The sequence below is a fragment of the Rhizobium sp. CB3171 genome, assembly GCF_029714265.1.
Taxonomy (GTDB): domain Bacteria; phylum Pseudomonadota; class Alphaproteobacteria; order Rhizobiales; family Rhizobiaceae; genus Rhizobium.
Genome location: NZ_CP121652.1, coordinates 2,106,014 through 2,220,810, shown reverse-complemented (window position 1 = coordinate 2,220,810; position 114,797 = coordinate 2,106,014). Strand labels below are relative to the sequence as shown.

At 60.1% G+C, this 114,797-nt stretch carries 103 protein-coding genes, 1 tRNA gene and 3 pseudogenes (2 of these 107 running past the window's edge); 57 read left to right on the top strand and 50 right to left on the bottom strand.

The genetic code is table 11. The annotated features are described in order from the left end of the window. Positions 1-126, bottom strand: partial view of a flagellin gene (locus tag QA648_RS10870; protein ID WP_283046837.1) — the beginning only. The gene continues 1,563 nt to the left of window position 1, outside the view; the window shows 126 of its 1,689 coding nt (coding positions 1-126); the start codon lies at positions 124-126; its stop codon lies off the left edge, out of view. Between the two features lie 673 nt (positions 127-799). Between QA648_RS10870 and QA648_RS10865 the strand changes: the two genes are divergently transcribed. From QA648_RS10865 to QA648_RS10850, 4 genes are all read left to right on the top strand, one after another. Next, a complete protein-coding gene (locus QA648_RS10865; protein ID WP_283046835.1) occupies positions 800-1,597 on the top strand; it encodes a GNAT family N-acetyltransferase in 798 nt (265 codons plus the stop codon). Between the two features lie 135 nt (positions 1,598-1,732). Then, entirely contained in the window at positions 1,733-2,800 is a 1,068-nt protein-coding gene (locus tag QA648_RS10860) for a DUF4062 domain-containing protein (RefSeq protein WP_283046833.1), read from the top strand. Further along, the gene (locus QA648_RS10855) at positions 2,790-3,311 is read left to right on the top strand and encodes a hypothetical protein (protein ID WP_283046831.1); all 522 of its coding nucleotides are present in this window, start codon (positions 2,790-2,792) and stop codon (positions 3,309-3,311) included. Before QA648_RS10860 ends, QA648_RS10855 begins: the two co-directional genes overlap by 11 nt. Before the next feature lie 259 nt (positions 3,312-3,570). Continuing rightward, complete coding sequence (locus QA648_RS10850; protein WP_283046829.1) at positions 3,571-4,371, top strand: hypothetical protein; 801 nt, start codon at positions 3,571-3,573, stop codon at positions 4,369-4,371. A gap of 340 nt (positions 4,372-4,711) precedes the next feature. Here the strand turns inward: QA648_RS10850 and QA648_RS10845 are convergent. The 4 genes from QA648_RS10845 to xylF all read right to left on the bottom strand — a co-directional run bounded on the left by QA648_RS10845 (position 4,712) and on the right by xylF (position 8,414). Beyond that, positions 4,712-4,788 (bottom strand) — tRNA-Arg (locus tag QA648_RS10845). 166 nt (positions 4,789-4,954) lie between these two features. After that, positions 4,955-5,737: an ATP-binding cassette domain-containing protein gene (locus tag QA648_RS10840; protein ID WP_104823870.1), complete on the bottom strand. Its 783-nt coding sequence runs from the start codon at positions 5,735-5,737 to the stop codon at positions 4,955-4,957. A gap of 15 nt (positions 5,738-5,752) precedes the next feature. Next, complete coding sequence (locus tag QA648_RS10835; RefSeq protein WP_104823869.1) at positions 5,753-7,081, bottom strand: sugar ABC transporter permease; 1,329 nt, start codon at positions 7,079-7,081, stop codon at positions 5,753-5,755. Between the two features lie 292 nt (positions 7,082-7,373). Further along, positions 7,374-8,414, bottom strand: coding sequence for a D-xylose ABC transporter substrate-binding protein (xylF, locus tag QA648_RS10830; RefSeq protein ID WP_104823868.1), 1,041 nt, complete (start codon positions 8,412-8,414; stop codon positions 7,374-7,376). Between the two features lie 221 nt (positions 8,415-8,635). Between xylF and QA648_RS10825 the strand changes: the two genes are divergently transcribed. The 3 genes from QA648_RS10825 to QA648_RS10815 are packed head-to-tail and all read left to right on the top strand — an operon-like array spanning position 8,636 to position 13,060. Then, a complete protein-coding gene (locus tag QA648_RS10825; RefSeq protein WP_104823867.1) occupies positions 8,636-9,877 on the top strand; it encodes an ROK family transcriptional regulator in 1,242 nt (413 codons plus the stop codon). A gap of 10 nt (positions 9,878-9,887) precedes the next feature. Next, positions 9,888-11,312, top strand: a complete 1,425-nt coding sequence (locus QA648_RS10820) for a di-heme oxidoredictase family protein (protein ID WP_283046825.1) — start codon at positions 9,888-9,890, stop codon at positions 11,310-11,312. Further along, positions 11,309-13,060: a CRTAC1 family protein gene (locus QA648_RS10815; RefSeq protein WP_283046824.1), complete on the top strand. Its 1,752-nt coding sequence runs from the start codon at positions 11,309-11,311 to the stop codon at positions 13,058-13,060. Before QA648_RS10820 ends, QA648_RS10815 begins: the two co-directional genes overlap by 4 nt. Positions 13,061-13,143: 83 nt before the next feature. On the opposite strand, the gene QA648_RS10810 is transcribed toward QA648_RS10815, so the two are convergent. The 4 genes from QA648_RS10810 to iolG form a co-directional block, all read right to left on the bottom strand. Next, positions 13,144-13,767: an ATP-dependent Clp protease proteolytic subunit gene (locus tag QA648_RS10810; protein WP_283046822.1), complete on the bottom strand. Its 624-nt coding sequence runs from the start codon at positions 13,765-13,767 to the stop codon at positions 13,144-13,146. Between the two features lie 44 nt (positions 13,768-13,811). Further along, entirely contained in the window at positions 13,812-14,171 is a 360-nt protein-coding gene (locus tag QA648_RS10805) for a hypothetical protein (protein WP_283046820.1), read from the bottom strand. Continuing rightward, complete coding sequence (locus QA648_RS10800) at positions 14,168-14,482, bottom strand: metalloregulator ArsR/SmtB family transcription factor (protein ID WP_283046818.1); 315 nt, start codon at positions 14,480-14,482, stop codon at positions 14,168-14,170. The genes QA648_RS10805 and QA648_RS10800 overlap by 4 nt, the downstream gene beginning before the upstream one ends. Before the next feature lie 221 nt (positions 14,483-14,703). After that, complete coding sequence (iolG, locus tag QA648_RS10795) at positions 14,704-15,696, bottom strand: inositol 2-dehydrogenase (RefSeq protein WP_104823861.1); 993 nt, start codon at positions 15,694-15,696, stop codon at positions 14,704-14,706. Between the two features lie 245 nt (positions 15,697-15,941). Here iolG and QA648_RS10790 point away from each other — a divergent pair, with 245 nt between their 5' ends. Then, positions 15,942-16,202 carry a hypothetical protein gene (locus QA648_RS10790; protein ID WP_283046817.1) on the top strand — a complete coding sequence of 87 codons (261 nt, stop codon included), beginning with the start codon at positions 15,942-15,944 and terminating at the stop codon, positions 16,200-16,202. Here the strand turns inward: QA648_RS10790 and QA648_RS10785 are convergent, their stop codons facing one another. After that, positions 16,203-16,673 carry a hypothetical protein gene (locus tag QA648_RS10785; RefSeq protein WP_283046815.1) on the bottom strand — a complete coding sequence of 157 codons (471 nt, stop codon included), beginning with the start codon at positions 16,671-16,673 and terminating at the stop codon, positions 16,203-16,205. Between the two features lie 108 nt (positions 16,674-16,781). Next, on the bottom strand, positions 16,782-17,789 hold the full coding sequence (locus QA648_RS10780) for a LysR family transcriptional regulator (RefSeq protein WP_104825171.1): 1,008 nt from the start codon (positions 17,787-17,789) through the stop codon (positions 16,782-16,784). Positions 17,790-18,061: 272 nt separating this feature from the next. Here QA648_RS10780 and chvE point away from each other — a divergent pair, with 272 nt between their 5' ends. The 7 genes from chvE to QA648_RS10745 all read left to right on the top strand — a co-directional run bounded on the left by chvE (position 18,062) and on the right by QA648_RS10745 (position 27,035). After that, positions 18,062-19,126 (top strand): multiple monosaccharide ABC transporter substrate-binding protein, encoded by a 1,065-nt coding sequence (gene chvE, locus QA648_RS10775; RefSeq protein WP_028751801.1) that lies wholly within the window; start codon positions 18,062-18,064, stop codon positions 19,124-19,126. Positions 19,127-19,231: 105 nt separating this feature from the next. Continuing rightward, entirely contained in the window at positions 19,232-20,767 is a 1,536-nt protein-coding gene (gene mmsA / locus QA648_RS10770) for a multiple monosaccharide ABC transporter ATP-binding protein (RefSeq protein ID WP_104823858.1), read from the top strand. After that, positions 20,767-21,978, top strand: coding sequence for a multiple monosaccharide ABC transporter permease (gene mmsB, locus QA648_RS10765; protein ID WP_104823857.1), 1,212 nt, complete (start codon positions 20,767-20,769; stop codon positions 21,976-21,978). The genes mmsA and mmsB overlap by 1 nt, the downstream gene beginning before the upstream one ends. Positions 21,979-22,098: 120 nt before the next feature. Then, entirely contained in the window at positions 22,099-23,097 is a 999-nt protein-coding gene (araD1, locus tag QA648_RS10760) for an AraD1 family protein (RefSeq protein ID WP_104825170.1), read from the top strand. Between the two features lie 66 nt (positions 23,098-23,163). Further along, positions 23,164-24,597, top strand: coding sequence for an aldehyde dehydrogenase family protein (locus tag QA648_RS10755; RefSeq protein WP_283046811.1), 1,434 nt, complete (start codon positions 23,164-23,166; stop codon positions 24,595-24,597). A 63-nt stretch (positions 24,598-24,660) separates the two neighbouring features. Then, complete coding sequence (gene araD, locus QA648_RS10750; RefSeq protein ID WP_104823855.1) at positions 24,661-26,406, top strand: L-arabinonate dehydratase; 1,746 nt, start codon at positions 24,661-24,663, stop codon at positions 26,404-26,406. A gap of 155 nt (positions 26,407-26,561) precedes the next feature. After that, entirely contained in the window at positions 26,562-27,035 is a 474-nt protein-coding gene (locus QA648_RS10745; RefSeq protein ID WP_283046809.1) for a cupin domain-containing protein, read from the top strand. A 98-nt stretch (positions 27,036-27,133) separates the two neighbouring features. Here the strand turns inward: QA648_RS10745 and QA648_RS10740 are convergent, their stop codons facing one another. The 3 genes from QA648_RS10740 to QA648_RS10730 are packed head-to-tail and all read right to left on the bottom strand — an operon-like array spanning position 27,134 to position 30,329. After that, complete coding sequence (locus QA648_RS10740; protein WP_283046807.1) at positions 27,134-27,958, bottom strand: transglutaminase family protein; 825 nt, start codon at positions 27,956-27,958, stop codon at positions 27,134-27,136. A gap of 12 nt (positions 27,959-27,970) precedes the next feature. Beyond that, the gene (locus QA648_RS10735) at positions 27,971-28,912 is read right to left on the bottom strand and encodes an alpha-E domain-containing protein (protein WP_283046806.1); all 942 of its coding nucleotides are present in this window, start codon (positions 28,910-28,912) and stop codon (positions 27,971-27,973) included. Positions 28,913-28,919: 7 nt separating this feature from the next. Next, positions 28,920-30,329: a circularly permuted type 2 ATP-grasp protein gene (locus tag QA648_RS10730; RefSeq protein WP_104823851.1), complete on the bottom strand. Its 1,410-nt coding sequence runs from the start codon at positions 30,327-30,329 to the stop codon at positions 28,920-28,922. 393 nt (positions 30,330-30,722) lie between these two features. Between QA648_RS10730 and QA648_RS10725 the strand changes: the two genes are divergently transcribed. Beyond that, a complete protein-coding gene (locus QA648_RS10725) occupies positions 30,723-31,616 on the top strand; it encodes a DMT family transporter (protein WP_104823850.1) in 894 nt (297 codons plus the stop codon). 47 nt (positions 31,617-31,663) lie between these two features. Here QA648_RS10725 and QA648_RS10720 read toward each other — a convergent pair whose 3' ends face one another. Continuing rightward, a complete protein-coding gene (locus QA648_RS10720; protein WP_283046803.1) occupies positions 31,664-32,041 on the bottom strand; it encodes a nuclear transport factor 2 family protein in 378 nt (125 codons plus the stop codon). A 126-nt stretch (positions 32,042-32,167) separates the two neighbouring features. Between QA648_RS10720 and QA648_RS10715 the strand changes: the two genes are divergently transcribed. Then, positions 32,168-32,629, top strand: a complete 462-nt coding sequence (locus tag QA648_RS10715; protein WP_283046801.1) for a MarR family transcriptional regulator — start codon at positions 32,168-32,170, stop codon at positions 32,627-32,629. Positions 32,630-32,834: 205 nt separating this feature from the next. Here QA648_RS10715 and QA648_RS10710 read toward each other — a convergent pair. The 3 genes and pseudogenes from QA648_RS10710 to QA648_RS10700 form a co-directional block, all read right to left on the bottom strand. Then, positions 32,835-34,537 (bottom strand): annotated as a pseudogene (locus QA648_RS10710) (DEAD/DEAH box helicase). A gap of 301 nt (positions 34,538-34,838) precedes the next feature. Then, positions 34,839-35,147, bottom strand: a complete 309-nt coding sequence (locus QA648_RS10705) for a hypothetical protein (RefSeq protein WP_283046798.1) — start codon at positions 35,145-35,147, stop codon at positions 34,839-34,841. Positions 35,148-35,293: 146 nt separating this feature from the next. After that, on the bottom strand, positions 35,294-36,874 hold the full coding sequence (locus tag QA648_RS10700; protein WP_283046796.1) for a trimethylamine methyltransferase family protein: 1,581 nt from the start codon (positions 36,872-36,874) through the stop codon (positions 35,294-35,296). Between the two features lie 214 nt (positions 36,875-37,088). Here QA648_RS10700 and QA648_RS10695 point away from each other — a divergent pair, with 214 nt between their 5' ends. Continuing rightward, on the top strand, positions 37,089-40,343 hold the full coding sequence (locus QA648_RS10695) for a response regulator (RefSeq protein ID WP_283046794.1): 3,255 nt from the start codon (positions 37,089-37,091) through the stop codon (positions 40,341-40,343). Here the strand turns inward: QA648_RS10695 and mnmD are convergent. Next, on the bottom strand, positions 40,340-41,074 hold the full coding sequence (gene mnmD / locus QA648_RS10690; RefSeq protein ID WP_283046793.1) for a tRNA (5-methylaminomethyl-2-thiouridine)(34)-methyltransferase MnmD: 735 nt from the start codon (positions 41,072-41,074) through the stop codon (positions 40,340-40,342). The two genes, QA648_RS10695 and mnmD, sit on opposite strands and share 4 nt — an antisense overlap. On the opposite strand from mnmD, the gene QA648_RS10685 reads away from it, so the two are divergent. The 8 genes from QA648_RS10685 (at position 41,073) to QA648_RS10650 (ending at position 46,596) form a co-directional block, all read left to right on the top strand. Then, positions 41,073-42,257 carry an FAD-binding oxidoreductase gene (locus tag QA648_RS10685; protein ID WP_283046791.1) on the top strand — a complete coding sequence of 395 codons (1,185 nt, stop codon included), beginning with the start codon at positions 41,073-41,075 and terminating at the stop codon, positions 42,255-42,257. The genes mnmD and QA648_RS10685 overlap by 2 nt on opposite strands. Positions 42,258-42,363: 106 nt before the next feature. Continuing rightward, complete coding sequence (locus QA648_RS10680) at positions 42,364-43,071, top strand: DUF1045 domain-containing protein (RefSeq protein ID WP_104823842.1); 708 nt, start codon at positions 42,364-42,366, stop codon at positions 43,069-43,071. 93 nt (positions 43,072-43,164) lie between these two features. Continuing rightward, positions 43,165-44,091, top strand: a complete 927-nt coding sequence (gene puuE, locus QA648_RS10675) for an allantoinase PuuE (protein WP_104823841.1) — start codon at positions 43,165-43,167, stop codon at positions 44,089-44,091. Between the two features lies 1 nt (position 44,092). Further along, positions 44,093-44,590, top strand: coding sequence for a 2-oxo-4-hydroxy-4-carboxy-5-ureidoimidazoline decarboxylase (gene uraD / locus QA648_RS10670; protein ID WP_283046789.1), 498 nt, complete (start codon positions 44,093-44,095; stop codon positions 44,588-44,590). 38 nt (positions 44,591-44,628) lie between these two features. After that, a complete protein-coding gene (locus QA648_RS10665; RefSeq protein WP_104823839.1) occupies positions 44,629-44,991 on the top strand; it encodes a HepT-like ribonuclease domain-containing protein in 363 nt (120 codons plus the stop codon). Between the two features lie 7 nt (positions 44,992-44,998). Next, a complete protein-coding gene (locus QA648_RS10660; protein WP_283046786.1) occupies positions 44,999-45,499 on the top strand; it encodes an ureidoglycolate lyase in 501 nt (166 codons plus the stop codon). After that, the gene (gene uraH / locus QA648_RS10655) at positions 45,496-45,852 is read left to right on the top strand and encodes a hydroxyisourate hydrolase (protein ID WP_283046785.1); all 357 of its coding nucleotides are present in this window, start codon (positions 45,496-45,498) and stop codon (positions 45,850-45,852) included. The genes QA648_RS10660 and uraH overlap by 4 nt, the downstream gene beginning before the upstream one ends. 3 nt (positions 45,853-45,855) lie before the next feature. After that, on the top strand, positions 45,856-46,596 hold the full coding sequence (locus tag QA648_RS10650) for a metallophosphoesterase family protein (protein ID WP_283046783.1): 741 nt from the start codon (positions 45,856-45,858) through the stop codon (positions 46,594-46,596). On the opposite strand, the gene QA648_RS10645 is transcribed toward QA648_RS10650, so the two are convergent. Genes QA648_RS10645 through QA648_RS10635 form a run of 3 tightly spaced genes read right to left on the bottom strand, consistent with a single transcriptional unit; the run spans position 46,593 to position 50,322 of the window. Continuing rightward, on the bottom strand, positions 46,593-47,732 hold the full coding sequence (locus QA648_RS10645) for an alpha-hydroxy acid oxidase (RefSeq protein ID WP_104823835.1): 1,140 nt from the start codon (positions 47,730-47,732) through the stop codon (positions 46,593-46,595). The two genes, QA648_RS10650 and QA648_RS10645, sit on opposite strands and share 4 nt — an antisense overlap. Positions 47,733-47,779: 47 nt before the next feature. After that, positions 47,780-49,087 carry a guanine deaminase gene (gene guaD / locus QA648_RS10640; RefSeq protein ID WP_283046781.1) on the bottom strand — a complete coding sequence of 436 codons (1,308 nt, stop codon included), beginning with the start codon at positions 49,085-49,087 and terminating at the stop codon, positions 47,780-47,782. Then, complete coding sequence (locus QA648_RS10635) at positions 49,084-50,322, bottom strand: urate hydroxylase PuuD (protein ID WP_283046779.1); 1,239 nt, start codon at positions 50,320-50,322, stop codon at positions 49,084-49,086. Before QA648_RS10635 ends, guaD begins: the two co-directional genes overlap by 4 nt. A gap of 239 nt (positions 50,323-50,561) precedes the next feature. Here QA648_RS10635 and QA648_RS10630 point away from each other — a divergent pair, with 239 nt between their 5' ends. After that, the gene (locus tag QA648_RS10630; RefSeq protein ID WP_104825168.1) at positions 50,562-50,894 is read left to right on the top strand and encodes a hypothetical protein; all 333 of its coding nucleotides are present in this window, start codon (positions 50,562-50,564) and stop codon (positions 50,892-50,894) included. A 7-nt stretch (positions 50,895-50,901) separates the two neighbouring features. Here QA648_RS10630 and QA648_RS10625 read toward each other — a convergent pair whose 3' ends face one another. Further along, positions 50,902-51,819, bottom strand: a complete 918-nt coding sequence (locus QA648_RS10625) for a LysR substrate-binding domain-containing protein (protein ID WP_283046778.1) — start codon at positions 51,817-51,819, stop codon at positions 50,902-50,904. A gap of 81 nt (positions 51,820-51,900) precedes the next feature. Between QA648_RS10625 and QA648_RS10620 the strand changes: the two genes are divergently transcribed. Next, a complete protein-coding gene (locus QA648_RS10620) occupies positions 51,901-52,101 on the top strand; it encodes a hypothetical protein (protein WP_104823831.1) in 201 nt (66 codons plus the stop codon). On the opposite strand, the gene xdhC is transcribed toward QA648_RS10620, so the two are convergent. The 4 genes from xdhC to QA648_RS10600 all read right to left on the bottom strand — a co-directional run bounded on the left by xdhC (position 52,077) and on the right by QA648_RS10600 (position 57,580). After that, positions 52,077-52,922 (bottom strand): xanthine dehydrogenase accessory protein XdhC, encoded by an 846-nt coding sequence (gene xdhC / locus QA648_RS10615; protein WP_283046776.1) that lies wholly within the window; start codon positions 52,920-52,922, stop codon positions 52,077-52,079. The genes QA648_RS10620 and xdhC overlap by 25 nt on opposite strands. Before the next feature lie 2 nt (positions 52,923-52,924). Then, positions 52,925-55,261: a xanthine dehydrogenase molybdopterin binding subunit gene (gene xdhB / locus QA648_RS10610; protein ID WP_283046774.1), complete on the bottom strand. Its 2,337-nt coding sequence runs from the start codon at positions 55,259-55,261 to the stop codon at positions 52,925-52,927. 2 nt (positions 55,262-55,263) lie between these two features. Then, positions 55,264-56,733 (bottom strand): xanthine dehydrogenase small subunit, encoded by a 1,470-nt coding sequence (gene xdhA / locus QA648_RS10605; protein ID WP_283046772.1) that lies wholly within the window; start codon positions 56,731-56,733, stop codon positions 55,264-55,266. A 70-nt stretch (positions 56,734-56,803) separates the two neighbouring features. After that, complete coding sequence (locus QA648_RS10600; RefSeq protein WP_283046771.1) at positions 56,804-57,580, bottom strand: 3-hydroxybutyrate dehydrogenase; 777 nt, start codon at positions 57,578-57,580, stop codon at positions 56,804-56,806. 236 nt (positions 57,581-57,816) lie between these two features. On the opposite strand from QA648_RS10600, the gene glpK reads away from it, so the two are divergent. From glpK to map, 10 genes are all read left to right on the top strand, one after another. Further along, on the top strand, positions 57,817-59,313 hold the full coding sequence (gene glpK / locus QA648_RS10595; RefSeq protein ID WP_283046770.1) for a glycerol kinase GlpK: 1,497 nt from the start codon (positions 57,817-57,819) through the stop codon (positions 59,311-59,313). Between the two features lie 179 nt (positions 59,314-59,492). Continuing rightward, positions 59,493-60,302: a membrane-anchored protein gene (locus QA648_RS10590; protein WP_283046768.1), complete on the top strand. Its 810-nt coding sequence runs from the start codon at positions 59,493-59,495 to the stop codon at positions 60,300-60,302. Positions 60,303-60,344: 42 nt separating this feature from the next. Beyond that, the gene (locus QA648_RS10585; RefSeq protein WP_104823824.1) at positions 60,345-60,752 is read left to right on the top strand and encodes an OsmC family protein; all 408 of its coding nucleotides are present in this window, start codon (positions 60,345-60,347) and stop codon (positions 60,750-60,752) included. 51 nt (positions 60,753-60,803) lie between these two features. Next, the gene (locus tag QA648_RS10580) at positions 60,804-61,751 is read left to right on the top strand and encodes an LD-carboxypeptidase (protein WP_283046766.1); all 948 of its coding nucleotides are present in this window, start codon (positions 60,804-60,806) and stop codon (positions 61,749-61,751) included. Between the two features lie 78 nt (positions 61,752-61,829). Further along, positions 61,830-62,204, top strand: a complete 375-nt coding sequence (locus QA648_RS10575) for a YciI family protein (RefSeq protein ID WP_283046764.1) — start codon at positions 61,830-61,832, stop codon at positions 62,202-62,204. Further along, positions 62,201-63,457 carry an RNA polymerase sigma factor gene (locus tag QA648_RS10570; protein WP_104823821.1) on the top strand — a complete coding sequence of 419 codons (1,257 nt, stop codon included), beginning with the start codon at positions 62,201-62,203 and terminating at the stop codon, positions 63,455-63,457. The genes QA648_RS10575 and QA648_RS10570 overlap by 4 nt, the downstream gene beginning before the upstream one ends. Before the next feature lie 157 nt (positions 63,458-63,614). Then, positions 63,615-64,028: a DoxX family protein gene (locus QA648_RS10565; RefSeq protein ID WP_283046761.1), complete on the top strand. Its 414-nt coding sequence runs from the start codon at positions 63,615-63,617 to the stop codon at positions 64,026-64,028. A gap of 62 nt (positions 64,029-64,090) precedes the next feature. Next, positions 64,091-64,603 (top strand): GNAT family protein, encoded by a 513-nt coding sequence (locus QA648_RS10560; protein WP_283046759.1) that lies wholly within the window; start codon positions 64,091-64,093, stop codon positions 64,601-64,603. A 175-nt stretch (positions 64,604-64,778) separates the two neighbouring features. Then, a complete protein-coding gene (locus tag QA648_RS10555; protein WP_283046757.1) occupies positions 64,779-65,840 on the top strand; it encodes an LLM class flavin-dependent oxidoreductase in 1,062 nt (353 codons plus the stop codon). Positions 65,841-65,880: 40 nt separating this feature from the next. Next, positions 65,881-66,633 carry a type I methionyl aminopeptidase gene (gene map, locus QA648_RS10550; protein ID WP_283046755.1) on the top strand — a complete coding sequence of 251 codons (753 nt, stop codon included), beginning with the start codon at positions 65,881-65,883 and terminating at the stop codon, positions 66,631-66,633. An 11-nt stretch (positions 66,634-66,644) separates the two neighbouring features. Here the strand turns inward: map and QA648_RS10545 are convergent, their stop codons facing one another. Further along, positions 66,645-67,217 carry a PadR family transcriptional regulator gene (locus QA648_RS10545; RefSeq protein ID WP_104823816.1) on the bottom strand — a complete coding sequence of 191 codons (573 nt, stop codon included), beginning with the start codon at positions 67,215-67,217 and terminating at the stop codon, positions 66,645-66,647. Positions 67,218-67,637: 420 nt separating this feature from the next. Between QA648_RS10545 and sbmA the strand changes: the two genes are divergently transcribed. After that, positions 67,638-68,903: a peptide antibiotic transporter SbmA gene (gene sbmA, locus QA648_RS10540; protein ID WP_283046751.1), complete on the top strand. Its 1,266-nt coding sequence runs from the start codon at positions 67,638-67,640 to the stop codon at positions 68,901-68,903. A gap of 189 nt (positions 68,904-69,092) precedes the next feature. Here the strand turns inward: sbmA and QA648_RS10535 are convergent, their stop codons facing one another. Beyond that, positions 69,093-70,073, bottom strand: a complete 981-nt coding sequence (locus QA648_RS10535; protein ID WP_283046749.1) for a polysaccharide deacetylase — start codon at positions 70,071-70,073, stop codon at positions 69,093-69,095. 204 nt (positions 70,074-70,277) lie between these two features. On the opposite strand from QA648_RS10535, the gene QA648_RS10530 reads away from it, so the two are divergent. From QA648_RS10530 to der, 3 genes are all read left to right on the top strand, one after another. Further along, positions 70,278-70,859 carry an NnrU family protein gene (locus tag QA648_RS10530; RefSeq protein WP_104823814.1) on the top strand — a complete coding sequence of 194 codons (582 nt, stop codon included), beginning with the start codon at positions 70,278-70,280 and terminating at the stop codon, positions 70,857-70,859. 100 nt (positions 70,860-70,959) lie between these two features. After that, on the top strand, positions 70,960-71,643 hold the full coding sequence (locus QA648_RS10525; RefSeq protein WP_283046747.1) for a tetratricopeptide repeat protein: 684 nt from the start codon (positions 70,960-70,962) through the stop codon (positions 71,641-71,643). Between the two features lie 15 nt (positions 71,644-71,658). After that, on the top strand, positions 71,659-73,086 hold the full coding sequence (gene der, locus QA648_RS10520; protein WP_104823812.1) for a ribosome biogenesis GTPase Der: 1,428 nt from the start codon (positions 71,659-71,661) through the stop codon (positions 73,084-73,086). Positions 73,087-73,098: 12 nt separating this feature from the next. Here der and QA648_RS10515 read toward each other — a convergent pair whose 3' ends face one another. The 8 genes from QA648_RS10515 to QA648_RS10480 all read right to left on the bottom strand — a co-directional run bounded on the left by QA648_RS10515 (position 73,099) and on the right by QA648_RS10480 (position 81,699). Beyond that, positions 73,099-73,539 (bottom strand): MarR family transcriptional regulator, encoded by a 441-nt coding sequence (locus tag QA648_RS10515; protein WP_104823811.1) that lies wholly within the window; start codon positions 73,537-73,539, stop codon positions 73,099-73,101. 474 nt (positions 73,540-74,013) lie between these two features. Continuing rightward, positions 74,014-75,120 carry a glycosyltransferase family 1 protein gene (locus tag QA648_RS10510; RefSeq protein ID WP_104823810.1) on the bottom strand — a complete coding sequence of 369 codons (1,107 nt, stop codon included), beginning with the start codon at positions 75,118-75,120 and terminating at the stop codon, positions 74,014-74,016. Positions 75,121-75,243: 123 nt separating this feature from the next. Further along, the gene (locus QA648_RS10505; protein WP_104823809.1) at positions 75,244-76,161 is read right to left on the bottom strand and encodes a sugar kinase; all 918 of its coding nucleotides are present in this window, start codon (positions 76,159-76,161) and stop codon (positions 75,244-75,246) included. A gap of 93 nt (positions 76,162-76,254) precedes the next feature. Beyond that, positions 76,255-77,241, bottom strand: a complete 987-nt coding sequence (locus QA648_RS10500) for an oligopeptide/dipeptide ABC transporter ATP-binding protein (protein ID WP_283046743.1) — start codon at positions 77,239-77,241, stop codon at positions 76,255-76,257. Next, positions 77,234-78,229 carry an ABC transporter ATP-binding protein gene (locus QA648_RS10495; RefSeq protein WP_283046741.1) on the bottom strand — a complete coding sequence of 332 codons (996 nt, stop codon included), beginning with the start codon at positions 78,227-78,229 and terminating at the stop codon, positions 77,234-77,236. Before QA648_RS10495 ends, QA648_RS10500 begins: the two co-directional genes overlap by 8 nt. A gap of 1 nt (position 78,230) precedes the next feature. Next, positions 78,231-79,148 (bottom strand): ABC transporter permease subunit, encoded by a 918-nt coding sequence (locus tag QA648_RS10490; protein WP_104823806.1) that lies wholly within the window; start codon positions 79,146-79,148, stop codon positions 78,231-78,233. Next, positions 79,145-80,068 carry an ABC transporter permease subunit gene (locus QA648_RS10485; RefSeq protein ID WP_104823805.1) on the bottom strand — a complete coding sequence of 308 codons (924 nt, stop codon included), beginning with the start codon at positions 80,066-80,068 and terminating at the stop codon, positions 79,145-79,147. Before QA648_RS10485 ends, QA648_RS10490 begins: the two co-directional genes overlap by 4 nt. A 50-nt stretch (positions 80,069-80,118) precedes the next feature. Then, positions 80,119-81,699 carry a peptide ABC transporter substrate-binding protein gene (locus QA648_RS10480; RefSeq protein ID WP_283046738.1) on the bottom strand — a complete coding sequence of 527 codons (1,581 nt, stop codon included), beginning with the start codon at positions 81,697-81,699 and terminating at the stop codon, positions 80,119-80,121. Between the two features lie 293 nt (positions 81,700-81,992). On the opposite strand from QA648_RS10480, the gene QA648_RS10475 reads away from it, so the two are divergent. Further along, complete coding sequence (locus QA648_RS10475; protein WP_283046736.1) at positions 81,993-83,639, top strand: alpha-glucosidase family protein; 1,647 nt, start codon at positions 81,993-81,995, stop codon at positions 83,637-83,639. Here the strand turns inward: QA648_RS10475 and ade are convergent, their stop codons facing one another. The 7 genes from ade to QA648_RS10440 all read right to left on the bottom strand — a co-directional run bounded on the left by ade (position 83,640) and on the right by QA648_RS10440 (position 91,353). Then, the gene (gene ade / locus QA648_RS10470) at positions 83,640-85,337 is read right to left on the bottom strand and encodes an adenine deaminase (RefSeq protein ID WP_283046734.1); all 1,698 of its coding nucleotides are present in this window, start codon (positions 85,335-85,337) and stop codon (positions 83,640-83,642) included. 93 nt (positions 85,338-85,430) lie between these two features. Next, positions 85,431-86,759: an aspartate aminotransferase family protein gene (locus QA648_RS10465; RefSeq protein WP_283046732.1), complete on the bottom strand. Its 1,329-nt coding sequence runs from the start codon at positions 86,757-86,759 to the stop codon at positions 85,431-85,433. A 338-nt stretch (positions 86,760-87,097) separates the two neighbouring features. Continuing rightward, complete coding sequence (locus tag QA648_RS10460; protein ID WP_028751732.1) at positions 87,098-87,415, bottom strand: metalloregulator ArsR/SmtB family transcription factor; 318 nt, start codon at positions 87,413-87,415, stop codon at positions 87,098-87,100. A gap of 118 nt (positions 87,416-87,533) precedes the next feature. Further along, positions 87,534-88,283, bottom strand: a complete 750-nt coding sequence (locus tag QA648_RS10455) for a pyridoxamine 5'-phosphate oxidase family protein (protein ID WP_283046730.1) — start codon at positions 88,281-88,283, stop codon at positions 87,534-87,536. 40 nt (positions 88,284-88,323) lie between these two features. Continuing rightward, a complete protein-coding gene (gene choV / locus QA648_RS10450; protein WP_104823800.1) occupies positions 88,324-89,373 on the bottom strand; it encodes a choline ABC transporter ATP-binding protein in 1,050 nt (349 codons plus the stop codon). Beyond that, complete coding sequence (gene choW / locus QA648_RS10445) at positions 89,370-90,230, bottom strand: choline ABC transporter permease subunit (protein WP_245463873.1); 861 nt, start codon at positions 90,228-90,230, stop codon at positions 89,370-89,372. The genes choV and choW overlap by 4 nt, the downstream gene beginning before the upstream one ends. Before the next feature lie 166 nt (positions 90,231-90,396). After that, complete coding sequence (locus QA648_RS10440; protein WP_104823799.1) at positions 90,397-91,353, bottom strand: choline ABC transporter substrate-binding protein; 957 nt, start codon at positions 91,351-91,353, stop codon at positions 90,397-90,399. Positions 91,354-91,587: 234 nt separating this feature from the next. Here QA648_RS10440 and QA648_RS10435 point away from each other — a divergent pair, with 234 nt between their 5' ends. The 5 genes and pseudogenes from QA648_RS10435 (at position 91,588) to QA648_RS10415 (ending at position 96,606) form a co-directional block, all read left to right on the top strand. Continuing rightward, positions 91,588-92,169, top strand: coding sequence for a thymidine kinase (locus tag QA648_RS10435; protein ID WP_104823798.1), 582 nt, complete (start codon positions 91,588-91,590; stop codon positions 92,167-92,169). Positions 92,170-92,266: 97 nt separating this feature from the next. Beyond that, positions 92,267-92,653, top strand: coding sequence for a cytochrome c family protein (locus QA648_RS10430; RefSeq protein ID WP_283046726.1), 387 nt, complete (start codon positions 92,267-92,269; stop codon positions 92,651-92,653). A gap of 82 nt (positions 92,654-92,735) precedes the next feature. Next, positions 92,736-93,758: a hypothetical protein gene (locus tag QA648_RS10425; protein WP_283046724.1), complete on the top strand. Its 1,023-nt coding sequence runs from the start codon at positions 92,736-92,738 to the stop codon at positions 93,756-93,758. A 188-nt stretch (positions 93,759-93,946) separates the two neighbouring features. Beyond that, entirely contained in the window at positions 93,947-95,086 is a 1,140-nt protein-coding gene (locus tag QA648_RS10420) for a DUF2333 family protein (protein WP_283046722.1), read from the top strand. 183 nt (positions 95,087-95,269) lie between these two features. After that, a pseudogene (locus QA648_RS10415) lies at positions 95,270-96,606 on the top strand (ISNCY family transposase). 189 nt (positions 96,607-96,795) lie between these two features. On the opposite strand, the gene QA648_RS10410 reads toward QA648_RS10415, so the two are convergent. Beyond that, positions 96,796-97,527: a LuxR C-terminal-related transcriptional regulator gene (locus QA648_RS10410; protein ID WP_104825163.1), complete on the bottom strand. Its 732-nt coding sequence runs from the start codon at positions 97,525-97,527 to the stop codon at positions 96,796-96,798. A 359-nt stretch (positions 97,528-97,886) separates the two neighbouring features. Between QA648_RS10410 and QA648_RS10405 the strand changes: the two genes are divergently transcribed. Then, positions 97,887-98,834, top strand: a complete 948-nt coding sequence (locus QA648_RS10405) for a hypothetical protein (RefSeq protein ID WP_283046720.1) — start codon at positions 97,887-97,889, stop codon at positions 98,832-98,834. 15 nt (positions 98,835-98,849) lie between these two features. Here QA648_RS10405 and QA648_RS10400 read toward each other — a convergent pair whose 3' ends face one another. Then, a complete protein-coding gene (locus tag QA648_RS10400) occupies positions 98,850-99,359 on the bottom strand; it encodes a TIGR00645 family protein (RefSeq protein WP_104823794.1) in 510 nt (169 codons plus the stop codon). 176 nt (positions 99,360-99,535) lie between these two features. On the opposite strand from QA648_RS10400, the gene QA648_RS10395 reads away from it, so the two are divergent. Beyond that, positions 99,536-101,215, top strand: coding sequence for a formate--tetrahydrofolate ligase (locus tag QA648_RS10395; RefSeq protein WP_283046717.1), 1,680 nt, complete (start codon positions 99,536-99,538; stop codon positions 101,213-101,215). Positions 101,216-101,271: 56 nt separating this feature from the next. On the opposite strand, the gene QA648_RS10390 is transcribed toward QA648_RS10395, so the two are convergent. Further along, positions 101,272-102,054 carry an extensin family protein gene (locus QA648_RS10390; protein WP_283046715.1) on the bottom strand — a complete coding sequence of 261 codons (783 nt, stop codon included), beginning with the start codon at positions 102,052-102,054 and terminating at the stop codon, positions 101,272-101,274. 279 nt (positions 102,055-102,333) lie between these two features. On the opposite strand from QA648_RS10390, the gene QA648_RS10385 reads away from it, so the two are divergent. Then, positions 102,334-104,556: a TonB-dependent hemoglobin/transferrin/lactoferrin family receptor gene (locus tag QA648_RS10385; protein ID WP_283046713.1), complete on the top strand. Its 2,223-nt coding sequence runs from the start codon at positions 102,334-102,336 to the stop codon at positions 104,554-104,556. A gap of 94 nt (positions 104,557-104,650) precedes the next feature. On the opposite strand, the gene QA648_RS10380 is transcribed toward QA648_RS10385, so the two are convergent. Further along, on the bottom strand, positions 104,651-105,478 hold the full coding sequence (locus QA648_RS10380; protein ID WP_283046711.1) for a helix-turn-helix transcriptional regulator: 828 nt from the start codon (positions 105,476-105,478) through the stop codon (positions 104,651-104,653). Positions 105,479-105,576: 98 nt separating this feature from the next. On the opposite strand from QA648_RS10380, the gene QA648_RS10375 reads away from it, so the two are divergent. The 4 genes and pseudogenes from QA648_RS10375 (at position 105,577) to QA648_RS10360 (ending at position 111,646) form a co-directional block, all read left to right on the top strand. Beyond that, entirely contained in the window at positions 105,577-106,473 is an 897-nt protein-coding gene (locus QA648_RS10375; RefSeq protein ID WP_283046709.1) for an SDR family oxidoreductase, read from the top strand. Between the two features lie 374 nt (positions 106,474-106,847). After that, positions 106,848-108,371: pseudogene (locus tag QA648_RS10370) on the top strand (ABC-F family ATP-binding cassette domain-containing protein). 252 nt (positions 108,372-108,623) lie between these two features. Beyond that, the gene (locus tag QA648_RS10365) at positions 108,624-110,813 is read left to right on the top strand and encodes an anthranilate synthase (RefSeq protein WP_283046707.1); all 2,190 of its coding nucleotides are present in this window, start codon (positions 108,624-108,626) and stop codon (positions 110,811-110,813) included. A gap of 128 nt (positions 110,814-110,941) precedes the next feature. Beyond that, on the top strand, positions 110,942-111,646 hold the full coding sequence (locus tag QA648_RS10360; protein WP_311319432.1) for a TIGR02117 family protein: 705 nt from the start codon (positions 110,942-110,944) through the stop codon (positions 111,644-111,646). A gap of 6 nt (positions 111,647-111,652) precedes the next feature. Here QA648_RS10360 and bluB read toward each other — a convergent pair whose 3' ends face one another. Beyond that, complete coding sequence (bluB, locus tag QA648_RS10355) at positions 111,653-112,411, bottom strand: 5,6-dimethylbenzimidazole synthase (protein WP_283046705.1); 759 nt, start codon at positions 112,409-112,411, stop codon at positions 111,653-111,655. Positions 112,412-112,774: 363 nt separating this feature from the next. Here bluB and QA648_RS10350 point away from each other — a divergent pair, with 363 nt between their 5' ends. Both QA648_RS10350 and queF read left to right on the top strand, forming a co-directional pair. Further along, complete coding sequence (locus QA648_RS10350) at positions 112,775-113,689, top strand: cation diffusion facilitator family transporter (RefSeq protein WP_283046703.1); 915 nt, start codon at positions 112,775-112,777, stop codon at positions 113,687-113,689. Position 113,690: 1 nt separating this feature from the next. Further along, positions 113,691-114,155 carry a preQ(1) synthase gene (gene queF, locus QA648_RS10345; protein WP_104823784.1) on the top strand — a complete coding sequence of 155 codons (465 nt, stop codon included), beginning with the start codon at positions 113,691-113,693 and terminating at the stop codon, positions 114,153-114,155. 58 nt (positions 114,156-114,213) lie between these two features. On the opposite strand, the gene QA648_RS10340 is transcribed toward queF, so the two are convergent. Further along, positions 114,214-114,797, bottom strand: partial view of a DUF2076 domain-containing protein gene (locus QA648_RS10340; protein ID WP_283046701.1) — the 3' portion only. It continues 199 nt past the right edge of the window; only the last 584 of its 783 coding nucleotides appear in the window; its start codon lies beyond the right edge, outside the window — the gene reads right to left on this strand; its stop codon occupies positions 114,214-114,216.

Below are 114,797 nucleotides of genomic sequence, written 5' to 3'. Positions count from 1 at the left end.
ATCGTTAGCGGCGGCGACGGCGCGCCGGTCGGACCTCATGGTCGTGGCGATGGACCAGTAGGCGGCGTTGTCCGAGGCTTTCGAGATCCTGAGACCGGAACTGATCTGAATTTGCGTCTCCTGCAATTTGCCGGAGGCCGTCCGCAAGGCGCGGAGCGCTGACATGGCGGAAAGGTTCGTCAATATGCTCGTCATGACCCGTCGCTGAAAATCGATTGCAGAAAAATGGCGTCGTCATGAACGCGATTGCGGAACTCCGCCGCCTGAACATGGTTAAAACTGGTTAGCGAAAATGGTAAAGTCGCAGAGGGAAACTACCCTGTTTGCAACCTGAGGACTTCAGCGCAACTTCGAAGCCGAAATTCTACGGAACGCTATCTCCATTGGCCGTCTCAAGTCGGGCGGACAAGCGGTGCTCGGGAACGCCCCTAGGATTGCCATTAAACGCATTGGGTTTGCTTACCCCGGCGCTTTGATCGATATGGTTTTGGCAGGTGGATTGTTTTGAAGCCGACTCGTAGCGGTGGAAACCTGCGCTGCAGGTCGCGGATATGGGATTCGAGAAACCGACAACGCCCCAAGAGGAGCACGGTGGCCGCGGGGTCGACACCACCCGGCTTCGCAGATTGAGCGAGCAAGGGGCTGGACGCCCTTCGATGGCGAGCGAGTCGTCTTCCCATGTGTATTATGTTGGTGGTTGAAATGACGAGCGCGAAATCGCAATCTTGTGTAAACAATCGAAATGAGCGTTCTCTGCGTCGACACTGATGACGATACGCCACTCCAACGGGCAATTCCCATGACCCATGAAATTCTCCCCGCAGACGAACGGCTTCTAGCCGAGGTTGAAGCCTGGCTCGATGCCGAGGAGGTGGCGTACGAAGCGGCCTTCGAAGCCTGGGAAGCTAATGATTACGAGGGCGATGCCCCGGTTCGAGGCTTTCGATGCAACTGGGACTCCGCAAAGCGCGCGTGGAGAGAAGGATACTCCGAGATCCACGTTCTCGTCGTGGGCGACCAGGCCGTCGGCTTTCTTGACGGCACGGACATTCTGGAAATCAGGCCCGGTTTTCGCGGAAATGGTTATGGCCGGCTATTGGCTGACTTCATGGTGAAGTCGGCAAGCGACGAGGGCCGCTCGGTGGTCAAAATCGAGATCGCGCCGGCTAGCGCCGAGCCTTTCTGGGGGCGTATGGGCTTTACGCCAATGGACGATCGTCCAAGCTCGGGAGGTGGGACATTCGCCTTCAAGATTCTTCCCAGGACTTTTAATCTGGGTGACGGCGAACGAGTACCGTACACGATCTCCTTCTTCACCCAGAAGGAGAGATACAAGGACGATCCGAAGGCCTTTGCCCAGTTCGACGGTCTTGGGGAGCAGCTTCCCGACGAAAGAATTCAATTGCCGGAACGCGCCTTCTGCTTCAATCCGGAGGACGACCAGCACGTCGACTACTTCGTGAAGATCGAACTGGACGGCCGTCTTGTTCACTTCGACAAGGCGAAGTACGAGGAGAGCACTAGCTTCGGAGTCGAGCGCGATCCGGGATACGACTTCTACATCGAGCGGATAAATCCCAAGCCCGCGTCGGTCTAGCCGTCGTCGCGCTGACCCGATCTTGATGGTCACAAAGCGGTTGAAAAGTCCGACGCGACGCGTGACGAATCCTTGAGCCTCTGGCCCTAAGATTGAGCATCTGCCATGGATTCGGTGACCACGTAGGGATCCGACATGGCATTCGCTTCCACGACATTGAAAGTGCTTATCGCTTCTCCATCAGACCTCAGAGAAGAACGCGACGCGGCGGAATCAGCCATCACCGAATGGAATTCCGTCCACGCCGAAGCAGAAGGACTCGTGCTTCTACCAATACGGTGGGAGACCAGCGTTTTCCCCGTCGCCAATCAGCGTCCGCAGTCGGCAATCAATCAGCAGATCGTCGATCACGCGGACATTCTCATAGGACTTTTCTGGACGCGGCTCGGCACGAACACGGGCGTCGCCATCTCCGGAACCGTTGAAGAGATCGACCGCTTCGTCGCGGCCAAGAAGCCGGCGATGATCTACTTCTCGGAGCGCGCGATCAGTCCTTCAGCGATCGACGTAGGGCAGCTTGGCAACCTGAAGGATTTTCAGGCAGCGACCTACAAAGAGGCGCTAACAGGATCGTTCGCGACGCCTGCCGAGCTGACTCACCAGTTGTTCAAGCACCTCACGAGCCTGGTGCGAACGATGGATCGAGCCAATCGGACGTCGCGCAGGCCATCGAGAGCGCGCGAGGTGACCGACATGATCATCGCCCTCAAGACGGCAGGGATCGGCCCCGCCGAAGCCGACGAGTTTCGGCAGAGCATCGTCGGAATGTCGAGAACGAAGGCGCAAACGCACGATCCGGTTCGAGCAGGTGAAAAAGGGCCTAACGGTCATCCGATCGGATACACAGCCGAGGGCGACAAGGTCGAGTGGATTCCTTCCGACGAGGTCGAAGGCGAAGTCTGGCCTATCGTGCTGCGACGCAATGACGCCTCCATTCTCAAGGCATACAAGGAGTTCTGGGACAAGGTCTGGTGGAACCGACACATGGTGTGGGTCGAGCGGATCGAAAGCGGCGAGGAGCCGCTGAAACCAGAGCAGGAGAAGATATTCGAAACTGCGAAAAAGGCGGCTCGTCGCATCGAACGAAAGTACGGAAGAAAGAACCTCGGATGGGACGATTTCGACTGGGGCCTCCTGAGCGGTCGCATGTCGGCGCTCTCATGGGTCATGGGTGCGGAATGGGAGGAATCACTTGATACTTGAGACGACAAAATTCGAGCTGCCTCCTGTGATCGCAGAACTCGTGCTCGCCCGCGACAGAGTCCGAGATCACTACGGGGTACCGGATCTGACCTTCACCCTCGACGGCAAGCTGGTCGGGGACATCGGCGAGGCCGTCGCCGCGGAGATGTTCGGGCTGACGCTGAAGACCGGTGGCGGAACCGGGATAGACGCGTTCGCTCCCGACGGGCGAACCGTCCAGATCAAGGCCACAGGGACTGGTCGGGGAGCGGTGTTCCGGCATGTCGACACGAGAGCTGACCACCTCATTTTCATAGAATTCGACTTCAAGAACCTGAGAGGGGAGATCGTGTTCAACGGGCCGGAGCACATCGCCCTTCAGGACATGCCAGAGAGCTGGCCGGACCAGCGGCCGGTGTCGAACCGAAACATGCGACGATTGAACGCCTTAGTGCTTCCGGAGGCCCGGCTCCCGCTCGTCGACGCCTCGCCGGAGGGCAACATTCCAGATCGGACGGCTGCGAGCGGCTGAGCAAGACGCTCGAACGGCCCTTTCGATTGCAGCGGTGACGATCACTTGGCGTCGAAGGATGCCACTTTCCGTCTTCATGCCTCTTATCGCAAGCTTGTGAGGACGAGGGCTGAACGGCATCCCTTCCGCTCGCCTCCTTTGTGCTTTGCTGACAGCCGCTTCACCGTTGCGTCGTGAACGCGCGGAGCATGAGATGGGTGGCGAACATCAGTCAGGCAGACAGCCTGGACATGGGCTAAGACAGCCCCCGGCGAAGCTCATGGCAGAGAGGCGCGAAGCCGCCCGCGAAGTTGTTCGAGCTCTTGAGGATGGTGTCGATCCGAACCGGCTCGGCCGGTTGAGAATGGCCGCCGCGACGATGGCGGAGTTCTTCTACATGGTCGGTGAGGAGGCGAAGAATGATTGGTTCCTGATGTCTGCCATGCTGGCCCACCCGACGTCGCGCGACGCCTATACCGCAGGAAGACGTTTCCGGGAAATGGGGGCCGCACTTGAGAAGTGCGACATCGATCTGGCGAACACGCTTCTCCGGGCAAGTCGGAAGAAGGATGTGGCGGCCCGGCTCGAGCACTTCCTTGCCTCTTCGCGGCCTGAGAACCCCATCGAACTGCCCAACGACGCAAAATGGCTCTACCTATTTCGCTGCGAGCAGGAATGGGGCGTCGTCAATCTCTGCACGATCGAGGGACCGCTTGAGGACGCACTTTCCGAAATGGACGAGATCAATCCGGAACTTGCACCATACGGCATCTCCGCCGCATGGCAGGTGCACGACACCGCTGCCGCATATGCGCTCGCGGCGAACACACTACAGCGGGCGTTCATACAGACCGACTTCTACGACTTCAGAGATCTGTACGCCCTCAGAGACATGAAGAAGGCCATTTCCGCTGTCCTGCAGGACTACGATCTCCTGGTGACGGGCCTCCCGTTCGCGTCGGTATCGTGGCCGTCGATACGGCGCCCGGTGCGGACGAGCCATGAGATCAGGCCGGAGGCAGTGGTTTCGGATGAAACTGAGGAGGATGTCGTCAATGAGCCGGGCGGTATCGCGCCCTGACCCTTCAAGGCCGAATGGCCACCTGGCTGTGTGATTTCGGCTTAAGAGGGAATGCTGCTGGCGGCAGTCTAAAAATCAGGTGCGCTCGGTCTAAGATTTAGTGCGGAGCGAGAACCTCCCTTTCGAGTCGGTCTCGTGGCGCAATACCGCGTCCGGTGAAAACGGTCCTTGAGATGGAGCTGCCGGCGAAGGACAATGAGGAGGTCGAAATCGGCGGAGGTCTCGCTCCAAGACCTAAATGGGCCTAAACGGCCAAAACCGACGAGATTTCACTCTTATGCGGAGCCGGCAACGCGCTGGTGGAGAGCTGCTTCGCACTCATGATGAGCGCTAAAAGAATTGGCGCACCCGACAGGATTCGAACCTGTGACCTTTGGAATCGGAATCCAACACTCTATCCAGCTGAGCTACGGGTGCATGCCTTAGGCGGTTTGACTCGCCTGTCCGATGAGGTGGTTCTTAGCCCAGGAAGCGTTTGGCTTCAATGCGGAAAATGCGGGAAACCACATATCGGTTTGTGTGAATGAAACAAGGCCGCGATTGTTAGGGCTCGCGGCCTTGTTGTTTGCTTAGGATATCGGGCTCAGCTCTTCATCGCGCCGGGGCCGGGGATGGCTTTGGGGGGGACCTTGCCGAGGATGATCATGCCGAGGACTTCGTCCTTGGTGACATCCTCTGTGCGGGCGTGGCCGACGACCTGGCCGTTCTTCATCACCGAGACGCGATCGGCGAGGTCGAAGACATCGTGGATGTCGTGGCTGATGAGGAAGATGCCGATGCCGTCCTTCTTCAGTTGCTTGATCAGGTCGCCCACCTGCGCGGTTTCCTGAGGGCCGAGCGCAGCCGTCGGCTCGTCCATGATCAGGATGCGGGCGTTGAAGAGGATGGCGCGGGCGATCGCCACCGACTGGCGCTGGCCGCCGGAGAGCGCCTTCACCGGCTCCTTGAAGCGCTTGAAGTTGGGATTCAGGCGGCCCATCACCTTGCGGGCCGAAGCCTCCATGGCGACGTCGTCGAGCGTGCCCCAGCGCGTCTGCAGCTCGCGGCCAAGATAAAGATTGGCGGCGGCGTCGACATTGTCGGCGACGGCGAGCGTCTGGTAGATCGTCTCGATGCCATATTTCTTGGCGTCGCGGGGCGTGCGGATATCGGCCGGTTCGCCGTTGATCAGGATATCGCCGCTGTCGCGCTTGTAGGCGCCGGACAGAATCTTGATCAGCGTCGACTTGCCGGCGCCGTTATGGCCGAGCAGCGCCACGACTTCGCCGGGGTAGAGATCCACCGAGGCATTGTCGACGGCGTGAATACCGCCGAAGGAGATGGAAATGTTCCTCATTTCCACAAGCGGAGTGGTTTGATCCGTCATGGTTCAGAATTCCTTTTACTTGGCGCGCGAGCGGTAGACGATGTCAAGCCAAACGGCGACCACCAGGACAATGCCCACGACGACGTTCTGAATTGGCGTATCGACATTGGCGAGACCCATGCCCGATTGCAGCGATTGCATGACCAGGGCGCCGATCATGGCGCCGGCGACGGTGCCGCTGCCGCCGGCAAGCGAGGTGCCGCCGATAACGGCCGCGGCGATGGTGAAGAGCTCGTAGGTCGTGCCCTGCGAGTTGACGGCCGAGTTGAGGCGCGCCGTGGAAATCGCGGCCGAGACGGCGGCGAGGAAGCCCATCAGCGCGAAGATCTTCACGATGACCCAGCGGGTCTTGATGCCGGCGAGTTCGGCAGCTTCCGGATTGCCGCCGATCGCGAAGACATAGCGGCCGAAGCGCAGGCGCGTGGCGATGAAAGTCATCACGATGCCGATGGAGACGGCGATGAGGACGGGGACGGCGATGCCGTAGGGAATGTTCAATCCCGTTTCCGGCCAGGCAATATTATGGTCCGTAGCGTAGCGCTTGGCGATGCCGATCGGCCAATAATAGCTGTTGAAGAGATAGACCGTGCCGAGGACGAGCAGGGAGCCGAGGGCGGCAAGGAAATATTCAGCCCAAAGCGGACGGCGCGGAAAGTGAAAGCGCTTTCTTTGCTGGCGCGAGCTGATGATGCCGACGATGATCAGCAGGCAGGAGATCACACCCACCACCCAGCTCCAGGTCGCGCCGATCGAACCGGTGGCGCCGCCGCCGCCCATGACGACGAAGGTGGAGTCCATTGGCGCCACGGTCTGGCCGCTGGTGACATACCAGGCAAGGCCGCGCCAGACGAGAAGTCCGCCGAGCGTGACGATGAAGGAGGGGACATTCATGAAGGCGGTGATCGCGCCCTGGAAGGCGCCGATGGCGGTGCCGATCGCCAGGCCGCAGATCAGCGTGATGATCCAGGTCCAGGAACTGTCGAAGCCGAGATATTGCGGCAGCCACTTGGCCTGGATGACGCCCATGATCATGGCGACGAAGCCAAGCAGCGAGCCGACCGAAAGATCGATGTTGCGCGTGACGATGACCAGCACCATGCCGGTTGCGAGGACCGCGATTTCGCAGGTCTGCACCGAAAGGTTCCAAAGGTTTCTGGCGGTGAGGAATTCCCGGCCGTCGAATATCCGAAGATAAAGATCGAAGCCGATCCAGATGATCAGCAGCGCTCCGATCATGCCGAGCAGGCGGGTATCGATTTCGGTGGCACGCAGGAACCGGGTGATTGCTCCGGCTTCTGCATTGCGGGGACCGCTCGATGTTGTGGACTGTGTCATGTCGGCCATCGCTTTGCCGTTCTCCCACTGTTGGGCGCGGCCAGCGATGCATTCTAGGCTATCGCCGGCAGGACTGCGCCAATCTCAAAAATGCGTCATCGCCTCTGTGGCCGGTCTTCACCCGGTCCCGATGACCGCCATCCGGCAGGTCAATGGGATATGCGATGGCGCAGCACGATGCGGGAAGCCTGGTCTCCGACTGCAAGGGAGAGTTGTCCGCTCCTGATCCGCATTCGACGCCGCAACGGAGTGTGCCGCTGCGGCGTCGCTATTATGATCGGGTCAACCGTTCACGGGCAGCTTATTTGCAGGCTGCAACGGTGCCGGCCTTGACGCCCTGGCAAGCTTCAGCCTTGCTGATCCAGCCGGCGTCGATGACGACGTTCAGATTGTCCTTGGTGATTGGCTGCGGGGTCAGGAATACCGACTTCATGGCAACGTGCTTCGAGCCGCCGCTGAAGGTCTGGACGCCGTTGATCTGGTCCATGGACTTGCCGTTGGCGAGATCGATGGCGATTTCGGCAGCGCGCTTGCCGAGCTCACGGGAGTCCTTCCAGATGGAGACGGTCTGCGTGCCGAGCGCGATGCGGTTCAGAGCTGCCTTGTCGGCGTCCTGGCCGGAAACCGGAACGGAACCTGCGAGGCCCTGTGCGTCGAGAGCAGCAACGGCGCCGCCGGCGGTGCCGTCGTTGGAGGCGACGACTGCATCGACCTTGTTGTTGTTAGCGGTCAGGAACTGCTCCATGTTGCGCTGCGCGTTCTGGGGCAGCCAGCCGTCCGTGTAGGCTTCACCGACGTTCTTGATCTTGCCGGCGTCGATGGCGGGCTTCAGCACTTCCATCTGGCCGGAGAACAGGAAGTCGGCGTTCGGGTCGGACGACGAGCCCTTGATGAAGACGTAGTTGCCTTCCGGCTTGGCCTTGAGGATTTCGCGAGCCTGCATGCGGCCCACTTCCTTGTTGTCGAAGGTGATGTAGAAGGCGGCCGGATTTTCGATCAGGCGGTCGTAGCCGACAACCGGAATGCCTTCGTCGGCGGCCTTTTCAACGGCCGGGCCGATGGCGTCGGAATCTTGAGCGAGAATGATGAGTGCGTTGGCGCCCTGGGAAATCAGGGATTCAACGTCGGTCAACTGCTTGGAAGCGGACGACTGTGCGTCAGCGGAAATGTACTTGGCGCCAACCGCAGCAAGGGCCTTCTTGATGGCCGCTTCGTCGGTCTTCCAACGCTCTTCCTGAAAGTTCGACCAAGAAACGCCGACGACGAGATCCTTCGCGAAGGCCGCTGTCTGCATGGTCAAAACGATGGCCGCACCGGCAGCCAGCTTAATAAAAGCTCTCATATTATCCTCCCGAGTGAATGCGACCGCACGTGCCCTGAGCTCCCGCCGGCCGCCGCGATAACGCTGACGAGAAAGGTTCGGATTTTTTTCTCGACAGTCGAGAAATTTAGTGTCAGAGATTTTTTCACCTGTCAACACCCGCATCCCCAGGTTTAATCGACCGTTGAAAGGGGCCGGGTGGAGATGGGGAGAGGAGGGTGGAATGAGCGGGAGGCTTGATAATGCTGGCCAAATCGAGCACCGAATTGGTCCGCCAGAAAAACAGTGTTCTGGTGCTGACGGCGCTGCGCCGTCACGGTCCGCTCGCCCATACGGAACTTTCTGATTTCACCAAGCTTTCCTCGGCGACGATATCGGTCATCACCACCGATCTAGAGCGGGCGCAGATCATCGAGAAGGCGGAGCAACAGGCCGCCGGAGGCCGCGGCCGGCCGCGCGTGCTTTTTTCGCAGCGGCGCGATTGCGGCTATCTCATCGTCGTCATCATTTCATCGGATGCGGTGCAATATTCGCTTGTGGATTATGCCGGCCGGCTGATCGACCGCTTCACGGAGGCGAGACAGCAGAACGTCTCGGGTGCCGGCTCTTTCGTCATCGGTCTGCGTGATGCCTTGAACCGGATCGTCGCCCGCTCGCGATTGCCGCGCGACAAGGTCCTGATGATTTCGATCAGCAGCAAGGGTCTCGTCGAGAGCTCGGAGCCGGTGCTGCGCTGGTCGCCGATCTTCGGGCGCGAGCAGATCGATTTTGCCGCAGTGCTGCGCGACGAATGGTCAGCGAAAATCATCCTCGGCAACGAGACTCAGCTCGTCGCCGCTGCCGTCGGCCGCCAGGAGGAGAATAAAAAAGGGCGCGACTTCCGGGCGCTTGCCGCGCTCTCGCTCGGCCACAGCATCGGTCTCGGCATCGTGCGCCGCGGCGAGGAAGGAAAGCACGAAATATCGGCGCCGAATTTCGGCCATATGCTGCATATGTCGGGCGGCGGCCTCTGTCGCTGCGGCTCGCGCGGCTGCATCGAGGCCTATGCCGGCTTCTATGCCATTCTGCGCGCCGCCTTCGACGTGCCGCTGGATACCATTCCCGCGAAATTCGTGCCGATCGCCGAACTCGACAAAATCGCAGCCAGCGCCCGGCAAGGCAGCCGCCGCAACATCCACGCCTTCCGGCAGGCGGGATTGGCGCTCGGCAACGGCTTGTCGCGCGTGCTCAGCCTGCATGAAAGCATGCCGATCGCGATCACCGGGCCGGGGACGCGCTATTATGACCTATTGTTGGAGGGCATTTCCGAGGGGCTGGCGGAATCGCATGTCGTGCGAATGGAGGGCATGCCGGAGCTGCGGGTGGTGGCGGACGAGCCGACGCTGGTGTTCGAAGGGCATCTCAACCGCGCGCTGGCGATGATGGACGACGACATCGTCAGATCTGGGGTTGCCGTTACGGAATTGCATGGCCAGACTGGTTGAGGAGGGGACTATGAAACGAATGGCACTCGTGTGCCTCTGTCTTGCCGCGACGGGATTGCCGGCGATCGCGTCGCAGCCTTGGGAGGAAAAAACGGAGGCGCTGGGCCAGGCCGGCGCCGAGGTTTCCGGCCACCAGACGGTCGAGCAACTCAAAAATCTCATCAAGATCGGCGAAGCGCTGTTTACGGCACGCTTCACAGTGGAGGACGGGGCAGGGCGTCCCGGCGCTACGCAGGCGATCGTGCCGACCAAGCGCAAGCATCCGGTGATGAACGAATTCAGCCGCACGGCCGGTGTCGATGCCAATGCCTGTTCTTCCTGCCACAACATGCCGTTTCCGGGCGGTGCCGGCGATTTCACCACCAATGTTTTCGTGTCCGAAGGTTTCGAGAGCGCGGATTTTGACACGACCGATCCGCAATTCTCCAATGAGCGCGGCACCAACAGCCTGTTCGGCGATGGTCTGATCGAGCTTCTGGCGCGGGAGATGACTGTCGATCTGCAGCGCCAGCGTGCCGACGCGATTACGCTTGCGGCGAAAACCGGCCAACCCCAGCGCGTTGCGCTCGAGACCAAGGGTGTCGAATTCGGCTGGCTGACCGCGCAATCCAATGGCTTGGTCGATATGCAGGAGCTGGAGGGTATCGACATGGATCTTGTCATCCGCCCCTTCAGCCAGAAAGGCGTGATGACCTCGCTGCGGCAGTTCACCGTCAACGCGTTGAACCAGCATCACGGCATGGAGCCGGTGGAGCGCTTCGGCGGCCGATGGACGGGGACCCGGGATTTCGATGGCGACGGACATGCCGATGAGATCAGCGACGGCGATGTTTCGGCGATGGTTGCCTGGCAGGCGACCTTGCCGGCGCCGGTGCGGAAGGTGCCGGATAATGCCCAATGGCGCGATATGGCGGCGGCGGGCGAAAAGCTGTTCGACGGCATGGGCTGCACGGCCTGCCACAGAACAAGCCTGCCGCTCGACAGTCTCTCCTTCTCCGATCCCGGGCCGAACGATGTTGCTGGCACGCTGAACATGTTGCAGGTGAAAGACCCGGCTATTTACGATCTGTCGCAGCTCGACTGGACGAAGAAGCTGAAGCGCAATGACAAGGGGCAGGTGCTGGTGCCGCTGTTTGGCGATCTCAAGCGCCACACCATGACCGACAGCAGCGTCGACCAGCTCGGCAACGAGCTTTTGGCGCAGCGCTTTGTCGATCGCAATATCTTCATGACGGCGGAGCTTTGGGGCGTGGCCTCGACGCCGCCCTATGGCCATCGCAACGACATCACCACGCTCGACGGCGTGATCCGCGCCCATGGCGGCGACGGTCGCACCGCCCGCGACACCTATGTCGGCGCGTCCGACGAGGATCGCGCCCGCATCATCGCTTTCCTCAAGACGCTGGTCATCGAGCAGGCAGGGGTGGACAAATGAAGAAGATCGCAACCTTGCTGGCCATAGCCAGCTTGATTTCCTTCTCGTTCGCGCCCGGCAGCTTTGCCGAGGACACGGCCGCGCCGGCACCCTTCCTGATGGATGTCCCGCATTTCCAGGAGGAAGCGGTCGCCGCCGGCATTGACCATCAATATACCGGCGGCTGGGAGTATTTCGTCGGCGGCGGCGTCGCCAGCTTCGATTGCAACGGCGATCGCAAGCCCGACCTGATGATGGCCGGCGGCACCAGTCCGCTGGCGCTTTATGTCAATGAAAGCGAGACGGGCGGCGCACTGAAATTCAAAGCGAAGCCGATCAATCTTTCCGACAAGGATATCCGGTCCGTTCTCGGCGTCTATCCGATCGATATCGACAATGACGGCTATACGGACATCGTGCTGTTGCGGCTCGGTGAAAATATCATCCTCAAGGGCGGTCCGGACTGTACCTTCGAAAAGGCCAATCGCACCTTCGCCTTCGACGGCGGCAAGGACTGGACGGTCGCGTTTGCGGCCACCTGGGAAGCCGGCAATAAATATCCGACGCTTGCCTTCGGCAATTATGTCGATCGCTACGCGCCAGGGACGCCCTTCGGCACCTGCAGCGACAATGTTTTCGATCGTCCTGTCAGCAATGACAAGGTCGACTATTCCAATCCGTTGCCGCTGAAGCCGAGCTATTGCACGTTGTCGATGCTGTTTACCGATTGGAATCATTCGGGCCAGGATTCGCTGCGCGTTGCCAATGACCGGCAATATTATCGCGGTGGACAGGAGCAGCTCTGGGACATCGCGCCCGGACGGCCGCCGCGGCAATATACGACCGCAGAAGGCTGGGCCTCATTGAAGATCTGGGGCATGGGCCTTGCGGAAGCCGATCCGAAGGCAGACGGCAGGCCGGAATATTTCATCACCTCGATGGGCGATAACAAGCTGCAGGAGCTTGATGACGAGGCGGATAATGACAGCCCGACCTATCGCGACACCGCCTATGAAAAGGGAGTAGCCGCCTATCGGCCCTATACCGGCAAGGACCATAGGCCTTCGACGGCCTGGCACGCGCAGTTTGCCGATATCAACAACGATACCAACATGGATCTGTTCCTGACCAAGGGCAATGTCGAGGCCATGCCGGATTTTGCCAGCAGCGATCCGGACAATCTGCTGCTCGGCGGCTTCGACGGCAAGTTCACTGAAAAGGGAGACGAGGCCGGCATTGCGCTTCCCGGCAAGGGGCGCGGGGCGGTGGTCGAGGATTTCAATAATGACGGCATGCTCGACATCCTGGTCGTTAACCGCATGCAGCGCGCCTTCCTGTTCCGCAATCTCGGTGCAAAGACAGAATGGGGCTATCGCCCGCTCGGCAATTGGACCGAAATCGAATTGGACAACGGCCCGATCAACCATGTGGGCATCGGCGCCACCATCAATGTCCGGGCGGGCACACAAACGCAGGTGCAGCGCGTGCAGATTGGCGGCGGTCATGCGTCGGGCCATGTCGGCTTCACGCATTTCGGTCTTGGCACCAATGAACGCGCCGTGGTGCGTGTGCAGTGGCCGGACGGGGAGTGGAGCCAGCCTTATCGCATCTTCGCCAACCAGCATGTCGTTATCAAGCGGGGCGCCACATCGGCCAAATACTGGTTTGCGCCGCCGGGAAACGGGAATGAGGCTGCCGCGGCTGAGCCAGCTATTGCAGCGCCGATACCTGCTGGGCAACAGGTAGGCGATCAACCGGTGACGAAGTAGACAATCAGAAGAGAAGGCCGGGCAATCGGCCTTCAATCAAATGTGCAACCTCATTCATTAGGGGTCGTAGCGCCGTTTTTAAATCAATCCGCCAAACCCATATGCTGATCCTCTTTGCGAACATGGAGAATGCGGTCGATCAATCCCCATTCCAAAGCTTCTTCCGCCGTCATGAAGTGGTCGCGGTCCATGCCGCGTTCAAATTCGTCATAGGAACGGCCGCAATGCTCGGCGTAGAGCCGCGTCATGCGATGCTTGGTACGTTTGATTTCCTCGGCGTGGATGAGCATGTCGGAGGCCTGACCCTGGAAGCCGCCCAAAGGTTGGTGGATATGGATGCTAGCATTGGGCAGGGCGACGCGCTGGCCGGGCTCTCCCGCCATCAGCAGGAACGATCCCATCGAACGAGCCGTCCCCATGCAAAGGGTCTGCACTGGCGCGCGGATGTAGCGCATCGTGTCGTACATGGCGAGGCCGCTGGTCACGACGCCACCCGGCGAATTGATGTAGAGGCTGATCGGCTTCTTCGGATTTTCCGCCTCGAGAAACAGTAGTTGCGCGCAGACCAGGGCCGAAACGGCATCGTTCACCTCACCATTCAGGAAGATGATCCTCTCGCGCAGCAGACGGGAATAGATGTCGAAAGACCGCTCTCCCATGCTGGATTGTTCAACGACCATAGGGACGAGTTGCATCGCTTCGCGCATCGGCGATCTCCAATATCACTGAAATTGTTGGTGGATTTGGCGTGTCAGGCGGCGCGCATAACGGAGAAGCCGTTGTTGTTTGCCGCAGCTTTTGCAGTCCTTCGAAGCCTCACATCATCAAGTTCGTGGATGATCCGCAGACTCGTACCGCCGCTTGCGTTCGGGGTTATCCTGAACGTCACGGTGCTTTCGAGGAATGGTGGCGCGTCATCGCGCAGCCTGTAGCGGACTTCTTCGCCCGGTGTGACGGAAATCGCGTCGGGATTGGCCAAAGCTTCCTTCGGCAGCCAGTTTTCCCGAAGTTCAGGGGTGCTGACGGCGCGCCAGACCTTTTGCGGTGGCTCGTTGAGGTCGTATTCGAGTTCGATACCGTTTTCCCGCACGGGGGGCTTCAGGTCGTTCATTGGTCCATATCCTTCAGCAAGACCTTGAGAGCTTCGATCCGGGCAGGCCAGTGGGCGTGGTATTTCGCCAGCCATTGGGCGATGAGGGCCAGCCCTTCCGGATCGACTTCGTAGTTCACGAAACGCCCCTGGCGCTCTTCTCTGACCAACCCGGCGCTCCGCAGGACCGCAAGGTGCTGGGACATCGCCGGCTGGCTGATTTCCATTCCTTCGCGCAGACCGCTGGCGTTCATGCTGCCGACAGCAAGCTTTTCAAAAATGGCGCGACGGGTCGGATCGGCCAAAGCCCGGAATATCTCGTTCTCTATCATGGCAACAGATAAGCATGGACTTATGTGATTCGCAAGGGCTTTCGGTGGTGGCTCATGGCTGATGAGTTTCCGTTGCCGATTGCCGGCGACAGACTGCCGAGCGCTTGCGACAAATCATGATCATGCGCTGCGGCGGGGCGGGCCAAAGAAAAATCCGCCGCGAAGTGCTTCGCGGCGGACTTATTGGAAGAGCCTTAGCTCTTGGGGAATCGGGCGGCTGCTCAGTCGACCTTAACCAACTTCCCGTCCTTCACGGATTGAACCGCGGCGTCAGCAAGCTTCAGCGCCGCAAGGCCGTCAGCGCCGGATGGCGTGATCGCGGCGCCCTTTTCTACGGCGGCGATGAAGCTCGCGATCTCGTTGGCATAGGCTTCGGTATAGCGGGTCATGAAGAAGTCGTGCAGGGGCGGGCGGGTATAGCCGTCGCCGTTGGCGACTTCGATGGAGAAGGGACGCTGGTTTTCAGCGGCGACCATGCCCTTCGAGCCGTGGATCTCGATGCGCTGGTCATAGCCGTAGGTGGCGCGGCGGGAATTGGAGATGATCGCCTGCTTGCCCGACGCGGTCTGGAGGATGACGGAGACGCTGTCGTAATCGCCGGCTTCGCCGATCGCCTTGTCGACGAGGACGGCTGCAGTCGCGGTGACGGCGACCGGCTCTTCGCCGAGCAGGAAGCGGGCCATGTCGAAATCATGAATTGTCATGTCGCGGAAAATGCCGCCGGAGCGCTTGATATAGTCAACCGGCGGGGCGCCGGGATCGCGCGAGGTGATCGTCACCATCTCGACCGCGCCGATGCGGCCGTCGTCGATGGCCTTCTTGACCGCCATGAAATGCGGGTCGAAGCGGCGGTTGAAGCCGACCATCAGCTTGCCCTTCGCTTCTTCAACCACCTTGATGCAGGCCTTGACGCGGGCAACATCGAGGTCGATCGGCTTTTCGCAGAAAATTGCCTTGCCGGCGCGGGCAAAGCGCTCGATAAGATCGGCATGCGTGTCGGTCGGCGTGCAGATCACGACAGCGTCGATGTCCTTGGCGGCTTCGATCGCCTCGATGGTGCGGACTTCGCAGCCATAGGCGGAGGAAATTGCTTCGGCAGCGGCCGGAAACGCATCCGCCACTGCAACGAGCTTGGCGTTGGCATCTCCACTCACGGCCTTTGCGTGCACTTTACCGATGCGCCCGGCGCCGAGCAGACCAAATCTGACAGTCATCTTCACCTCCCTAATTCGGAACAAATAAACCGAATAATGATCCGTATGGAATTTTCATTCCATTTTCCGGTGGCGGCGTCAAGCCGCCGGCATTTCACAATTCCGAAATTCATGTCGCGAAAATGGCTTTTCCTCAAATCGCCGCCTCGTGCCGATTTGATCAACAGGATCTCTCGCAAAACCACTTCGCACTTTTCGGGATCATGCGCTAAAGACAGGATCTCTCCAACAGGCGAACGTGACTCATGAAACTGATCGATCCCAACCATCCCGCCTATAAGCCGCTTTGGGTGCGGGTTCTGATCGTTTCCGTCTGCTTCGGCTGGGCGATCGTCGAGGCTCTGGGGCCGCAGCCCTTTTGGGCCGTCCTCGCGGGCGGCCTTGGTGTCTACGCCGCCTGGATGCTGCTCTTCAGCTTCAATCCGCAGCCGCCCAAGGCCGAGGCTGAAAGCGCTGCTGCGAGCGATGAGGCGGATGATGACGAGCCGACGGACGAGAAGAAGTAGCTAGCGCGCGAGACGCCGGATCGCCTCGTCTATCAATTGATTGGCAATCATCATGCGTGTCGTTGCCTGCTCACGAAAGGCTGGAGCGACGCTGTCCGGATGATTGGACTTGGCGAAAGCGCGGCGTTTTTCGTGGAGAGACTGAAGGGTGGTCTGCGAAGAGACCGCCAGTTCGGCCGCTACCTCCTCCCGCGAAGTTCGTGCGAGATAATCCGGCATTGCCGGTGGCTCTGGCTCCTTCGGTTCAGGCTCCGGTGGTATCGGCTCCGGCGAAGGTATGTCGTTGCCGAGATTATCGACATAGGCATCGTCCGGGCGGGAGGACGCCGCCGGCTCGCCACCGAAAACGGTTGCGGCAAAGCTCACATTGAGGCCGCGGATGCGATGCGCCGCCTCATCCTTCTCAGTGTTTTCTTCTTCCGCATCGAGACGATCGAGGACGGATTGAAACAGCGATTGCCCGAACAACATGTCTGCCTCCAACGATGTCCGGGATAGCCGCGCAAGTTGGCGTGGAGCTTATGACAGTGAGCCGATCGCGAGCCGGAGGGCCACCGGACGGAAACCGTTACGCGGTTTTCAGGCCGGATCGAGGGTCCTGCTTTCCTCCAGGATCATGTCGTGCAGCAGCCGGGCGCTCGGCGGCATTGCGCGTTCTCGAGCGGTAATTAGGCTGTAGGGTTTCACGTCGATCTCGAAATCGATCGGCAGGATGCAGGATTCGCCGGCTTGCGATGACTGCCCGCACATGAACTGCGCCATATCGAGCGCGACGGGGGTAATCGCGTCCGTCTTGCACACGATGGCAAGCGTCAGCAGCAGCGAAGAGGTATTGATGATGTTTTCCGGCAAGGGCACGCCAGCTCGGATGAAGATGTCTTCCACCTTGCGCCGCAACAGTGTGCCCGGCGGCTGGAAGACCCAGTCATAGGCCGGCAGGTCCTCGAGACTGGCAACGCCCTTCTCCAGGAGCGGATGGCCGTTGCGGACCACGAGACAGGCTTTCTCCACGCCGATCTCATGGGCGGCAAACAGGCGCGGATCGAGTTCGTCGGGAATGCGGCTGATGATGAAGTCGTGGCGGGCGGCGAGCAGTTCACGGGCCAGCACGTTGCTGGTCTCCACCTCGATATTGATCTCGATGCCGGGATAGGCGCGCGTCACACGCTGGATCGCCGGCACGACGAGGCTGATCGCAGGTGCGGTAACGGCGCCAAGAAAGACCGAGCCGCCTTTGCCGGTTCTAAGCTCGCCGATCTCGCGGTTCACCTCGCGCAGTTCGAGCAGGATCTTGCGTGCCCGCTTCGCCAGCGCCAAGCCGAAGGGGGTCAGCACGACGCCGCGTGCAACACGTTCGTAGAGCGGACTTTTGACGATCGACTCCATTTCTGACAGCATGCGCGAAGCCGCAGGTTGCGAGATGTTCATCGACTCAGCGGCGGCCGAAATCTGCCCATGGTCCTCGATTGTGACGATCATGCGCAGGTGATTGAGCTTCAAACCCGCTTTGAGCAGCGTATCGTCGCGAAAACTGTCGGAATGAATCTCGATGCTTTCGCTCGGATAATCGCTATATATTTTCTCCATCATGGCCAAATTTCCCATTCGTCGGCAAAAAAGTACTATTTTTTAACATTATATCAAATTGGGTATATGTTGTGCCAGTTATTCTATTTGACAGTTATACGAAATCGTACGAGTTTGCCGGTCGTGCGCTGGGTGCAGCTCATGCACGTGAGAGCGTGGAGGAGACCTACTTCGTTTCTCACAATTAGAAGTAACCATTCCTTCTACGGAACCTGCCGCAGTTTCGGGCGGGCGTTTTTTCGTCCGCCGCATTATTAACAAGGGAGAGAGTAATGAAATCCATTATCTCATTGATGGCGGCCGCTGCGTTCAGCGTCGCTACTCTGGTGGCGCCTGCCTTCGCGGCGGACAAGGGCACCGTCGGTATTTCCATGCCGACCAAGGCTTCGGCTCGCTGGATCGATGATGGCAACAACATCGTCAAACAGCTCCAGGCTGCCGGCTACGGCACCGACCTGCAGTATGGCGACGACGACATTCCGAACCAGCTCTCGCAGATCGAGAACATGGTCACCAAGGGCGTCAAGGTTCTGGTCATCGCCGCAATCGACGGCACGACCCTGTCCGACGTTCTGCAGAAGGCTCATGACGCCGGCATCAAGGTCATCGCCTATGACCGCCTGATCCGCGACAGCGGCAACGTCGACTACTACGCCACCTTCGACAACTTCAAGGTCGGTGTTCTCCAGGCTAACTCGATCGTCGACGGCCTCGGCCTCAAGGACGGCAAGGGCCCGTTCAACATCGAGCTCTTCGGCGGTTCGCCGGACGACAACAACGCCTTCTTCTTCTATGACGGCGCAATGTCCGTCCTGAAGCCGTACATCGACAGCGGCAAGCTGGTCGTTAAGTCCGGTCAGATGGGCATGGACAAGGTTGGCACGCTGCGTTGGGATCCGGCAACGGCTCAGGCTCGCATGGACAACCTGCTGTCGGCCAACTACACCGACGCTCACGTCAACGCCGTTCTGTCTCCGTACGACGGTCTGTCCATCGGCATCATCTCCTCGCTCAAGGGCGTAGGCTATGGCACTGCCGACCTGCCGCTGCCGATCGTTACCGGTCAGGACTCCGAAATTCCGTCGGTTAAGTCCATCATCGCTGGCCAGCAGCACTCCACGATCTTCAAGGACACCCGTGACCTCGCAAAGGTCACCGTCAACATGGTCAACGCTCTGATGGAAGGCAAGACGCCGGAAGTCAACGACACGAAGACCTACGACAACGGTGTCAAGGTCGTTCCGTCCTACCTGCTGACCCCGGTTGCTGTTGACAAGACCAACTACGAGAAGGTTCTCGTCGAGAGCGGCTATTACAAGGCCGATCAGCTGAAGTAATCTTCCGACATACCGGCCAGGGCTCGCCGAAAGGTGGGCCCTGGCTCTGATATTTATGACGATCGCCCGGTCTGCTATGTTCGGGCGTGGCGTTGGATACGGACAATGGACAATACCATCCTCGAAATGCGGAGCATCACCAAGTCGTTCCCCGGTGTGAACGCTTTGGAAAATGTCAATCTGAAAGTCCGGCAGGGCGAAATCCACGCTTTGGTGGGCGAAAACGGGGCCGGCAAGTCCACCCTGATGAAGGTACTCTCGGGTGTTTATCCGGCCGGCAGCTATGACGGCGACATCTTCTATGATGGCGCGGTCCGCCAGTTCAAGACCATCAAGGACTCCGAAGAAGTCGGCATCATCATCATCCATCAGGAGCTGGCGCTTGTGCCGCTTCTGTCGATTGCGGAAAACATCTTCCTGGGCAACGAAGTCGGCGCCAAGGGCGTGATCAACTGGCAGGAAACGTTCAACCGCACCAAGCAGCTCCTCGCCAAGGTTGGCCTGAAGGAATCTCCGAACACGCTCGTGACCGACATCGGTGTCGGCAAGCAGCAGCTCGTCGAGATCGCCAAGGCCCTGTCGAAGAGCGTGAAGCTTCTTATTCTCGACGAGCCGACCGCATCGCTCAACGAAAACGATTCGGATGCGCTCCTCAATCTCCTCATGGAATTCCGCAACCAGGGAATCACCTCGATCATCATCACGCACAAGCTCAACGAAGTGCGCAAGGTGGCCGATCAGATCACGGTATTGCGCGACGGCATGACGGTAAAGGCACTGAACTGTCACGAGGAAGAGATCAGCGAAGACATCATCATTCGCAACATGGTCGGACGCGAGCTCGCCGACCGCTATCCGCCGCGCTCGGTGCCGATCGGCGAGACCATCTTCGAAGTCAAGAACTGGAATGCCTTCCACCAGCAGCATCGCGACCGCCAGGTTCTGCACAATATCAACATCAATGTGCGCAAGGGCGAAGTGGTCGGCATTGCCGGCCTGATGGGCGCCGGCCGCACCGAATTCGCCATGAGCGTCTTCGGCAAGTCCTATGGCCATAAGGTCAGCGGCGAGGTGTTGGTCGAAGGCAAGCCGGTGGATGTCAGCACGGTGCGCAGGGCGATCGACGCGGGTCTTGCCTATGTCACCGAGGACCGCAAGCAGCTCGGCCTCGTCCTCAACGAAAGCATCCTGCATAACACGACGCTCGCCAACCTCTTCGGCATCTCCAAGGCGACCGTGATCGACGATATTCGCGAACTGCAGGTCGCGACCAACTACCGTTCCAAGCTGCGTATCCGCAGCTCCGGTGTGTTCCAGGAAGCGGTCAATCTTTCCGGCGGCAACCAGCAGAAGGTGGTGCTGTCGAAGTGGCTGTTCTCCGATCCCGAGGTGCTCATCCTCGACGAGCCGACGCGAGGCATCGACGTCGGCGCCAAATACGAAATCTATTCCATCATCAACCAGCTTGCCGCCGACGGGAAGGGCGTTCTGATGATCTCATCGGAAATGCCTGAACTTCTCGGCACTTGCGACCGCATCTACGTCATGAACGAAGGACGGATCGTCGCCGAACTGCCGAAGGGAGAGGCGAGCCAGGAAACTATCATGCGCGCTATCATGCGCTCAGGGGAGAAGCACTAATGACTACGGCCAGCCCAGCCACAGAAGATACCAGCCACGTGGTTTCCATTGGCGAATACATCCGCAACAACATCCGGGAATACGGCATGTTGATCGCACTGATCGCGATCATGCTGTTTTTCCAGATTTCGACCGGCGGCGTTCTCTTCAGACCCCTGAACCTGACCAACCTTATCCTGCAGAATTCGTTTATCGTCATCGTGGCGCTCGGCATGCTGCTGGTGATCGTCGCGGGGCATATCGACCTGTCGGTCGGCTCGATCGTCGGCTTCATAGGTGCCGTTGCGGCCATTCTCATTGCCGAGTGGCACATGAATTACGTGCTGGCGACGGTGATCTGCCTTGCGCTCGGCGGCGCGGTTGGTGCTGCCCAGGGCTATTTCATCGCCTATCACCGCATCCCGTCTTTCATCGTGACGCTTGCGGGCATGCTGATCTTCCGCGGCTTGACCCTTTCGGTCATGACGGCTGCAGGCAGCGGTACCAGCATCGGTCCGTTCCCGCCGGACTATCAGTTGATCAGCACCGGCTTCATTCCCGACTTCATCGACATGGGGACGGTTCACTCCACCTCGCTGCTGCTGTCGGTCATTATCCCGGTCGTTCTCTTCGTTCTCGCCTGGCGTCGCCGTCAGGTCAATGAAAGCCACGGCATCGATGTCGAGCCTTTCAGCTTCTTCATCGTGCAGAACCTGCTCGTCAGCGTCGCGATCCTGGTCCTCGGCTACCTCCTCTCGTCTTATAAGGGCCTGCCGAACGTCTTGATCCTCATGCTGGTGCTGATTGCGGGCTACGCCTTCGTCACGCGCCGCACGACCATCGGCCGCCGCATCTACGCCATGGGCGGCAATGAAAAAGCGACCAAGCTGTCGGGTATCAATACTCAGCGCCTGAGCTTCTACACCTTCGTCAACATCGGCGTGCTTGCCGGTCTGGCCGGTATTATCGTTGCCACGCGTCTGAACTCAGCAACCGCCAAGGGCGGCACGGGTCTCGAACTCGACGTCATCGCGGCCTGCTTCATCGGCGGCGCCTCCGCCTCCGGCGGCGTTGGCAAGATCACTGGTGCCGTCATCGGCGCCTTCATCATGGGCGTCATGAACAACGGCATGTCGCTGCACGGTCTGGGTACGGACTACCAGCAGATGGTCAAGGGTGCGGTGCTCCTCGCTGCCGTCTTCCTCGACGTCTACAATAAGAACCGGGGCTGATCGCGGCTCACGCGACCAGCCAACGATCTAAAATCAAATCCACGACAGAGTCCGGCTCTCGCTGAGAGCCGGAGCGGTAGACTGCATCCGGCCTCTGTCTATTAGGAAAGGATGAAAAACATGCTCATTTCCCAGATCAAGGGTTCGAACGGCGGGATCGTCGTCGCCGTGCGCAATGGGCCGGGCACTCCCGCCAAGGCTGTTGTGAATGCCGAAAGCGTCTATGCGCTCGCCATGGAAGCCGCTGATAACGACAAATCTCTCGTCTCCGTCATCGAGGCGCATGGGCTTGGCGAAGCGATCGATCTGGAAAAAGCATATGCCGAAGGCCGTTTCCTGCCGCCGATCACCCATCCCGATGCCGCCCACTTGCATCTGACCGGTACCGGCCTGACGCATCTCGGCTCCGCTGCGACCCGCGATTCCATGCACAAGAAGACCGCGGAAGCTGCTGAGGAAACGCTGACCGATTCCATGAAGATGTTCAAGATGGGCATCGAAGGCGGCAAGCCGAAGGATGGCGAAAAGGGCGTGCAGCCGGAATGGTTCTACAAGGGTAACGGCTATGGTGCGGCGGCACCGGGCTCAGCACTCATCTCTCCGTCTTTCGCGCTCGACGGCGGCGAAGAGCCGGAAATGGCCGGCATCTATGTCATCGCCAAGGACGGCACGCCGTTCCGCATCGGGTTTGCGCTCTCGAACGAATTTTCCGATCACGTCACCGAGCGGATCAACTATCTCTATCTCGCCCATTCCAAGCTGCGCCCGGCAAGCTTCGGTCCGGAAATCCGCATCGGCGCCGCACCGGAAGACATCAGGGGCACCTCGCGCATTAAGCGCGGCGACAAAGTGATCTTCGAAAAGCCCTTCCTCTCGGGCGAGGCGAACATGTCGCATACTTTCGCCAATCTCGAATACCATCATTTCAAGTATGGCCTGTTCCGCATTCCCGGCGACGTCCATGTCCACATGTTCGGCACGGCAACGCTCTCGTTCGCGGAAGGCATCAAAACGGAAGTGGGCGATGTCTTCGAAATCGAAGTGGCCGAATTCGGCCTGCCGCTGCGCAATCGACTTGCCATTGCCGCCGAGGACAAGGTGGCGATCCGCCAGCTCTAACACATCGAGGCCGGCTGCTTCCGTGTGGCCGGCCGTTTCCGAGAAGATCCAGAGAGGCATGAAGCCATGACCATTCATCAGAATCTGATCGCCGGCGAATGGACCGGTACGACCGGCGCCGAGAATATCAATCCGTCGGATACCAACGAAGTCGTCGGCCTCTATGCCAGCGCCAGCGTGCAGGACGTTGCCGACGCCATTGCTGCGGCCAAAGCCGCTTTTCCGGCCTGGTCGCGTTCGGGCATTCTCGAGCGCCATACCATCCTGAAGAAGGCCGGCGACGAGATACTGGCGCGCAAGGATGAGCTCGGCGCGCTGCTCGCCCGCGAGGAAGGCAAGACGCTTCCAGAGGCGATCGGCGAAACGATCCGTGCCGCGCAGATCTTCGAATTCTTCGCCGGCGAGGCCCTGCGCCTTGCAGGGGAAGTGGTTCCTTCGGTGCGCCCGAACATCGGTGTCGAAATCACCCGCGAGCCGCTCGGCGTTATCGGCATCATCACGCCTTGGAACTTCCCGATCGCCATTCCAGCCTGGAAGATTGCCCCCGCGCTCTGCTACGGCAATACCGTCGTCTTCAAGCCGGCTGATCTCGTGCCTGGCTGTTCCTGGGCGATCGTCGATATTCTCCACCGCGCCGGCCTGCCGAAGGGTGTCTTGAACCTCGTTATGGGCAAGGGCTCGGTCGTCGGTCAGGCGATGCTCGACAGCCCGGTTCTTTCCGGCATCACCTTCACCGGTTCGGTCGGCACGGGCAAGCGCGTGGCGCTTTCCTCCGTCGAGCATGGCCGCAAGTATCAGCTCGAAATGGGTGGCAAGAACCCGATGGTAGTGCTTGACGATGCCGATCTGACGGTTGCCGTCGAAGCGGCAGCCAATTCCGCCTTCTTCTCGACCGGCCAGCGCTGCACAGCCTCGTCGCGCCTCATCGTCACCGAAGGCATTCATGACCGGTTCGTGGCGGCACTGACGGAAAAGCTGAAGACGCTGAATGTCGACAATGCCATCAAGGCCGGCACGCATATCGGCCCAGTCGTTGATGCCAAGCAGTTGAAGACCGACACGGATTATATCGAGATCGGCAAGCAGGAAGGCGCCAAGCTCGCCTTCGGCGGCGAGCTCGTCAGCCGCGACACGCCCGGCTTCTATCTGCAGCCGACGCTCTTCACGGAAGCGACGAACCAGATGCGCATCAGCCGCGAAGAGATCTTCGGGCCGGTCGCCTCGGTCATCCGGGTGAAGGACTACGAAGAGGCGCTGGCAACGGCCAACGATACGCCGTTCGGCCTGTCCTCCGGCATTGCCACCACGAGCCTGAAGTATGCGACGCATTTCAAGCGCAATGCGGAAGCCGGCATGGTGATGGTGAACCTGCCGACGGCTGGCGTCGATTTCCACGTGCCGTTCGGCGGCCGCAAGGGCTCGTCCTTCGGTCCGCGCGAACAGGGCAAATATGCCGCCGAATTCTTCACAACCGTCAAAACCGCTTACACGCTCGCCTGACGATCGAATCCAAAGCCCGGGCGCGAACGAGGCGGCCTGGGCGACGCAAAGGGTACTGAGACAATGAAAAAGAAAGCTGAATGGCCGCGCAAGCTGCGCTCCTATGATTGGTTCGGCGGCACCGGCAAGAACGCGATCATGCATCGCTCCTGGATGAAGAACCAGGGCCTGCCTGCCGATACGTTCGACGGCCGTCCGATCATCGGCATCTGTAATACCTGGTCGGAGCTGACGCCCTGCAACGCGCATCTGCGCGATCTTGCAGAGCGCGTGAAGCGCGGTGTTTACGAAGCGGGCGGTTTCCCGGTCGAATTCCCGGTCTTCTCCGTCGGCGAAAGCACGCTGCGCCCGACGGCCATGATGTTCCGCAATCTGGCTGCCATGGACGTGGAAGAAGCGATCCGCGGCAATCCGGTCGATGGTGTCGTGCTACTCGGCGGCTGCGACAAGACTACGCCGAGCCTGCTGATGGGGGCTGCATCGGTCGATATTCCGGTTATTCTCGTTTCCGGCGGTCCGATGCTGAACGGCAAGTGGCGTGGCAAGGATGTCGGTTCCGGCACGGCGATCTGGCAGTTCTCGGAAATGGTGAAGTCCGGCGAGATGTCGCTGGACGAATTCATGGATGCCGAGCAGGGCATGGCCCGCTCGGCCGGTAGCTGCATGACCATGGGTACGGCCTCGACCATGGCGTCGATGGCCGAAGCGCTCGGAATGACGCTGCCCGGCAATGCCGCCATCCCGGCTGTCGATGCGCGCCGCCGCGTCATCTCGCAGCTTTCCGGCCGTCGCATCGTCGACATGGTCAAGGAAGATCTGAAGCCTTCCGACATTCTGACCAAGGAAGCGTTCGAAAACGCGATCCGCGTCAATGGCGCCGTCGGCGGTTCGACCAATGCGGTTCTGCATCTGTTGGCGCTTGCCGGCCGCGTCGGCGTCGATCTGTCGCTGGACGATTGGGATCGCCTCGGCCGCGAAGTGCCGACGATCGTCAACCTGCAGCCGTCGGGCAAGCACCTGATGGAAGAGTTCTACTATGCCGGCGGCCTGCCCGTCGTCATCAAGGCGGTTGGCGAGATGGGCCTGCTGCACAAGGACGCCATCACCGTGACCGGCGACACGATCTGGGCCGGTGTCAAGGATGTGGTCAACTACAATGACGACGTCATTGTTCCGCGGGAGAAGGCGCTGACGCAGTCGGGCGGCATCGCCGTTCTGCGCGGCAACCTCGCGCCGAAGGGCGCTGTTCTGAAGCCTTCGGCCGCTTCGCCGCACCTGATGCAGCACAAGGGCCGCGCCGTCGTCTTCGAAAGCATCGAAGACTATCACGCCCGCATCAATCGCGACGATCTCGACATCGACGAGAACTGCGTCATGGTGCTGAAGTACTGCGGCCCGAAGGGTTATCCGGGCATGGCCGAAGTCGGCAACATGGGCCTGCCGCCGAAGGTGCTGAAGAAGGGCATCACCGACATGATCCGCATCTCCGATGCGCGCATGTCCGGCACGGCCTACGGCACCGTCATCCTGCACACTGCTCCGGAAGCTGCCGATGGTGGCCCGCTGGCGCTTGTTCAGAACGGCGACATCATCGCCGTCGATGTTCCGGCCCGCACCATCCAGCTTGAGGTGTCGGACGAGGAACTGGCGAAGCGCCGCGCCGCCTGGGTATCCCCGGTCAAGCCGCTCGCCGGCGGCTACGGCGGCCTCTATGTGAAGTCGGTCATGCAGGCCGATACGGGCGCCGACCTCGACTTCCTCGTCGGTCCGCGCGGCTCGGAAATCCCGAACAATCGCGACAGCCACTAAGATTGATACTGGAATTGGAAAGGGGCGGTACGAAAGTTCCGCCCCTTTCCTATGCTGCGCCTACGGCAAGTGCGCGGGGCATGTCTCCGGCCACACTGCTTTGATCAGCAGTCCATGATATAGTGCCCTCTTGATTGCTTCTTTGGGGGATCATTATGACAACCCTGCAGACCGATACCTATTATCTCTTTGGCAATCTTCTTCGCTTTCATGCTCACAGCCCCGATACTGGGGGAGCTTATTGTCTTGTCGAGACGTTGACGGCGCCGGGGGCCGGGGTGCCGCCAAACAGGCATCCCGATGACGACGAGGCGTTTTATATTCTCGAGGGCTTGTTCGAATTCATGGTCGACGGCGAGACCGTCCAGGCGCAGGTTGGCAGTTTCGTCAAGATACCGACAGGCGCCATTCACGCGTTCCGCAATATCGGCCCGGCGCCGGGACGGCTTCTGATCATCAATTCACCCGGCCGGGTTCACGATGGTTTTTTCACCGAAGCAGGCGAGCCGATGCCGGTGGGCACACGCGACCTGCCGCCGCCGAGCGGAGAACCGCTGGATATTCAGCGCGTGATTGAGATCGGACGGCGCAACGGACTGGAGTTTTTGCCCGTGGACCATCCTCACTAATTAAATCCTCGGTCCGGCATTGATCCATTGCTAAATATGACCATCTCCGCAAGTTAGAGCGAGTCAGCTTTTCACGGAACGCTCTAAATTCGCATCGACTAGCTTTGGCTTTGGCTCTGGCTTTGCCCCTGGCTCGCCACCGTCACCTTGACCGTAAGGGTTTCGCCCGGTGTGCCGACCCGCATGCCGGAGACGGGAGCAGCGTCGCGATAGCAGAGGCCAGTCGCGATCCGGACGTAGCGGGCGTCCGGGCAGACGTCGTTGGCAGGGTCGAAGCCGACCCAGCCAAGGCCTGGAATATGCACCTCCGCCCAGGCATGTGTGGCCGCCTGCTCGTTCTTGCCTTCCATCATCAGGTAGCCGGAGACGTAGCGCGCCGGGATATGCAATGCACGAGCGCCGGCAATAAAGATGTGAGCATGGTCCTGACAGACACCGCTCTTCTTTTCCAGAGCCTGTTCCGCGGTCGTTTCCGTGTCGCTAGTGCCGGGCTTGTATTCCACCGTCTGGTGAATTGCGCCCATCAGTGCATGCATCTTGCCGAGTTCGTTGTCGCCGGAAAGGTTGCGCAACAATTCCTTCGTCAGCTTGCCGGCCTTGGTGCGCGGCGTTTCCCGCAGGAAGAGCCAGAGCGGGCTGAAGCCGCTATGCTGGCCGATCACGCCATTCAGGTCCCGGGTTTCGACCTCGCCGGTGGCGACGATCCGGGTTGTGTCCTGTGCGCCGTCGAGCGAGACGAGCGTGACGCGATTGGCGAACTGGTCCTCATATTCCACTTCCGGATGGGCGCCCTCGACCGTTAGTTTCCAGTTGAGGACGGTCTGGCCGGGACCGGTGAGCGGCGTGAGCCTCAGGCGCTGCAAGGAAAATTGCGCCGGTTCGTCGTAGCGGTATTCGGTGGTATGGCTGATCGTCAGTCTCATAGTGTGATCCGCTTACTGATAGAACCGGTAGCCGTCGGAGATTTCCGCGCTGAGCTTATTGTTGCGCGAAACGAAATCCTCCAGGAATTCATGCAATCCCTGATCCATGATGCTCTTGACCGTGAGCGTCTGCAGCATCTTGCGGATGGCATCGGCGGTGTCGTGTGCGGGGAGGCGCTGGTCGTATTCGGTCCCGAGATAGCCGATATTGCTGACGATCTTTTCGTAGCAATAGGCAAGCGAGCGCGGCATTTGGCCATTGAGGATCAGGAAGTCGGCAATGTTGGCCGGCTTGTACTCGGGATCATACGCCCATTTATAGGCGCGGTGGGCGGAAACCGAACGCAGGATCGATTCCCATTGCGCGTTGTCGAGCGACGACCCGACATGCGAGATTGACGGCAGCAGGACGTAATATTTCACGTCGAGAATGCGCGCCGTGTTGTCGGCGCGTTCGATGAAGGTGCCGATGCGGGCGAAGTTGTAAAGCTCGTTGCGCAGCATCGAACCGTGAAACGCGCCGCGGATCAGTCCGGCACGGCGCTTGATGACCTCGATCATCTCCGGCACTTCGGCGGTCTTCAGGCGCTTGCCGAGCAATGTCTTCAGCTCGATCCAGCATTCGTTGGTGGCTTCCCAGGTGTCCCGCGTCAGCGCCGTGCGGACCATGCGGGCATTGTTGCGGCCATAATCGATGCAGGACATCACGCTAGAGGGATTGGAGCGATCGCGTAACAGATAGTCGATCGCGTCGGCGCCGGTCAGCTTGCCATGCACCTCGTTATAGGCTTCGCGCACGCCGGCGCTCTGCAGAACTCCATCCCAGTCATCTTCCGCAGCACCGCTGCGGGTCAGCGACATGCGTTGGCCGGCATCGACCAGGCGGGCTATGTTTTCGGCACGCTCGATGTAACGGAACATCCAGTAGAGGCCATTCGCGGTTCTTCCAAGCATGTCCGTCTCAGTCCTCCAGAACCCAGGTATCTTTGGTGCCGCCGCCCTGGCTGGAATTGACCACCAGCGAGCCTTCTTTCAGCGCCACGCGGGTGAGCCCGCCGGGGATGATCTGTACCTTGTCGGAAACGAGGACATAGGGGCGCAGGTCGACGTGGCGCGGCGCGATGCCTTTGTTGACCAGGATCGGCACGGTCGACAGCGAAAGGGTCGGCTGGGCGATATAATTGTTCGGCTTGGCCTTCAGCTTCTCGGCAAACTCCGTCCGCTCTTTCTTCGAGGCGGTCGGGCCGACGAGCATGCCGTAGCCGCCCGAACCATGCACTTCCTTGACGACGAGGTCGGCGAGGTTCTCCAGCACGTATTTCAGGCTGTCGGGCTCCGAACAGCGCCAGGTCGGCACGTTTTCGAGGATCGGCTTGCGACCGGTGTAGAATTCGACGATCTCCGGCATGTAGGAATAGATCGCCTTGTCGTCGGAGATGCCGGTGCCGGGCGCATTGGCGATGGTGATATGGCCGGCGCGATAGACATCCATGATGCCGGGAATGCCGAGGGCCGAATCCGCGCGGAAGGTGAGAGGGTCGAGGAAGTCGTCGTCCACGCGGCGATAGAGAACGTCGATCGCCTCATAGCCGCGCGTGGTGCGCATTTTCACCTTGCCGTCGATGACACGCAGATCCGAGCCTTCGACCAGCTCCACGCCCATCATGTCGGCCAGGAAGGAATGCTCGTAATAGGCGGAATTATAGATGCCGGGGGTCAGAACGGCGACGCGCGGCTTGCCGTTGCAGCCGCGAGGGGCGAGTGAGGCGAGGCTCTGGCGCAGCAGCAGCGGATAGTCCTCGACGCGCTGCACCTTGTTCTGGTGAAACAGCTCCGGGAACATCTGCATCATAGTTTCCCGGTTTTCCAGCATGTAGCTGACGCCGGAGGGGGTGCGGGCATTGTCTTCCAGCACGTAGAACTGGTCTTCGGCCGTCCGCACGATGTCGGTGCCGACGATGTGGGTATAAACACCGCCCGGCGGACGGAAGCCGATCATCTCCGGCAGGAAGGCGTCGTTCTTCTCGATCAATTCGCGCGGGATGCGTCCGGCGCGGATGATCTCTTGCTTGTGGTAGATATCGTCGAGGAAAGCGTTGAGCGCGATGACGCGCTGTTCAATGCCCTGGGCGAGCTTGCGCCATTCTCGGCCGGAAATGATGCGGGGGATGATGTCGAAGGGGATGAGTTTTTCGGCGGAGTCCGCGTGCCCGTAGACTGCGAAGGTGATACCCGTTTTTCGGAAGATGTTTTCCGCATCGCGGGATTTGGCAATTAGATGGCCTCTGTCCTGGCCGGAGTACCACTCGAAATATTTTTCGTAAGGCGTGCGCGGACTTTCATCCGCAGTAATCATTTCATCAAATGCCAAAGGCGCGGTCCCCGTGTTTTTTCCCATTTGAATACAACAGTTTTGACAATGCAAGAAGTATGCGCATTTGCATGTACGAATTTCGAAACCGGCGAAAACGCCGGGAATCCGGGCGTTTCGGGTCAACGCATCCGTAAATGAAAGTTTACGGCCGCGGCGCTGCGATCAAAATCTAAGCACGTGCTTATTTTGTCGTCGGTGCATAGAGCGGCGTGAAATCCCTCAAGCAAGAGTAGAGAAGCGGATGTGAAGAAAAATTGATGATTGGTTTCAGCGGTTCGATTTTGACGCCTTGACTGTCTTCGGCTATCAGCGGCTACCTTGTATAGCGACGATCCGGTTTCAGTTCGGGCCCGATTCGAGTTTGCAACATCAATTTCAGTCTGAGCCTCCATGTCCCTCGACACATTCGCGCCGGCGATCTTCGTCTTTCTTTGGTCCACAGGCTGGATCGTTGCGAAATATGCGGCGATGCACTCGGGTCCATTCACTTTTCTTATGATCCGGTACAGCCTCTCGGCGCTCGCCTTCGTTTTGTTTTGCGCTTTTACGGGCGCGAAGTGGCCGCGTGATTGGTCGAGCGTCTTCCGCGCCATTTATTCCGGCATCTTTCTACATGGGTTTTATCTCGGCGGTCTTTGGTGGGCGATCGCCAGTGGCGTGCCTGCGGGGATTTCGGGCATTATCGCTGCCCTGCAGCCGCTCATGACGGCGATGGCTGCGCCCTATCTGGTCGGGGAGCGCCTGCAGCCGGCGCAGCGGCTTGGCTTGCTGCTTGGTTTCGCGGGCATCGCGATCGCCATCTCGCCGAAGCTTCTATCATCGGATACCGCCAATCTCTGGAATTCGGCTATCCCGCTCGGCGTCAATCTGCTCGCGATGGTCTCCGTGACGTATGGGACGCTTTATCAAAAGCGGCATCTGCAGACCGGCGACCTTAGGACTATCGCGACGCTGCAATATGTCGGTGCACTCATCGTCGCCGCGCCTTTGGCGCTGACGTTCGAAAATTTGCATTTCGACGGCACGCACGAGGCGTTCCTTGCTCTTGCTTGGTCTGTTTTCGGCCTGTCGATGGGTGCCGTCGGTCTGCTGCTCTACCTCATCCGTCGCGGGCAAGTGTCGCGCGCCGCTTCGCTGATCTATCTGATGCCGCCCGCCGTCGCCATCGAGGCGGCGATCGCCTTCGGCGAACCGCTGACTTTGCCGATCATTATCGGCACGGTGATAGTGGTGATTGGCGTTTATTTGACCAATCGGCGCACCGCTGACGTAGTGCCGGAATAGGGCAGGCGGGATTCCGCCTGCTTTGATGGCATGGTCCCACGAGATGCCTATGGGGTGTCCTTAATATCAAAGCGCACGATCTTACCACTCTCCATGCGAAAGATGTGCATCACTGTCTTGTCCTTCAGCCCATGGGTCTGCCCCGTCAGCGGCCGGCCGTCGAGATCGAACACGGATTGGATCACCTCGACAGCGACGACACCGTCATCGGTTGTCTGAATTGCCACCGGCTCGACATGTGGACTGACGACCGCCCATTGCCGTGTCCAATAATCGCGCACAGCCTCACGTCCATGGACGTGGCCTCCATCCATACCGTTCGCCCAAACAACATCATCGGCAAGCTCGGTAAGTACACCGTCGATGTCTCTCGCGTTGAAGCGGTCGTAGATGCGCTTGATAAGTTGCTTATGAGTGTCCGACATATCGTTTCCTCGCAGTGGATTAAGGGGAGCGTGGGGCGGTTCGAGCCGAACTTGCCAGCTCGCTCGTCGATATATATACGTACATATGTAGTTTGCGGTCAACCGTAGAGAGAGGATAAGCGAGAGATGGAAAACGACGTGCTTTCTACGCCGGGGCATCTCATCAGTCTTGCTGCGCGTGGGTTCGCCCGTCTAAGCGAGGCACGTCTGAAGCCGCTTGGGTTCGGCGTCGGTCACTTGCCAGTGCTGGTCGCGTTGCAGAATGGGAAAGCAAGCACGCAACGCGATCTAGCCCGCTTTGCCAAGATCGAGCAGCCGCCGATGGCCCAGATGCTCGCTCGCATGGAGCGGGATGGTTTGATCCAGCGAACACCCGACCCGGAAGACGGGCGAAGTAGCCGCATCGTTCTCACGAAGGCCGCGCAGGCCCGTATGCCGGCCGCAATTGAAACCCTGTTCAAAGGAAATCGCGACGCATTGGATGGGTTTACAGGAGGAGAAGCGGTGCAACTCGTCGCCCTACTTACCCGGTTGATCGCAAATCTGGATCAAATCACGAGCGCGGAGCCATCGTCACATAGATCCTAGCTTCCAACGAAGCTGGCGATGATTTGGCGACCAACGCCGCAAAACGGGCATTCCGCGGCAACTGGCTACGCAGGATGCTTGATCGATATTTCCGGCAAGAAAAACCGCTTGCAGCGTTTGTGCTGCAAGCGGTTCGATATCAATCTCTACTTTAGTTCGAGATTTCGATTGGGGGCTTGGCCATTCAGCCCCCTCTCTTCATTCATCAAGCGCGTTCGCGGCGCTGGCCGTTGCCATTGCGTGGCCCGCGGCGCTTCATGCCGCCGTTGCCGCCTTCGCGGTGTTCGCCGTGAGCGTGGCCTTGGCCGCGCTCCTCGTTATGACGGCCTGAGGGCCGACCATGGGCGTGGCGCTGGTTGCGGTGGGCGCCGGCTTCGTGGGCGGCGTTGGCGTTTGTCGGGCCGTTATGATGCGGCTTCTTGGCCGGGCGGAAATCGGACGTCGAAACAAGATCATTGTCCGCTTCCGGGCGCGGCGTGCGTTCATCGCGGCGCTGGCCGCGGAAGTCGGCATTGCGATGGTTCTCGCGCTGCGGACGATCGTCGCGCGGCCGACGCTCCTGGCGTTCGCCTGTGCGGGCGCGGGCCTCGCCGCTCTCACCGTCACGCTGCGGACGTCCGCCCGGGCGACCCGAACGGCCTTCCAGACGTCCCTGACCTGCGCTGCCGCGGCCCTGGTTGCCACGACCACCACGGTTGTTGTTGCCGCGAGCCGGACGGGCGCGGTCGGCAGGGGCTTCGCCGCTGGCAACGGCGATTTCGATGCCCATGAGGCGCTCGATGTCGCGCAGCAGGCGAATCTCATCCGGTGAGCAGAAAGCGATGGCGATGCCGTCACGGCCGGCGCGCGCTGTGCGGCCGATGCGGTGAACATAGGCATCCGGCACTTCCGGCAGGTCGTAATTGTAGACATGCGAAACACCAGGGATATCGATGCCGCGAGCGGCAACGTCGGTTGCGACGAGCACGCGAACTTCACCATCTCGGAAGCCCTTGAGCGCGCGCTCGCGCTGACCCTGGCTCTTGTTGCCGTGAATGGAAGCGGCGGCATAGCCGACATGGTCGAGATGCTTCGTCAGCTTTTCGGCGCCGTGCTTGGTGCGCAGGAAGACGATCGAGCGGCCATCCGGGTTGGCGTTCAGCGTTTCCTTCAAGATTTCGGTCTTGTGGTTCTGACCGGCGACGAAGTGGACATACTGTTCCACCTTGTCGGCCGCCTTGCCCGGAGGCGAGACTTCGACCTTCAGCGGATTGGTCAGATAGTCGGAAGCGAGATCGGCAATCGCCTTCGGCATGGTCGCCGAGAACAACAGGGTCTGGCGCTTGGCCGGGACGAGCTTGGCGATCTTGCGCAGGTCGTGGATGAAGCCGAGGTCGAGCATCTGGTCGGCCTCGTCGAGGACGAGATAGCTGACATGGCCGAGCGACAGGGCGCGGCGGTTGATGAGGTCGAGCAGGCGGCCAGGGGTGGCGACGAGAATGTCGGTGCCGCGCTCGAGCTGAAGCTGCTGCTTGTTGATGGAGGCGCCGCCGACCACGACGTTGATCCGCAGCGGCGTCTTGCGGACGAACAGCTTAAGATTGTCGGCGATCTGGTTCACCAGTTCGCGGGTGGGGGCGAGGATCAGCGTGCGGACGGTGCGGTTGTCGGGACGCTTGGCGTCCTTCAGCAGCATTTCGATGATCGGCAGGCCGAAGGCGGCCGTTTTGCCGGTGCCGGTCTGGGCGAGGCCGATGAGATCGCGGCCCTGGAGAACAAGCGGAATAGCCTGTGCCTGAATGGGCGTCGGAGTCGCGAAGTTGTTCTGCGACAGCGTATCGACGATCTGCTTGGAAAGACCAAGCGAGTGAAAATCGGTCAATTCAATACCTTTCGGGGCGCCAAAGCGAATAGGCCGGGTCGCACCATGCGGTCCGGTCTGTCTCTGGCGTCAAGAACCCCGCGTGAAGTGGGAACTTGTAAGTTGGAAAAAGCTTTCCAGCGCGTTCGACCGCCTTGGGTGCGGTCTCATTTCAAAAGCGCTTTTGTCCTTCTCTTGCGTACGTCTAGTCCCGCAGGGCACGCTCACGCGGCGGCCGGAAGGTGAAAGCTGACGCGCATTTGGTCTTATTCGCTGCCGAAGTCAAGAGGTGAGGTCAAAAGCTTTTCGGAAGGCAGGCGAAAGTGCCGCCAGAAGTCCGGCGGCATGGGGCGCTCGATCTTCGCAGGCTTAGCGGCAAACCTCGACGCGGTAGGGCCTGCCCCAACCGTCGTGACGCCATGCCCAGTAGCAGTCGGGATAGGCGCGTACATAGGCCGGAGCATAATAGCTTCGATAGGCAGGATAATAAGCCGGATAGACCGAGTAGGCTGGTCGCGCCGCCTCGGCAACTAGGGCGCCGCCGACGACACCGGCGGCAAGACCGCCGAAAAAGGCGCCGCGCTCGGAGGCGCCGGCGGTCGTTATGGTTACGGCGGCGGCGCTGCCAAGCGTCAGCGCGATCAAACCGGCCGTCGTTAAAGTGCGAAGCACAGGCATTGACATCCCTTTCCCAAAAACCAGAGGCCTCCGAGCCGAAGCCGAGTTTGAAGGTGCGTAGAAAAGGGGGCGAAGTCGCGGCTAAAAAGAGGGCCGCGACATTAAATTTTGTTCATGATGAATGGGTGAAAACCTTTGATTTTCAACTAGAAATCGGTGGGTACGCCACCTTCCGCCTTACGCTTGGCGACGAAGGCGTTAAGCTCCTCTTCGATGGCCGGATCGAGTGGGGGGCGCTCGTAGTGGGCGAGCGTTTCCTTGAACGCGCGGTTGGCGTGATCGTAGGTCGTCGGCCGGCCAGCCTCCGTCCAGGTCTCGTAATTTCGCCAGTCCGAGAGGATCGGTGAATAGAAAGCGGTTTCGTAGCGCGCCAGCGTATGCGCCGTGCCGAAATAATGGCCGCCGGGGCCGACATCGCGCACGGCATCCAGCGCCAGCGCGTCACTGCTGACATCCAGCGGCGTCAGGAATTCGGCGACCATCTGCAGCATGTCGACATCAAGGATGAATTTTTCGAAGGAGGCGGTCAGGCCACCCTCGCTCCAGCCGGCCGCATGCAGGACGAAGTTGCCGCCGCCTTGGGTCAGCGCCCAGAGCGACAGCGCCGATTCATAGGCTGCCTGAGCGTCCAGCGTGTTGGAGGCATTGGTGTTGGAGGTGCGGTAGGGGATGCCATAGCGGCGGGCGAGCTGGCCGCCGGCGATCACGGCCTTCATATATTCGGGCGTGCCGAAAGCCGGCGCCCCGGTCTTCATGTCGACATTCGAGGTGAAGCCGCCATACATGACCGGCGCGCCCTTGCGCACCATCTGGCTGAAGGCGATGCCGCAGAGCGCCTCGGCATTCTGCTGCACCAGCGCGCCGGCAATGGTCACCGGCGCCATGGCGCCCGCCAGCGTGAAGGGCGTCACGATCACCACCTGACCCCGCGACGACATCTCGATGATGCCCTGCAGCATCGGCCCATCGAGGCGCAGCGGAGAGGAGGAATTGATGACGGTAAAGAGCGACGGCTCCCGCTCCATTTGCTCCATGCTGATGCCGCGGCCGATGCGGGCGATCTCGATAGCATCAAGATTGCGCTGCTTCCCCAGCGAATAACAATGAAACGCCTTGTCGGTGAGCTTGACGATGTCGGAGAGGCAATCGAGATGGCGGACCGAAGCGTGGATATCGATGGGCTCGACAGGGTAGCCGCCAGTCATATGGATGACGTCGTAGGATTGGGCGAGCTTGATCAGCTTGCGGAAGTCCTCCTGATTGCCGGCCCGTCTGCCACCCTCGCGGTCCGCGACGAAAGGTGCGGAGGCGACCTGGGCGAAGACGAGATTCTTCCCGCCGATCTGAACGTTTCGGAGCGGATTGCGGGCGTGCAGGGTGAAGGTCGAGGGGACAGAGGCGATCAGCTCCGTGATCATGCCACGGTCGAACCGGACACGCTCTGTGCCGGGCGTGACGTCGGCGCCAGCGGCTTTCATGCGCTCGCGCGCTTCCGGCAAAATGATGTCCATGCCGATCTCTTCGAGAACGGTCAGCGACGCCTCGTGAATATCGTCGAGCGCTTCGGGCGACAGAAGCTCGGTGCGGGCGAGATTGTTGACGAGATTGAGGTATTTCGCGCCGCTTGGCTTGCGGCTGCGCTCGGCCCCGCGCCCTCCGGCCCGGCGGCGACGCTCGACCGGCATGGTATCAGTCTCGTGCAAGGCCGGGTTTCTATCGTCGCTCATGCTCTCGCTCCACCATTGTGCTGATAGGATTCTTGGCAGAGTTCGGCGTCCGATGCCGCCGTCGTTTGCGACCTGGCGATGACTGTTCTGGGATAGTCAGTGGTCTGAACGCGACGTTCAGTGGATTGGTAAATATGGTTAACGGCTTGTTAAAGCGATTTGTGATAAAGCGTTTGTTGAGTAACTATTGTAAGCGTTGGGAAGAGGGGTCCTGTTGAACTCGGACGGTGAACTGCTGGAGATGGCCTGCCGCCGGATCGCAGATCTGGATCAGCCGGCCTATGTCAAGAACAGCGATCTGCGTTATGTCGCCGTCAATGAAGCCTATGCGCGGTTTTTTCGGCGCGATACCGCCGATTTCATCGGCAATCGCAGCCGTGATCTCTTCGACAGCGGCGAGGAAGTTGATCGCGAAGACAAGGAGCGGCGGGCGCTGGTTTTTGGCTCGGAAGAGATGGCGCTATGCTTCGACCCGACAGGCCGTGAGCGTTCTCGCGTGCAGATCGAAAGTTTTTCGCCGTCCGAAGACCGCCTCTATGTCTTCGGCATGTTCCTCGATGCGCCTGCTGTGCTTTCGCGTTCGTCTTCCGATCGCGAAAGCGGCCATATTGCGAGTAACGTCGATGAGATCGGGCTTTACCGCACGATTCTCGAGGACCTGCCGGTCGCCGTCTTCGCGCGCGATGCCAGCCACCGGCTGATCTATTCCAACGAGGCCTATGGGGCCATCACGGGGCTCAGCCGCGCCGAGGCACTGGGCAAGACCGAACATGAGATGTTCGAAACCGGCGCCGACGAGTACTTTGCGGAAAACGAGCAGGTGCTGAACGAGGGCCGCGCATTCGAATTCGAAGGCACGGTGGTTGATCGGGAGCGTGTGACACATCCGCTCATGACGCGCGTCAACCGCGTCGTCACCGCGGACGGCAGGCGCTATGCCGTCGGCTCGATGACCGATATTTCCGTGTTGAAGCTGCGCCAGACCGAGTTGATCGAGGCACAGGCGCGCGCCGAGGCCTTGCATCAGGATCTGGGGAACATCCTGCGCTCGATGCCGATCGGTGTCATGATCCATGACAGCAATTACGTCGTGGAATATACCAACGATGCCTTCTACGACATCTGGGATTTCCCGAAGAACGAACATTTCGAAGGCCTGTCTTATCGCGATCTCGTCGCCAAGCATTTCGAACTCGGCCGCTATGATGCCGATGCTGGCAGTATCGACGATATCTATCAGGCGCGCCTGGAGTCCTTCCGCAATGCCGGACCGCATTTCCAGACCGAGATGAATTTTGCCGACGGCAAATCCGTCATCATGGATGCTCGCCGCATTTCGAACGGCCGCACGCTGATTGCCTATGCGGATATCTCTTCCGTGCGCCAGCAAGCCCGCGAGATCACCGAGGCGCGCCTTGCCCTAGAGCGTCTCGGCGAACTGATGACCGACGCGACGCATGCCATGTCGCAGGGCCTGCTCATCGTGGAAGACGGCATCATCATGCTGGCAAACGATGCATTGACGGACATGCTGCGCATTCCCGCCGATCATCTGGAGATCGGCAAGCATTGGTCCATCGCGTTTGACTATTGCGCCGCGCGGGGCGATTTCGGCGACGATCCGAAGGCGGTTCTGCGTGGATGGGGCAGGAGCATGGCGGCGAACAGGCCGGTTTCCGCGGTGTTCCAGATTGCGGGCGATCGCTGGATGCAGCTCGAAGCCACGATCAGCGAAAGCCGCCGTTGGACCGTGGTGCTGGCCGATGTCACCGAGATGAAAGACCGCGAGGCCGAGCTGCAATTGTTGCTTTCGCGCAGCGAAGCCGCCGATCGCGCCAAATCCGAATTCCTCGCCAATATGAGCCATGAAATCCGCACGCCGATGAACGGCGTTCTCGGCATGGCGGAGCTCCTGGCTAAGACCGATCTCGATGCCCGGCAGAAGACCTTCATCGACATCATCGTCAAGTCGGGCAATGCGCTGTTGACGATCATCAACGACATCCTGGACTTCTCGAAGATCGATGCCGGGCAGATGCGTCTGCGCAAGGCCGCCTTCGATCCGGCCGAGGCGGTGGAGGATGTCGCGACGCTGCTGTCGTCGCCGGCGGCGGAAAAAGATATCGAGCTGCTGGTGCGCACGGCGCCTGATGTGCCGGCCATGGTGCTCGGAGACGCAGGCCGCTTTCGCCAGATCGTCACCAATCTCGTCGGCAATGCGGTTAAATTCACCGAGCGCGGTCACGTGTTGGTCGAGGTGGAGAGCCGACCGATCGACAACGGCGAGATCATGTTGACGCTCCGCATCGAGGACACCGGCATCGGTATTTCCGAGGAGAAGCTGGATTCCATTTTCGAGAAGTTCTCGCAGGTGGACGCTTCCTCGACGCGCCGTCATGAAGGCACCGGTCTTGGCCTTGCCATTACCGCGGGGCTCGTCGACCTCTTCGGTGGCTATCTCGAAGTCGAGAGCGAATGGGGCAAGGGTTCGGTCTTCACCGTGCATCTGCCCGTGCCGCCGGCCGCCACGCGCAGCGAACCGCGTCCGGTGCCGGTCAATGTCAAGGGCGCCGGCATCCTGGTCATCGACGACAACGAGATCAACAGGCGGATATTGACCGAGCAGTTGGAGCAATGGAGCTTTGACGGCTACGCTGCCGAAGACGGCAAGACGGGGCTAGCCATCCTCCATGCCGCTTTCGATATGGGCGTGCAGGTCGATGCCGTGATCCTCGACTACCACATGCCGGACATGAACGGCGATGAAGTCGCGCGTGCCATTCGCGCCGATTCGCGCTTCGACGGCGTTTCGCTGATCTTCCTGACCTCCATGGATGTCGCCGGCAGCGACAAGGAATTCGCGGCGCTGAACGGTCAGGCGCATCTGATGAAGCCCGTGCGCGCCAATGTGCTGCGCAGCACCATCATCGATGTCGTGCGCACGGCGCGCCGGCAGCGGATGAGCAGCGATGAAACGGCTGTCGCTTCGCAGTCGATCGAAGCCGAAGCAGTTGCCGCGATCGATACCGTCGAACGCGAAGTGGCGGCGAAACCGGTTAGCGCCATCGATGTCCTCGTTGCGGAGGACAACGAGGTCAACCAGATCGTCTTCACGCAGATTCTGCAGGTCACCGGCCTGCGCTTTCTCGTGGTCCAGAACGGCCAGGAGGCGGTCGAGGCCTGGCGCAAGCTTCGGCCATCGCTGATCATGATGGATGTCTCCATGCCGATCATGAACGGCCATCAGGCGACGCGCATGATCCGGCAACTGGAAACGGAGGCAGGGCAGGGCTGGCATGTGCCGATCGTCGGCGTCACCGCGCATGCGCTCGATGTCGACCGCGATATGTGCCTGGAGGCGGGCATGGACGACTATATGTCGAAGCCGATCAGCCCCGAACTCCTGGAAGCCAAGGCCCGCCGCTGGCTCGGCGATGCTGCGCTCCAGATCGGGCGTTCCAGCAACTAAGCCTGTTTGGTTCCGCAGAGCATTTCGCGTTTTCCCGCAAATCCCTTGCGTCGCTCGACCGAGAAGCCTGCTGCCTGCAGATTGCGACGCACGAAACCGGCGGCGGCGTAGGTGGCGAAGGTGCCGCCGGCGACGGTCTTGTCGTGGAGATGCTGCATCAGTTCCGGCGACCACATATCGGCGTTTCGGGAAGGGGCAAAGCCATCGAGATACCAGGCGTCGAAGCCAGTTGCTGCTCGGCGCACGCCGTCGATCGCCGACCCGCAGACGACGCTAAGGCGCGTCTGGGCGTCGAGGGTGAGCGCAACGATGCCGCGCGGTTCCTTCGGCCAGGCAGCGACGAGCGCCTGACGCTCAGCATCGATTTCCGGCCAGTGCGATAACGCGCGATCGATCTCCTCGGCCTTCATCGGATAGAGCTCGAAGGACATGAAATGAAGTTCCGAATCCGGTTTGCGGTGCTGGCGCCATTGCCGCCAGGTTTCGCAGAAATTCAGGCCGGTGCCGAAGCCAAGCTCGCCGATCAGGAAGTTTCCTTGCTCATTCCAGCGGGCGGGCAGGCCGTTGCCGGCGAGGAAGACATGGCCGCATTCCAGCCGGCCGTCGGTCTGGCAATAAAAATGGTCGCCAAAAGCGGTCGAATAGGGCATATCGCCGTCGCGCCATTCGAGCGCCTGGCTTGCCACATTGGTCTTCGCCTCGGGCGTTTGATCGGAAACTGGATCTGTCATGGGAAGAGCCGATAATCCTCCGGGGCTTGCCGGTCAATCATCCGCCGAACTGTTGATCGTCGGCGGCGGCATCATGGGCCTTTGGGCGGCGGTGCATGCGGAGCGGCAAGGCGTCGAGACGCTGCTCGTCGATGCCGGCCGTTTGGGGCAGGGGGCAAGCGGCGGCCTGCTCGGCGCGCTGATGCCGCATATGCCGGACAAGTGGTCTGAGAAGAAGCAATTCCAGTTCGATGCGCTGTTGTCACTGGAGAATGAGATTGCGCAACTGGAAGCGGCAACCGGGCTTTCCGCCGGATACCGCCGTTCCGGCCGGCTGATCCCGTTGCCGAAGCCGCATCTGCGCAAGATCGCGCTGGGCCACTCGCAGGATGCCGAAACGCATTGGTATCATGGTGAACGGCGGTTTCATTGGCATGTGCTCCATGCCGCGCCGGTGGAAGGCTGGATCGATCCGGCGGCCGGCGAAAGCGGATTTGTTTTCGACACGCTTGCCGCCCGCGTTGCGCCCCGAGCCTTCCTGAAGGTTCTGGCCAGCTTTCTTGATAAGGCGAAACATGTTCGGCTTGCCGAAGGTCTGGAAATCCAGAGCATCGATCCGGATCGCGGCACCGCAGCGACCCAAGAAGGCACGATCCGTTTCCGCCGTTGCATCCTTTCTGCCGGGCATCGCTCCTTTCCGATGCTGGACGGATTGACGCCCGGACGTCATTCTCCCCTTGGCCAGCCGGTCAAGGGACAGGCTGCTTTGCTGAAAGCGGATGTCGAGGCCGGCCTGCCGGTGATTTTCCGCGACGGGCTCTATATCGTTCCGCATGAGGGCGGATTGGTCGCGGTCGGCAGTACGAGCGAGAACCGCTTCGACAATCCGATGTCGACGGATGGTCAGTTGGACGATCTGCTAACTGCTGCGCGGATGATGGCGCCGGCGCTTGCGGGTGCCGAAGTGATCGAACGCTGGGCCGGCTTGCGGCCGAAAGCGATCGATCGGGATCCCATGGTGGGAGCACATCCGGATCATCCACGGCTGATCGCGTTGACCGGGGGTTTCAAGGTGAGCTTCGGACTGGCGCACCGTCTGGCCGAAGCGGCGGTCCGCGAGGCCCTGGAAATTTCCTGTTCTTTCAAGCTGCCCGAAGGTTTTACCCTTTCGAACCACATTACGGTAGCATCCCATAAAACGTGAATATAAAGGCCGTTCAGGTCGTCAATCTGTCACGCAAATCACCTATCTCCTTGCGCATCGGCCGCCGGTTGGGTCAGCCGGCTTTTCGCCTTCTGGAGGAGATTTTATGCGTTACGCCATTTGCTTCACGCCGTCTGCGAGCGATCCGCTGACGCTCGTGGCCGCAAATTGGCTCGGCCGCAATGTCTATTCCGGCGAGATGGTCGATCCGCCCGCCATTCGTGGGCTCGGCATTCATGAAGTCGCCTTCCACACCGCCGTGCCGCGCCGCTACGGTTTCAACGGCATCCTGAAAGCGCCGTTTCGCCTGGCCGAGGACATGACGGAGGCGTCGCTGCTGCGCGATCTCATGCGCTTTTCCGGTACGGTGACGCCGTTCGAGATTCCGAAGATGGAAGTCGCGCGCCTCGGCGGCGCGTTCGGCCTGGTGTCGTCCGAGCCCTCCCAGCAAATGCAGTTCCTTGCGGCGTCGCTGGTCCAGGCCTTCGACCACTATCGCGCGCCGCTGACGGAAGCGGAGATCGAGCGTAGCGATCCGGACAGCCTGTCGGCAGCGCAATTCGCCAATCTGCACCGCTGGGGCCATCCGCATGTCATGGACGAATTCCGCTTCCAGATGATGTTGACCGGCACGGTCAGTCCCGCCGATCTGCCGCGGATGGAGCGCGTATTGCGCGATTTCTTCGAGCCGGTGCTTGCCGAGCCAGTGCCGGTGTCGAACATCGCGCTGATGATGGAAGAGGGCGCAGGCGGGCCATTCCGGGTGCACTCCCTGCATCCCATGGGCAAGGTCAGCGCCCGAAAGATCGCCTAACCGCTTACAGGTGAAAGGAAAGTGCGTTTCGCACTTTCCGTCTCGACATTCCGGCCGTGAATGCTACCGTCTTCGCATATTCGAGAAGGTGCTTTGATGTCCGATACATATCCCCGCAATCTCATCGGCTATGGCCGCCATACGCCCGATCCAAAATGGCCGGGCGATGCCCGCGTCGCGGTGCAGTTTGTGATCAATTACGAAGAGGGTGGAGAAAGCTGCATTCTGGATGGCGATCCAGCATCGGAGAACCTGCTGTCGGAAATCGTTGGTGCGGCGCCATGGCCGAACCAGCGCAGTCTCAACATGGAATCGATCTATGAATATGGCTCACGCGCCGGCTTCTGGCGGCTATGGCGTATGTTCACCGAACTCAAGGTTCAGGCCACCGTCTATGGCGTGACGCTCGCCATGGCGCGCAATCCGGAAGCGGTTGCCGCCATGAAGGAAGCTGGTTGGGAAATTGCGAGCCACGGCTATCGCTGGCTGGAATATAAGGATTTTTCGGAGGATCTGGAGCGCAAGCACATCCTCGAAGCCGTGCGCCTGCATACCGAGCTGACCGGCGAGCGGCCCTACGGCATGTACCAGGGCAAGCCCTCAGACAATACGCTGCGACTGGTGATGGAAGAGGGTGGCTTCCTCTATTCGTCGGATTCCTATGCCGATGATCTGCCTTATTGGGTCGATGGCATCCAGGGCAAGCCGTTCCTCATCATACCCTATACGCTCGAAACCAATGATATGCGCTTCGCCACGCCGCAGGGCTTCAATTCCGGCGATCAGTTCTTCACCTATCTCAAGGATGCCTTCGATACGCTCTATGAAGAGGGCAAGCAGGGCAGCCCGAAGATGATGTCGGTCGGCCTGCATTGCCGCCTGGTTGGCAGGCCAGGTCGCGCGGCGGCGCTCAGGCGCTTCATCGAATATGTGCTGAAGCACGACAAGGTCTGGATACCCAAGCGCATCGAGATCGCCAACCATTGGCACCAGCATCACCTTCCTGCGGGCGCGCCCTGAGATGATATCGCGTGACGATTTCGTGAGCCGTTTCGGCGGTGTCTTCGAGCACTCTCCCTTCATTGCAGAGCGGGCCTTTGACGCGGGTGCCATTGCCGAGCCGCTGACCTCAGGCGACGTTCACGCCGCATTGGTGCGGTTCTTCCGTGCAGCCAGCGAAGAGGAGCGACTTGGCGTATTGCGGGCCCATCCAGATCTGGCGGGCCGGCTGGTGATTGCCGGAGAGTTGACCGAGGATAGCCGCAAGGAACAGGCCGGCGCTGGGCTCGATCGGCTGAGCCCTGCGGAGCATGCCCGATTTACCGAACTCAATGCCGCCTATGTGACGAAATTCGGCTTTCCCTTCATCATCGCGGTCAAGGGGCTGGGCAAGAAGGATATCCTGGCCGCCTTCGAAACGCGGATCGACAATGACAGGGATGCGGAGTTCGCGACCGCAACGGCACAGGTGGAAAAGATTGCCTTGCTGCGTCTGCAATCCATGCTTCCGGAGAGCTGATAGGGGCTTCTGGTATCTGGCTGAATGGGCCGCGCGACATGAGCTTGGATCGGCTGATCTCTCACCTTAATCGCATGCAGCGGGCTATGTCTGAAATTGGGCGGTTTCTTCAAGGGACTGATAGAGACGTCTTTTTCGGTGATATCGAGAAGCAGCGGGCCGTCGGCATGAATCTCATGATGATCGGCGAGGCAGCGGCACGTATTGCGGAAGAGTATCCGGAGTTTGTCGTTGACCATCCGGAGCTGCCTTGGCATGAAATGCGCGACTTCAGAGACAGAATTGCTGAGGGCTATTTCGACATCGAGCTGGCGACCCTGTGGGACATCGCGCAAAAATCTCTTCCGGAGTCGCTCTCACAACTGGATTCCATTCGCCATTGGCGAGCGGAAGGCGAATGATCATAGAATGACACAGCATCTTGAAATTCACCCACTGACGAAGGCCGCCTTCGCGCCGTTTGGCGATGTGATCGAGGCCGATCCGGCAACGATGCGATACATCAATGGCGGGACGACGGAGCGCTTCCATGCGCTGTCCGGCGCCGAGGCCATAGGTGACGGGGCGCGGGTTATTCTGAACCTCTTTCGCGGCCAGCCGCGTGCCTTTCCCTTCACGATCGAGATGATGGAGCGCCATCCTTTCGGCAGCCAGAGTTTCATGCCGCTCAACGGCCGACCATTCCTCGTCGTCGTCGCGCAGGATGAGGGCGGCAAGCCCGGCAGGCCGCAGGTCTTTCTGGCGCGAGGTGACCAGGGTGTGAACTATCGGATCAATGCCTGGCATTATCCCCTGATGGCGCTCGGCGAGCAGAGCGATTTCCTCATCGTGGATCGTGATGGGCCGGGAAACAATCTGGAAGAATATTTCTTCGACACGCCCTTCATCATCGGAGCACCGACGCTATGACCGGACTGACTACCCATGTGCTCGATACCGCACTCGGCAAGCCGGCCGAGGGCCTGGTGATCGATCTCTTCAGGATCGAGGGCGATGCCCGCACGCATCTGAAGACGGTTACGACCAATGCCGACGGGCGCGTGGATGGCGGTCCCATCCTGATCGGCGACAGTTTTGTCGCCGGCACCTATGAATTGCTGTTCCGGGCTGGAGATTATCTGCGCGCAAGCGGCGCCAAGCTGCCGGAGCCGGCCTTCCTCGATCTCGTGCCCATCCGTTTCGGCATCGCCGATACGACGGCGCACTACCATGTGCCGTTGCTCATTTCGCCCTACGGCTATTCCACCTATCGCGGGAGCTGAGACTTGCGTTTTGCTGCCATCGCGGACATTCACGGCAATCACCTGGCGCTTGAAGCGGTGCTTGAGGATATCCGTGGGCAGGGCGTTACCGATATCGTCAACCTGGGCGATTGCTTCAGCGGGCCGCTGACGGCTGGTAAGACGGCCGATATGCTGCTGGAACTGAATGCGGTGACGGTGCGTGGCAATCACGACCGGTACCTGATCGAACAGGCGGCGGAGGCGATGCATGTGTCTGACCGGGCCGCGCATTCGGAACTGAACGAGTATCATCTCAATTGGCTGCGCGGCTTGCCCTTTAGCGCCGTCTATCAAGACGCGGTGTATCTTTGCCACGCGACCCCAGCGGACGATAACGTCTACTGGCTGGAATCGGTCTCGGCAGACGGTCACGTCTATTTGAAGCCGCTCGAAGAAATCGAGGCATTGGCCGCCGGCATCGATTTTCCGCTGATCCTGTGCGGGCATACCCACATTCCGCGTGTCGTCAGGCTTTCCGACGATCGGCTGATCGTTAATCCAGGCAGCGTCGGCTGCCCCGCCTATGACGACGATCTGCCCTATTTTCATAAGGTAGAAGCCGGCCACCCCTTCGCCTCCTACGTCATTCTGGAAAGGACAGGCGATCATTGGCTGCCTGTCTTCCGGCAGGTCGCCTATGATCACATGGCGATGGCGAAGCTGGCGGCGCAGAATGGCCGCGCGGAATGGGCGAGTGGCCTGGCGACCGGCTGGTTGCGCTAGAGATCGGCCAGGATCGACCGATCCACGGCTTTGATATCCCGCCTGCCGCAGAGCGCCATGGAAATATCCAGCTCTTTGCGGATGATCTCAAGCGCAAGCGTCACGCCCTCCTTGCCCATGGCGCCGAGGCCATAAAGGAAGGGACGGCCGATGTAGGTGCCCTTGGCGCCGAGCGCGATGGCCTTGAGCACGTCCTGGCCGGAGCGGATGCCGCCATCCATATGCACCTCGATCTTGTCGCCGACGGCATCGACGATCCGCGGCAGCATGCTGATGGAGGAGTGGGCGCCGTCGAGCTGCCGGCCGCCATGGTTGGAGACGATGATGGCGTCGGCGCCGGTGTCGATGGCCGCCTTCGCGTCCTCGACGTCGAGAATGCCCTTGATGATCAGCGGGCCGCCCCATTGCTCCTTGATCCAGGCGACATCGCTCCAGGAGAGCTTGGGATCGAACTGCGAATGGGTCCAGTGCGACAACGTCGTCATGTCGGAAATATCCTTGGCATGACCGATGATATTGCCGAAGAAATGGCGCTTGGTCTTCAGCATGCCCATGCACCAGCCCGGTCGCATCGCCATCTGCCAGATGTTCTTTGCCGTCATTTTCGGCGGCACCGAAAGCCCGTTACGAATGTCGTTATGGCGCTGGCCGAGGATCTGCAGGTCGGCGGTCAGCACCAGCGCCGAGCATTTCGCCACCTTGGCGCGATGGATCAGGTTCAGGACGAAATCGCGGTCCTTCATCACGTAGAGCTGGAACCAGAAGGGCTGCTTCGTCACCGAAGCGATGTCCTCGATCGAGCAGATGCTCATGGTCGAGAGCGTGAAGGGAATGCCGAATTCCTCCGCCGCGCGTGCCGCCAGCATCTCGCCATCGGCGTACTGCATGCCGGTGAGGCCTGTCGGCGCCAGTGCCACCGGCATGGAGGCTTTCTGGCCGACCATGGTGGTTGCGAGCGACCTGTTCGCCATGTCGACAAGAACGCGCTGACGCAGTTTGATTTTGGCGAAGTCTGCCTGGTTCGCCTGATAGGTCGACTCCGTCCACGAACCGGAATCGGCATATTGGTAGAACATTTTCGGGACGCGCCGCTGAGCGAGCTTCTTCAGTTCTGCGATGGTAAGCGGCGCGGTCATGGCTGTCTGCCCTCTAAAAGGTTATCGTGCGGCGGGGTCGGATTGCCTCATTGCAGGATCGATTTCATCGGCTTTCCGGCGACATAGGTTTCGACGACGGCGCGGTCGTCGCCCATGGTCTGCAGCAGGAACAGCTCTTCGGTAAGCCTCTTCGTCACTTCCATCTTCAGCGCCATGGCCGGCGTAGCGGCGGCATTGAGGACGATGAGGTCGGCTTCGGTGCCGGTGTCGAGCGTGCCGATCTTGTCGACGAGAGAGAGCGCTTCGGCGTTGCCGCGCGTCATGTAGTAATAGCTTTCCAGCGGGTTCAGCCGTTCGCCGAGAAGCTGCTGGATCTTGTAGGCCTCGTCCATGGTGCGCAGCATGGAATAGCTGGAGCCGCCGCCGATATCGGTGGCGACGCCGATGCGGACGGGCTTTTCGCGTCGCGCCAGTGCTTTCAGCGGGAAGAGGCCGGAGCCGAGGAAGAGGTTGGAGGTCGGGCAGTGGACGGCGATAGCGCCGGCTTCGCTCATGGCGTCGGCTTCGCGCTCCGAAAGGTGGATCGCGTGACCGAACAAGCTCTTGGGGCCGAGCAGCCCATAGTGGGCGTAGATGTCCGTGTAGTCGATCGCGTCGGGATAGAGCTCGCAGGTGAACTTGATTTCGTCGTGGTTCTCGGAGAGATGCGTCTGGATATGTAGATCCGGGAACTCGCGTGCGAGTGCAGCCGTCGCTTCCATCTGCTCAGGCGTCGAGGTGATGGCAAAGCGCGGCGTGATGGCTACATGATTGCGGCCTTTGCCATGCCAGTCTGATATCACCTGGCGGGTCTCGTCGTAGCCCATCTGCGGTGTGTCGAGCAGGCCTTGCGGGGCGTTGCGGTCCATCATCACCTTGCCGCCGACCATGCGCATGTTGCGTCGCATGGCTTCGGCAAAATAGGCATCGGCAGAGGTCTTGTGCACGGAGCAATAGGCGACCGCCGTCGTCGTTCCATGGCGGATCAGCTCGTCATAGAAATGCGTGGCGATACGCTCCGCATGCGCGCTTTCGACAAAGCGGCATTCCTCGGGGAAGGTATAGGTGTTCAGCCATTCCAGAAGATTTGCGGCATAGGAGGCGATCACCTGCATCTGCGGGAAATGCAGGTGCATATCGATGAAGCCCGGCAGGATCAGATGCGGGCGGTGGTCGACTTCGGTGACATGTGCCGGCGCTTTCGTCTTGACCTCTGTATAGGGGCCGACGTCGGCAATGATGCCATTTTCGATCAGCAGGCCGCCATCGCTTTCATACGAGTAGCTGTCCGTGTCATCAAGGCTCTGCGGCGCGCGCTTGAAGGAGAGCAGGCGGCCGCGCAAAAGGGTAGTCATTGGTCTTTTTCTCCGACGGAGCTTTCGAACCAGGCAACCAGCAGCTTGCGTTCCTCCGGCGTCACGTCGGTGACGTTGCCGGGCGGCATGGCGTGGCTGCGGCCCGCCTGAATATAGATCTCGCGGGCATGCATAGCGATTTCCGCGTCGTTTTCCAGCATCACTTCCTTCGGTGCGCGGGCAATGCCTTCAAAAGCCGGCTCGGCGGCGTGGCACATCGAACAGCGCGTCGAGATCATCTGCTTCACCGCCGGGAAGTGCGCATCCGATGCGAATTGCTGGAATGCGGGTGCGACGACGTTGGCATCCTTCTCGCCGGTGAGCATCTTCGGCACCGTCGAAAGCCATATGATGACAATGAAGAGGACGACGGTGACGATCCAGGTCCAGGTCGGCCGGCCCTTGCGGGCATGGATCGTGTTGAACCAATGGCGGATGGTGACGCCCATCAGGAACACCAGAGCGGCGATGATCCAATTATAGGCGGTGCCGAAGGCCAGCGGATAGTGGTTCGACAGCATGAAGAAGATGACGGGCAGCGTCAGGTAGTTGTTGTGTAGCGAGCGCTGCTTGGCGATGCGGCCGTATTTCGGATCCGGCGTGCGGCCTGCGATCAGGTCGGCGACGACGATCTTCTGGTTGGGAATGATGATCATGAAGACATTGGCCGACATGATCGTCGCCGTGAAGGCGCCGAGATGGAGGAAGGCGGCGCGGCCGGTGAACAGATGCGTATAGCCCCAGGCCATGAAGACGAGGACCGCATAGAGCACGACCATCAGCCCCCAGGTATTATTGCCGAGTGGCGACTTGCAGAGCAGGTCGTAAACGATCCAGCCGCCGGCCAGCGAAGCCAGCGAGATCAGGATCGCGACGGGAACGCTGACGTCGAGCACGTGCCTGTCGATGAGGAAGAGATTGGCGCCGCCGTAATAGACGATGCAGAGCATCAGGAAACCAGAGAGCCAGGTGAAATAGCTCTCATATTTGAACCAGGTCAGATGCTCCGGCATCTGCGCGGGAGCCACCAGATACTTCTGGATATGGTAGAAACCGCCGCCATGCACCTGCCATTCCTCGCCATAGGCGCCGGGCGGAAGATGCGGACGCTTCACCAGCCCGAGATCGAGCGCGATGAAGTAGAAAGACGAACCGATCCAGGCAATGGCGGTTATGACGTGGAACCAGCGGGCAGCAAAGGCCAGCCATTCCCACGCTATGGCGTATTCATACATTCAGGTCCCCTTTTCTTCCTCCGACTCGACACCTTGCAAAATGTTGGGCGCAGAGGGAAGGGGAGTTTGGTCGAGGGACTGCTTTTCGTGCTAGGATCACACACTTCCGTGACCGACATGCCGTCGCTCTTGCCGAGCGCCGACTTCGCGATAGATCAAAATTGGACGCTTTTTTCAGCGTCGTCGGCGATCGGTGGGCAGCGGAGCCCCTGGTTCGCCGCATCGTCGGAGATTTGCCCATGCGTGGTATACTGGCGTTTGCACTATTCCTTCTTGCAACTTCCGCCATGGCGCATGATGCGCCCTCCGGCTGGTCCTACGATCCTTATTGTTGCAACGGCGACAGCAAGACCGGTGATTGCGAGATGATCCCCTCGCGCACGGTTACCGTTATCCCGGGCGGCTATCGGATTACGCTCTATCCCGGCGATCATCGCTATGTGACGCATGCGCATATCTTCACGCTGCCACAGCGCAAGACGATGCGTTCGCCGGATGGGGCCTACCACCTCTGTCTTTTCCCAGACGAGAACACGCCGCGCTGCTTCTATGCGCCAGATATGGCCTATTGAGCAGCACTCACTCCAACGGCATGCCGAACTCGCCGAGTATCCAATTCCGGAAAACCCGGATTCTTGGCGTATGCCGTCTGTTTTCGGGATAGGCAAGCCAGTAGTTCGAGCCGTCGTTGCAGAGGATATCGAAGGGCTGGACAAGCCGGCCGGCTGCTAGGTCGTCGGCATAGAATTCAGGGGTCAGCACGGCGACGCCTTGTCCGGCGATAGCGGCGCTTGCCTCGAAGGATTGCGCCCCAAGCCTGCTTCTCGGTCGGCCTTGCAGGCCGGGATCTGGAACTCCAGCCGCTTCGAACCATTGTGCCCACCAGGGATCACCGGCATCGATAATCCGAAGTTTGAGAAGATCGGCCGGCGTGTGAATGCCGCCGATGCTGGCTGCCAGCGCTGGGCTCAGCATCGGCGTGAAGTTCATTTTCATCAACAAATGCGCCCGCAGCCCCGGCCAAGTTCCCCGCCCGTTGCGAATGGCGATGTCGGAAGGCTCACGGGAAAAATCGATGAGCGCGTCCGATGTGGCGAGCCGTACCGCGACATTTGGATGTTGCAGTTGAAATGAGCCGATATGGCGTGCAAGCCATTGCGAGGCGAAGGTCGGTGTCGAATGAATGAGGAGAGTGGTTTCGGCATCGCCGCTGACCGAAGCCATGGCCTCCTGCAGCATGCTGAAGGCTTCGGTCACCTTCGGCGCCAATCGCCCGCCGGCTTCAGTCAACTCGATCTGGCGCGTCCGCCGCAGGAACAGCGGCTCGCCGACATTCTCTTCCAGAAGCTTGATCTGATAACTGACGGCCGTCTGCGTCATGCCGAGTTCAGCGCCGGCGCGCGTGAAACTGCCGTGCCGGGCGGCGGCCTCGAAGACGCGCAGTGCATTCAGCGGAAACCGTTTCGACAGTTTCATGGATAAGTTCTCTTGATGCATACAGATGGTTGTTCGATTGGAATTTCAGCATTTTCGGCGGCAAACTGCAATCCACATCATCGTTTGATTTGAGGTATCGTCATGGATTGCTATGCCGTCGAAGAGATGAATGCCCGGCCGTCAGCCTTGGCCCGTATGTTGGAAACATTGGCGCAGGTCTTCACAGGGGGCATGGAGCCTTCGTCCCGGCTGGATCTGGACGAGATGCCCGACCGCCTCAAGCGCGACCTCGGGTTTCTCGACGGGCGCGAGCCGCGTTACGAAGATGATCGGATGGCGTAGGCCGCGAAGGCCGTCAGCAGCTCGGCGGCCGTCATGGCGGCGATAACCTCCGGGCGCTTGTCCTTCACGGCGCCGCCGCCGATCGGCAGCGTCAGCCGCTCGAGCAAGGCCTCGTCGCCGCCCTCGCGAGTCAGCCAGTGGGAGAAGGTGGCACGCTTGGTCGCCGAGCCGATCATGCCGACATAGGCGAGATCGGTGCGGGCGAGCGCTTCCTTGGCGATCAGGAAATCGAGAGCGTGATCATGGGTCAGGATGACGATGGCTGAGCCTGCGGGAATCTCCTGCACCAGCGCTTCCGGCATTGGTGAAAGCACGGTCTTCGTCTCCGCCGGCAGGTTTGTCAGTTCCTCCTTACGGGTCTCGATCACCGTTACGGAAAGGGGCAGGGGGGCGAGCGCGGCGGCCAGAGCGTGCCCGACATGGCCTGCACCAAACAAATAGGTCTCCGGTCGGTGTTCCGCTTCGGTCGCCCGCTTGGCTTCAAGCTCTTCGAGCAATCGCGTCGTCATCTTCTGAAAGCGCAGTTGCGTGCGACCGCCGCAGCATTGGCCGATTTCCGGCCCGAGCGGTATGTCCATCACCTCCGCGCCATTGCCGGCCAGTAAATCCCGGGCGTTCTGGATCGCCAGAAATTCGAACTGCCCGCCACCGATCGTGCCCCAGATGGCGTTTTCGGAAACGAGCATGAAGGTTCCGGCCTCGCGTGGCGTTGAGCCCTGCGTTCCGATGATCTCGATGAGTATGGAGGAGGGGCGTGTCGCGAGAAATGCGCGGAAGTCGCTCCTGGGTATGACACCGGAAAGCACTTCGCGGACAGCCATCGTCACATCCCTTTCAGCCGCTCGACCGCCATCAGCACCCGTTCCGGCGTTGCCGGCGCGTCGAGCCGCGGGCAGACGCGGTAGTCCGCGACGCTTGCGACGGCCATGGACAGGGCCTCGAGTACCGAGATGCTGAGCATGAAGGGCGGCTCGCCGACCGCCTTGGAGCGGCCGATGGTTGCCTCGGCATTTTCGGACCATTCGGCAAGGTGGACGTTGAAGATCTTCGGCCGGTCGGAGGCGAGCGGGATCTTGTAGGTCGAAGGCGCATGCGTGCGCAGCCGTCCCTTGTTATCCCACCAGAGTTCTTCGGTCGTCAGCCAGCCCATGCCCTGCACGAAGGCGCCTTCGACCTGACCGATATCGATCGCCGGGTTCAGCGACCGGCCGACATCATGGAGGATATCGGTGCGGTCGATCAGATATTCGCCAGTCAGCGTGTCGATTGAGACTTCCGAGCAGGCGGCGCCATAGGAGAAGTAATAGAATGGCGTGCCGCGTCCTGCCTTGCGGTCCCAATGGATTTTCGGCGTCTTGTAGAAGCCGGCGGCGGAAAGCTGCACCCGAGCGAAATAGGCTTGTTTGATGAAATCCGGGAAAGGAATTTCCATGTCGCCGACCCGCACCCGGTTCGGCAGGAACTGTATTTCTTCGGCAGCGACGCCCCATTTCTCGGCAGCGAAGGCAACAAGCCGATCCTTGATCTGGCGAGCGGCGTCGAAGGCTGCCATGCCGTTGAGGTCGGAGCCGGAGGAGGCCGCGGTCGCCGACGTATTCGGTACCTTACCCGTGGTCGTGGCAGTGATCTTCACCCGGTCGATATCGACCTGAAAACTGTCGGCCAGCACCTGCGCCACCTTGGTGTAGAGGCCCTGGCCCATCTCGGTGCCGCCATGGTTCAGGTGGATCGAGCCGTCCTGATAGATGTGCACCAGCGCGCCGGCCTGGTTGAAGGCGGTCATGGTGAAGGAGATGCCGAATTTCACCGGTGTCAGCGCAATGCCCTTGCGGATAAAGCGGCTGGAGCGGTTGAACTCGATGATGGCGTTGCGTCGCGCCTGGTAGTCGGAGGATTCTTCCAACTCGTCGACGATGCGGTGGATGATGTTGTCCTCCACCTCCTGATGATAGGGCGTCAGCGTCCGGCCGGAGCCCGGCTGGCCGTAGAAATTCTGACGGCGAATCTCCAGCGGGTCCTTGCCCAGCGCATAGGCGATCTCTTCGATGAATCGCTCGCCGCCGACCATGCCTTGCGGGCCGCCGAAGCCGCGGAAGGCGGTGTTGGATACGGTATGCGTCTTCAGCGGTTTCGATACGAGATGCACATGCGGATAGAAATAGCTCGAATCCGCATGGAACAACGCGCGGTCGGTGACCGGCCCGGAGAGGTCGGAGGAGAAGCCGCAGCGGGCGGCATAGGTCGCGTCAACGGCATGGATGCGGCCGTCATCATCGAAGCCGATTTCGTAATCGACCAGGAAGTCGTGGCGCTTGCCGGTGGCGGCCATGTCTTCGTCGCGATCGGGGCGGAATTTGATGGCGCGGCCAAGCTTCTTGGCGGCGACGGCGGCGAGCGCGGCAAATTGGTTGCCCTGTGTCTCCTTGCCGCCAAAGCCGCCGCCCATGCGACGCACGTTGACGGTGACTGCATTGGACGGAATGTTGAGCACATGGCCGACGATGTGCTGGATCTCGCTCGGATGCTGGGTGGAAGACCAGACGGCGACTTCGTCGTCTTCGCCGGGGATCGCCATGGCGATGTGGCTTTCGAGATAGAAATGCTCCTGGCCGCCGATGCGCATCTGCGCCTTGATGCGGTGCTTGGCATTGGCCATCTCGGTTTCCGGCTCGCCGCGCTTCAGTGTCATCGGCTCGTAGACCAACGGCGCGCCATTGGCGAGCGCACCGTCGATGTCACTCCAATGGGGCAGATCGCGATAGTCGATCTTGGCAAGGCGCGCGGCGCGGCGGGCCGCATCGCGGGTTTCGGCGATGACAGCGAAGATCGGCTGGCCGTGAAACTCGACCTTGGTCTCGGCGAGTAGCGGCTCGTCATGCATGCCGTTGGAGCTTGTGTCGTTGACGCCGGGAATATCCTTGGCGGTGAATACCCAGACGACGCCCGGATAGGCTTTCACGGCGGAGAGGTCGATCCCAGCGATATCCGCATGGGCGCGGTCGGAAAGGCCGAGTGCGCCATGCAGCAGACCCGCAGGTTCCGGCAGGTCGTCGATATAGTCGGCGGCGCCCGTCACGTGCTTGTGCGCCGAGTCGTGCTTCAGGGAAGCATGCATCGAGCCGTTGATGACCTTGCGTTCTTCAAAGGTGGATTTGTCCATGGTTAAGCCTCCACCGTTACGAAACGCTTCAATTCCTGCGGCGCACCGGCCGTTTCGAGATAGAAGCGGATGAGCAGGTTCTTGGCAGTCAACTGCCGGTATTCGGCGGTGGCGCGCCAATCGGTGAGCGGAGTGTAGTCAGCATCGAAGGCGGCGCGGGCGGATTCGACCGTCGTCTCCGTCCAAGGCTTGCCAATCAGTTCGGCTTCGACCGTGCGGGCGCGCTTCGGTGTGCCGGCCATGCCGCCGAAGGCGATGCGGATATCGGCGACGTTGCCGCCCGCATCCAACGCCAAATGGAAAGCGCCGCAGAGCGCCGAAATATCCTCATCGCGGCGTTTGGAGATCTTGTAGACGGCGAAATGAGTGCCTTCGGCCGGGCAAGGCACGAAGACGCTTTCGACGAATTCACCGGGATTGCGGTCCTGCTTGCCGTAATCGATGAAAAAGTCTTCCAGCGGCAAGCTGCGGGCGCCGGTAATGGAACGCAGTTTCACCGTCGCGCCGAGCGCGATCAGCGGCGGCGTCGTGTCGCCAATGGGTGAGCCGTTGGCGATGTTACCGCCGATCGTGCCCATGTTGCGCACCTGCTCGCCGCCGATGCGGTCGATCAGGCTCGCGACTGCCGGGATCTTTTCGGCCATGGCTGCAAACGCCTGGCTGTAGGTGACGCCGGCACCGATAGTCAGGCCGGTGTCTTCCACGATAATCTTCTGCAAGTCGGTCAGATGGTTGATGAAGACGACGGGGTCGAGCTTGCGCATCTGCTTGGTGACCCAGAGGCCGACATCGGTAGAGCCGGCAACGACGGTCGCTTTCGGCTCGTCGGCCAACACTTGCGCAAGCGCTGCGACTGAGCCCGGCACGATCAGGCGATCCTCGCCCGAGGTAACGGTGATGGTATCGCCGCCCTGCATGGCCCAGAGACGGGCGATGATGTCGGCTCTGGTCTTTTCAAGAGGATCGAACAGGGCGCTCGGGCGCGTCTGGCTCACCTGTTCGGCGGCCTTGACGATCGGCTCGTAACCGGTGCAGCGACAGAGATTGCCCTGCAGGGCTTTTTCGATCTGCGCCCGGCTCGGATTTTCGGTTGAAAGCCACAGGCCGTAAAGCGACATGACGAAACCCGGTGTGCAGAAACCGCATTGCGAGCCATGACAGTCGACCATGGCCTGTTGCACCGGATGCAGCGTGCCATCCTTGGCGGCCAGATGTTCGACGGTGACCACATGGGTGGCATGCAGCGATCCGACGAAACGGATGCAGGCATTAACTGACTCGTAGCGCAATCCGCCGTCGATCAGCCGACCGACCAGTACGGTGCAGGCGCCGCAATCACCTTCCGCGCATCCCTCTTTCGTGCCCGTCAAGTGCCGGTTGAGACGCAGGAAGTCGAGGAGCGTCTCAGTCGGGCGCAGGCTGGAAAGTGAAATATCCTCGCCGTTGAGGATAAAGCGGATGCTGTCGTTCATGTCGTTCCCAATTATTTTGGTCTTCTAGAGCCGGACACGCCCCAGCGCATCCGGCCCTAACCTTGTATGGTTATTCCGCAGTCCAGCCACCGTCAATCGAGACGTGCGTGCCGGTGACCTGACGTGCATCGTCGCTGGCAAGATAGATCGACAATGACGCGATCTCTTCGGCCTTGACGAATTCATGCGTAGGCTGCGCCTTGAGGATGACCTCGTTCTTGACCTGCTCTTCAGTCATGCCGCGCGCCTTGGCCGTATCCGGGATCTGCTTTTCGACAAGAGGGGTCAGGACATAGCCGGGGCAGATGGCGTTGACGGTGACGCCGAATTCGGCAAGCTCGAGCGCTGCCGTCTTGGTCAAACCCATAATACCATGTTTTGCCGCGACATAGGCGGACTTGAAGGGTGAGGCGACGAGGGCGTGAGCCGAGGCGATGTTGATGATGCGGCCGTATTTCTTTCCCTTCATCAGCGGAATGGCGGCGCGCATCGTGTGGAACGAGCTCGACAAGTTGATTGCAATGATCTGGTCCCACTTCTCCAGCGGAAAGTCCTCGATCTTTTCTACATGCTGGATGCCGGCATTGTTGACGAGGACGTCGACGCTGCCGAAGGTCGAATTGGCGGTCGCGATCAGGTCGGCGATTTCGGCGGGCTTGGTCATGTCGGCCGGATGATAGATTACCTTACCGCCGCCCGATGCTTCGAGCCTGTTTCTGATCGCATCGATCTCTTCGGGCTTTCCGAAGCCGTTGAGGACGATGTTTTCACCTTTCGCAGCGAAAGCGGTCGCGATGGCGAGGCCGATACCGCTTGTAGAACCGGTGACAACGACTGTTCTTGCCATGATTTTCTCCTTGGACGGCGCGGCTGTTGTTGCAGCGCAATAGCGGCTTTGAGGTTAGTCCCAAATCGCCGGACATGGCAATCGCACCGCAGCAAGACTCTTTTGCGACAGTTCGCTTCATATATTCGCGAGCTGGAATAAAGAATTTTCGGCAAAAATTTCGTTTTGCTTTCTTTTCACATTCGTTTTGCTGCCGTATCTGTTGTTTCGAGATGGGAACAATCCGGGAGGAATGCATGAGCGGTTATGTCTTGGCGATCGACCAGGGGACAACGTCGACGCGGGCTATCGTTTTTGACGGTGACATGAAGATTGCCGGTGTCGACCAGAAGGAGTTCACGCAGCACTATCCGCAACCGGGTTGGGTCGAGCATGATCCGGAGGAAATCTGGGCTTCCGTCGTTTCGACCGTCAAAAAGGCGATCGAAGCCGCCGGCATCATCGCAAAGGACATCGCCGCTCTCGGCATCACCAACCAGCGCGAAACCGTCGTGGTGTGGGACCGCGTGACCGGCAAGCCGATCCACAATGCCATCGTCTGGCAAGACCGCCGTACCGCGAGCTATTGCGAGAAGCTGAAGCGGCAGGATCTGGAAAAGCTCTTCACCCGCCATACCGGACTGCTGCTCGATCCCTATTTCTCCGGCACGAAGCTTTCGTGGATGCTTGCCAATGTGAAAGGCGCCCGCGCGCGTGCCGCCAAGGGCGAACTCTGCTTCGGCACCATCGACACCTTCCTGATCTGGCGCCTGACCGGCGGCAAGAGTTTCGTCACCGATGCGACCAACGCCTCGCGGACGCTGATGTTCAATATCGGCAAAAATGAATGGGACGAGGACCTGCTTGAGATCCTGCGCGTTCCCGCGGCGATGCTGCCGGAGGTGAAAGACTGCGCGGCCGATTTCGGCGTCACCGATCAAGCGCTCTTCGGAGCGGCAATCCCCATTCTCGGCGTCGCCGGCGATCAGCAGGCGGCGACAATCGGCCAGGCTTGTTTCGAGCGCGGCATGATGAAATCCACTTACGGCACAGGCTGCTTCGCGCTCCTCAATACCGGCACGGACATGGTGCGTTCGAAAAACCGCCTGCTGACCACCATCGCCTATCGCTTGAACGGTGAAACGACCTATGCACTGGAAGGCTCGATCTTCATCGCGGGAGCGGCCGTGCAATGGCTGCGCGACGGACTGAAGGCGATCAAGCACGCCGCCGATTCCGATGGTTGGGCGGAAAAGGCCGATCCGATGCAGGAGGTCTATCTCGTGCCGGCCTTCACCGGTCTCGGCGCGCCGCATTGGGATCCGGATGCTCGCGGCGCGATCTTTGGGTTGACGCGCAATACCGGCCCGGCGGAAATCGTCCGCGCCGCGCTGGAGGCGGTCTGCTACCAGTCGCGCGACCTGCTGGACGCCATGCACAAGGATTGGCGCAATGGCAGTGGCCGGGAGACGGTGCTGCGAGTCGACGGTGGCATGGTCGCTTCTAACTGGACGATGCAACGGCTCGCCGACCTGCTCAACGCGCCGGTCGACCGTCCCATCATCCTGGAAACCACCGCACTTGGCGCCGCCTGGCTTGCCGGCAGCCGCGCCGGCGTCTGGCCGGACCGTCAGAGCTTTGCCAAGGCCTGGGCCCGCGACCGTCGCTTCGAGCCGGATATGGACGAGAAAACGCGAAGCGCAAAGCTCAAGGGATGGAAAGAGGCGGTGGCGCGCACATTGAGTACGAGGTGAGCGCTGTAAAAGCGGCCGATGGATCACCTAAGGTTTGATTATGTAAGATATTTTTATTTTCCTAATGTAAGTCGAAGCAGCGATAGTGCACCGCGCGAATGGGTCGGCAGTCCGCTGCCGAATGGGGTTGGATTCGACTGTTTTGCGATGAAAGCCCTTTGGGAACATCAAGGCGAGGCATGACTGTTAATCCTACGGAATTGAAGAGACACCTTTATCGAAGCGTCAAATACTGGCTTTGCCGGCCGAAACCTCCGACGCTTATCGAGCCGTTTTCCGGACCCGTTCTCGTGGTCGGATCGGCGCCGGTGTCGCATAAGCCCGCGGATTTCGACGGGACCTTCAAGGTCATCACCATCAATGGCTCGCAGGTCGTCACAAAGGCATGGGGCGTCGACGTGCCAGACGTTACCTTCGTTCAATTCAACCAGATCGAGGGAACGAATACGAATGCCGTCGAAGTCCGCCGCGTCCTCAATGGCCAGCGGACAAAGAAGCTTTACATTCTGCTTTGGCGAAAGGGCCTCGAGCGGCTGGAGAAAGGGCTGAAGGCCTTCGACTATCGCTACGACAGTCTTGAAATCGTCGATCGCTACAAGCGCATGGCGCTTCTCGACCGCGTCGGCGGGGTCAAATGCAGCGAACTGGGTGCGGACGACAAATGTTCGAACGGCATCAATGCGGTACTTTTCGCCCTCTATAACGGCGCTACCGCGGTGATCATTACCGGCATCAATCCGGATTCCGGCGGGCACATCTACAACCAGGCAAATCTGGCCCGGCTGCACATTCAAAGGGATCGGGAAATTTTGCTGCGGTTGATGGAGCGGGGTTATCCGATCTTTACCGCCGATCCAACCGTATCGGCATCCCTCGGATTGCCATTGTGGGAAGGCAAGGCGTCGGCCCGGCAACAGGCGCAGGCATCCGCAAATGCCGCGGAGCAGGCCTCCAAAGGGGCTACTCTCTTGACTCCATCGCTGCGTTAATCGCGCAATCATTCGTCTTACTGACGAATGAGGAGATCGGCCATGGTGTCCGTGACCGTGGAATTGCGCAATGTGGAGGATACGCAGGCGGCATTGGGCTGGGCCGGCGGCCATACCGTTGTCGTCGACCGTCCGCCAGGCCGTGCCGGCGGGCAGGGGCTCGGCTTCAATGGCGCCCAATTATTGGGATTGGCGATCGGCGGGTGTTTCTACAACGACCTGCAGTACATCGCCGCCGATATGGGTGTCGAGTTGAGAAAAATCGCGATCTCCGTGCGTGTCGACTTGGAAAGCGATCTGTCATTTACCAAAGCTGCGACACTGACGGTGTCATGCGAGATGCTCGACGGTTCCAATCCGCAGCCGGTTATCGACGAGGCCAAGGCCCGGTGCATGGTCAGCAATTCGCTGAAGAGGGGAATTCCAGTCGCAATCGAGGCGGCTGCGTAAACGTGGGACCGAAGGCTGACGCCGTTCATCGTTCCGTGGCAAAATCCAGGCATGGAATCACCTAATCGCGCCGAAATCGATCACGTTCTGACGCCGCCGCTACTCCGGCCCGGCGATAAAATCCGTTTTGTTTCGCCCGCAAGCCCGCCCGACAGGGATCTCGTTTTGAGGCAGGCCGAGACGCTGAGGGGCTGGGGGCTCGAAGTCGATTTCGGCGAGCATGCATTTTGTAAGCGCGACTATCTTGCCGGAACGGATGAGGAGCGGCTCACGGATTTCAATGCGGCGCTCCGTGATCCCGAGGTCCGGGCGATCTTTACCACGCGCGGCGGCAAGGGCTCTTACCGCATCGCCGACCGCCTAGATTTCGACGCAGCCCGGCGTGATCCGAAGTTTCTCGTCGGTTTCAGCGATATCACCATACTGCATCTCAGCCTGTGGAAGCACTGCCGGCAGGTTGGTGTGCATGGTGCGCTTTTCATTCATGGCGACGAGCAGGATGTCAGCGTCGAAACCAGCGATTCCCTTCGCCTGTTGGTGATGACTTCAGAGGATATCGTCGTCCGCTCGCGCCCGCACGAACCAACGTCGGCCTTGACGACCGAAGGCACGGTTGCCGGACGATTGATCGGCGGCAATCTCGATATGGTCGCAACTGCGGCCGGCTGGGCCTTGCCGGATTTGCACGGCGCCATCCTGTTGCTCGAAGCTGTCAACATGCACCGCGGACAGGTGGACCGACAACTGACGATGTTGCGCAAGGCAGGGCATTTGAACGACCTGGCAGGCATCGCGATCGGTCAGTTCACCGGGTTCGAATTCGATCGCCGCTTCTCCGTCATCGATATCCTGCGCGAGCATCTCGATACGCTCGGCGTGCCGGTCCTCGGCGGCCTGCCGATTGGGCACGGGCATAGCCCGTTGAACGTACCGATCGGCGCAGCGGCCATTCTCGATGCAAAAGCGGGGACGCTGACGATCCGGCGCGGCGATACATAGTTTTTGCCGCGATAATTTTTTGACGCGGCTTGTCGGCGCGGGCGATACTCCCTCGTCTTAGATGAGAAGGAGGTCCTCATGCTCTATGCGATCCTATGCTACAACGACGAAGACGCCGTGTTTTCCTGGTCCAAGGAGGAGGAGCAGGCGACGATGGACCGGCTGCGGGCGGTGCAGGCGCCGCTTGGCGAAGCCGGCAAGCTCGGTCCGGTCGCCCGCCTGATGCCGACGACGGCGGCAACGACGCTGCGCAAGGGCAAGAACGAGCCGCTCGTCATCGATGGGCCCTTCGCGGAAACGAAGGAACAATTGCTCGGCTTTTATGTCATCGACTTTGAGACACTCGACGAGGCGATTGAATTTTCAAAGAAACTCGCCATCGCCAACCCGGGCGCCGGCTCTTATGAAATTCGTCCGCTTTATGTCTTTAAACCGGGGACGATCGCAACATGACGGACCTCGCCTGGATCGATATCGCATTCACCAACGCCCGGCCGCAGGTGCTCGGTGCGCTGCTGCGATACTTCCGCAATCTCGATATTGCCGAAGAGGCGTTTCAGGAAGCTTGCCTCAGAGCATTGAAGACATGGCCGGATAAGGGGCCGCCGCGTGATCCCGTCGCCTGGCTGATCTTCGTCGGCCGCAATAGCGGCATCGATGCTGTGCGCAAACAGTCGAAGACGCAAGGCTTGCCGGACGAGGAGGTGATCTCTGATACCGGTGACGCCGAAAGCGATCTCGCTGAGCGGCTCGACGGTTCCAACTATCGTGACGATATTCTGCGGTTGCTGTTCATCTGCTGTCATCCGGACCTGCCGGCGACGCAGCAGATAGCTCTGGCGCTGCGCGTCGTCTCCGGTCTTACGGTGGCCCAGATCGCCCGTGCCTTCCTCGTCAGCGAAAGTGCGATGGAGCAGCGCATTACCCGCGCCAAGGCGCGTGTTGCGGCCGCCGGTGTACCTTTCGAGACGCCGGGTGCGGTCGAGCGGGCCGAGCGCGTGGCGCTCGTCAGCGCCATGATCTATCTCATCTACAACGAGGGCTACTCCGCCGGCGGGCCGGGCCGCGAAGCGTCTGCCTTTGCCGATGAGGCGATCCGGTTGGGGCGGCTGTTGCTGCGCATCTTTCCGGCGGAACCCGAGATCATGGGTCTGCTGGCGCTGATGTTGCTACAACAATCGCGGAATGCCGCCCGTTTCGATGCAGACGGCCAGATCATCCTGCTGGAGGATCAGGACCGGTCGCTCTGGAGCCGCACATTGATCGATGAGGCGCTTGCCTTGCTCGACAAGGCAATCCGCCATCGCCGACCCGGCCCCTATCAGGTTCAGGCCGCCATTGCCGCGCTGCATTCGCGCGCCAAGCGGGCCGAGGATACGGATTGGGCGGAGATCGATCTGCTCTATCAGACTCTGGAGCGGCTGAATCCGTCGCCAGTTGTTTCGCTAAACCGCGCCGTCGCCATCGCCAAGCTTAAAGGGCCAGAGGAGGCGTTGGCACTGGTCGAGGCACTGGCGGATAAACTCGATTGCTATTTTTACTTTCATGGGCTTCGGGGCGGTCTGCTTGCGCAGTTGGGCCGGTCGCACGAGGCGCATTTGGCCTTCGACCGTGCAATCGCGCTTGCCCGCTCGCCTGCCGAAGCGGCCCATATCCGTCATCAGCTCGACCGCCTGGCCGTGCCTGCTCCGGCAACTGCAAAATAATCAGAAAAATCCGCTCTTCCATGTCGGAAGGAGGCTGCTGTCAGCGTCCTTGAGGCACAGGCCGATCAGGCTGTTTCAAACGGGCTAGTGCACCGATCAACAGACGGCGCTGGCGGCGAAGATCTGAATTCCTGATTCAATTCCGGGGGATAGAGCAATGTTCTATGCGACAGAATCACCATCCAGCTCGCGGGTGCAGCGTGTGGCCGGCATGATCCTCAGCGGCTTGGTTATCGCCTTTCTTGTTTTCGACGGCGCGATCAAGCTCATTCCTTTGTCTGTGGTTACGGAGACCATGGCGGCGCTCGGCTATTCCGCCGATCCGGCTTTGGCGCGGCTGCTTGGCGCCATCACGCTCCTCTGCGCTCTGCTCTATGCCATTCCGGCGACATCTGTCCTCGGGGTGATCCTCCTCACCGGCCTGTCTGGCGGGGCGATGGCGACGCATCTGAGAGTGGGCAGCCCCGTGTTCACGCACCTGCTGTTCGGTCTTTATCTCGGCATCATCGCCTGGGGTGGGCTTTATCTTCGTTATGAAGCGGTTCGGAAAATGATTCCGTTCATGCGTTGAAGCTGTTGAATTTAGAATAGATTTGATATGCCTCGCTGCCTTATCCGTTCGGGGAGCGAGCCATGCCGCAAGTCACCATCGCACCAGTCAGGCAGTCCGACGCCGGCGAACTGATCGCGGCGAATGTCGAGAGCCGCGCTTACCATGCGCCATGGGCCTATCCCTTTGTGGATCGCGATGGCTTCGATGCCTGGTTCGGGCAGACCGTTACGGGATCCAACATCGGCCTCGTCGCGCGCGATGCCGGTTCGGGCGGTATCGTCGGCGTGGTCAATATCAGCCAGATGGTATGGGGCGGTTTCCGCAGCGCCTTTCTCGGCTATCACGGCATGGTGGCCTTTGCCGGCCAGGGTTTCATGACCGAGGCATTGCGTCTGGCGGTCGCCCATGGTTTCGACGATATCGGCCTGCATCGGCTGGAGGCCAATATCCAGCCCGCGAACCATGCCTCCATCGCCTTGGTACAAAGGCTCGGCTTCCGCAAGGAAGGATTCTCACCCAAATATCTGAGGATCGGCGGCGTCTGGTGCGATCATGAACGCTGGGCGTTGCTGTCGGACGATCCGCGCCTTTGATGTTCAACATCAAAGGCTTTCGAGGTCGATTCCGAAGCGACAGGCAAGCTGTTGAATTCAGATTCGAATTAGGGGTTGGTATCAACATTCTCGAACAAACCGTTCGACAATTCATATTTGCGGTATCAGCCTCGTCTTCCTATTTCGTCCGTCAATGACAGATGGGATTTTTATCATGGAACTTGGTCTCTATACCTTCGCGGACGTCGATACCAATCCTGCTCTCAACAAGGGTGCGGAGGCGGCGCGTCGCCTGAAGAATTTGATCGAGGAGATCGAGCTGGCCGATCAGGTCGGTCTCGATGTCTTCGGGCTCGGCGAGCATCATCGGCCGGATTATGCAGCATCGGCTCCGGCCGTCGCCCTTGCGGCGGCTGCGGTAAAGACGAACAATATCCGGTTGACCAGCGCCGTGACGGTGCTGAGTTCGGACGATCCGGTGCGCGTATTCCAGCAGTTCTCGACGCTCGACCTCATTTCGAACGGTCGTGCCGAGATCATGGCGGGGCGGGGCTCGTTCATCGAGTCATTTCCGCTCTTTGGTTATAATCTCGAAGATTACGACCAGCTTTTCGAGGAAAAGCTCGATCTGCTGTTGGCGATCCGCGAGAGCGAGCAGGTGAACTGGACGGGCAAACTCCGCGCGCCGATTCATGGGCGAGGGGTCTATCCCCGACCGCTGCAGGATCCGTTGCCAATCTGGGTGGCGGTCGGCGGCACGCCGCAGTCTGTCGCGCGCGCCGGGGCTCTTGGCCTGCCGATGGCGCTCGCCATCATCGGCGGCGAGCCGCGCCGGTTTGCGCCGCTCATCGATCTCTACCACGAGGCTGCCCGCCGCGCTGGGCAGGATGCAGCCAAGCTCAAAACCAGCATCAATGTTCACGGTTTCGTAGCCGATACGACCGAGGCCGCCGCCGATCAGTTCTATGGCCCGCAGGCCGAGGTGATGAACCGGATTGGCCGCGAGCGCGGCTGGGGACCGACAAGCCGGGCGCATTTCGACCAATCGCGCGGGCCGCATGGTGCGCTATTCGTCGGCGATCCCGAAGTCGTTGCCGAAAAGATCATCGCTCATCACAAGCTGTTCAAGAATGACCGCTTCCTGCTGCAGATGGCGATCGGCACGATGCCGCATGAGCAGATCATGCGCGGCATCGAGCTTTACGGCACGAAAGTCGCACCGCTGGTCAGAAAGGCATTGACTGGAGAAAGCGAAGAGGCGAAAGCGACGGCTTGAACGCCTGTCTCAACGGACGCATGCCAGCCGGAAGCTTTGAATGATCATCTCGAACGACGACGAACTGACCAAGCTGAAAGAGATCGGCCGCATCTGCGCCAACGCCATACAGGCGATGGCGGCGGCGCTGGAGCCGGGCATCACCACGCTGGAACTCGATAATATTGGCCGCAAGGTGCTGGACGATGCCGGCGCCCGCTCGGCGCCGGAACTTGTTTACAAATTTCCCGGCGCCACCTGCATCAGCGTCAATGAGGAAGTGGCGCACGGCATTCCTGGTCCGCGGGTAATCCAGGCCGGTGATCTCGTCAATCTCGACGTTTCCGCGGAGAAGGATGGTTTCTTCTCCGATACCGGCTCGTCCTTTGCTGTGCCGCCTGTCAAGCCGAAGATCGAGCGTCTTTGCCGCGATGGCAAACGGGCGCTTTGGGTCGGGCTGAACCAGGTGCGCAGCGGCGCGCCGTTCTCGAAGATCGGCCACGCCGTCGGCGCTTTCGCCCAGAAGAACCGCTATACGCTGGTCGCCAATCTCGCCAGCCACGGCATCGGCCGTTCGCTGCATGAGGAACCGGCGGAGGTGTCTACCTGGGCCGATCCCGACGAGACCCGCATCATGCAGGACGGTCTCGTCTTCACCGTCGAGCCGTTCCTGTCGCTCGGCGCAAGTTGGGCGGAGGGCGGCGACGATGCCTGGACGCTCTATGCCGATCCGCGCGCGCCCACGGTTCAGTTCGAGCACACCGTCGTCGCCACCCGCAACGGACCGATGATCCTGACCTTGGCGGACAACTGAGGGATTAGACCTCAGTCTTCCGACTTCGTCTCGCCGCGGATGATATCGGCGGCGGCGCGTTCGAGAATGGCCGCGATGCGCGCGCCTTCAGCCTTGCTCCATGGATATTTCGAGCGAAGTGCCGAGCGCAGAAGCTGACGTGCGAGGTGAACATCACCGGCATCCCGACCGAACGGGCCTTCACGACCTTCATCGTCGCCGGGTTCCTCGCCGCCAAAGACGCGCCGGACATGCGCCATCTTCTCGCCGATCGCGCTGAGCTTGGCGAGCGTCGCCTCGACCAGCGCCTGGTTTTCCTCGACGCGCTTCTGACCGCTTTCGGTGATGCGGTAAAGCTTCTTCGTGCCGGTCGCTTCGACTTCGGCAAGGCCCGTCTCTTCCAGATAGGTGAGGGCGGGGTAGATGACGCCGGGGCTCGGCACATAGAAGCCGCCGGAGCGTTCTTCCAGGGTCTTGATCAGTTCATAGCCATGGCGTGGCTGCTCGGAAAGCAGGGCGAGAATGATGAGCTGCAGATCAGCGGCATCGAATTTCCGGCCGGTGCGAAAACCGCCGCCGAACATGCCGCCCTTGAAGCCTCTCATAAAGTCTCTCCTGTGTCTCCCGTGTGAATCACGGCTTTCGCCATGTCGTAGGATATATGCCTCGATGCTGTCAAAGCTATCGCCGCACATGCGATCTCTAAAGCCTCTCATAATGTTTCTCCTTCGATGATGAGGGTTTATATCGTTCGTCATGTCGTAAGATATATATCGTAAGATAGAATTCTGCAAGAGGGCGCGGGATTTTTGCTGTGAAGGGGTTGCCGGATCTCTGAACGGCGACAGGTTGGCCTTCCTAAAATGGGAAACCGCGGCTGAACAATCGCATCACGATCATGGGATAAGCGATTACATCTATGTAAGAATAGCCAAGGCCGGTTGCCGCCTCTAGCGAAGTGCCTTAGGTTCGCCGCGAATAAACGTCATTGCGGTCGCTGACCCAATCAAGAAAGCTTGCCTCCCGTGTTTCACTCTTTCTTCCCCCAGCCAAAGCTGTTCTTCACCTCGATGGTGGTCTGGACGATCCTCTGCATAGCAGTCTGGTATGCGTCTCTTTCCGATTTGGGGACACATCTGGGTTTCGTCATGCCCCCGGAAGGGCAGGAGCCCTATGACCTCAGCTATTTCGTGTTGTGGGGAAATCTCTGGTTCTACGGGTTTTTCTTTTTATGCACCGCGATTTTCTGTGGGGCATGGCACATCAAAGCCTGGGATCATCCCTGGAAGCTCTGGTCGATCTGGGGCTCGGCGCTGATTATTCTGGTCACCTATTTCGGTGTCCAAGTGTCCGTCGTCGTCAATAACTTCCGCCGTCCGTTCGGGGACCTCTTGCAGGCTGCGCTTACGAAGCAGCCTGGGGTGACGGTGGAGAGTTTCTACACGTTGATGATAATCTTCGCACAGATCGCCTTCCTCAGCATGTTTGTTTCCATCCTGACGGACTTCTACACCAGCCATTATATCTTCCGCTGGCGTACGGCGATGAACAGCTTCTACATGTCGAAATGGGAAAAGCTGCGCCACATCGAAGGCGCTTCGCAGCGTGTGCAGGAAGATACGATGCGCTTTTCCAGCACCCTGGAAGGATTGGGCATCAGCCTGATCAACTCGGTGATGACGCTGATCGTCTTTCTGCCGATCTTGCTTGCGCTTTCGAGCTATGTCACCGAACTGCCGATCATCGGCAAGATTTCCCATTCGCTCTTCTGGTTGGCGCTCTTCTGGTCGGCTTTCGGCACGGTGTTGCTGGCGGTTGCCGGCATCAAGCTGCCCGGCCTGAATTTTAAGAACCAGCGTGTGGAAGCAGCTTACCGCAAGGAGCTCGTCTACGGCGAAGATAACGGCGAGCGTGCGCAGCCGGCGACCGTTGGAGAACTCTTTGCGAACGTCAGGCGGAACTATTACCGCATTTACTTCCACTACGTCTATTTCAACGTCGCCCGCTATTTCTATCTGCAGGCCGACTCGATGTTCGTATTGTTCATGCTGGTTCCGACCTTTGTCGCCGGCGCGATCACCTACGGCATATATCAGCAGATCGCGACCGCCTTTGGCCAGGTCAGCAACTCGTTCCAATATCTCGTCAATTCCTGGACGACGATCATCGAGCTTCTGTCGATCCACAAGCGCCTGAAGGCCTTCGAAGCGGCGATCGATGATGAGCCGCTACCGAAGATCGACCAGACCTATCTAGAGCGCGAGACCGGCATCGTGCATGTTGACGGCTGACGAAAGAAAAAGGCTCCGGAAACGGGGCCTTTTCAATGACGACTGTGGTGGGGAAGTGAGGGCGTCAGGCTGAAAGGATAATCGAGGAGCTTCCGTTTGCCGCGCCGCCGGCCCTTCGCTTCGGCTCAGGGCGTTCATCGCTGCAATCGACTCACAGAGTCGATTGCTCGGGCTTCGCCCAATCGCTCCTCACCCCTGCTGCAGCTTGCCGCGCGCCGCGATCAATGGGATTGCCTCGGAATAGCTGACGCAAGCGACTCCGTCCTTATGGCAGACGTCGCTGACGAAGCGGTCCAGCGCCCGCCAATAGGCGCCGTCGTTCATTTCCACAAAATGGAAGCCGAACTGCACCGGAATGCGGTCGCCTTCATATTGTTTGGCGAAGGCGGCTTCGAAAGCATCGAAAGTGCGGTCTTCGAAGGCCTTGGAATCCGCCTTGTCTTCGACGCCCTTGGAATGGTGGACATAGAGATTATAGTCCATGCCGATCACCAGATGGTGGTCGGAGCCTTCGGGGATCAGCGGCAGGCCGAAGCGGTAGATGCCGTCGACCACCTGCGGCAAAGACGGGCCCTTGGTCACCAGGCTGGCGTCGTACTGGAAACCCATGGCTTTTTCGGCCGGCACCAAGCCGTCGCTGGTCGAAAGATAGGGCGCGCGGAAGCCTTTGACGTCTTTCGTCGCAAATTCCTGCCAGCCCGGCGGCTCCTTATCCGCTTCGCCGACGTTCTTCCAGGCGTCGCGCAGCGCTATGCGCGCGTTCATAAATTCCTGCTGCCAGTCCGCCGATGTCCACTTCTTGCCATCGAAGTGGCCGCAGGCGTGGCTGGAAATATCATGGCCTTCGAGATGCGCGCCCCAGATATTGGCGATGCGCGTGCGCACGTCGTCGTCGCTCTTGGCGAAGCCGACGTTCGATTTGCCGGCTTTCTGTCCCGGCGCCTGATAAGCCTTGGCCTGATCGTGGTTCATCAGGAAGGTGCAGGAGAGGAAGTAGGTGAAATGCGCGCCGTTGCGCGATGCGATCTCGCGGCTCTTCGTCCACAGCGCATTGTCATGTGCGCCGTCGAAAGAGATCATCACCAATTGCTTCGGCTTTTCCTGGGCCTCGGCGATCGCGGGCAGGGCAAGGGAAAGGGCGAGGGAGGCGAAAGAGACAAAACGAAACATGGGCACCGCGAAAATTGTTGAAGTGGGCACGAGTTCATCCGCAATCCTTTTCACGCTTTTCACTGCGCAAACCTGCGGTTCGGAGGTCATGCCGGGCTTTCTCGTCTCCGTGGCGATCAAATGCGGCAAAGCTGCGGTCCCGCTGGCAATTTTTCGCCATAGTCGATACTGGTGTCTTCATAGGACCCGAACAGGATTTCACTCATGTCACTGCTGATCCTTGGCATTATTCTTTTCCTTGGCATTCATCTGATCCGCGTCGTGATACCCGGTTTCCGTCGCTCGATGATTTCGAGCATCGGCGAGGGCGGCTGGAAGATCGGCTATTCGATCGCCAGCATCGTCACGCTGATTCTGTTGATCTACGGCTTCGGGCAAGCGCGCGACTCGACCCCGATCTGGTCTCCGCCCTTCTGGATGAGCCATATCACTATTTTGCTAATGCTTTTTGCACTGATCTGTCTCGTCGCTTCGCTGCTGCCAGCCGGGTATATCGCCGTCAGGACGAAGCATCCGATGGTGCTGTCGGTGAAGATCTGGGCCTTTGCGCATCTGCTTTCCAATGGCGATGGCGCAGCCATGCTGTTGTTTGCCGCCTTCCTGGCTTGGGGCGTCATCATGCGGATCTCGCTGAAGCGGCGCGAACGTGCGGGCGAGATCTCGCTGCGGCCCTTCGTTTCGGCGAAATACGATCTTTATGCCGTTGTCATCGGTATCGTGGTCTGGGGATTGATCATTTGGAAGCTGCACGAGTGGATTATCGGGGTTTCGCCGCTCGTTATGTGATGATTTCTGCCATTCCCCCTTACAACGGCCGCAAAATGGAGTAGAAGGCCCCACTACCCATAAGCTCTTTGCAATATTTTGGCCTGGGCCGGAGACGAGAATGGCATTCAACGACGATAGCTTCATCCGCGAGGTGAACGAAGAACTGCGTTCGGACCAGTTGCGGTTCGTATGGCGCCGTTTTGGCCGGCTTATCATCGGTGGCGCCGTGCTTATCGTTCTCGGCACGGCCGCCTTTAGCGGCTATCGCTACTGGTCAGGACGCCAGGCCGGCAGCAGCGGTGATCAGTTCATCTCCGCGCTGACGCTGGCGGATCAGAACAAGACGGACGAAGCGCTGGCCGCGTTGGCGACCATCGAGAAGAGCGGCAGCGGTTCCTATCCGCTGCTGGCGCGCATGCGCGCCGCTACGCTGCAGGCGCAGAAGGGCGATACGGCGGCCGCGATTGCTGCCTTCTCGACCATCGGCAAGGAATCCGGCGTTCCGGCGGTGATCCGCGATGCGGCTCGCCTGCGTGCAGCCTATCTGCTTGTCGATACGGGCACGTATGATCAGGTTGCCGCCGAGGCCCAGGAGCTGGCCGTGCCGGCAAACGCTTTCCGGCATTCCGCACGTGACGTGTTGGGTCTTGCCGCCTACAAGGCCGGCGATTTCGCCAAGGCGCGTCAATGGTTCCAGGCGATCGTCGACGATCCCCAGAGCCCGCGCAATGTCGGCAACCGCGCCCAGATGCTGCTCGATCTCATCACCGCATCCGGCAAGGCACCGGTCGCTAAAGGCTGAAGGGTAAATCACTAAATGAGTTTCACGGTCGCGATCGTCGGTCGCCCGAATGTCGGCAAGTCCACTCTTTTCAACCGTTTGGTTGGCAAGAAGCTGGCGCTCGTCGATGACACGCCGGGTGTAACGCGCGACCGCCGTCCTGGCGATGCGCGCCTCGTCGATCTTCGTTTTCGCATTGTCGATACCGCTGGTCTCGAAGAAGCCGACGAAGAGACGCTGGAAGGCCGCATGCGTGCCCAGACGGAGGCTGCGATCGATGAAGCAGACCTGACGCTGTTCGTCGTCGACGCCAAGATGGGTTTGACCCATGTCGACAAGACGCTCGCAGAAATGCTGCGCAAGCGCGGACGTCCGGTGGTTCTCGTCGCCAACAAATCGGAAGCGCGAGGCTCTGACAGCGGCTTCTATGACGCTTTCACGCTCGGCCTTGGCGAGCCTTGCCCGATCTCTGCCGAACATGGCCAGGGTATGATGGATCTGCGCGACGCTATCGTCGAGGCGCTCGGCCATGAGCGTGCCTTTCCGCCGAGAGAGGATGAGGCGGAGACGAATGTCAGCATTCCGCGCCCTGCCATGGGTGAGGACGGTGAAGAGATCGACGAAGAGCCGGCCTATGACGACACGCGGCCGTTGCGTGTCGCCATCGTCGGCCGCCCGAATGCCGGCAAGTCGACGCTGATCAATCGTTTCCTCGGCGAGGACAGGCTGCTGACCGGTCCGGAAGCCGGCATTACCCGCGACTCGATCTCGGTCGATTGGAGCTGGCGCGGCCGTACCGTGAAAATGTTCGATACCGCCGGCATGCGCCGCAAGGCCAAGGTGATTGAAAAGCTCGAAAAGCTCTCCGTCGCCGATGCGCTGCGCGCCATTCGTTTCGCCGAGACCGTAGTCATCGTCTTCGACGCCACCATTCCCTTCGAGAAGCAGGATCTGCAGATCGTCGATCTCGTCGTCCGCGAGGGCCGGGCCGCCGTGCTTGCCTTCAACAAGTGGGACATGATCGAGGATCGCCAGGCAGTGCTTGCCGACCTGCGCGAAAAGACCGACCGGCTGCTGCCGCAGGCGCGCGGTATTCGCGCCGTTCCGATTTCCGGTCAGACGGGCGAGGGATTGGACCGGTTGATGCAAGCGGTCGTCGATACCGACAAGGTCTGGAACAAGCGCGTGTCCACCGCCAAGCTCAATCGCTGGCTGGAGACACAGCAGGTTCAGCATCCGCCACCGGCGGTTTCCGGCCGGCGTATCAAGCTGAAATACATGACCCAGGTGAAGGCGCGCCCGCCGGCCTTCATGATTTCCTGCACCCGCTCGGATGCGCTGCCGGAATCCTATGTGCGCTACCTGATCAACGGCCTGCGGGAAGATTTCGCCATGCCGGGCGTGCCGATCCGCATCCATTTCCGCTCGTCGGACAATCCTTACGAGACCAAAAAGAAGCGATGACGGCCTGAGGGATCAGGCCGCGTTCTTACTGAGCGCTTCGCGCAGCTTGATGATTTCCGCTTTCAACCGTGTCAGCTCGTTCGCCGTGGTATCCGATGCATCCAGGATACAAGCGGGGATGCCGGTGGCCTTCTTCTTCAAACCGACGCCTTCGCTGGTCAGGCTGATCAGCACCTGACGCTCATCTTCCTTGCTGCGGGTGCGCTGAATGAAGCCGGCGGCTTCCAGGCGCTTCAGCAGCGGCGTTAGCGTACTTGATTCCAGGAAAAGCTTTTCGCCGATACCGCCGACGGTCTGGCCATCCTCCTCCCACAACGTCACCATGACGAGATATTGCGGATAGGTGAGGTTCAACTCATCGAGCATGGGCTTGTATAGCCGGTTCATCGCATGGTTCGCCGAATAGAGGGCGAAGCATATGAAGGTGTCCAGTTTCAGTGGGTCGTCTGTCATTTCCAGCACTCCGTAAGCGACCTTACTTAAATCGTGCAATAAATAATCGTATACATAGAAGCGCATGGGAGCCATGCATTTCTTGGTATTGCAATGCAAAGCCCCATCTGAGAACCGCGGCTGGGTATTTAGCGCCAATACGCCAAGCCCGGCCCGTTCGCGGATGGCCAATAGCACCTGCGCCGCTCCCAGGTATGTGGCGGAACATCCAAGGAATTCAATTTTGACGTTTGCTGCTGGTCATATCGACTAGAACATGAAGGCAGAGCGTCGCTGTGCGTGCCAGTGAACGCGGTGGACCGGCCAACTGTTCCCGCATGCCATAGTGCGCAGACAATATCGCCGCTGCGCCGGCGAGAGCCGGTCGTGATGTGACGCTCGTTCTTTGTCGTCTACGGGATGGAAGAGAATATTGAACGCATGCGTGCTTCGCACGAAACGGCGGCCGTCGGCGGCCGGCGAATAGCCCGCACTTTAGTGGTTTTGCGTCAACATCCGGCCGCGATGATTGGCGAGGCGGACGTTGCCGATGAATTGCGTGGTGGCAGCTTCCCAGGAATAGTTGAGCGCCAGAGCACGAGCCGCCTCGCGGGAAGAGGAGAATGCGGCAAAGCAGGCTTTCGCCAGATCTTCGTCGACGACGCCGGCCGCATCATTGCCGCCAAGGATATCGGCAGGGCCGGTGACGGGATAAGCGGCGACGGGAACGCCGCTCGCCAGCGCCTCCAAGATGGTATTGCCGAATGTATCGGTCTTTGACGGGAAGACAAAAACGTCAGCTTGCGAATAGGCATGCGCCAGCGCTTCGCCGAACTTCGAGCCGAGGAAGAGCACTTTTGGATAAAGTTTCTGCAACTCGGCCCGCGCCGGTCCGTCGCCGACGACGACCTTCGAGCCAGGCAGGTCCAGATCGAGGAAGGCCGGCAGGTTCTTTTCGAGCGCCACCCGGCCGACGGTCATGAAGATAGGGCGGGGCAGGCCGAAGGGGTTGTCTTCCAGCGGCTGCGGGCGGAAAAGCGTCGAGTCGATGCCGCGGCTCCAGGGCAGCAGATTGTGAATGCCCTTCTGCTTGAGCTCATTGGCAAGGCTCGGTGTCGCCACCATGCAGCCGGAACCGGCATTGTGAAACCATTTGACGAAGGCGTAGAGCCAGCTTTGCGGGATCGGCAGCCTGGCCGCGACATATTCGGGAAAGCGAGTGTGATAGCTCGTCGAAAACGGCATGCCGTTTTTCAGGCACCAGCGCCGCGCCGTCAGCCCGAGCGGGCCTTCTGTCGCGATATGCACATAGGTCGGCCGGACTGCTTCGATCCTGGCGGCGACCTTGCGGTAACTTGCGATCGACAGGCGGATTTCCGGGTAGGTCGGGCAAGGGACGTTGCGAAAACCTTCCGGCGTGATCATGGCGACATCGACGCCGATGCGCGCCAGTTCGCGGTTGGTATTTTCGATGGAGCGGACGACGCCATTCACCTGCGGATGCCAGGCATCGCTGACGATGAGCAGGCGCTCCGGGTTTGCGACCGGGGTTGCCCCTTCAGCCCATGCTCTGTGATCGATGTCCGACAAGCGCTGCAACATATCCAAAAACGTTCCATCCGCACCGCACCCTCATGGTGTCGGTACAACCCAATCCGGTGCAGCAAAGATGATTCCCGCGCCTGTCCTATTGTGCGGGGTGTCCATGATGGAAATATTACAGCCTTAGCCGGCGGCTTGCAGCTTTTCCGGCGGCACCAAGGCACCGTGTTCCTGAATGACCCTTGCGGCGATTTCTGCGGCAAAATGGGCGGCGGCGACGGGGTCGTCATGTTCCAGATAATGGGCAAGGAACGCGCCATTGAAGCTGTCGCCGGCGCTGGTGGTGTCGATGACCTTCGCGACCTTGACGGCTGGAACGAGCGTTTCGCCGGCATCGGTTCCGACGGTCGCGCCATCGGCACCGTTCTTGACGACGACCATATTGGCGCCGTGCAGCCGGTAACGGCGGATGGTGCCGGCGATCGAATCGTCGCCGAAATGCGAGACCTCGTCGTCGAAGCTCGGCATAACCAGCGTCGAGGCACGGGCGCCTTCACCGATCATGGTGTGCATGGCATCGAAGCTCGACCAGAGGCGCGGGCGCAGGTTGGGGTCGAAGACCACCAGCTTGCCGACCGCCTTGGCGCGGCGGAGCTCGGCGAGCAATGTCTCGGCGTCTTCATGCGAGAGGATCGCCAAGGTAATGCCGGAAAAATAGAGGACGTTGGCCCCCTCGATCGCGGTGCGAAGCTGATCGCCATCGGCGGCAAGCTGGCGGGCGGCCGAACTGTCGCGCCAATAGCTGAAAGAGCGCTCGCCATCCTTCAGGTTAATCATGTAGAGGCCGGGCGTCTTGCCACGGAGGCGGCGAATGCTCGACGTGCCTATGTCATGCGCTTTCATGAAATGCAGCATTTCGTCCGACATCGCATCATCGCCGAGGGCGGTGAAATAATCGACGGACCAATCGGCCGGCAGGCAGGCGCGGGCGTACCAGGCCGTGTTGAAGGTGTCGCCGGCAAAGCCCTTGCGCAGATATCCGTCCTCGGCCTGCGACAGCTCCACCATGCATTCGCCGATCGATAGAAAATGCCCGCCCAAGACGTCCTCCTGCCTTTTCCTTCGCTGCTGCATACGCGGATGCGGCTGCTTGAGCAAGGTGGACGGCGGGCTGCGCCGTCCACCTTTTGAGCCTTATGGCCTGTCCATATGATAGCACGCCGCGGTCTGGCCGGGGCGAACTTGCTCAGTCGGCGGCATCTTGGTCCTGCAAATATCCGTCGCCTTCCAGCAGCGTGGCGAGAAGACGCAGCCGGCTGGTGGATTGAGCGGCGAGGGCGGGTCGCCCTGCAGGCGGATACGCTCGCGCCCGCGCGCCCGCTTCGGGTCGGGGATGGGTGCGGCGGAGAACAAGGCCTGTGTATAGGGATGGGCCGGATGGTCGAAGACGGTGGCCGCGTCGCCCGCTTCCACCACCTTACCAAGGTAAAGCACCAGCACGTCGTCCGAGATCAGCCGTACGACGGAGAGGTCATGGCTGATGAAGATCAGCGTCAGGCCGAACTCCTTGCGCAGCTTGCGCAACAGCGTGATCACCTGACCCTGGATCGATACGTCGAGGGCCGAGACCGGTTCATCGCAGACGATCAGCTTCGGCCGCGTCACGACTGCGCGGGCAATGCCGATGCGCTGCGCTTGGCCGCCGGAGAACTCATGCGGGTAGCGATTGATCATCTCCGGCACGAGCCCGACCGCCGCCATGATCTCGCGGACGCGCTCCTGCCGCTGCGCCTTCGTCAGCTTCGGCTCGAATACGGTCAGCGGCTCGGCGATGATGTCGCCGACCGTCATGCGCGGGTCGAGGGAGGCGATCGGATCCTGGAAGATGATTTGCATGTCGCGGCGGGCGGCACGCATTTCCTCTTCGGAAAGATCCAGCAGGTTGCCGCCCTGCCACATGATGCGGCCCTTCTGCGCCTTGATCAGCCGCAGGATGGAACGGCCGAGTGTCGACTTGCCGCACCCGGATTCGCCGACGATGCCAAGCGTGCGCCCGGTCTTCAGCTCGAAGCTGACATCATTGACCGCCGTCAGGATCAGCGGCGGTTTGAAGAGGGATTTCGATGGCAGCTCGAATTCGGTGGTCAGGTGCTCGACCTTCAGAAGCGTGTGTTCAGCCATGGATGAGGCTCCGTTCCCGCTGGGCGGAGAGGGGATGGAAGCAGGCGGCGCAGCGTTGCGGCGCAAGCCGGTCGAGCGGCGGCGGTGCGTCCAGGCAGTCGTCCTGCACATGGGCGCAGCGCGGCGAGAAAGAGCAGCCGCGCGGCAGATGCATCAGGTTCGGCGGCCGTCCGGGTATGACGGCGAGATCGTCAACATCCTGATCCGGCCGCGGGATGGAGGCGTGCAGCGCCGCGGTATAGGGATGGGCCGGATTTTCGAACAGCTCTTCGACGGGTGCCTCCTCGACAATGCGGCCGGCATACATGACGGCGACGCGATCGGCGAGACCGGCAACGACGCCGAGGTCATGGGTGATCATGACGAGCGCCGTGTTCATTTCCGCCGTCAGCTCGTTGAAGAGATCGAGGATCTGCGCCTGGATGGTGACGTCGAGCGCCGTCGTCGGCTCGTCGGCGATCAGGAGCTTCGGCTTGGTGAGCAGCGCCATGGCGATGACGATGCGCTGGCGCATGCCGCCCGAGAGTTCGTGCGGATAGAGATTGAAGCGTCGCGTCGGGTCAGGGATGCCGACGCGCTTCAGCATGTCGAGTGCTGCGGCAGACGCCGCGCGCGCCGAAAGCCCGCCATGGACTTCGAGCTGCTCGGTCAACTGCCGCGAAATGCGCAATGACGGATTAAGCGCCGTCATGGGGTCCTGGAAGACCATGGCCATGTCCTTGCCGCGCACATGGTCGAGTTCGCGCGGCTTCAGCGTCAGGAGGTCCTTGCCGTCCAAAAGCGCTTGGCCGCTGGTGCGGCCGTTCTTGGCGAGCAGGCCCATCAGGCCGAGGAAGGTCTGGCTCTTGCCGGAACCGGATTCGCCGACGATGGCGACGCGCTCGCCACGGCCGATCGTCAGGTTCATCTTCGAGACGGCGGCCACTTCGCCTTCCGGTGTACGGAAGGTGATGGAGTAGTCTTTGAGTTCGAGAAGCGTATCTGTCATGTCAGCGATCCTTCGGATCGAAAGCGTCGCGTAGGCCATCGCCGATGAAGAGCAGGCTCATCAGCAGGGCGACAAGAAAGCCGGCGGGGAAGAACAATAGCCAGGGCGTGGTCTCCATGCCGGCGGAGCCCTCGGCGATCAGCGTGCCGAGCGAGGTCAGCGGTTCCTGCACGCCGAAGCCCAGATAGGACAGGAAGCTCTCCGTGGCGATGATCTCGGGAATGGTGAGCGTCGCGTAGATGACGACCGGCCCGACGAGGTTCGGAACGATGTGCTTGAGGATGATCTTGAACGATCGCTGGCCGGAGGCCCGCGCCGCTTCGATGAATTCCCGCTGCTTGATGGAGAGCGTCTGACCACGCACGATGCGAGCCATAGTGAGCCATTCGAGCGCCCCGATCGCGGCAAACAGCAGATAGACGTTGCGGCCGAAGATCACCATCAGCAGGATGACGAAGAGGACGTAGGGGAGGGCGTACATGATGTCGACGAAGCGCATCATGATCGCATCGACACGACCGCCGAAATAGCCGGCGACGGCGCCATAAAGCACGCCGATAACGACAGAGACGAGGGTTGCCACCAGGGCGACGGTCAGCGAGACGCGCGTGCCGTAGAGCGTGCGGGCAAGCAGGTCGCGGCCGTTGCCGTCGGTGCCGAAATAGTGGCCGGCGGCGAAGTCCGGAGGGCCGCGGAAGGAGGTCCAATCCGGATCTTCATAGTTGAAGGGCAGGAAATACGGGCCGAATATGGCAACCAGAACCAGCACTGCCAGCACGATCAGCGACAGCGCGGCAGCCTTGTTGCGGAGCAGGCGACGCATCGCATCGCCGGTGAGGGAGCGCCCCTTGGGTGCAAGCCCCTCTGCCGAAAGCAATTCCGCTTCCAGCAATTCTCTCTTGGCGGAATTGAGGATCATCGCATTCTCACTTTCGGGTCGAGCCAGGCATAGGCGATATCGACCAGCAGATTGAGGACCACGATCAGGACCATGTAGAAAATGACCGTGCCAAGAACCATGCCGTAGTCGCGGTTCAGCGCCGCGCCGACGAAGTAGCGGCCGACGCCGGGAAGGCCGAAAATGCTTTCGACCACCAGCGAGCCGGTAAGCAGATAGCTTGCTGCGGGTCCGAGATAGGACACGACGGGCATCAAGGCGGGCTTTAAGGCGTGCCGCATAACGGTGAGCCGTGGTCCTATGCCCTTAGCCTTGGCGGTACGGATAAAGTTCTGGCTCATCACCTCGATCATCGAGCCGCGCATTAGGCGCGAAATGCGTGCCGCATGCGGCAATGTCAGAACGATGACCGGAAGGATCAGGAACCTGATCGAGCCATTGCCCCAACCGCCGACCGGCAGCCAGCCAAGCGTATTGCCGAAGACGAGCTGCAGGATCGGGGCGATGAGGAAGCTTGGCATCACAAGGCCGATGAGCAGTCCTCCGCCTAGCCAGTAGTCGGCGCTCCGGTTCTGATAGAGCGCCCCAAGACAGCCGACAACCACGCCGATGATCGTTGCAAGAACGAAGGCGGCGCCGCCGATTGTCAGCGTATAGGGAAAGCCGGACATGATCTGCTGGGTGACGGTGAAGTCCTGGTTGGCGAAAGAGGGGCCTAGATCGCCCTTCATGACGTCGCCGACATAGATCAGATATTGCTCAACTAGAGGCTTGTCGAGGTTGTAGTGAGCCGCGAGGTTGGCTTTGACTTCCGGCGGCAATGGCCTTTCGCCATCGAAGGGGCCGCCGGGAGCGAGGCGCAGAATGAAAAAACACACTGTCACGGCAATCCACAGGACGGGGATTGTCGACAGCAAACGACGGAGAGCGTAGCCAAACATGGTCTTAGACGGCCCCTTCCCGGTTTATCCGGGAAGGGGCCTGTTCCCAATTATTCTTTGATCGACAGCCAGCGAGTGCGATGGATGTCCTGGATATTATCGACGAAGCCCTGGACCTTCGGGGCGACGATGTTTTGGGAGACGTAGTAGTAGATCGGGATGGCAGCGCTATCGTCGAGCGCGAGCTGCTCGGCCTTCTTGTAGATTTCGGCGCGCTTCTGTAGGTCGGTCTGTTCGTTGCCCCGCTTGATCAGCGCATCGTAATCCGGATTGCTCCAGCGGCCATAGTTCATTTCGACACCGGTTGAGAGCAGGTTCAGGAAGTTGATGGGATCGTTGTAGTCGGCGAGCCAGCCGGCGCGGCCGATTTCCACCTGACCGCGCTGCATTTCATCATAATGCACCTTGGTTTCGGTGTTGTAGAGCTCGATATCGACGCCGAGCGGCTTCCACATGGCGGCGATCGCAACGGCGATGCGCTTGTGGTTATCATTGGTGTTGTAGCGAAGCTGCGCTTTCAGCGGATGGTCAGGGCCGAAGCCGGCGTCCTTGAGCAGCTTCTTGGCCTCTTCGACCTTCTGCTTGTAAGGCTCATCCTTCCAGCTCACATAGGCCGGCTCGCCGTAATTGGCCGTGCCCGGCGGTACCCAGGAATACATCGGCAGCTCGCCGGTGCCGAGAATCTTCGGGCCGATGACTTCGCGGTTGACGGCCATGGAGAGGGCCTGGCGGACGCGCTTGTCGTTGAAAGGCGGCTTGGTGGCGTTCAGCACGTAATAGTAGGTGCCGAGGAACGGAACCACATGCGCCTGGCCAGGAAGGTTCTTCTGGATCCAATCAAACTGGTCGGCGGGGAAAGAGGTGAGGATATCGAATTCGCCGGCGCGATAGCGCTTCAGGGCAGCGGCCTGATCTTCCAGCGTGTAATAGTTGACGTTGTCGATCTTGATGTCCTTGGCGTCGTAATACTGGTCACTCTTGACCATGCTGACATGCGAACCGGGCACCCATTCGGTGGGCTTGTAGGGGCCGTTGGTGACGATGTTGCCGATCTTGACCCATTCGTCGCCCTTGGATTCCACGACATGCTTCGGCAGCGGATAGGCCGTGTAGTGCATCAACGCGTTGAGGAAGTAAGGCGTCGGATTTTCAAGAGTGATTTCCAGTGTCTTGTCATCGATTGCCTTGACGCCGAGCTGGCTGAGATCCTTGATTTCACCCTTGTTGATCTTTTCCGCATTCAGGATCGTATATTGCAGGTAGGCATATTGGGCGGCGGTTTTCGGGTCCATCAGGCGCTGGAAGGCAAAGACGAAGTCCTGAGCCGTTACCGGCTGGCCATCGGACCATTTGATGCCGTCACGCAGCTTGAAGGTATAGACCTTCTGATCGGGGGAAATGGTCCAGCTTGCTGCCTGGCCGGGGATCGGGTTGTCCTTAGGATCTTCCGTCACCAGGCCTTCGAAAATATCGCCATCGATACGGTTTTCCCAGTCGCCGGAAATTTTTTGCGGGTCGAGCGACGTCGGGTCGCCGCCGTTGTGGATATTTAGCGTCGCCGCATGTGCAGAGACGCTTAATAACGTGCCGACGAACGCCGACACGATGAACTTCTTGCTGAAATGAGTCATATCTTTCCCCACCTTTCTGGAGCTATGGGCCTTGTTTTTAAGGCTATTTTTATCCCGCAGGTGACCTGTACGTGCAGGTCAATGTCGCAAGTTATCCGATGCAACGTCGCTTTCAAGTCCTAAAGCGAGCGGCGGCTTGAGGCTGTGAATATCTACACTGGCAATTTTCCGAAATCACTTCACGAATTTTTGCGCGTTCAATCCCCGGTTCATCCTTCATCTGGTTTGCCGCTTGCCGCCCAAGGCTTAGTGTGCAATCTGAAGGGTGAGCGGAAATCGAGGCGGATTGTTTCATGAAATCAACGGACAAAGAGGCGGGAGCCGATTGGTGGCGTGGTGCGGTGATCTATCAGGTCTATCCGCGGTCGTTTCAGGATACCGACGCTAATGGGCTCGGTGATATCAAGGGCATCACTCGCCGCCTGCCGCATATTGCCTCACTCGGCGTCGATGCCATTTGGCTGGCTCCCTTCTTCACCTCGCCGATGGCCGATATGGGTTACGACGTCGCCGACTATTGCGACGTCGATCCGATCTTCGGCACGCTCGCCGACTTCGACGAGATGATGACATCAGCGCATGCGCTCGGCCTCAAGGTCATCATCGATCAGGTCATCTCGCATACGTCGGATCGCCATCCCTGGTTCGTCGAGAGCCGGGCAAGCCGCAACAATCCCAAAGCCGACTGGTATGTCTGGGCCGATCCGAAGCCGGATGGCACGGCGCCGAACAACTGGCTGTCGATCTTCGGCGGGCCTGGTTGGGAATGGGACGGCGTGCGTCGGCAATACTACCAGCACAATTTTCTGACCTCGCAGCCGGACTTGAATTTCCACAATAGCGAAGTCCAGGATGCCGTGCTTGCGGCGGTCAAGTTCTGGCTCGATCGCGGTGTTGACGGCTTCCGGTTGGATACGGTGAACTACTATTTCTGCGACAAGAAGCTGCGGGACAACCCGCCGGCCGCGGTTGCCATTGGCGGACTGGATGCGCCGGAAAGCAATCCCTATGGCATGCAGAACCACCTCCATGACAAGACGCAGCCGGAAAACATCGGCTTCCTGAAGCGCTTCCGCAAGCTGCTTGATCAGTATGAAGGGCGCACGACCGTCGGCGAAGTCGGCGATGGCGCCCGCTCGCTGCAGACGGTCGCCGCCTATACCAGCGGCGGCGACAAGCTGCACATGTGCTATACTTTCGATCTGCTCGGACCGGATTTCACACCCGAACATTTCCGCCGCTGCGTCGGCGATTTCCAGGAAAACGTCGCCGACGGCTGGGTTTGTTGGGCTTTCTCCAACCACGACGTAAACCGTCATGTCAGCCGGTTTGCCGAAACGGAGGTCGAGCAACCGCGTGTCGCCAAATTGGCGATTTCCTTGCTGTCCACCTTGCGTGGCTCGATCTGCCTCTATCAGGGTGAGGAATTGGGCCTGCCCGAGGCGGAACTCGCGTTCGAGGATCTTCGGGACCCCTACGGCATTCGCTTCTGGCCGGCCTTCAAGGGCCGCGACGGATGCCGCACGCCGATGCCCTGGGAGGCGGGCCGGGCGCACACTGGCTTTACCACGGCAGACAAATCATGGCTGCCGGTGCCTTATCAGCACGCAGCACTTGCCGTCGACAAGCAGGAGGCGGATGCGCAGTCCGTTCTTCACCACTATCGCGAGACCCTGGCCTTCCGAAAGCGGCATGCAGCGCTGGTCGATGGCGACATGGTCTTCCTCGATACCAAGGAGGACGTCTTCGCCTTTACGCGCAAGAAGGGCGACGAAACACTGCTTTTTGTCTTCAACCTGTCTCGCAAGCCCGTAAAGGTTGCTCTGCCAAAGGGGATCAAGGTGGCGAAGACGGTGCCGATGCCGGGCTTTGCGACCGCCCACGCCAGCGAGGTGGTGACACTCGCGGCGTTGGATGTGTTCTGCGGCCAGGTCGGGTGATCACCCAATCAGCATAAACTTGTCGACATCGACAAGGCCCCGGTCCGAGATCTTCAGATGCGGGATGACCGGCAGCGGCAGAAAGGCGAGTTGCAGGAAGGGCTCTTCCAGCGTCGCGCCGAGGGCGTAGGCCGCCTGACGCAGATGATGCAGCGTATCGCGGACGCTTTCATAGGGCTCGAGGCTCATCAGGCCGGCGACGGGCAGGGCGATTTCGCCGGTGACGACGCCATTTTCGACGACGACGAAGCCGCCATTGATCTCGCTAAGACGATTAGCGGCGCGGGCCATATCGTCTTCATTGACGCCGACGACACAAATATTGTGGCTGTCGTGACCGACCGTCGAGGCGATGGCACCCTTCTTCAGGCCGAAGCCCTGAACGAAACCATTGGCATGATTGCCGTTCTTGCCATGCCGCTCGATGACGGCGACCTTGATCACATCATTGCCGAGGTCGAGGTCGGTCTGGTTGCCTTTGACTGGCAGGCGATACCGGCGATGCTGCGTGATGATCTTTCCTGGGGTGACGCCGATCACGGAACTTTCGCCCTCGGTCACCGGCACGCCGAAATCGGCGGCATTGATCGGGGGCGCTTTGACGCTATCGAGGCCGACCGGGGCGATGGGCTTGCGGTGGGCGAAAAGCTCCGCGGTGACGCGCCGGCCCGCGGAGAAGACGATCTCCGCCTTGCAGTTCTCCAGACTGTCGATGACGACCAGATCGGCGCGCCAACCGGGCGCCACCAGGCCGCGGTCGCGCAGGCCGAAGGCGCGGGCAGCCGAGATGGAGGCTGCGCGATAAATCGCCAGCGGCTCGACGCCGTGGGCAATGGCGGTGCGGATCATATAATCGAGATGGCCCTGTTCGGCGATGTCGAGCGGATTGCGGTCATCGGTGCAAAGCGCAAGGTAAGGCGACAGGCGTTCGGTCAGGATCGGCATCAGGGCATGCAGGTCCTTGGAGACCGAACCCTCGCGCACGAGGATATGCATGCCTTTGCGGATCTTTTCGAGCGCTTCCTCGGCGGTGGTGCATTCATGCTCGGTGCGGATGCCGGCGGCGAGATAGCCATTGAGGTCGTTGCCGCGCAGCAGCGGCGCATGGCCGTCGATATGGCCGCCCTGGAAAGCCTCGAGCTTGGCCATGCAGACGGGGTCCTTATGCACGACACCGGGGAAGTTCATGAATTCCGCTAGGCCGATGACCTTCGGATGGTCGCGGAAGGGCAGGAGCTTCTCGATCGGCAGGTCGGCGCCTGACGTTTCCAGATGCGTCGCCGGCACGCAGGAGGAGAGCTGGACGCGGATGTCCATGATGGTCTCCAGCGAGGACTCCAGAAAATACTGGATGCCTTCCGTGCCGAGCACATTGGCGATCTCATGCGGATCGCAGATGGCGGTAGTCACGCCATAGGGCAGGACACAGCGATCGAACTCATGCGGCGTCACCAGCGAGGATTCGATATGCAGATGCGTATCGATGAAGCCCGGAACGACGATCCGGCCGGAGATGTCGATCTCCTCGCGGCCCTGATAGCCACCGCAGGTGCCGACGATGCGATCGCCGCAGATGGCGATGTCCGAGGCAACCAGCTCGCCCGTCACTAAGTCGAAGAACCGGCCGTTTTTTAGCACGATGTCGGCAGGCTGCCGGCCGACGCCCTGGTCGATATAGCGTTCGAGTTTGGTGGTCATGGTCATCCCTCGCATATGGATCGCCCCTCATGCCGACTCTTCTGCTGAAGCAAAAGGAGGCGTGAGGGGCGCAGTTTTGTTCGAGCTTATGCCTCAGATATTATTCTGCAAGATATCCCTGAGCTTGCCGAAGAGTTCGTCGATATGGTGCTTCTCAATGATCAGCGGCGGGGAGAGTGCGATGATGTCGCCGGTGGTGCGGATCAGCAGGCCTTTTTCGTAGGCCTTCAGGAAGGCGGTGAAGGCACGCTTGGTGGGTTCGCCGGCGATGGGGTCGAGCTCGATGGCGCCGATGAGGCCGGTGTTTCTGATGTCGATGACACCAGGGCAGTCCTTCAGGGAGTGCAGGGCGTCGGCCCAATAGTCCGAAAGCTCGGCGGCGCGTGTCAGCAGGCCTTCTTCCTTGTAGGTATCGAGCGTCGCCAGAGCCGCGGCAGAGGCGATCGGGTTGCCGGAATAGGTATAGCCATGGAAGAACTCGATCATGTGCTCGGGTCCCTGCATGAAGGCGTCGTGGATTTCCGAGGTCACGAAGACTGCGCCCATCGGGATGACGCCATTCGTCAGGCCCTTTGCGGTCGTGATCATGTCCGGCTTCACGTCGTAATATTGCGCGGCGAAGGGGGTGCCGAGGCGGCCAAAACCGGTGATGACTTCGTCGAAGATCAGCAGGATGCCGTGCTTGGTGCAGATTTCACGCAGCTTCTGCAGATAACCCTTCGGCGGGATCAGCACGCCTGTGGAGCCGGCGACCGGCTCAACGATGACGGCGGCGATCGTGGAGGCGTCGTGCAGGGTGACGATGCGCTCCAGCTCGCTGGCGATATCGCCGCCATGCTCGGGCTCACCGCGCGTGAAGGCATTCTTGCCGGGAAGATGCGTGTGGGGCATGTGGTCGACGCCGGTTAGCAGCGTGCCAAACATCTTGCGGTTGGAGACGATGCCGCCCACGGAGATGCCACCGAAATTGACGCCATGATAGCCGCGCTCGCGGCCGATGAGGCGGAAACGCGAGCCGTTGCCCTTCACGCGATGATAGGCAAGCGCCACCTTGAGCGCGGTTTCGACGGATTCAGAACCTGAGTTGGTATAGAGAACATGGTTCATGCCCTCCGGCGCGATGTCCACCAGCCGGTTTGCCAGCTCGAACGCCTTGGGATGGCCGAGCTGGAAGGCCGGCGCATAGTCGAGTTCGCCCGCCTGCTGGCGAATGGCTTCGGTGATCTTCGGCCGGCAGTGGCCGGCATTCACGCACCACAGACCCGCAGTTCCGTCCAGCACCTGCCGACCGTCATGGGTCGTATAGTACATATCCCTGGCGCTGACGAAGAGGCGCGGCTCCTTCTTGAACTGACGATTGGCCGTAAACGGCATCCAGAAGGCGCGCAAATCGTTGGGGGTGGCATTCAAACGGTCGGACATGCTGTTCTCCAATGGCCATTCGGGGGCCATTTCCCGATCGCGGTGCGGAACCGCGTGATTATTTACTGCCCGGTCAAATTATCAGTCGGCCCCCTGACGTCAAGACAAAGGTAGGGGACAGGGGATGACGAGGGGCGGTTTCGCTTTGGCCCGGTCTCCTCCACTGCGTCGCGAACCGCCGAGGACAAGCCGCTAAACGCGAAAAGGCTGGCAAATTGGGAAATTTGCCAGCCAAATCAGTTATATATGTGGTGATGAAAGGGGCTTGATCTTAAGGGTCGGAAATTATCTTTTCCTTAGAGATCTTGCCTCGACATACCTAGAGCCAGTTTTGGCTATTAAGCAGCCGATCTACTTTTTTCCGGTTCACAATAAATGTCTTCCAGCGTTTCCAGAACCCGGATGACCGAGTCTGAAGTACTGGAGTAGTAAATCGTTTGAGCATCGCGGCGGGTCTTCACCAGCTTCTGGGCGCGCAGCTTCGAAAGATGCTGGGAGAGTGCAGATTGGCTGAGCCCCACCTGATTGGCCAATACGCCAACCGGAACTTCCCCTTTGACCAGGCTGCAAAGAATCATAAGGCGCTTCGGGTTCGCCATAGCAGATAATAATGCTGCCGCCACGTTGGAGTGTTCGGCCAAATTTCTTGTCTTCATCTTTTAATCTTCCTAATGCGGAGCGTACATCAGAAATTGCGGGGGTATTTTTCTAATCGGGGAATTAATCCGATAAGTAACAATACCAATATAGGCCAAAGATTGTATATACCTAAATTTAAGGTATCGAGTATGCTATTTTAGATATGTATGTATGAGTGCCCTGCAACTCCGACAATGGTGGGTCAAATTCCCATCTTAGCGTCTCATCTCCCCGAATTAGGTCGATTCCTGCCATATCTAAGCCACAAATACGCCAATTTTTACCGCCCGATCCTCTCAACCTCTCCACTATAGTTGTAATGATACAAGGGTAGTGGGCTAGTAATTCTCGCACTATCGCATCTGCCTGTTCAGCAATCATCTCGCTAGCCGTCGAGAGAATCATCAGATCGTTCCCGGGCAGGACATATGCTTTTCCAAAACCGCCATTAAGACTGGCGGTAAGCGGTATGAGGCGGAAAAAGCAGAAATCGGCAAAATCGGCATAAAGCTTTGCCTTGGGGTGCCGGGCGAGAAAGCGCGAACGAATGCGTCCGTGCAGACGGTTTTCGCGATCGACGCGTTCGGCGTTGCATTGAACGCTGAGGCGCGGATGGGCGAGCGGGTCGCCTTTGCCTGGTTCCCCGAAGAGAAGCGAGGCGCGGGGATCTCTCGCCAGCGCCTTGGTATGGGCTGAAAGGCCGGAGACGAGAATGACGGGCACGCCGTCGATATCCGTGCCGGTCAGTACGCGACTGACGGAAGGGAAGCCTGTTTCCGGATCGATGACGGCCATGGCCGCATAACGAGCGGCGCGCAGCAGGATACGTGCCTGCTTGCGCGCCTCGTCATCGGTTTCCCGCAATACGGACGGTTTATCGTTCATAGTCGCTCTCTCGCAGGGCAGGAGAGAGCATGAGGATAGACTACTCTCTCCGCCGGTGGCTGGTGAGGCCAGCCACGACATCCTGGGCGGAAATCGTCCCGATAATCACGCCGTTGTCAACGACGCCGATATTGCCGGGCTGATGCGTCAGCGCGTCGAGGATATCGACGAGCGGCGTTGTGGCCGTTGCTGTGGCAGTGACCGAGCCGCCTGCTGCGGAGTGGCCGAGACCCTGTTGCATGACGTCGCGGGCGGTCAACATGCTGATCGGGTTCATGTGCTGCACGAAGTCAGCGACATATTGATCGGCGGGGTTCTTGACGATTTCCTGCGGCGTGCCGCACTGGATGATCCGTCCGCTCTCCATGATGGCGATGCGGTTGCCGATGCGGAAGGCCTCGTCGAGATCGTGACTGACGAAGAGGATCGTCCGCTTCAGACGGCGCTGGAATTCCAGAAGTTCGTCCTGTAGGCGGGTGCGGATCAGCGGATCGAGCGCAGAGAACGGCTCGTCCATGAGCAGGATCGGCGCGCCGGTCGCAAAAGCGCGGGCGAGGCCGACGCGCTGCTGCATGCCGCCAGAGAGCTCGTTGACCTTGCGGTTTGCCCATTGCGTCAGGTTGACGAGCTGCAACTGCTCGTCGACGCGCTTCTTGCGCTCAGCCTCGGGCACGCCGGCCAGCTCCAGTCCGAAGCCGACATTGTCGGCGACGGTACGCCAGGGCAGCAACGCGAACTGCTGGAACACCATCGAAACGGTATGCATGCGCAGGTCGCGCAGCGCCTTGGGGTTACAGCTATACGGATTGACCGGTCCGGTCTTGCTATTGACAATGACATCGCCGCGCACGACCGGCGCCAGGCCGTTGACCGCGCGCAGGAGCGTCGACTTGCCTGAGCCGGAGAGGCCCATGAGCACGAGGATTTCGCCTTCCTCGATCTCGAGCGAGGCGTTGGCGACGCCGAGCACAAGGCCGGTCGCCTTGCCGATCTCGTCGCGCGACTTGCCGGCATCGGCAAGTTTCAGCGCTGTCTCGGGACGATCGCCAAAGATGATGCTGACATTTTTGAAGCCGACGGCGGTGGTCATGATTTTTCTCCTTCGCCGGGGGCACGGAACATGCGGTCGAGAATGATCGCCAGGATGACGATGCAGGAGCCGGAATCAAAGCTCTTGGCGACGTTGACGCTGTTCAATGCGCGCAGTACCGGCACGCCGAGGCCAGGCGCGCCGACAAGGGCGGCGATGGAGACCATCGAGAGCGAGAGCATGATCGTCTGCGTCAAGCCGGCCATGATCTGTGGCGTGGCAAAGGGCACCTCGACCTTGCGCAGCACCTGTCGCGGTGTCGCACCGAAGGCTTCGGCTGCTTCGACGAGAGAGGGCGGCGTCGAGATGATGCCGAGGCGGGTCATACGGATCGATGCGGGAATGGCGAAGACGACGGTGGCGATCAGGCCCGGTACCATGCCGAGGCCGAGCAGAATCATCGCCGGCACCAGATAGACGAAGGTCGGGATAGTCTGCATCAGGTCGAGGACCGGTCGCATGAAGGCATAGAGCCATGGACGGCGAGCGGCGGCGATGCCGAGGGGGACGCCCACGAGCATACAGACGAAAGTGGAGGCCAGCACCAGCGCAAGCGTCTCGGTCGTCTCCTTCCAGTAACCCTGGTTGATGGTGATCAACAGGCCGACCAGGGTCAGGATCGTGACCGGAATGCTCCGGCGCAGCCAGTAGGCAACGGCCGCGAAAATGATCACAACGACCAGCGGATGCGGTGCCTGCAAGAGGAACAAAAGTCCTTTGATCCCATGCGAGGCAACGAAGGAAAGGCCGTCGAAGAACCATATGAAATTGCTCGTCAGCCAATCCACGAAGGCCTTGGCCCATGGACCGATAGGGATGCGGTAATCGTTTAACCAGTTCACGTCTTTGCCCACCATTGGGGCGGCGATTCCGGGCGTCTCAAATAATTCCGGATAGGGCCGCCGGAGAATAACGGCCTATGGCGCCATGCGGGTCGCTGCCCGATGTGTGACGCAATAGGAGGGAAGCAGTCTCGTTCACGGAAGAGAAAGGGGCGGTTGAGCCGCCCCTTGTCCCCGCATGTCAAAGGCCGAGCTTGGACTTGATTGCCGCCTGCCCATCACTGCCGTCCTTGGCGGTGACGCCAGCGAGCCAGGGAGTAACCGCGGTCGGATTAGCCTTCAGCCATTCCGTGGCAGCCGCCTCCGGCTCCTTGCCGTCATTCAGGATCTTGCCCATGATCTCGTTTTCCATCGGCAGCGAGAAGACGAGGTTTTTAACGAAGGTGCCGACATTCGGGCATTCCTGCAGATAGCCTGCGCGAACGTTGGTGTAGACGGTTGCGCCGCCGAAGTTCGGTCCGAAGATGTCGTCACCGCCCGTGAGGTAGGTCATTTTGTAGGTCGTGTTCATCGGATGGGGAGCCCAGCCGAGGAAGACGATCGGCTTGCCTTCCTTGTCGGCTCGCGAAACCTGGGCAAGCATGCCCTGTTCGGAGGACTCGACCACTTCGAAGCCCTTGAGGCCGAAGGTGTTCTTGTCGACCATGTCGATAACCAGGCGGTTGCCGTCATTGCCCGGCTCGATGCCGTAGATCTTGCCGTCAAGGTCATCCTTGTGCGTGGCGATATCCTTGAAGTCCTTGATGCCGAGCTCCGCGCCCTTTGCGTTCGTCGCAAGCGTGTATTTCGCACCTTCGAGATTGGGGCGAACGGTTTCGACCGACTTGTCGGCGGCAAACGGTTTGATGTTCTCGGCCATGGAGGGCATCCAGTTGCCGAGGAACACGTCGATGTCCTTGTTCTTCAACGACTGATAGGTCACCGGCACGGCGAGCACTTTGACGTCGGTGTCGTAGCCGAGCGCCTTCAGGAGGACGGAGGCCGTCGCCGTGGTGGAGGTGATGTCGGTCCAGCCCACATCGGCGAAATGTACGGTGCCACAGCTTGCCGGCTCAGCGGCGGATGCGGTGGTTGCACCCAGCGTCAGCGCGGAAAGAGCTGAGGCGAAGGCAAATGCGGTTAAAGTCATTTTTATCATTGTGTGACTCCCAGTCTAACGTTCCCAAGCAACCACCAATAACTGACATTTTCAAGCGACCTCATTGTATTTGCGCCGGTTTGCGGGGGCTGATTGCGACTCCCTTACGTTTTTTTCAGCCGTGTGTTGCCGAGGCGATCTTGTTCCACCTAAGCCCGCAATTCCTGTGGTTTTCGCCAAAGGCGTCTTTCCTTCCGGCGATGGAAAACCCATGAGACGCTCAAGGAGAATATCATGGCCAAGCTTTACTTCCACTATTCAACGATGAACGCCGGCAAGTCGACCATGCTGCTGCAGGCGGCCTATAATTATCAAGAACGCGGCATGCGGACCGTTGCCTTTATCGCCGCCCTGGATGACCGCGCCGGTCGCGGCAAGATCGCCTCGCGCATCGGCCTGGAGATGGCCGCCACACCTTTCGATCAAACGGACGATCTCTTTGCGATGGCGGACAATCTGCACGCCGAGGAAGCGCTTGCCTGCGTCTTCGTCGACGAGGCGCAGTTCCTCTCGCGCGAGCAGGTTTGGCAGCTTGCCCACATCGTCGATCGCCTCGGCGTGCCGGTCATGGCTTACGGGCTGCGCACGGATTTCCAAGGCAAGCTCTTTCCCGGCTCGCAGGAACTTTTGACGATTGCCGACGAGATGCGCGAGGTGCGGACGATCTGCCACTGCAGCCGCAAGGCGACGATGCTGGTACGCCTCGACGGACAGGGCAGGGTGGTGCATGAGGGGGCGCAGATCGAGATCGGCGGCAGCGACAAATATGTTTCCCTCTGCCGCCGTCACTGGGAAGAGGCCATGGCCGGGGAGTGAAGTGCCCGCGGCATTGCGTCATCCGGCAGGCGGCGGCGAATTTCTCTATGGTCGCGGCTGTCGGGAATACGTCCAGACATCCGATGGTGGAGGAATCATGAAGTTGCGCTGTCTGACGGCCGTGGCCGCCGTTCTTTTTTCCGCTTCGGCCGCGCTTGCCGATGGAGATGCAGTTGCCGGTGCGGCAGTCTTCAAGAAGTGCGCCGTCTGCCACACGGCAACCGAACATGAGAACCATGTCGGGCCGTCGCTGATGGGCGTCGTCGGTCGTCCCGTCGCCACCATCCCCGATTACAACTACTCGCCGGCGATGAAGGCGTTCGGTGCCGACGGCAAGGTCTGGGACGAGGCGCTGCTCAGAAAATATCTGCCCAGTCCGCAATTCCTGGTGAAGGGCACGAAGATGACTTTCCCCGGTTTGAAAAGTGACAAGGATCTGGACAATCTGATCGCCTATTTGAAGAGCCCGGCTGTCGCACACTGAGGCGGGTTTGCACGCTCGGGGCATTTTCTTTGCGCATATAAGCGGTTAGTCTCGCTGGCAACGGCAATTGAGAGACGCTTTCATGGTCAAGGCCCACTCCTTCGACGGCGAAATCGACAAGGCCCGCGCGATGCTTGAGGACGCGATCAAGGGCATGGATGCGGCCAATGCCGGGCTCGGCCGCAATGCCAAGGGCAATGGACGTTTCGATGCCATCAATTTCCCGGTGGAAGAGGCGCTGGTACGCGAGACGATCGAGTTGCTCGACCGCTGGAAAACTCTGGCGCTGTCGCTGGTGAAGCAACTCGATTTATTGACCGCGGCCGCGGATTTGCAACACCGGCGGCTGTTCGATGAGAAGGCCGGGATCGATACGTCGGGGCTGCTCGGGCGCCGGATGGGGCAGGGCCGTGCCGAGCCGGCGTCGATTGCGGCCGATCTCGATGCGGCCCTTGCAGCGTCAGCATCGCTCGATACGCAGTTCAAGACCGCCCGACCGGCGCTGGTTCGGTCCTTCCGCGATTGCGAGGCGCATCTCGTGCGGATCATCGAGCGGCGGCAGCACATTGATTTCGAGATAGAAGAAGTGCAGCGCCAAGCGGATGCTTTTATTCCAAGAATTTTCGACCGGCGCAGCAGCATTTCCAGTGCTCGCGATGTCGCTTCACGATCGGAATTGGAGGCCGAGTATAGCAGGTTGGTCGCCGAGCAGGATGCTCTTCATGAGCAGGAGCGGGCATTGCAGCCGGGGCGGACAGCGCTACAGCGGCTGATCGATATCTACGAGGAACTGGCGAACGTCCTCAACGCAAAAATCGCCGCCGTCAATGCGATGGCGGGCAAGCTTGCCATCGACATCGAGCAGCGGATTGCCTTGCTGAACGCGGTGATATCGGAAGCTGTGCCGCCGTTGCCGGCCACCGAAAGGCCAGCCAGGGTTGCCGCTCTGATCGCGGCCTTCGAGGCGAACGTGCTTGCGGGGCATGATCTCGCTGCGCGCAAGGCTCGCGCCGATGGCGTCTTTACGCGGCGGCTGGAGCCGCATCTGCTGGCCGCCCCTGCGGCTGTCGTCGAGTCGTCGGCTGAGACCGAGCCGGAGACCTGATCATTGATTGAAAAATGACAACAGCCGGTTGCTGTCTCCCTTGGGAACACATATCTGCTTGAGCGAGAATAGCGACATGCCTCCACACGCATGAAAATCCAGAGCGATTTTCACGCTATGTGCAGGCTCAAGGTGTCCTGCGTCCATTGTTTGTCCAAGGGACGCGCGGCGCAGCAAAGGAGAGGTTCATGCTTGATTCGATCGCCGCGTTCTTCAAGCGGATCGGCCGCGCCATTGCACGCGGCCTGGGGCTTCTCGTCGTTTGGATACTCTGGCCTTTCCTTGCCGCTCACGGCTGGTACCGGCAGCGCAATTGGCTGATCAAGCTGCCGATTGCCGTCTTCCTGGCGCTGATCGGGACGCTCTACATCTATTTTATCTGGCAGACGCAGGCCTGGAGCGGCTTCGATGCCAATTATCCTGACGTCTACAAGTTTTCAGACCGCAAGGTCGGGGCAGGGCAGGAACTGCCGGCCGTGAATGGACAGCAGGCAGTCGCGAATGCGCCGAAGACCTGCCAGACCTCCGCGATCGTCGACGTTACCGCTGACCTCACCGATTTCAACGTCAACCAGAATGCCTGGATCTCCTCGATGCTGCTCTACAAGCTGGGGTTCTTCGGCATGAGCTGGGATGACACGCCTTTCCTCGACAACAAGGCGGCGTTTCAGCGCGGCGTGAACCAGGCGGTGCGGCGCACTTCGGTAGAACTGGTCGATACGCTCGGCCGCGTGCGCGGCACATCCGGCATCAACAGCGATCTGCAGAGCGCGCGTGGCAATCTGCAATTCGACGAAACGAGCTGGTATTTCGGCATGCGTCCCTTTGGTCCGAAGACGCCCACACCGAGCTATTATCGCGCGGCAATCGGCAGCCTGCGCAAGTTCAACAACGATCTCGGCACCTGTAATGCCGTGTTCGACAGCCGCGCCGACAACCTCCTGCAATTCATCGATCGCGTCGCCAACGATCTCGGCAGTACCTCGGACATTCTGGCGGAGCGATCGGAGAACCATAATTACGGCTGGTTTGACATGCGCGCCGATGACCGTTTCTGGTTCGCCTATGGTCAGCTCTATGGCTATTACGGCATCCTGAGCGCCGTTGGCGCCGATTTCCAGCAGGTCATCGCCGAGCGCAATCTTGGTACGCTCTGGACCGGCACCATGAAGCAGTTGCAAGCAGCCTTGCGGATCCAGCCGGCGATCATTTCGAACGGGCGCGAAGACGGCTGGATCATGCCGAGCCATCTCGCGACCATGGGATTCTACATCCTACGTGTGCGCTCGAATCTGGTGGAGATGCGCACCGTTCTCGGCGGCCGTTAAAGGGCAAGGCGGTCGTTAGTGGGATTTGGTAAAACGGCTAGCTAGTTTCCGTCCACAAACGACAACTTATTGATATTATTACGTGAATCTGAATTTTGCGCGGGTAAGGCCCGGCGGTTTCAGGTATACTTTGGGCTCATGCCACTGATTCCGAAGCACAATCTGCAACCGCCGGAGCCGACAATGCGCCAAGAACGCACCGTCCAAGCCAGTATATTCGATGTTTTCGCTACGCACGAGATCGGCCACGAACTGAAGGCGATGTCGCAGTGGCTGGACGAGCATCACGATCTGTTTGGCTTGGTGGGTCGGGATCTGGGTCGGCACGGTGTCAAGCCCACCGGACGGCAAGGGCTGCCGGCCGAGGCAGTGCTGCGTTGCGCATTGCTCAAGCAATACCGGCAGCTGAGCTACCAGGAACTGGCGTTCCATCTCGAGGACTCCGCATCGTTTCGGGCCTTTGCGCGTCTGCCGTGGTCATGGAGCCCGCAAAAGTCAGTGCTGCAAAAGACGATCAGCGCGATCCGACCCGAGACCTGGGAAGCGATCAATCGGGCGCTGCTGTCGAGCGCTCGGCAGGCGAAGCTGGAGGACGGCACGGTCGTGCGGCTGGACAGTACAGTGACCTCAGCACTCATACACGAACCGAGCGACAGCAGCCTGCTGTGGGATGCCGTGCGGGTCATGGTGCGCCTGCTGAAGAAGGCAGATACCTTGGTCGGCGCCGGCCTGGCATGGCGCGATCATTGCCGCGCGGCCAAGAAGCGTGCCCGCAAAATCCAGTTCACACGCGGTCAGCCCAATCGGGCCCGGCTCTACCGTGAGCTGATCGCGATCGCCCGCGCGACCTTGGCATATCTGAAGCAGGCAACCGAGCGACTGGGCGTGGCGAGCAATCCGCTCGTCCAACTCTGGCAGGCCCAGGTTTGCCGCTATCGACCGCTGATCGAACGCATCATCAAACAGAGCGAGCGGCGAGTACTGGCGGGAGAGAAGCTGCCGGCGGGCGAGAAGCTGGTAAGCCTGTTCGAACCCCATGCCGATATCATCGTCAAAGGTAGCCGCGAGACCGAATACGGCCACAAGCTCAACCTGACCACCGGCAGAAGCGGCATGATCCTCGATCTCGTGATCGAGGCGGGTAATCCGCCCGACAGCGAGCGGCTGCTGCCAATGCTGGAGCGCCACATCGCCGTCTATGGACACGCGCCGCGGCAGGCGGCGGCCGACGGCGGCTTTGCCAGTCGCGGCAACCTGGCCACAGCCAAGACCTGGGGCGTTCGCGACATGGCATTCCACAAAAAGCTGGCCTCAAGGTCGAGGACATGGTCAGAAGCAATTGGGTCTATCGCAAGCTGCGCAACTTCCGCGCCGGTATCGAAGCCGGAATATCATGCCTCAAGCGTGCCTACGGCTTGGCACGCTGCACCTGGCGGGGCCTTGACCACTTCAAGACCTACGTCTGGTCCTCCGTTGTGGCTTACAACCTCGTCCTCTTCACCCGCCTCAAACCGACCTGAACTCCGACTAGCTTTTGGAATTACGCCGTCGCTACCAATGCCGGCCTTCATGGCGTACGCCTCAGCGCCGCCAACTGTATACTGTCCAACAACAAGCGCCCATGATCCTGTCGGTCGCCCTAAACTACTCTCTCCTCCAAGCACAAGCCCTTGTAAACGCGCCGAAATACGTATGTTTGTGGACGGAAACTAGCTAATGAGCTTTAATCGGATGGCCTTGGCGACCAACTGCGTGCGATTAACGCAATCGAGCTTCCGGATCGCGTTGGTCATATAGGCGTTGACCGTGTGATCGGAGAGGGAAAGAATTTGGCCGATCTCGACTGAAGTTTTGCCCTGCGCCGTCCAGCGAACCACTTCCAGCTCCCTGGCGGAAAGCATATGCGGCACGGAACCGTCGTTGCGCTTGATGCAATTGTAGGTGTCGAGCCCTTGCAGCATGATCATGGTGAGCTCGTTGAGCTCGCTCTGCCCAAGACTGCTGCGATTGCCCATGAACCAGAAGACGAGGCGCTGTCCGTCAGAGGAATTGATGGGAATGACGATGCCCATCGTACAATTGTGGTTGGTGAAGAGTGTGCGCAGCTCGCGCGGCAGGTCCATGTCCTGGACGGCGCCCTTTTCCAGCAGGTGCCACGGGCGCGGCATGACAGAGTCCCGCGCACGCATCAACATGGAGCAGCGGCGGAGCAACTGGTAACGATCGAAATCACGCAGAAACTGCGGCGGCAGCGAGCCTTCGACGACAAGCGGCGCCAGCATGGAATCTTCCGAAGCCGGAGCGTTCATGAGGGCTACGTGGCTGAAACCGAAAGCGGAACTCGCACGCTCCAAAGCCTGTGCAAAAGCCGTCTGTGTGCGGGCCGTTGCCAACTCGGCGGAAAGCAATAATTGTCTCTCGGCGGTGATGATATAGGACATTTGGATATAGGCGCCCATAGCGTGTTATCGGTATCAAATACCGGATTTCCGGGCGAATGCTAGAGACAAATTTGCGACACCATTCAGAAATAATTCCATTTTCATATGTCTTAATATGGTAAAGTTCTGATTTGTATTACTTTTCCGAAAAGTGACATTTTCGAGCAAAAATCTTGCTGCCTTGACTTCTCCACTGCTGCACAGGTGTGAGCGTCGCTCACGTCCGGAAATGACAGGCGGCAATGTCGGCCGATCGGCCATGGGCGAGGGCCGACGGACGGCCATCAAGGCTTGCCTTGCGAAGGTCAAAAGCGATTGCTATCGGTCTTTCATAGCAATCGCTTCCAGGCTTCTAGTTTATGATCTTCCGTTTGTTCCAGCAGCATGTCGCTCGGCGTTGCCAGAAGGCCTTGTGGCTCCTGACGACCGTTTTGCTTCTGTTGCCTTCCTTCACGCCTGCTGAGGCTGCCGGCGCTGGCGCCGGGCAATCCATGGACTTCATTCTGGTGCATGGTGACATGGCCCGGTGCCGCGCCAATAATAACTGCCCGGACTGGATCTCCGCCGAAGGGCAGATCATGGCGGATTCGCCGAAGAAATTGCAAAGGCTGCTGAAACGCCTCGGCGGCAGGAAATTGCCGATCATCGTCAGCTCGCCGGGCGGCGATGTCCGGGCGGCCATGGAGATGGCCTACGTCATTCGTAAGCAGAAACTTGCGATTGCTGTCGGCAGGACGCGTTCGCGCGATTGCTCCTATGCCGAGCCGATCTGTTCGGCTGCCCGCGCAAAGGATGGCTCCATCAGGGGCGAGACTTTTTCCCTCGGCGCCATCTGCTTTTCGGCGTGCCCGCTGTTTTTTGCCGGCGGCACCGAGCGTGTCTCCAGCCCCTTCGCGCTCCTTGGCGTTCATCAGATCACCACCACCTACAGCGAGGTGCGCGTCCAATACCGCACGGAATATGAATTGGTGAATGGCAAGCGAAAGGTCCTGTCCACACGGGAGGTGGGGCGCAAATTCGTCGGCAAGCACGATACGACCAAGCTCGATCGGAAACAGACGGCGAGGCTCGTCGGTTTTCTGAATGAGATGGGCGTTGATAAATCGCTTGTCGGCCTGATGCTCGGCACTCGGCCGAGTTCGATCCATCTCATCGCGCAGATGGATGCACTGAAGCTGCGATTGACGACGGAGCTTGCCGCTGCCGACCAACTCGTTGCCGCAAGGGACTGTAAGAGCAACCAATCGATTGCGGAGTGTGCTGCCCCGCCCGCCGCCTCGAGTGCCCCGGCAGCCGTCGGCGAATAACCGCGCTTTTAGGCCTCAGGCGTCCTTGCCTTTGGCCTTTGCCATGATCTTTTCGAGATAGCCGAGCAGAAGCGCAGAGACGACGAAGGCGAGGTGCATGATCGTCAGCCACATCAGTTTGCCGTTCTCATATTGGGTGGCATTGAGAAATATCTGCAGCAAGTGGATCGACGAAATGGCGACGATGGAAGAAGCGACCTTGATCTTCAGGCTGCCGGAATCGAGCTTGCCGAGGAAAGAGACTTCGTCGTCGGCCTCGTCGAAGCGGCTGACGAAATTTTCGTAGCCGGAAATCATCACCATGACGATGAGGCTGGCCACCAGTGCGGCATCGATCAGGCCGAGAATGGCGAGAATCATATCCGCCTCGTCATACTCAAAGACGCCGGCGGCGACCTTCAGGAATTTGTAGCCGAACGAGACGCCATAGATGGCGAGCGCAGCCGCAAGGCCGAGATAGAAGACCACCAGAATCCAACGGCTGGAGAGAATGATGCGCTCGACCAGTAGTTCCAGGGACTTCATGCCTTATCCTTTTCCATTCGCTTTACAGCTCGTCCGCGAAAATAGGTCTGTCAGTGCTTTGCTGCAAGGCAGCATGGTTTCGGAAAGGACTGCAATCTGCGGCTATTCACAGTCGATATTTATTGGGCTATCCCGGCAGGGTGAATGCCTCCATGTTCAGGGCGGGAACGGGTGTTATGACAGCGGTGAAATCCGATATAGAAATCGCGCGCGCCGCGAAGAAATTGCCGATCGTCGAGATCGGCGCCAAGCTCGGCATTCCCGCCGAAGATCTCGCGCCTTACGGGCATGACAAGGCGAAGATCGGAGCGAAGTTCATTGCCTCGAAGGCGGGCAACAAGGACGGCAAGCTGATCCTCGTCACCGCCATCAATCCGACGCCGGCCGGCGAGGGGAAGACAACGACGACCGTTGGCCTCGGCGACGGCCTCAACCGCATCGGCAAGAAGGCGATCGTCTGCGTGCGTGAGGCCTCGCTCGGACCTTGCTTCGGCGTGAAGGGCGGCGCGGCGGGCGGCGGCTATGCGCAGGTCATCCCTATGGAAGACATCAACCTGCATTTTACCGGCGATTTCCACGCCGTCACTGCGGCGCACAATCTTTTGGCGGCGCTGATCGACAATCATATCTATTGGGGCAACGAACAGAATATCGATGTTCGCCGCATCACCTGGCGCCGCGCCATGGACATGAACGACCGGGCGCTGCGCGATGTCGTCACCTCGCTCGGTGGCGTGGCTAATGGTTTCCCGCGCGAGAGCGGTTTCGATATCACCGTCGCCTCCGAAGTCATGGCGATCCTCTGCCTGGCTTCCGATCTGACGGATCTGGAAAAGCGGCTCGGCAACATCATCATCGGTTACCGCCGCGACCGTACGCCGGTCTATGCCCGCGACCTCAAGGCGGATGGGGCAATGTCGGTACTGCTCAAGGACGCGATGCAGCCGAACCTGGTACAGACGCTGGAGAACAATCCGGCCTTGGTGCATGGCGGCCCCTTCGCCAACATCGCCCATGGCTGCAATTCGGTAATCGCCACGCGCATGGCGCTGAAGCTCGGCGACTATGTCGTGACCGAAGCGGGCTTCGGCGCCGATCTCGGTGCGGAAAAATTCTTCGATATCAAGTGCCGCAAGGCCGGCCTTTCTCCGGATGCGGCCGTTATCGTCGCAACGGTGCGGGCACTGAAAATGAATGGCGGTGTCAAGAGGGATGATCTCGGGCAGGAGAATGTCGCAGCCCTGGTGAAGGGCTGCGCCAATCTCGGGCGGCACGTCGCCAATGTCCGCAAATTCGGCGTGCCGGTTGTCGTTGCCATCAATCATTTCATCTCGGATACGGATGCGGAGATCGAGGCGCTGAAGAATTATGTGGCGCGTCTCGGCGCCGAGGCTATCCTCTGCCGCCACTGGGCCGAGGGATCGGCGGGGATCGAAGAGCTTGCCTATAAGGTGGTCGAGCTTGCCGAATCCGGCCAGGCGAAATTCCAGCCGCTCTATCCCGACAATCTCTCCCTGCTTGAAAAGATCGAGATCGTCGCCTCGAAAATCTATCACGCCGGCGAGGTGACCGCAGACAAGGCCGTGCGCGATCAATTGCGCTCTTGGGAGGATCAGGGCTATGGTCATCTGCCGGTCTGCATGGCGAAGACGCAATATTCCTTCTCAACGGACCCGAACGTCCGCGGCGCGCCGGAGGGTCATATCGTGCCCGTCCGCGAAGTGCGTCTCTCCGCCGGCGCCGGCTTCGTCGTCGTTATCACCGGCGAGATCATGACCATGCCGGGCCTGCCAAAATCACCGGCAGCAGAACGGATTTTCCTCAATGATCAGGGGTATATCGAGGGATTGTTTTAAGTTCTGATTCCAGTGCAACTGCGTCCGCGAATCCGCGGCCGTCTCAAGCCTGAGATTTAGTGGCAGTATCTGAACTCGCCGTTCCTTTTCAGCACGTCCAGATGGAAATGGGTCTCGTGCGCGGCGTCGCTGTCCGGGTCCAGGACGGTTCTGAAGTAGAGGCAGGCGGAGGCGCTGGCGCTGCGCTGGAACGCACCTGTCAGCGTCGGGTCTTCGTGGCGGGGCTCGATGCCGACGGTCTTCCCGTTTTCGAAAGTGAAGCTGGCGATGTCGATGGCATTGCCGCGTGCATGTTCCGAAATCTTGCCGGTGGTAGCGTTGTTGCGCAGGCGGCAGATATAGGTCGAGGCCTGGTTGATCTCGGTAATCCGGCCATTGTCCTTCAGCGCGGTTGCGGCAGCGGGGATCACGCTTTCCTTCATCCAGTGGGCTAGCGCCAGGGCGGCCTCGCAGCGCAGTGTGCCTTCCGGTTTCATCTTGATGCCCGGCAATGGTTCGGAGAGGGCAATCGGCTTGTCGATGCCGCAGCCGTTGCCATCATCGATGCGGGGAATGTCCTTGAATACCGCACCCATGGCGCTCAATTCTCTAAGACAGGCCTGATGCTCTTCGTCCGATTCCGCTGCGATGGTCAGCGGTGGCTTTGGCGGCCCCTGCATTTCCTTCGCGGGTGGTTCAGTCTCGGAGGCATCCGGTTTTTGAGCCGGTATCGGCAGGTCGCTGGGCGCCTGGGTTTGTTCGCTATCCGGCTTGGGCTGCGGCATCGGGCCGGTCTCGGGGAGGGAGGCGGCCGTCAACATGGCGACGGCGGTGGTGACGGAGATGATCCGGAACAGCATCAAGTATTTCACCCATTTCTAATGGCAACGCCGGGAGAAACGCTCGATGCAGCGATTTCGTTGCAATTCAGCAACTTTATTGGTTTGCATTAAAACATGATAATTTTATTCATGATTATTCTGGCTAAATATATTGACAATTATAGTCATGTTTTTTATGCGGCAGAAAGAAGGCGGAAATTGCTCCGCTTCGTTAACTAAAATGAACCCAGCCAGCCCCTTGCGTGCGTCAGAAGCACCAACCAGCCAGCCCGGTGAAGCAATTCGAAAGGAATGGTTATGGTTGTCCGGCGATCCCGCTCGGTTCTCTTGGCATGCACGGCGTTTCTGGCCTTTGGGCTCGGCACAGCCTCTTATGCGCAGACGGCAAATCAAAATGATACGACCACGGGCGAAGCGGCGGCGAAGAGCGATCGCGGAACGGAGCTGAAGCCGATCGTAGTCAAGGGGAAAGCGTCGAAAGACGTGCTCGCCGACTCGCCGACGACCACCGAGACGACAGCTCAGGAGATCGACGACAATCAGATCACCCGTATCGAGGACCTCGGCCGCAGTACTGCGGTCGGCGTCGGCTTCGACCGCACCAGCGGCAGCATCAATATTCGCGGCCTGGAAGACGACCGCGTGTTGACGACGATCGACGGCATCGAAGTCCCGTTCTTGCTCGACGGCGCGCGTGATGCGGATGGCGGCGTCAACAGTTTCGACTTCAACACGCTTTCGACAGTCGACATCGTACGGGGCTCCGATTCCAGCCGCGCTGGTTCCGGTGCCCTTGGCGGCGCTTTCGTGCTGCGCACGCTGGAGCCGGAAGACCTGATCGGCGCCAACGCCACCTGGGGCGGCGTCTTCAAACTCGGCTATAATGGCGACGACCGCAGCCTCGGCGGGTCAGCCGCCGTTGCCAAGCGCATCGACAATACCGCTGTCCTTTTCGAGGCCGGATATACGCACGGACATGAGCTGGAAAACAACGGCGACGTTGGCGGCTATTCCACCAAGCGCACTGAAGCCGATCCGGCCGACTACAACCAGCGCAACGGCCTCTTCAAGATCCGCCAATACACCGATGTCGGCACCTTCGGCATCACGGCGGAGCATTTCAATAAGGACACAGACACCGATTGGCGCAGCAAGCAGAGCCCGACCGGCAACTTCCGCCCCGGCAACTATGATGAGACCGACAATATCGAACGCAACCGCGTTTCGCTCGACTACAAATACGAAGCTGACAGCAAGGATTCTCTGATCGATACCGCCAATGCGGTTTTCTACTGGCAGAATTTGCTGCGCGAAAACGGCGCCGAAGGGTATCGCTATACCTCCGTCATCGGCGATTATTGGCGCCGCAACGAGGTCGAAGATCGCAGCATCGGCTTCAACGGCAATGCCTCGAAGTCCTTCGACACCGGTAGCCTGCATCACAACGTCACCTTCGGCCTCGACGTCGCCTTCACCAAGACGCATCAGTATTCAGCCGGTGGCGATAGCTGCAATCTTCCCCGTTGGCGCGCTACTTGCGCATTCCTGCACACCAACCAGTCTGATATGCCGGATGTTGATGGCAAGCGCGTCGGCGCCTTCGTCGACGACAAGATCGAGATCGGTTCCAGCGGCTTCTCTTTGACGCCGGGCCTGCGCTTCGACTGGTATGACTATTCGCCAAAGAATACCGACGCCTATCGCGACAGCGCCAACTATACCAGCCTGCCATCCGGACAGTCCGATACCCGCTTCTCGCCGAAGCTGCGCGCCGCGTATCAGCCGCAGGACAATATCGAGCTTTATGCGCAATGGGCCATGGGTTTCCGTGCGCCGAATGTTAGCGAACTCTACCTGAACTATGGCGTCCCCGGCGGCTATGTCAGCTACGGTAATCCCGATCTGAAGCCGGAAACCAGCAATGGCGTCGAAATCGGCGCGAATCTCGGCGACGACGATTTCGGCGGCCATATCGGCGGGTTCTATAACAAGTACAAGAACTTCATCGACAGCGAGACTTCCGTTGATCCGACGGGCACTTATCCGCTGGGGATCACCGAGTATTTCAACCGCGCCAATGTCCGCATCTTCGGCATCGAGGTCAATGCGCACAAGAAGTTCGACAACGGCATCCATATCAAGGGTGCGCTCGCCTATGCCAATGGCAAGGACTCCGACACTGGCGAATGGCTCGACTCCGTCGCTCCGGCCAAGGCTGCCTTCACCGTCGGCTATGCCACCGAGATCTGGGGAACCGACTTGACCTTCATCACGGCGACGAGCGAACCGAAGAAGGATGGCGACAGCTTCCGCACGCCGGGCTACGGCATCTTCGATCTGACGGGATGGTGGGAGCCGGAGCAGGTGAAGGGCCTGACACTGCGCGCCGGCGTCTACAACATCTTCAACAAGACTTATTACGACGCACTCAATGTCGCTTCGACCAGCCTGACCCAGCCGCACGAATTCTATTCGGAACCGGGCCGGACCTTCAAGCTGACGCTGACGCAGAAGTTCTAAGTGACCTCATCGTGATGGCAGAAAGGGCGGTGCTTCGGCATCGCCCTTTTCCTATTTTCTGGCCTTCGTGCTGTCCGTATTGCCGGTCGACTGGTCAGGCCTGATCGGCGAGCAGCGCTCTTACCTTGTCTACATCCGACGATGTCGCGGGATTGTAGACCACCATGCCGAGATCGGGCCTGCCGTCGACCGTAAAACTTGAATATTCGAGGGCGATCGGACCGGCGGTCGGATGATGCAGATGTTTGGTGCCTTCGCCATAGCTGCGCACGTCGTTGTCGCGCCACATCGCCTCGAATTCCGGGCTTCGGCGGCTAAGATCCTCGACCAGGCCTTTGACGTTTTCGGCGGCTCCGGCCCGGGCCACCTCAGTGCGGAACGCTGCCACGATGAAGCGGGCATCGGCCTCCCATTCCGGCATGGCGTTGCGCACACGGGAGCTGGAGAAAACGAGACGCAGAATGTTGCGTTCTTCCGGCGGGATATCGCCATAGTTGGCGAGCACGACCGAAGCAGCACGGTTCCAGGCAATGATATCCCAGGTGGAATTCTTCACAAGCGCCGGGCTGAGCTCCAGCGAGTCCAGCACGCGTTGAAGCCGTGGTGTCACACCTTCTGCCGGCTGATAGCGCACTTCGGGCGGGCGGCCGAGGGCAAGGAGGAAGAGGTGCTCGCGCTCGACATTTGTCAGCATCAGGGCGCGGGTGATCCGGTCCAGTACATCGGCCGAGGGCGCGCCGCCGCGGCCTTGTTCGAGCCATGTGTACCATGTCGCGCTGATATTGGCGCGCTGTGCCACTTCCTCGCGCCGCAGCCCGGCCGTTCGTCTGCGCCCCGGCGGAAGGCCAAAAGCGGTCGGATCGAGCTTGGTGCGGCGATCCCGGAGGTAGGTTCCAAGCGGGTTGTGGTCTGCGGCCGGCATGTTCGTCCTGTTAGTCATTATACCCGTATAAGGTCACTACTTTACCCTGATAATTGATCCGTGGATAGTGTTCTCAGTTTGAACCTGGAGAATTTCCCATGCGTGTTTTTGTTACCGGCGCGACCGGTTTCGTAGGGTCCGCTGTTGTTGCTGAATTGATCGATGCCGGCCATCGGGTACTCGGTCTCACCCGCTCTGAGGCCGGTGCCAAATCTCTTGTCGCCGCAGGTGCCGAAGTGCATCGAGGCGATCTTGAAGATCTGGAAAGCCTGCGCAACGGCGCGGCCGCTTCGGATGGCGTGATCCATACTGGTTTCAATCACGACTTCTCGAAAATTGCGGAAAATTGCGAGATGGACAGGCGCGTTATTGAGGCACTCGGCTCGGCGCTGGCGGGTTCCGACCGCCGCCTGATCGTTACCTCCGGGACCGGGCTGCTTTCGCCGGGTCGTCTCGCGACCGAAGACCAGATTCCGGAATTCGGTCCCGCTTCGTTTCCTCGCGTCGCTTCCGAGCAGGCGGTTTTGTCGATTGCCGCGAAAGGGGTGCGTGCATCAGCGATGCGGCTTCCTCCCTCGGTCCACGGCGTCGGCGATCATGGTTTTGTTCCGATCCTCATCCGCATCGCTCGAGAGAAAGGTGTTTCCGCCTATATCGGCGAAGGGCAGAACCTCTGGCCGGCAGTGCATCGGCTCGACGCCGCCCGTCTCTACCGGCTTGCGCTTGAGACGGAGGCCGGGGCCGCCCGATACCACGGCGTCGCCGAAGAGGGCGTACCGTTCCGGGAGATCGCCGGCGTGATCGGCCGCCGCCTGAACCTGCCGGTCGTCGGCAAGACGCAGGAGGAGGCCGCAGAGCACTTCGGCTGGTTCGCACATTTTGCCGGACTCGATTGCCCGGCCTCCAGCCAAAGGACGCGGGAATTGCTGGGATGGCTGCCGGAGCAGCCCGGCCTCCTTCAGGACATCGATCGCGACGAATATTTCGCAGCCTGAGCAATTGGACGAAGCCGGGCGCATGCTCAGCTTCGTCGTCCCGAACATCGGATTGCCTATAAACGCCGCGCGATTGTCTATCACAGCGTTCAATGCTATCAAGGCAGCGCAACCTATTGAGAGAGGAGGACCGCATGATGACGTTTGTCTGGCGTAATCGCCAGTTCGGTCCGACTCATGCCCTGCAAATGCGTTTGCAGGGCTGATCAGAGGCTGTCTCTCACTCATTTCCTCCTGGTCTGCCCCTGTTGGGTAATGCGGCGCTGAATTTTTGCGTTCAAGCGACCGTATCACGACATCTACCGAGCAACTTCAGCATCACATGGCGATAAGGCGCCTGTTGCTGGCTTGCTTGGTCGGACCGGAAGAAGACCATGACTCTGATCAATCTCCGCAATTTCGGCATCACCCTGGGTGTGCCGCTTATCTCCAGTCTGAATTTCACCGTCAGCGCCGGCGACCGCATCGGCCTCGTTGCCGCAAATGGCCGGGGGAAATCCACCCTGCTCAATTGCATCGCCGGCAGGCTTGAACCGACGGTGGGCGACATCACCCGTTCGCGCGGCCTTCGGGTTGGATATGTCGAACAGAATGTGCCCGCCGATCTGGCTGACATGTCTTTCCACGATGCGGTACTTCGCGCTCTGCCGGCCGAACAAGCCGAGAGCGAGGGCTGGCGCGTCGACGTCGCTCTGGATTCGCTCGACGTCCCGCAGGCGCTGCGGGAGAGGGCGCTTGCCAATCTCAGCGGTGGTTGGCAGCGGCTTGCCATGCTCGCCCGTGTCTGGGTAACCGAGCCAGACATCCTGCTGCTGGACGAGCCGACCAACCATCTCGATCTCGCCAAGATCGCGCTGCTCGAAGAGTGGTTGAACGCTCTGCCACGCGATGTGCCGGTTCTGATATCGAGCCACGACCGCGCCTTTCTCGATGCCGTCACCAACCGCACCCTGTTCCTGCGTCAGGAACAATCGGCGGCCTACGCCTTGCCCTATGGCCCGGCGCGGGCAGTGTTGGACGAGGCCGACGCCTCGGATGAGCGGCGTTACCAGAAGGACATGAAGACGGCACAGCAACTGCGCAAGCAGGCGGCCAAGCTCAACAATCTCGGCATCAATTCCGGCAGCGATCTGTTGACGGTGAAGACGAAGCAGCTCAAGGCACGCGCCGAGCGGCTGGAGGATGCAGCTCGGCCGGGCCATCAGGAGCGTTCGTCCGGTGCAATCAAGCTCGCCAATCGCGGCATTCAGGCCAAGATATTGGTGACGCTGGACGATGCGTCCGTCGAGACGCCGGATGGCACATTGCTGTTCAAGACCGGCAAACGTTGGATCTGCCAGGGCGATCGCATCGTCCTGCTTGGCCACAATGGGGCGGGAAAGACCCGGCTCATCGAGATGATCCGCAGGGCCATTGCCGATCAGAGCGCACCGGTAGCGATCAAGGCAACGCCTTCGCTGGCGCTAGGCTATAGCGATCAGGCGCTCTCCAATCTCGATCCGGACGATACGCCGCTCGGGGTCATTACGCGGCTGTTCGAACTCGGCGAACAGCGGGCGCGAACGCTGCTTGCTGGTGCGGGCATGGGGGTCGACATGTAGGGCCGCGCCATTGGCAGGCTTTCGGGCGGTCAGAAGGCGCGATTGTCGATGCTGGTGCTCAGACTCACCAATCCGAACTTCTACCTGCTCGACGAGCCGACCAACCATCTCGATATCGATGGGCAGGAGGCGCTGGAAGGTGAGCTGATGGCGCAGGAGGCAAGTTGCCTGCTTGTTTCTCACGATCGCAGCTTCGTGCGCGCCGTCGGCAATCGCTTTTGGCTTATAGACCGAAAACGGTTGATCGAAGTCGATGGACCGGAGGGGTTTTTCGCAGCGGCGGGACGGCAGATTTAAAAGGCGAGGGCAGAGGCGAACATCGTTTCTGCCCGTTCCCTGAGATTGCGGCTTGCGCATCACCTCATCTCACGCTAACAATTCCCGCCATGAACATGTCCTTGAACAACATCGCAGTTTGGTGGTGGGCACGCTGAAGCGGCCTCGACCAATCGTGTTCAAAGACGACGAGTGAGCCGCCCGAAAATTCGAGGCGGCTTTTTTGTTATAAAGGCCGCCTGTCATCCGGGCCCGACAACGGAGTGAGGAACAATGGTAACGATCCTTCGGGATGATGGTGCGGAAATCTACGAGACGAAGGGCGGGATCACCGTCACCCGGCAGCGCCGGCCGACGCCTTATGCGGATGCGGTTTCGTCCTATATCGACAAGCTCGACGAGCGCCGCGGCGCGGTGTTTTCGTCGAACTACGAATATCCCGGCCGCTACACCCGTTGGGATACCGCCATCGTTGATCCGCCGCTTGGTCTTTCCTGCAATGGACGCAATGTCTGGATGGAAGCTTATAACGAGCGGGGCGAGGTCATTCTCGGCTTCATCGCCGAGAAGCTGAAGACCGTTTCCGAGGTCGTGCTTGGCGCCTCAACGCCGCGCCGGCTCGATCTGACGGTAAAGATGCCGGATCGTGTCTTCACCGAGGAAGAGCGCTCGAAGATGCCGACCGTCTTCACGGTGCTGCGCGCCGTGACCGATCTCTTCTACTCGCAGGCCGACGCCAGCATCGGCTTCTACGGCGCCTTCGGCTACGATCTCGCTTTCCAGTTTGATGCGATCGATCTGAAGCTCAAGCGTCCCGACGATCAGCGCGACATGGTGCTTTATCTGCCGGACGAAATCCTGGTGGTCGACAACTACTCCGCCAAGGCCTGGATCGATCGTTACGATTTCGCCAACGGCGGCGTCTCCACCGAAGGCAAGTCCGGCGACATCGCTGCCGAGCCGTTCCGTCAGACGAGCACCATTCCCCCGAAGAGCGATCATCGCCCCGGCGAATATGCCGAGCTGGTGGTCAAGGCGAAGGAAAGTTTCCGCAAGGGCGATCTCTTCGAAGTCGTTCCGGGCCAGAAGTTCATGGAACGCTGCGAGAGCAAGCCCTCCGATATTTCCAAGCGGCTGAAGGCGATCAATCCGTCTCCCTATTCCTTCTTCATCAATCTCGGCAATCAGGAATATCTCGTCGGCGCTTCGCCGGAAATGTTCGTCCGCGTCTCAGGCCGCCGCATCGAAACCTGCCCGATCTCCGGCACGATCAAGCGCGGCGACGATCCGATCGCCGACAGCGAGCAGATCCTGAAGCTTTTGAATTCCAAGAAGGACGAGTCCGAGCTGACCATGTGCTCGGACGTCGACCGTAACGACAAGAGCCGCGTCTGCGAGCCAGGCTCGGTGAAGGTCATCGGCCGCCGGCAGATCGAGATGTATTCGCGGTTGATCCACACGGTCGACCATATCGAGGGCCGCCTGCGCGACGATATGGATGCTTTTGACGGGTTCCTCAGCCACGCCTGGGCCGTCACCGTCACCGGCGCACCGAAGCTGTGGGCGATGCGCTTTATCGAGAACCATGAAAAGAGCCCGCGCGCATGGTATGGCGGCGCGATCGGCATGGTCGGCTTCAACGGCGACATGAATACCGGCCTGACGCTGCGCACCGTGCGCATCAAGGACGGCATTGCCGAGGTTCGCGCTGGCGCTACATTGCTGAACGACTCGATCCCGGAAGAAGAAGAAGCAGAAACCGAACTGAAGGCCTCCGCCATGTTGTCCGCCATCCGTGATGCCAAGGCTGCGAATTCCGGCAAGCAGCAGCGTGATGTCGCTTCCGTCGGTAAGGGCGTGAAGATCCTGCTCGTCGACCATGAAGACAGCTTCGTGCACACGCTGGCGAATTACTTCCGCCAGACGGGTGCGACGGTTTCGACCGTGCGTACGCCCGTGCCGGAAGAGGTCTTCGACCGGCTTGATCCGGATCTCGTCGTGCTGTCGCCAGGTCCCGGTAACCCGAAGGATTTCGATTGCAAGGCGACCATCAAGAAGGCGAGGGCGCGCAATCTGCCGATCTTCGGCGTCTGCCTGGGCTTGCAGGCGCTTGCCGAAGCCTATGGCGGCGAGCTACGCCATCTGGCGATCCCGATGCATGGCAAGCCCTCACGCATCCGCGTGTTGGAGCCCGGTCTGGTTTTCTCTGGCCTCGGCCGTGAGGTGACCGTCGGGCGCTATCATTCGATCTTTGCCGATCCGTCCAGCTTGCCGCGTGACTTCATGATCACGGCCGAAAGCGAGGACGGCACGATCATGGGCATCGAGCATGTGAAGGAGCCGATCGCGGCCGTGCAGTTCCATCCGGAATCGATCATGACGCTCGGCGGCGATGCCGGCATGCGGATGATCGAGAACGTCGTCGCTCATCTGGCGCGGCGGGCAAAAACCAAGGCTGCGTGACGCAAAATCGCAGCCACTGATGCTTGAACAAACCCGTGCACACGAAAAAAGTGCATGGGGATGTTTTTTGCCTTGAAAGAGGCCAACAAGCCCTGAAGACATTCAATGTCGGTAGGGGCTTACGGTCGGTGATTTCAAAGATATTCAAACGCGTTCTGATCGCGATACTTGCGCTTGTCGTGATCGTCGTCCTCGGCATCGTGGTGCCGCGTCCGCTCTGGCATGATGGGCCGGCGGTGCCGGAGCGCTCGCGTCGCATCCTCGTGCTCAGCAATCCCATTCACACGGATATCGCCATTCCCGTCGATGCCGATCTCTTGAGCCGCTTTGCGTTCCTGCGGACAGCCGGGCTCGATCTCGACAACCCGAACCTGCACTACCTCATTTTCGGCTGGGGCGGCAGGAGTTTCTATACCGAGACGCGGACCTGGGCGGATCTGAAGACAGGGCCGGTGCTGAAGAGCTTTACCTTGGATCGGTCTGTCATTCATGCGGAACTGGCCGGTGAGATACCCGAAAGTGCGCCCGGTGTGACCGTGCTCAACATCGATGACGGCGGGCTTAAGCGATTGCAGCAATTCATCCTGGGCAGTCTCGTGCAGGCGGATAGCGGGCCGGTGTCCTTGCCGGGTAGCAACTACAGCGAGAATGATGCATTCTTCGAGGCGCGGGGATATTTCAATGCGCTGATGGGGTGCAATACGTGGACGGCGGCGGGGTTGAGGCAAGCGGGATTAACCTCGGGCCTATGGACGGCGCTGCCCTGGATGTTGCGGCTGTCGCTCAGCCTGCATAATGATCGCGATCGTTTCGCGTCCACTAAGATGGATTAGCGCTGATCAAGGCTGCTCGGAAGTGTCCTGATCGTCCCGCCAGCACTCCTCGAAAATCAACTTTTCGAGCGGCAGGCGGTCGCGCCATCCCTTCACCGCAAGCTCAGGCATGTCGTAGAGTTCGTCGACGTAACCGATGCACAGCCATGCGACGATTTTGACGTGCTCCGGTATGTTCAGGATGTTCTTGATCGCGTTCTCGTGAAAAATGCTAACCCAGCCGACCCCGACACCTTCGGCGCGGGCGGCAAGCCAGAGATTTTGAACGGCGCAGACCGTCGAATAGACATCCGTTGCGGGATTATGCGTCCGCCCGAGCACAACGGGGCCGCCGCGCCGCGTATCGCAGGTGATACAGATACTGAGCGGCGCCTTGCGGATGCCTTCGAGTTTCAGCCGCTGATATTGCGCGCGGCGATCGCCTTCGAACATCCGGCAGGCTTCTTCGTTCGCCTGGTTGAAAGCCCGCCACACGCGGTCCCGCGTCTCCGGCTGCCGGATCAGGATGAAGTTCCACGGCTGCATGAAACCGACGGACGGCGCGCGATGGGCTGCCTCGAGCAGCCGTCTCACTAGATCTTCGGGCAGGGGATCAGACCGGAACTGATCGCGGACGTCGCGGCGGGTTTCGATGGCGCGGTAGACGGCGGCGCGTTCCTCCTCCGAAAATGCGCAAGCCGCTATCAGATGATCCGCTTCCTTTGGCGACACATCGGCGAGCGAAGCGGCGTTGTGCGAATGAGAGGGTTCATCAAGAGCGGGCATGTTCCACCGTGGATTTGGAGGGAGCGGCGACGTTTCGTGGCGGAATGCCGTTCGCTGGGGCTTAATGGGTTGCTGTATAGCTCAGTGCGCGCTCGCACGGGAAGGTGCCATCATGATTTTCACAGGCAAGCATAGGATCGGCCGGCAATCGTCCTTGCCGCTCGACTTTGTTTAAGCGGGCCATTTGGGATAAATTGTGATGCGCGAGGCCCGAGCCGTCCTTTGACAAATGGTGTATTCTGCATCATATGAGCCTCAATAAGCCGCCTGCGCGATTTTCGCGCGGGCGGTTTTGCATTTGAATGGCGCGGTTTTTGCAATTCGTTCGCATATGCAGGGCGCGCATCCGCATTGGAGAAACGCATGAACGGACAGGGCAACCAGACGATACGGCGGCTGGCCCTCTGGGGCATTCCGCTATCGCTAGGCGTCATGGCGCTGAAGATGGTCGCTTGGTGGGTCACGGGCTCCGTCGCGCTGTTGTCGGACGGTCTGGAGTCCTTCGTCAATGTCGTGGCCGCTTTCATCGCTTTCTTCGTCATCCGCTATGCGCAGAAGCCGGCGGATCATGACCATCCCTTCGGCCACCATAAGGCGGAATATCTCTCGGCCGTCACCGAGGGTGCGATGATCGTCGTCGCTGCGCTGATGATCGTGCAGGAGGCTGTGGGGCACTTGAGCAATCCGCAACCGCTGCAGGCGCCTGTCCTCGGTCTTGCCGTCAACTTTGCCGCCGGTATCATCAATGCCCTGTGGGCACTGACGTTGATCCGCGCCGGGCACGAACATCGCTCGCCGGCGCTGACAGCGGATGGGCAGCACATCATGTCCGATGTCTATACATCGGTTGGCGTGCTCATCGGCCTGCTGCTGGCGCTTGGCACCGGCTACCCGATCTTCGACCCGGTGCTTGCAATTCTCGTCGCCGTCAACATTCTCTACCAAGGCTGGAAAGTCATCTCCAATTCCATCGACGGACTGATGGACAAGGCTGTCCTGCCCGAAGAGGAAGTGGTGATCAAGGAGGCGATCGCGACGCATGCCAACGGCTCTCTCGGCGTGCATGATCTGAAGACGCGCCGGGCGGGTGCCGTCACTTTCGTCGACTTCCACCTAGTCGTGCCAGCGGCGATGCCGGTCCGCGAGGCCCATCGCATTTGCGACCGCCTTGAAGACGCCATACGGGCGATCCATGCGGGCGCGGAAATAACCATTCACGTGGAGCCCGAGGGCGAGAAGGCCCATGGCATCCGCGTTAAAGTGATCAAGGAGACCTAAGATGCCTACAACGGATGTTTCCGGCCTGTCGATGCTCGGCAGCCAGACCGAAACGGCCGCGAACCCCGAAGCTGCCGTTCTCGAAAAAGTGCCGTCCGGCCATGCCGGCACGGACTATGTCGTGCGTTTCACCGCCCCGGAATTCACCTCGCTCTGCCCGATGACCGGACAGCCGGATTTTGCTCATATCGTCATCGACTATGTGCCCAACGAATGGCTGGTGGAATCGAAGTCGCTGAAGCTCTTCCTGCATTCCTTCCGCAACCACGGCGCCTTCCATGAGGATTGCTCGATCTACATCGCCAAGCGGCTGGTCGAACTGCTGGAGCCGAAGTGGCTGCGCATCGGTGCCTATTGGTACCCGCGCGGCGGTATTCCGATCGATGTATTCTGGCAGACGGGCAAGCCGCCGGAGGGCGTGTGGCTGCCGGATCAGGGCGTTCAGCCCTATCGCGGGCGTGGCTGAAATTGAAAAAGCCGCCATCCGAAGGGAAGGCGGCTTTTGTCATTAGAGGCGATCGGTATTACGCGAATGAGCTGTCGTCGCCGCCATTGTCCGACGAATCATCGTAGTCGTCGTCCTGATCGTTCGAGGCGTAGTCGACATTGGTCTGATCATTGTCGTTCTGATCGTTCTTGTCGTCGTTGCCGAAATAGTTGTTGTTGATGATCGTTTCCTGAACCGGCTGTTCGGCTGCGTTGGCGGAAGTCCCGCCGAAAAGGCCGCCAAGGCCCGAGCCTGCGGCGGTGCCGCCGAGATGCGGGCTGAACAGGCTGGAGAGCGATTCCGCCAGCATCACGCCGCCGGCAACGCCTGCCGCCGTGCCAAGGGCGCCGCGCAGGAAGCTGCCGCCCGCGGAGGGAGCGCCGGCCTGCGGGTTCCAGGGACCGGTCGGCTGTTGCTGGCCGCCCCATGGGCCCGGCTGCGGAGCGTTGCGGGCATAATCGTCATAGAGGCGGCCCTGCTGCTGCGGGGCTTGCGGGGCAGGGGCGCGCTGCTGCTGGTTGCCGCCGAACAGCGAGCCGAGGCCGCCGAGGAAGCTGCCGCTCTGGGCCTGCGGGTGAGTGTCGGCGCTTTGCTGTTCCAGCTCGTGCACGCGTGCTTCGA

Excerpts from the sequence above, each read along its gene's own strand:
- QA648_RS10700 (WP_283046796.1), bottom strand. The coding sequence starts at position 36,874 with ATGAGCGACGATAGAAACCCGGCCTTGCACGAGACTGATACCATGCCG.
- mmsB (WP_104823857.1), top strand. The coding sequence starts at position 20,767 with ATGACTACGGCCAGCCCAGCCACAGAAGATACCAGCCACGTGGTTTCC.
- QA648_RS10600 (WP_283046771.1), bottom strand. The coding sequence starts at position 57,580 with ATGGCAAGAACAGTCGTTGTCACCGGTTCTACAAGCGGTATCGGCCTC.
- iolG (WP_104823861.1), bottom strand. The coding sequence starts at position 15,696 with ATGACTGTCAGATTTGGTCTGCTCGGCGCCGGGCGCATCGGTAAAGTG.
- choV (WP_104823800.1), bottom strand. The coding sequence starts at position 89,373 with ATGACCACCGCCGTCGGCTTCAAAAATGTCAGCATCATCTTTGGCGAT.
- QA648_RS10500 (WP_283046743.1), bottom strand. The coding sequence starts at position 77,241 with ATGGCTGAACACACGCTTCTGAAGGTCGAGCACCTGACCACCGAATTC.
- QA648_RS10840 (WP_104823870.1), bottom strand. The coding sequence starts at position 5,737 with ATGACGGATCAAACCACTCCGCTTGTGGAAATGAGGAACATTTCCATC.
- QA648_RS10780 (WP_104825171.1), bottom strand. The coding sequence starts at position 17,789 with ATGGAGAAAATATATAGCGATTATCCGAGCGAAAGCATCGAGATTCAT.
- QA648_RS10440 (WP_104823799.1), bottom strand. The coding sequence starts at position 91,353 with ATGATAAAAATGACTTTAACCGCATTTGCCTTCGCCTCAGCTCTTTCC.
- ade (WP_283046734.1), bottom strand. The coding sequence starts at position 85,337 with ATGACCACCAAACTCGAACGCTATATCGACCAGGGCGTCGGCCGGCAG.
- choW (WP_245463873.1), bottom strand. The coding sequence starts at position 90,230 with ATGGTGGGCAAAGACGTGAACTGGTTAAACGATTACCGCATCCCTATC.
- QA648_RS10815 (WP_283046824.1), top strand. The coding sequence starts at position 11,309 with ATGAAGAAGATCGCAACCTTGCTGGCCATAGCCAGCTTGATTTCCTTC.
- QA648_RS10580 (WP_283046766.1), top strand. The coding sequence starts at position 60,804 with ATGGAATCACCTAATCGCGCCGAAATCGATCACGTTCTGACGCCGCCG.
- QA648_RS10570 (WP_104823821.1), top strand. The coding sequence starts at position 62,201 with ATGACGGACCTCGCCTGGATCGATATCGCATTCACCAACGCCCGGCCG.
- QA648_RS10435 (WP_104823798.1), top strand. The coding sequence starts at position 91,588 with ATGGCCAAGCTTTACTTCCACTATTCAACGATGAACGCCGGCAAGTCG.
- QA648_RS10715 (WP_283046801.1), top strand. The coding sequence starts at position 32,168 with ATGGAAAACGACGTGCTTTCTACGCCGGGGCATCTCATCAGTCTTGCT.
- QA648_RS10740 (WP_283046807.1), bottom strand. The coding sequence starts at position 27,958 with ATGAGACTGACGATCAGCCATACCACCGAATACCGCTACGACGAACCG.
- QA648_RS10455 (WP_283046730.1), bottom strand. The coding sequence starts at position 88,283 with ATGAACGATAAACCGTCCGTATTGCGGGAAACCGATGACGAGGCGCGC.
- QA648_RS10465 (WP_283046732.1), bottom strand. The coding sequence starts at position 86,759 with ATGTCCGACCGTTTGAATGCCACCCCCAACGATTTGCGCGCCTTCTGG.
- QA648_RS10515 (WP_104823811.1), bottom strand. The coding sequence starts at position 73,539 with ATGACAGACGACCCACTGAAACTGGACACCTTCATATGCTTCGCCCTC.
- QA648_RS10460 (WP_028751732.1), bottom strand. The coding sequence starts at position 87,415 with ATGAAGACAAGAAATTTGGCCGAACACTCCAACGTGGCGGCAGCATTA.
- xdhB (WP_283046774.1), bottom strand. The coding sequence starts at position 55,261 with ATGGACAAATCCACCTTTGAAGAACGCAAGGTCATCAACGGCTCGATG.
- QA648_RS10735 (WP_283046806.1), bottom strand. The coding sequence starts at position 28,912 with ATGCTTGGAAGAACCGCGAATGGCCTCTACTGGATGTTCCGTTACATC.
- QA648_RS10430 (WP_283046726.1), top strand. The coding sequence starts at position 92,267 with ATGAAGTTGCGCTGTCTGACGGCCGTGGCCGCCGTTCTTTTTTCCGCT.
- xdhC (WP_283046776.1), bottom strand. The coding sequence starts at position 52,922 with ATGGCTGTCCGCGAAGTGCTTTCCGGTGTCATACCCAGGAGCGACTTC.
- QA648_RS10685 (WP_283046791.1), top strand. The coding sequence starts at position 41,073 with ATGGGAAGAGCCGATAATCCTCCGGGGCTTGCCGGTCAATCATCCGCC.
- QA648_RS10410 (WP_104825163.1), bottom strand. The coding sequence starts at position 97,527 with ATGTCCTATATCATCACCGCCGAGAGACAATTATTGCTTTCCGCCGAG.
- guaD (WP_283046781.1), bottom strand. The coding sequence starts at position 49,087 with ATGACTACCCTTTTGCGCGGCCGCCTGCTCTCCTTCAAGCGCGCGCCG.
- QA648_RS10800 (WP_283046818.1), bottom strand. The coding sequence starts at position 14,482 with ATGATAGAGAACGAGATATTCCGGGCTTTGGCCGATCCGACCCGTCGC.
- QA648_RS10590 (WP_283046768.1), top strand. The coding sequence starts at position 59,493 with ATGACTGTTAATCCTACGGAATTGAAGAGACACCTTTATCGAAGCGTC.
- QA648_RS10620 (WP_104823831.1), top strand. The coding sequence starts at position 51,901 with ATGGATTGCTATGCCGTCGAAGAGATGAATGCCCGGCCGTCAGCCTTG.
- QA648_RS10720 (WP_283046803.1), bottom strand. The coding sequence starts at position 32,041 with ATGTCGGACACTCATAAGCAACTTATCAAGCGCATCTACGACCGCTTC.
- map (WP_283046755.1), top strand. The coding sequence starts at position 65,881 with ATGATCATCTCGAACGACGACGAACTGACCAAGCTGAAAGAGATCGGC.
- QA648_RS10475 (WP_283046736.1), top strand. The coding sequence starts at position 81,993 with ATGAAATCAACGGACAAAGAGGCGGGAGCCGATTGGTGGCGTGGTGCG.
- mmsA (WP_104823858.1), top strand. The coding sequence starts at position 19,232 with ATGGACAATACCATCCTCGAAATGCGGAGCATCACCAAGTCGTTCCCC.
- uraD (WP_283046789.1), top strand. The coding sequence starts at position 44,093 with ATGATATCGCGTGACGATTTCGTGAGCCGTTTCGGCGGTGTCTTCGAG.
- QA648_RS10635 (WP_283046779.1), bottom strand. The coding sequence starts at position 50,322 with ATGTATGAATACGCCATAGCGTGGGAATGGCTGGCCTTTGCTGCCCGC.
- uraH (WP_283046785.1), top strand. The coding sequence starts at position 45,496 with ATGACCGGACTGACTACCCATGTGCTCGATACCGCACTCGGCAAGCCG.
- QA648_RS10420 (WP_283046722.1), top strand. The coding sequence starts at position 93,947 with ATGCTTGATTCGATCGCCGCGTTCTTCAAGCGGATCGGCCGCGCCATT.
- QA648_RS10365 (WP_283046707.1), top strand. The coding sequence starts at position 108,624 with ATGGTAACGATCCTTCGGGATGATGGTGCGGAAATCTACGAGACGAAG.
- QA648_RS10495 (WP_283046741.1), bottom strand. The coding sequence starts at position 78,229 with ATGACAGATACGCTTCTCGAACTCAAAGACTACTCCATCACCTTCCGT.
- QA648_RS10560 (WP_283046759.1), top strand. The coding sequence starts at position 64,091 with ATGCCGCAAGTCACCATCGCACCAGTCAGGCAGTCCGACGCCGGCGAA.
- QA648_RS10865 (WP_283046835.1), top strand. The coding sequence starts at position 800 with ATGACCCATGAAATTCTCCCCGCAGACGAACGGCTTCTAGCCGAGGTT.
- QA648_RS10860 (WP_283046833.1), top strand. The coding sequence starts at position 1,733 with ATGGCATTCGCTTCCACGACATTGAAAGTGCTTATCGCTTCTCCATCA.
- QA648_RS10405 (WP_283046720.1), top strand. The coding sequence starts at position 97,887 with ATGATCTTCCGTTTGTTCCAGCAGCATGTCGCTCGGCGTTGCCAGAAG.
- QA648_RS10825 (WP_104823867.1), top strand. The coding sequence starts at position 8,636 with ATGCTGGCCAAATCGAGCACCGAATTGGTCCGCCAGAAAAACAGTGTT.
- QA648_RS10525 (WP_283046747.1), top strand. The coding sequence starts at position 70,960 with ATGGCATTCAACGACGATAGCTTCATCCGCGAGGTGAACGAAGAACTG.
- QA648_RS10755 (WP_283046811.1), top strand. The coding sequence starts at position 23,164 with ATGACCATTCATCAGAATCTGATCGCCGGCGAATGGACCGGTACGACC.
- QA648_RS10385 (WP_283046713.1), top strand. The coding sequence starts at position 102,334 with ATGGTTGTCCGGCGATCCCGCTCGGTTCTCTTGGCATGCACGGCGTTT.
- QA648_RS10575 (WP_283046764.1), top strand. The coding sequence starts at position 61,830 with ATGCTCTATGCGATCCTATGCTACAACGACGAAGACGCCGTGTTTTCC.
- QA648_RS10790 (WP_283046817.1), top strand. The coding sequence starts at position 15,942 with ATGAAACTGATCGATCCCAACCATCCCGCCTATAAGCCGCTTTGGGTG.
- xdhA (WP_283046772.1), bottom strand. The coding sequence starts at position 56,733 with ATGAACGACAGCATCCGCTTTATCCTCAACGGCGAGGATATTTCACTT.
- QA648_RS10680 (WP_104823842.1), top strand. The coding sequence starts at position 42,364 with ATGCGTTACGCCATTTGCTTCACGCCGTCTGCGAGCGATCCGCTGACG.
- xylF (WP_104823868.1), bottom strand. The coding sequence starts at position 8,414 with ATGAGAGCTTTTATTAAGCTGGCTGCCGGTGCGGCCATCGTTTTGACC.
- QA648_RS10485 (WP_104823805.1), bottom strand. The coding sequence starts at position 80,068 with ATGTTTGGCTACGCTCTCCGTCGTTTGCTGTCGACAATCCCCGTCCTG.
- QA648_RS10625 (WP_283046778.1), bottom strand. The coding sequence starts at position 51,819 with ATGCATCAAGAGAACTTATCCATGAAACTGTCGAAACGGTTTCCGCTG.
- QA648_RS10660 (WP_283046786.1), top strand. The coding sequence starts at position 44,999 with ATGACACAGCATCTTGAAATTCACCCACTGACGAAGGCCGCCTTCGCG.
- QA648_RS10725 (WP_104823850.1), top strand. The coding sequence starts at position 30,723 with ATGTCCCTCGACACATTCGCGCCGGCGATCTTCGTCTTTCTTTGGTCC.
- QA648_RS10820 (WP_283046825.1), top strand. The coding sequence starts at position 9,888 with ATGAAACGAATGGCACTCGTGTGCCTCTGTCTTGCCGCGACGGGATTG.
- QA648_RS10850 (WP_283046829.1), top strand. The coding sequence starts at position 3,571 with ATGGCAGAGAGGCGCGAAGCCGCCCGCGAAGTTGTTCGAGCTCTTGAG.
- QA648_RS10630 (WP_104825168.1), top strand. The coding sequence starts at position 50,562 with ATGCGTGGTATACTGGCGTTTGCACTATTCCTTCTTGCAACTTCCGCC.
- QA648_RS10745 (WP_283046809.1), top strand. The coding sequence starts at position 26,562 with ATGACAACCCTGCAGACCGATACCTATTATCTCTTTGGCAATCTTCTT.
- QA648_RS10395 (WP_283046717.1), top strand. The coding sequence starts at position 99,536 with ATGACAGCGGTGAAATCCGATATAGAAATCGCGCGCGCCGCGAAGAAA.
- QA648_RS10425 (WP_283046724.1), top strand. The coding sequence starts at position 92,736 with ATGGTCAAGGCCCACTCCTTCGACGGCGAAATCGACAAGGCCCGCGCG.
- QA648_RS10380 (WP_283046711.1), bottom strand. The coding sequence starts at position 105,478 with ATGCCGGCCGCAGACCACAACCCGCTTGGAACCTACCTCCGGGATCGC.
- QA648_RS10835 (WP_104823869.1), bottom strand. The coding sequence starts at position 7,081 with ATGGCCGACATGACACAGTCCACAACATCGAGCGGTCCCCGCAATGCA.
- QA648_RS10805 (WP_283046820.1), bottom strand. The coding sequence starts at position 14,171 with ATGAACGACCTGAAGCCCCCCGTGCGGGAAAACGGTATCGAACTCGAA.
- bluB (WP_283046705.1), bottom strand. The coding sequence starts at position 112,411 with ATGCCCGCTCTTGATGAACCCTCTCATTCGCACAACGCCGCTTCGCTC.
- QA648_RS10535 (WP_283046749.1), bottom strand. The coding sequence starts at position 70,073 with ATGTTTCGTTTTGTCTCTTTCGCCTCCCTCGCCCTTTCCCTTGCCCTG.
- QA648_RS10585 (WP_104823824.1), top strand. The coding sequence starts at position 60,345 with ATGGTGTCCGTGACCGTGGAATTGCGCAATGTGGAGGATACGCAGGCG.
- QA648_RS10665 (WP_104823839.1), top strand. The coding sequence starts at position 44,629 with ATGAGCTTGGATCGGCTGATCTCTCACCTTAATCGCATGCAGCGGGCT.
- QA648_RS10490 (WP_104823806.1), bottom strand. The coding sequence starts at position 79,148 with ATGATCCTCAATTCCGCCAAGAGAGAATTGCTGGAAGCGGAATTGCTT.
- glpK (WP_283046770.1), top strand. The coding sequence starts at position 57,817 with ATGAGCGGTTATGTCTTGGCGATCGACCAGGGGACAACGTCGACGCGG.
- QA648_RS10350 (WP_283046703.1), top strand. The coding sequence starts at position 112,775 with ATGAACGGACAGGGCAACCAGACGATACGGCGGCTGGCCCTCTGGGGC.
- der (WP_104823812.1), top strand. The coding sequence starts at position 71,659 with ATGAGTTTCACGGTCGCGATCGTCGGTCGCCCGAATGTCGGCAAGTCC.
- QA648_RS10480 (WP_283046738.1), bottom strand. The coding sequence starts at position 81,699 with ATGACTCATTTCAGCAAGAAGTTCATCGTGTCGGCGTTCGTCGGCACG.
- QA648_RS10565 (WP_283046761.1), top strand. The coding sequence starts at position 63,615 with ATGTTCTATGCGACAGAATCACCATCCAGCTCGCGGGTGCAGCGTGTG.
- QA648_RS10810 (WP_283046822.1), bottom strand. The coding sequence starts at position 13,767 with ATGCGCGAAGCGATGCAACTCGTCCCTATGGTCGTTGAACAATCCAGC.
- QA648_RS10645 (WP_104823835.1), bottom strand. The coding sequence starts at position 47,732 with ATGACCGCGCCGCTTACCATCGCAGAACTGAAGAAGCTCGCTCAGCGG.
- QA648_RS10375 (WP_283046709.1), top strand. The coding sequence starts at position 105,577 with ATGCGTGTTTTTGTTACCGGCGCGACCGGTTTCGTAGGGTCCGCTGTT.
- mnmD (WP_283046793.1), bottom strand. The coding sequence starts at position 41,074 with ATGACAGATCCAGTTTCCGATCAAACGCCCGAGGCGAAGACCAATGTG.
- araD (WP_104823855.1), top strand. The coding sequence starts at position 24,661 with ATGAAAAAGAAAGCTGAATGGCCGCGCAAGCTGCGCTCCTATGATTGG.
- QA648_RS10545 (WP_104823816.1), bottom strand. The coding sequence starts at position 67,217 with ATGAGAGGCTTCAAGGGCGGCATGTTCGGCGGCGGTTTTCGCACCGGC.
- QA648_RS10390 (WP_283046715.1), bottom strand. The coding sequence starts at position 102,054 with ATGCTGTTCCGGATCATCTCCGTCACCACCGCCGTCGCCATGTTGACG.
- queF (WP_104823784.1), top strand. The coding sequence starts at position 113,691 with ATGCCTACAACGGATGTTTCCGGCCTGTCGATGCTCGGCAGCCAGACC.
- araD1 (WP_104825170.1), top strand. The coding sequence starts at position 22,099 with ATGCTCATTTCCCAGATCAAGGGTTCGAACGGCGGGATCGTCGTCGCC.
- QA648_RS10785 (WP_283046815.1), bottom strand. The coding sequence starts at position 16,673 with ATGTTGTTCGGGCAATCGCTGTTTCAATCCGTCCTCGATCGTCTCGAT.
- chvE (WP_028751801.1), top strand. The coding sequence starts at position 18,062 with ATGAAATCCATTATCTCATTGATGGCGGCCGCTGCGTTCAGCGTCGCT.
- QA648_RS10555 (WP_283046757.1), top strand. The coding sequence starts at position 64,779 with ATGGAACTTGGTCTCTATACCTTCGCGGACGTCGATACCAATCCTGCT.
- QA648_RS10705 (WP_283046798.1), bottom strand. The coding sequence starts at position 35,147 with ATGCCTGTGCTTCGCACTTTAACGACGGCCGGTTTGATCGCGCTGACG.
- QA648_RS10400 (WP_104823794.1), bottom strand. The coding sequence starts at position 99,359 with ATGAAGTCCCTGGAACTACTGGTCGAGCGCATCATTCTCTCCAGCCGT.
- QA648_RS10530 (WP_104823814.1), top strand. The coding sequence starts at position 70,278 with ATGTCACTGCTGATCCTTGGCATTATTCTTTTCCTTGGCATTCATCTG.
- QA648_RS10510 (WP_104823810.1), bottom strand. The coding sequence starts at position 75,120 with ATGTTGCAGCGCTTGTCGGACATCGATCACAGAGCATGGGCTGAAGGG.